The organism is Curtobacterium poinsettiae (genome assembly GCF_047226435.1).
GTDB classification, from domain to species: Bacteria; Actinomycetota; Actinomycetes; order Actinomycetales; family Microbacteriaceae; genus Curtobacterium; species Curtobacterium poinsettiae.
This window is the reverse complement of sequence record NZ_CP178434.1, coordinates 337,695-450,232: the sequence shown is the minus strand read 5'-3', so window position 1 is coordinate 450,232 and position 112,538 is coordinate 337,695. Positions and strand designations below refer to the sequence as shown.

At 70.9% G+C, this 112,538-nt stretch carries 112 protein-coding genes, 1 tRNA gene and 1 pseudogene (2 of these 114 cut by a window edge); 48 read left to right on the top strand and 66 right to left on the bottom strand.

The annotated features are described in order from the left end of the window. Together ACL00U_RS02205 and ACL00U_RS02200 are read left to right on the top strand one after the other, a co-directional pair. Window positions 1–809, top strand: the 3' portion of a protein-coding gene (locus ACL00U_RS02205; RefSeq protein ID WP_259551618.1) for an acyltransferase family protein. 259 nt of this gene lie to the left of the window's left edge; only the last 809 of its 1,068 coding nucleotides appear in the window; its start codon lies off the left edge, out of view; the stop codon is at window positions 807–809. A 9-nt stretch (window positions 810–818) separates the two neighbouring features. Continuing rightward, on the top strand, window positions 819–2,006 hold the full coding sequence (locus ACL00U_RS02200) for an ankyrin repeat domain-containing protein (protein WP_082509490.1): 1,188 nt from the start codon (window positions 819–821) through the stop codon (window positions 2,004–2,006). Between the two features lie 106 nt (window positions 2,007–2,112). On the opposite strand, the gene ACL00U_RS02195 is transcribed toward ACL00U_RS02200, so the two are convergent. The 7 genes from ACL00U_RS02195 to ACL00U_RS02165 form a co-directional block, all read right to left on the bottom strand. Then, window positions 2,113–3,309 (bottom strand): glycoside hydrolase family 1 protein, encoded by a 1,197-nt coding sequence (locus ACL00U_RS02195; RefSeq protein ID WP_152427191.1) that lies wholly within the window; start codon window positions 3,307–3,309, stop codon window positions 2,113–2,115. A 24-nt stretch (window positions 3,310–3,333) separates the two neighbouring features. Continuing rightward, entirely contained in the window at window positions 3,334–4,206 is an 873-nt protein-coding gene (locus tag ACL00U_RS02190; protein WP_051067363.1) for an alpha/beta fold hydrolase, read from the bottom strand. Beyond that, entirely contained in the window at window positions 4,203–6,008 is a 1,806-nt protein-coding gene (locus ACL00U_RS02185) for an ABC transporter ATP-binding protein (RefSeq protein WP_259495202.1), read from the bottom strand. The genes ACL00U_RS02190 and ACL00U_RS02185 overlap by 4 nt, the downstream gene beginning before the upstream one ends. Continuing rightward, the gene (locus ACL00U_RS02180; protein ID WP_042538639.1) at window positions 6,005–6,952 is read right to left on the bottom strand and encodes an ABC transporter permease; all 948 of its coding nucleotides are present in this window, start codon (window positions 6,950–6,952) and stop codon (window positions 6,005–6,007) included. Before ACL00U_RS02180 ends, ACL00U_RS02185 begins: the two co-directional genes overlap by 4 nt. After that, window positions 6,949–7,929 carry an ABC transporter permease gene (locus ACL00U_RS02175; protein ID WP_017886395.1) on the bottom strand — a complete coding sequence of 327 codons (981 nt, stop codon included), beginning with the start codon at window positions 7,927–7,929 and terminating at the stop codon, window positions 6,949–6,951. Before ACL00U_RS02175 ends, ACL00U_RS02180 begins: the two co-directional genes overlap by 4 nt. Next, on the bottom strand, window positions 7,926–9,662 hold the full coding sequence (locus ACL00U_RS02170; RefSeq protein ID WP_412873759.1) for an ABC transporter substrate-binding protein: 1,737 nt from the start codon (window positions 9,660–9,662) through the stop codon (window positions 7,926–7,928). The genes ACL00U_RS02175 and ACL00U_RS02170 overlap by 4 nt, the downstream gene beginning before the upstream one ends. A 245-nt stretch (window positions 9,663–9,907) precedes the next feature. Then, complete coding sequence (locus ACL00U_RS02165) at window positions 9,908–11,053, bottom strand: LacI family DNA-binding transcriptional regulator (RefSeq protein WP_017886397.1); 1,146 nt, start codon at window positions 11,051–11,053, stop codon at window positions 9,908–9,910. 182 nt (window positions 11,054–11,235) lie between these two features. On the opposite strand from ACL00U_RS02165, the gene ACL00U_RS02160 reads away from it, so the two are divergent. Continuing rightward, window positions 11,236–11,385, top strand: coding sequence for a hypothetical protein (locus tag ACL00U_RS02160; protein WP_017886398.1), 150 nt, complete (start codon window positions 11,236–11,238; stop codon window positions 11,383–11,385). 66 nt (window positions 11,386–11,451) lie between these two features. Here ACL00U_RS02160 and ACL00U_RS02155 read toward each other — a convergent pair whose 3' ends face one another. Further along, a complete protein-coding gene (locus tag ACL00U_RS02155) occupies window positions 11,452–12,153 on the bottom strand; it encodes a GntR family transcriptional regulator (protein WP_235045662.1) in 702 nt (233 codons plus the stop codon). 95 nt (window positions 12,154–12,248) lie between these two features. On the opposite strand from ACL00U_RS02155, the gene ACL00U_RS02150 reads away from it, so the two are divergent. Further along, on the top strand, window positions 12,249–13,457 hold the full coding sequence (locus tag ACL00U_RS02150; RefSeq protein WP_017886400.1) for an MFS transporter: 1,209 nt from the start codon (window positions 12,249–12,251) through the stop codon (window positions 13,455–13,457). Window positions 13,458–13,514: 57 nt separating this feature from the next. Here the strand turns inward: ACL00U_RS02150 and ACL00U_RS02145 are convergent, their stop codons facing one another. From ACL00U_RS02145 to ACL00U_RS02135, 3 genes are all read right to left on the bottom strand, one after another. After that, entirely contained in the window at window positions 13,515–14,357 is an 843-nt protein-coding gene (locus ACL00U_RS02145) for a formate/nitrite transporter family protein (RefSeq protein WP_159557214.1), read from the bottom strand. A gap of 111 nt (window positions 14,358–14,468) precedes the next feature. Next, window positions 14,469–15,635: a Vms1/Ankzf1 family peptidyl-tRNA hydrolase gene (locus ACL00U_RS02140; protein ID WP_194590392.1), complete on the bottom strand. Its 1,167-nt coding sequence runs from the start codon at window positions 15,633–15,635 to the stop codon at window positions 14,469–14,471. Then, a complete protein-coding gene (locus ACL00U_RS02135) occupies window positions 15,616–15,957 on the bottom strand; it encodes a hypothetical protein (RefSeq protein WP_017886403.1) in 342 nt (113 codons plus the stop codon). The genes ACL00U_RS02140 and ACL00U_RS02135 overlap by 20 nt, the downstream gene beginning before the upstream one ends. Before the next feature lie 208 nt (window positions 15,958–16,165). Between ACL00U_RS02135 and ACL00U_RS02130 the strand changes: the two genes are divergently transcribed. From ACL00U_RS02130 to ACL00U_RS02115, 4 genes and pseudogenes are all read left to right on the top strand, one after another. Beyond that, a complete protein-coding gene (locus tag ACL00U_RS02130) occupies window positions 16,166–17,524 on the top strand; it encodes an extracellular solute-binding protein (protein WP_031259368.1) in 1,359 nt (452 codons plus the stop codon). Then, window positions 17,521–18,471 (top strand): annotated as a pseudogene (locus tag ACL00U_RS02125) (carbohydrate ABC transporter permease); the annotation flags it as partial. The gene ACL00U_RS02130 and the pseudogene ACL00U_RS02125, both read left to right, overlap by 4 nt. A gap of 161 nt (window positions 18,472–18,632) precedes the next feature. Further along, window positions 18,633–19,601: a carbohydrate ABC transporter permease gene (locus ACL00U_RS02120; protein WP_042538649.1), complete on the top strand. Its 969-nt coding sequence runs from the start codon at window positions 18,633–18,635 to the stop codon at window positions 19,599–19,601. Next, window positions 19,598–22,633 (top strand): glycoside hydrolase family 2 TIM barrel-domain containing protein, encoded by a 3,036-nt coding sequence (locus ACL00U_RS02115; RefSeq protein WP_412873758.1) that lies wholly within the window; start codon window positions 19,598–19,600, stop codon window positions 22,631–22,633. The genes ACL00U_RS02120 and ACL00U_RS02115 overlap by 4 nt, the downstream gene beginning before the upstream one ends. A 94-nt stretch (window positions 22,634–22,727) precedes the next feature. Here ACL00U_RS02115 and ACL00U_RS02110 read toward each other — a convergent pair whose 3' ends face one another. Next, window positions 22,728–23,153 (bottom strand): DUF3151 domain-containing protein, encoded by a 426-nt coding sequence (locus tag ACL00U_RS02110; RefSeq protein WP_412873757.1) that lies wholly within the window; start codon window positions 23,151–23,153, stop codon window positions 22,728–22,730. A gap of 274 nt (window positions 23,154–23,427) precedes the next feature. Between ACL00U_RS02110 and ACL00U_RS02105 the strand changes: the two genes are divergently transcribed. Then, complete coding sequence (locus ACL00U_RS02105) at window positions 23,428–25,059, top strand: ABC-F family ATP-binding cassette domain-containing protein (protein ID WP_412873756.1); 1,632 nt, start codon at window positions 23,428–23,430, stop codon at window positions 25,057–25,059. 36 nt (window positions 25,060–25,095) lie between these two features. Here ACL00U_RS02105 and ACL00U_RS02100 read toward each other — a convergent pair whose 3' ends face one another. The 4 genes from ACL00U_RS02100 to ACL00U_RS02085 all read right to left on the bottom strand — a co-directional run bounded on the left by ACL00U_RS02100 (window position 25,096) and on the right by ACL00U_RS02085 (window position 27,906). Then, window positions 25,096–25,791 (bottom strand): SDR family oxidoreductase, encoded by a 696-nt coding sequence (locus ACL00U_RS02100; protein ID WP_412873755.1) that lies wholly within the window; start codon window positions 25,789–25,791, stop codon window positions 25,096–25,098. A 10-nt stretch (window positions 25,792–25,801) separates the two neighbouring features. Next, a complete protein-coding gene (locus ACL00U_RS02095) occupies window positions 25,802–26,293 on the bottom strand; it encodes a DedA family protein (protein WP_017886411.1) in 492 nt (163 codons plus the stop codon). Between the two features lie 61 nt (window positions 26,294–26,354). After that, complete coding sequence (locus ACL00U_RS02090; protein ID WP_071250618.1) at window positions 26,355–27,386, bottom strand: YihY/virulence factor BrkB family protein; 1,032 nt, start codon at window positions 27,384–27,386, stop codon at window positions 26,355–26,357. Between the two features lie 4 nt (window positions 27,387–27,390). Beyond that, window positions 27,391–27,906, bottom strand: a complete 516-nt coding sequence (locus tag ACL00U_RS02085) for a hypothetical protein (RefSeq protein ID WP_159557204.1) — start codon at window positions 27,904–27,906, stop codon at window positions 27,391–27,393. 63 nt (window positions 27,907–27,969) lie between these two features. On the opposite strand from ACL00U_RS02085, the gene ACL00U_RS02080 reads away from it, so the two are divergent. Then, complete coding sequence (locus tag ACL00U_RS02080; protein WP_159557202.1) at window positions 27,970–28,710, top strand: MBL fold metallo-hydrolase; 741 nt, start codon at window positions 27,970–27,972, stop codon at window positions 28,708–28,710. A gap of 166 nt (window positions 28,711–28,876) precedes the next feature. Here ACL00U_RS02080 and ACL00U_RS02075 read toward each other — a convergent pair whose 3' ends face one another. From ACL00U_RS02075 to ACL00U_RS02045, 7 genes are all read right to left on the bottom strand, one after another. Next, window positions 28,877–29,920, bottom strand: a complete 1,044-nt coding sequence (locus tag ACL00U_RS02075; protein ID WP_017886415.1) for a Gfo/Idh/MocA family protein — start codon at window positions 29,918–29,920, stop codon at window positions 28,877–28,879. A 73-nt stretch (window positions 29,921–29,993) separates the two neighbouring features. Continuing rightward, window positions 29,994–30,920: a prenyltransferase gene (locus ACL00U_RS02070; RefSeq protein WP_071250622.1), complete on the bottom strand. Its 927-nt coding sequence runs from the start codon at window positions 30,918–30,920 to the stop codon at window positions 29,994–29,996. Further along, a complete protein-coding gene (locus ACL00U_RS02065; RefSeq protein ID WP_161598081.1) occupies window positions 30,917–31,336 on the bottom strand; it encodes a lycopene cyclase domain-containing protein in 420 nt (139 codons plus the stop codon). Before ACL00U_RS02065 ends, ACL00U_RS02070 begins: the two co-directional genes overlap by 4 nt. Further along, window positions 31,333–31,665 (bottom strand): lycopene cyclase domain-containing protein, encoded by a 333-nt coding sequence (locus ACL00U_RS02060; protein ID WP_017886418.1) that lies wholly within the window; start codon window positions 31,663–31,665, stop codon window positions 31,333–31,335. Before ACL00U_RS02060 ends, ACL00U_RS02065 begins: the two co-directional genes overlap by 4 nt. Continuing rightward, window positions 31,665–33,305 (bottom strand): phytoene desaturase family protein, encoded by a 1,641-nt coding sequence (crtI, locus tag ACL00U_RS02055; protein WP_082509494.1) that lies wholly within the window; start codon window positions 33,303–33,305, stop codon window positions 31,665–31,667. The genes ACL00U_RS02060 and crtI overlap by 1 nt, the downstream gene beginning before the upstream one ends. Then, complete coding sequence (locus ACL00U_RS02050; RefSeq protein ID WP_017886420.1) at window positions 33,302–34,240, bottom strand: phytoene/squalene synthase family protein; 939 nt, start codon at window positions 34,238–34,240, stop codon at window positions 33,302–33,304. Before ACL00U_RS02050 ends, crtI begins: the two co-directional genes overlap by 4 nt. Further along, window positions 34,237–35,295 (bottom strand): polyprenyl synthetase family protein, encoded by a 1,059-nt coding sequence (locus ACL00U_RS02045; RefSeq protein ID WP_017886421.1) that lies wholly within the window; start codon window positions 35,293–35,295, stop codon window positions 34,237–34,239. The genes ACL00U_RS02050 and ACL00U_RS02045 overlap by 4 nt, the downstream gene beginning before the upstream one ends. A gap of 21 nt (window positions 35,296–35,316) precedes the next feature. Between ACL00U_RS02045 and idi the strand changes: the two genes are divergently transcribed. Then, a complete protein-coding gene (gene idi / locus ACL00U_RS02040) occupies window positions 35,317–35,859 on the top strand; it encodes an isopentenyl-diphosphate Delta-isomerase (RefSeq protein WP_262118337.1) in 543 nt (180 codons plus the stop codon). Window positions 35,860–36,021: 162 nt separating this feature from the next. On the opposite strand, the gene ACL00U_RS02035 is transcribed toward idi, so the two are convergent. Continuing rightward, window positions 36,022–36,885: a hypothetical protein gene (locus tag ACL00U_RS02035; RefSeq protein ID WP_412873754.1), complete on the bottom strand. Its 864-nt coding sequence runs from the start codon at window positions 36,883–36,885 to the stop codon at window positions 36,022–36,024. A 329-nt stretch (window positions 36,886–37,214) separates the two neighbouring features. Here ACL00U_RS02035 and ACL00U_RS02030 point away from each other — a divergent pair, with 329 nt between their 5' ends. The 6 genes from ACL00U_RS02030 (at window position 37,215) to ACL00U_RS02005 (ending at window position 44,599) form a co-directional block, all read left to right on the top strand. Beyond that, entirely contained in the window at window positions 37,215–38,264 is a 1,050-nt protein-coding gene (locus ACL00U_RS02030) for a magnesium and cobalt transport protein CorA (protein ID WP_017886424.1), read from the top strand. A 116-nt stretch (window positions 38,265–38,380) separates the two neighbouring features. Beyond that, window positions 38,381–39,400 (top strand): LacI family DNA-binding transcriptional regulator, encoded by a 1,020-nt coding sequence (locus tag ACL00U_RS02025; protein ID WP_017886425.1) that lies wholly within the window; start codon window positions 38,381–38,383, stop codon window positions 39,398–39,400. 546 nt (window positions 39,401–39,946) lie between these two features. Next, window positions 39,947–41,470 (top strand): multiple monosaccharide ABC transporter ATP-binding protein, encoded by a 1,524-nt coding sequence (gene mmsA, locus ACL00U_RS02020; protein WP_042538695.1) that lies wholly within the window; start codon window positions 39,947–39,949, stop codon window positions 41,468–41,470. Further along, the gene (gene mmsB, locus ACL00U_RS02015; protein ID WP_056069640.1) at window positions 41,467–42,759 is read left to right on the top strand and encodes a multiple monosaccharide ABC transporter permease; all 1,293 of its coding nucleotides are present in this window, start codon (window positions 41,467–41,469) and stop codon (window positions 42,757–42,759) included. The genes mmsA and mmsB overlap by 4 nt, the downstream gene beginning before the upstream one ends. A 62-nt stretch (window positions 42,760–42,821) precedes the next feature. Beyond that, a complete protein-coding gene (locus ACL00U_RS02010; RefSeq protein ID WP_056069643.1) occupies window positions 42,822–43,925 on the top strand; it encodes a sugar-binding protein in 1,104 nt (367 codons plus the stop codon). A gap of 497 nt (window positions 43,926–44,422) precedes the next feature. Beyond that, window positions 44,423–44,599, top strand: coding sequence for a hypothetical protein (locus ACL00U_RS02005; protein ID WP_412873753.1), 177 nt, complete (start codon window positions 44,423–44,425; stop codon window positions 44,597–44,599). A gap of 378 nt (window positions 44,600–44,977) precedes the next feature. Here ACL00U_RS02005 and ACL00U_RS02000 read toward each other — a convergent pair whose 3' ends face one another. From ACL00U_RS02000 to dcd, 3 genes are all read right to left on the bottom strand, one after another. Beyond that, entirely contained in the window at window positions 44,978–45,325 is a 348-nt protein-coding gene (locus tag ACL00U_RS02000) for a DUF86 domain-containing protein (protein ID WP_412873752.1), read from the bottom strand. Beyond that, on the bottom strand, window positions 45,322–45,837 hold the full coding sequence (locus tag ACL00U_RS01995; protein WP_214585093.1) for a helix-turn-helix domain-containing protein: 516 nt from the start codon (window positions 45,835–45,837) through the stop codon (window positions 45,322–45,324). Before ACL00U_RS01995 ends, ACL00U_RS02000 begins: the two co-directional genes overlap by 4 nt. A gap of 82 nt (window positions 45,838–45,919) precedes the next feature. Further along, entirely contained in the window at window positions 45,920–46,507 is a 588-nt protein-coding gene (dcd, locus tag ACL00U_RS01990) for a dCTP deaminase (protein WP_412873751.1), read from the bottom strand. Window positions 46,508–46,590: 83 nt separating this feature from the next. Between dcd and ACL00U_RS01985 the strand changes: the two genes are divergently transcribed. Together ACL00U_RS01985 and ACL00U_RS01980 are read left to right on the top strand one after the other, a co-directional pair. Continuing rightward, entirely contained in the window at window positions 46,591–47,682 is a 1,092-nt protein-coding gene (locus ACL00U_RS01985) for an N-acetyltransferase family protein (RefSeq protein ID WP_412873750.1), read from the top strand. A 52-nt stretch (window positions 47,683–47,734) separates the two neighbouring features. Next, window positions 47,735–49,780 carry a cytochrome c oxidase assembly protein gene (locus ACL00U_RS01980; RefSeq protein ID WP_262118333.1) on the top strand — a complete coding sequence of 682 codons (2,046 nt, stop codon included), beginning with the start codon at window positions 47,735–47,737 and terminating at the stop codon, window positions 49,778–49,780. Between the two features lie 37 nt (window positions 49,781–49,817). Here ACL00U_RS01980 and ACL00U_RS01975 read toward each other — a convergent pair whose 3' ends face one another. Together ACL00U_RS01975 and ACL00U_RS01970 are read right to left on the bottom strand one after the other, a co-directional pair. After that, the gene (locus tag ACL00U_RS01975; protein WP_056069659.1) at window positions 49,818–50,165 is read right to left on the bottom strand and encodes a hypothetical protein; all 348 of its coding nucleotides are present in this window, start codon (window positions 50,163–50,165) and stop codon (window positions 49,818–49,820) included. Beyond that, on the bottom strand, window positions 50,155–51,258 hold the full coding sequence (locus tag ACL00U_RS01970; RefSeq protein WP_017886435.1) for a DUF6177 family protein: 1,104 nt from the start codon (window positions 51,256–51,258) through the stop codon (window positions 50,155–50,157). The genes ACL00U_RS01975 and ACL00U_RS01970 overlap by 11 nt, the downstream gene beginning before the upstream one ends. 195 nt (window positions 51,259–51,453) lie before the next feature. Between ACL00U_RS01970 and ACL00U_RS01965 the strand changes: the two genes are divergently transcribed. The 8 genes from ACL00U_RS01965 (at window position 51,454) to ACL00U_RS01930 (ending at window position 59,535) form a co-directional block, all read left to right on the top strand. Then, a tRNA-Gly gene (locus ACL00U_RS01965) sits at window positions 51,454–51,527 on the top strand. Window positions 51,528–51,541: 14 nt separating this feature from the next. Next, a complete protein-coding gene (locus ACL00U_RS01960; RefSeq protein ID WP_412873749.1) occupies window positions 51,542–52,156 on the top strand; it encodes a GntR family transcriptional regulator in 615 nt (204 codons plus the stop codon). Between the two features lie 179 nt (window positions 52,157–52,335). Beyond that, entirely contained in the window at window positions 52,336–53,781 is a 1,446-nt protein-coding gene (locus tag ACL00U_RS01955) for an MFS transporter (protein WP_228499459.1), read from the top strand. A 49-nt stretch (window positions 53,782–53,830) separates the two neighbouring features. Continuing rightward, window positions 53,831–54,781, top strand: coding sequence for an ABC transporter substrate-binding protein (locus ACL00U_RS01950; RefSeq protein ID WP_412873748.1), 951 nt, complete (start codon window positions 53,831–53,833; stop codon window positions 54,779–54,781). Beyond that, window positions 54,778–55,767, top strand: a complete 990-nt coding sequence (locus ACL00U_RS01945) for an ornithine cyclodeaminase family protein (protein ID WP_042538384.1) — start codon at window positions 54,778–54,780, stop codon at window positions 55,765–55,767. Before ACL00U_RS01950 ends, ACL00U_RS01945 begins: the two co-directional genes overlap by 4 nt. Before the next feature lie 46 nt (window positions 55,768–55,813). Continuing rightward, window positions 55,814–56,935: an FAD-dependent oxidoreductase gene (locus ACL00U_RS01940; RefSeq protein WP_262118331.1), complete on the top strand. Its 1,122-nt coding sequence runs from the start codon at window positions 55,814–55,816 to the stop codon at window positions 56,933–56,935. Between the two features lie 267 nt (window positions 56,936–57,202). Then, entirely contained in the window at window positions 57,203–58,303 is a 1,101-nt protein-coding gene (locus tag ACL00U_RS01935) for a glycerate kinase (protein WP_412873747.1), read from the top strand. Between the two features lie 185 nt (window positions 58,304–58,488). Then, window positions 58,489–59,535, top strand: coding sequence for an NAD(P)-dependent alcohol dehydrogenase (locus tag ACL00U_RS01930; protein ID WP_017886442.1), 1,047 nt, complete (start codon window positions 58,489–58,491; stop codon window positions 59,533–59,535). A gap of 72 nt (window positions 59,536–59,607) precedes the next feature. Here ACL00U_RS01930 and ACL00U_RS01925 read toward each other — a convergent pair whose 3' ends face one another. The 4 genes from ACL00U_RS01925 to ACL00U_RS01910 all read right to left on the bottom strand — a co-directional run bounded on the left by ACL00U_RS01925 (window position 59,608) and on the right by ACL00U_RS01910 (window position 63,636). After that, the gene (locus tag ACL00U_RS01925; protein ID WP_042538381.1) at window positions 59,608–61,035 is read right to left on the bottom strand and encodes a hypothetical protein; all 1,428 of its coding nucleotides are present in this window, start codon (window positions 61,033–61,035) and stop codon (window positions 59,608–59,610) included. Next, entirely contained in the window at window positions 61,025–61,864 is an 840-nt protein-coding gene (locus tag ACL00U_RS01920) for a TIGR03943 family putative permease subunit (protein WP_412873746.1), read from the bottom strand. Before ACL00U_RS01920 ends, ACL00U_RS01925 begins: the two co-directional genes overlap by 11 nt. Next, on the bottom strand, window positions 61,851–62,864 hold the full coding sequence (locus tag ACL00U_RS01915; protein ID WP_042538379.1) for a permease: 1,014 nt from the start codon (window positions 62,862–62,864) through the stop codon (window positions 61,851–61,853). Before ACL00U_RS01915 ends, ACL00U_RS01920 begins: the two co-directional genes overlap by 14 nt. Window positions 62,865–63,057: 193 nt before the next feature. Further along, the gene (locus ACL00U_RS01910; protein WP_259551581.1) at window positions 63,058–63,636 is read right to left on the bottom strand and encodes a TetR/AcrR family transcriptional regulator; all 579 of its coding nucleotides are present in this window, start codon (window positions 63,634–63,636) and stop codon (window positions 63,058–63,060) included. A 108-nt stretch (window positions 63,637–63,744) separates the two neighbouring features. Here ACL00U_RS01910 and ACL00U_RS01905 point away from each other — a divergent pair, with 108 nt between their 5' ends. Further along, complete coding sequence (locus ACL00U_RS01905; RefSeq protein WP_017886447.1) at window positions 63,745–64,059, top strand: DMT family transporter; 315 nt, start codon at window positions 63,745–63,747, stop codon at window positions 64,057–64,059. Between the two features lies 1 nt (window position 64,060). Further along, entirely contained in the window at window positions 64,061–64,432 is a 372-nt protein-coding gene (locus ACL00U_RS01900; RefSeq protein WP_214519155.1) for a DMT family transporter, read from the top strand. Between the two features lie 153 nt (window positions 64,433–64,585). On the opposite strand, the gene ACL00U_RS01895 is transcribed toward ACL00U_RS01900, so the two are convergent. Then, complete coding sequence (locus ACL00U_RS01895) at window positions 64,586–65,725, bottom strand: CE1758 family FMN-dependent luciferase-like monooxygenase (RefSeq protein ID WP_140448243.1); 1,140 nt, start codon at window positions 65,723–65,725, stop codon at window positions 64,586–64,588. 141 nt (window positions 65,726–65,866) lie between these two features. After that, complete coding sequence (locus ACL00U_RS01890; protein WP_140448242.1) at window positions 65,867–66,667, bottom strand: phosphatase PAP2 family protein; 801 nt, start codon at window positions 66,665–66,667, stop codon at window positions 65,867–65,869. Window positions 66,668–67,007: 340 nt separating this feature from the next. Between ACL00U_RS01890 and ACL00U_RS01885 the strand changes: the two genes are divergently transcribed. Continuing rightward, window positions 67,008–67,454, top strand: a complete 447-nt coding sequence (locus tag ACL00U_RS01885) for a DUF4383 domain-containing protein (protein ID WP_159557184.1) — start codon at window positions 67,008–67,010, stop codon at window positions 67,452–67,454. Between the two features lie 311 nt (window positions 67,455–67,765). Here the strand turns inward: ACL00U_RS01885 and ACL00U_RS01880 are convergent, their stop codons facing one another. From ACL00U_RS01880 to ACL00U_RS01825, 12 genes are all read right to left on the bottom strand, one after another. Beyond that, on the bottom strand, window positions 67,766–69,088 hold the full coding sequence (locus ACL00U_RS01880) for an ATP-dependent DNA helicase (protein ID WP_071251482.1): 1,323 nt from the start codon (window positions 69,086–69,088) through the stop codon (window positions 67,766–67,768). Then, window positions 69,085–71,190: a cytochrome c oxidase assembly protein gene (locus ACL00U_RS01875; RefSeq protein ID WP_412873745.1), complete on the bottom strand. Its 2,106-nt coding sequence runs from the start codon at window positions 71,188–71,190 to the stop codon at window positions 69,085–69,087. Before ACL00U_RS01875 ends, ACL00U_RS01880 begins: the two co-directional genes overlap by 4 nt. Window positions 71,191–71,333: 143 nt before the next feature. Then, window positions 71,334–71,621 carry an HU family DNA-binding protein gene (locus tag ACL00U_RS01870; RefSeq protein WP_017886454.1) on the bottom strand — a complete coding sequence of 96 codons (288 nt, stop codon included), beginning with the start codon at window positions 71,619–71,621 and terminating at the stop codon, window positions 71,334–71,336. 290 nt (window positions 71,622–71,911) lie between these two features. Further along, window positions 71,912–72,217: a 30S ribosomal protein S14 gene (rpsN, locus tag ACL00U_RS01865; protein ID WP_017886455.1), complete on the bottom strand. Its 306-nt coding sequence runs from the start codon at window positions 72,215–72,217 to the stop codon at window positions 71,912–71,914. Window positions 72,218–72,219: 2 nt separating this feature from the next. Further along, a complete protein-coding gene (rpmG, locus tag ACL00U_RS01860) occupies window positions 72,220–72,390 on the bottom strand; it encodes a 50S ribosomal protein L33 (RefSeq protein ID WP_017886456.1) in 171 nt (56 codons plus the stop codon). Continuing rightward, window positions 72,390–72,626 (bottom strand): 50S ribosomal protein L28, encoded by a 237-nt coding sequence (gene rpmB, locus ACL00U_RS01855; RefSeq protein ID WP_027464952.1) that lies wholly within the window; start codon window positions 72,624–72,626, stop codon window positions 72,390–72,392. The genes rpmG and rpmB overlap by 1 nt, the downstream gene beginning before the upstream one ends. Window positions 72,627–72,989: 363 nt before the next feature. Continuing rightward, window positions 72,990–73,685 (bottom strand): alpha/beta fold hydrolase, encoded by a 696-nt coding sequence (locus ACL00U_RS01850; RefSeq protein WP_412873744.1) that lies wholly within the window; start codon window positions 73,683–73,685, stop codon window positions 72,990–72,992. A 10-nt stretch (window positions 73,686–73,695) separates the two neighbouring features. After that, window positions 73,696–74,121, bottom strand: a complete 426-nt coding sequence (locus tag ACL00U_RS01845) for a Fur family transcriptional regulator (RefSeq protein WP_017886459.1) — start codon at window positions 74,119–74,121, stop codon at window positions 73,696–73,698. After that, the gene (locus tag ACL00U_RS01840; RefSeq protein WP_017886460.1) at window positions 74,118–75,056 is read right to left on the bottom strand and encodes a metal ABC transporter permease; all 939 of its coding nucleotides are present in this window, start codon (window positions 75,054–75,056) and stop codon (window positions 74,118–74,120) included. Before ACL00U_RS01840 ends, ACL00U_RS01845 begins: the two co-directional genes overlap by 4 nt. Further along, window positions 75,056–75,901, bottom strand: a complete 846-nt coding sequence (locus ACL00U_RS01835) for a metal ABC transporter ATP-binding protein (RefSeq protein WP_042538396.1) — start codon at window positions 75,899–75,901, stop codon at window positions 75,056–75,058. Before ACL00U_RS01835 ends, ACL00U_RS01840 begins: the two co-directional genes overlap by 1 nt. Window positions 75,902–75,948: 47 nt before the next feature. After that, entirely contained in the window at window positions 75,949–76,863 is a 915-nt protein-coding gene (locus ACL00U_RS01830) for a metal ABC transporter solute-binding protein, Zn/Mn family (RefSeq protein ID WP_017886462.1), read from the bottom strand. Window positions 76,864–76,991: 128 nt separating this feature from the next. Then, window positions 76,992–78,260: a PTS transporter subunit EIIC gene (locus tag ACL00U_RS01825; protein WP_017886463.1), complete on the bottom strand. Its 1,269-nt coding sequence runs from the start codon at window positions 78,258–78,260 to the stop codon at window positions 76,992–76,994. A 178-nt stretch (window positions 78,261–78,438) separates the two neighbouring features. On the opposite strand from ACL00U_RS01825, the gene ACL00U_RS01820 reads away from it, so the two are divergent. Both ACL00U_RS01820 and ACL00U_RS01815 read left to right on the top strand, forming a co-directional pair. Next, entirely contained in the window at window positions 78,439–78,675 is a 237-nt protein-coding gene (locus ACL00U_RS01820; protein WP_017886464.1) for a PTS transporter subunit EIIB, read from the top strand. Next, on the top strand, window positions 78,672–79,124 hold the full coding sequence (locus ACL00U_RS01815; protein ID WP_017886465.1) for a PTS sugar transporter subunit IIA: 453 nt from the start codon (window positions 78,672–78,674) through the stop codon (window positions 79,122–79,124). Before ACL00U_RS01820 ends, ACL00U_RS01815 begins: the two co-directional genes overlap by 4 nt. 76 nt (window positions 79,125–79,200) lie before the next feature. On the opposite strand, the gene ACL00U_RS01810 is transcribed toward ACL00U_RS01815, so the two are convergent. After that, window positions 79,201–79,935, bottom strand: a complete 735-nt coding sequence (locus ACL00U_RS01810) for a GntR family transcriptional regulator (protein WP_017886466.1) — start codon at window positions 79,933–79,935, stop codon at window positions 79,201–79,203. Window positions 79,936–80,141: 206 nt separating this feature from the next. Here ACL00U_RS01810 and ACL00U_RS01805 point away from each other — a divergent pair, with 206 nt between their 5' ends. The 3 genes from ACL00U_RS01805 (at window position 80,142) to ACL00U_RS01795 (ending at window position 83,260) form a co-directional block, all read left to right on the top strand. After that, the gene (locus tag ACL00U_RS01805; protein WP_162243008.1) at window positions 80,142–80,534 is read left to right on the top strand and encodes a lactococcin 972 family bacteriocin; all 393 of its coding nucleotides are present in this window, start codon (window positions 80,142–80,144) and stop codon (window positions 80,532–80,534) included. Window positions 80,535–80,597: 63 nt separating this feature from the next. Continuing rightward, window positions 80,598–82,625, top strand: coding sequence for a hypothetical protein (locus tag ACL00U_RS01800; protein ID WP_140448240.1), 2,028 nt, complete (start codon window positions 80,598–80,600; stop codon window positions 82,623–82,625). Beyond that, on the top strand, window positions 82,622–83,260 hold the full coding sequence (locus ACL00U_RS01795; RefSeq protein ID WP_017886469.1) for an ABC transporter ATP-binding protein: 639 nt from the start codon (window positions 82,622–82,624) through the stop codon (window positions 83,258–83,260). Before ACL00U_RS01800 ends, ACL00U_RS01795 begins: the two co-directional genes overlap by 4 nt. A 4-nt stretch (window positions 83,261–83,264) precedes the next feature. On the opposite strand, the gene ACL00U_RS01790 is transcribed toward ACL00U_RS01795, so the two are convergent. The 5 genes from ACL00U_RS01790 to ACL00U_RS01770 form a co-directional block, all read right to left on the bottom strand. After that, window positions 83,265–83,846: a GNAT family N-acetyltransferase gene (locus ACL00U_RS01790; protein WP_056069697.1), complete on the bottom strand. Its 582-nt coding sequence runs from the start codon at window positions 83,844–83,846 to the stop codon at window positions 83,265–83,267. Window positions 83,847–84,005: 159 nt separating this feature from the next. Next, window positions 84,006–85,622, bottom strand: coding sequence for a dihydrolipoamide acetyltransferase family protein (locus ACL00U_RS01785; RefSeq protein ID WP_017886471.1), 1,617 nt, complete (start codon window positions 85,620–85,622; stop codon window positions 84,006–84,008). Window positions 85,623–85,695: 73 nt separating this feature from the next. Further along, a complete protein-coding gene (locus ACL00U_RS01780; protein WP_250891678.1) occupies window positions 85,696–86,655 on the bottom strand; it encodes an alpha-ketoacid dehydrogenase subunit beta in 960 nt (319 codons plus the stop codon). A gap of 86 nt (window positions 86,656–86,741) precedes the next feature. Next, window positions 86,742–87,878 carry a thiamine pyrophosphate-dependent dehydrogenase E1 component subunit alpha gene (locus tag ACL00U_RS01775; RefSeq protein WP_042538360.1) on the bottom strand — a complete coding sequence of 379 codons (1,137 nt, stop codon included), beginning with the start codon at window positions 87,876–87,878 and terminating at the stop codon, window positions 86,742–86,744. Between the two features lie 23 nt (window positions 87,879–87,901). Then, complete coding sequence (locus tag ACL00U_RS01770; protein WP_017886474.1) at window positions 87,902–88,981, bottom strand: histidinol-phosphate transaminase; 1,080 nt, start codon at window positions 88,979–88,981, stop codon at window positions 87,902–87,904. A 50-nt stretch (window positions 88,982–89,031) separates the two neighbouring features. Between ACL00U_RS01770 and ACL00U_RS01765 the strand changes: the two genes are divergently transcribed. The 5 genes from ACL00U_RS01765 (at window position 89,032) to ACL00U_RS01745 (ending at window position 93,511) form a co-directional block, all read left to right on the top strand. Continuing rightward, complete coding sequence (locus tag ACL00U_RS01765) at window positions 89,032–89,430, top strand: phage holin family protein (protein WP_017886475.1); 399 nt, start codon at window positions 89,032–89,034, stop codon at window positions 89,428–89,430. Between the two features lie 47 nt (window positions 89,431–89,477). After that, the gene (locus tag ACL00U_RS01760; protein WP_017886476.1) at window positions 89,478–89,990 is read left to right on the top strand and encodes a low molecular weight protein-tyrosine-phosphatase; all 513 of its coding nucleotides are present in this window, start codon (window positions 89,478–89,480) and stop codon (window positions 89,988–89,990) included. Then, window positions 89,987–91,372, top strand: a complete 1,386-nt coding sequence (gene purB, locus ACL00U_RS01755) for an adenylosuccinate lyase (RefSeq protein ID WP_042538357.1) — start codon at window positions 89,987–89,989, stop codon at window positions 91,370–91,372. The genes ACL00U_RS01760 and purB overlap by 4 nt, the downstream gene beginning before the upstream one ends. Window positions 91,373–91,487: 115 nt before the next feature. Continuing rightward, on the top strand, window positions 91,488–92,705 hold the full coding sequence (locus ACL00U_RS01750) for a hypothetical protein (protein WP_017886478.1): 1,218 nt from the start codon (window positions 91,488–91,490) through the stop codon (window positions 92,703–92,705). Window positions 92,706–92,707: 2 nt separating this feature from the next. Then, window positions 92,708–93,511 (top strand): L,D-transpeptidase family protein, encoded by an 804-nt coding sequence (locus ACL00U_RS01745; RefSeq protein ID WP_250894224.1) that lies wholly within the window; start codon window positions 92,708–92,710, stop codon window positions 93,509–93,511. A gap of 82 nt (window positions 93,512–93,593) precedes the next feature. On the opposite strand, the gene ACL00U_RS01740 is transcribed toward ACL00U_RS01745, so the two are convergent. Then, the gene (locus tag ACL00U_RS01740; protein ID WP_412873743.1) at window positions 93,594–94,508 is read right to left on the bottom strand and encodes a LysR family transcriptional regulator; all 915 of its coding nucleotides are present in this window, start codon (window positions 94,506–94,508) and stop codon (window positions 93,594–93,596) included. Window positions 94,509–94,580: 72 nt separating this feature from the next. Here ACL00U_RS01740 and ACL00U_RS01735 point away from each other — a divergent pair, with 72 nt between their 5' ends. Continuing rightward, complete coding sequence (locus tag ACL00U_RS01735; RefSeq protein ID WP_412873742.1) at window positions 94,581–95,561, top strand: EamA family transporter; 981 nt, start codon at window positions 94,581–94,583, stop codon at window positions 95,559–95,561. Here ACL00U_RS01735 and ACL00U_RS01730 read toward each other — a convergent pair. Together ACL00U_RS01730 and ACL00U_RS01725 are read right to left on the bottom strand one after the other, a co-directional pair. Continuing rightward, window positions 95,530–96,507, bottom strand: a complete 978-nt coding sequence (locus ACL00U_RS01730) for an epimerase (RefSeq protein WP_412873741.1) — start codon at window positions 96,505–96,507, stop codon at window positions 95,530–95,532. The two genes, ACL00U_RS01735 and ACL00U_RS01730, sit on opposite strands and share 32 nt — an antisense overlap. A gap of 1 nt (window position 96,508) precedes the next feature. Further along, window positions 96,509–96,685: a DUF4166 domain-containing protein gene (locus ACL00U_RS01725; RefSeq protein ID WP_412874075.1), complete on the bottom strand. Its 177-nt coding sequence runs from the start codon at window positions 96,683–96,685 to the stop codon at window positions 96,509–96,511. 165 nt (window positions 96,686–96,850) lie between these two features. Here ACL00U_RS01725 and ACL00U_RS01720 point away from each other — a divergent pair, with 165 nt between their 5' ends. Beyond that, window positions 96,851–97,765 (top strand): cation diffusion facilitator family transporter, encoded by a 915-nt coding sequence (locus ACL00U_RS01720; protein ID WP_017886484.1) that lies wholly within the window; start codon window positions 96,851–96,853, stop codon window positions 97,763–97,765. Window positions 97,766–97,869: 104 nt separating this feature from the next. Here ACL00U_RS01720 and ACL00U_RS01715 read toward each other — a convergent pair whose 3' ends face one another. Both ACL00U_RS01715 and ACL00U_RS01710 read right to left on the bottom strand, forming a co-directional pair. Next, the gene (locus ACL00U_RS01715) at window positions 97,870–98,475 is read right to left on the bottom strand and encodes a hypothetical protein (RefSeq protein ID WP_140448232.1); all 606 of its coding nucleotides are present in this window, start codon (window positions 98,473–98,475) and stop codon (window positions 97,870–97,872) included. A gap of 99 nt (window positions 98,476–98,574) precedes the next feature. Then, on the bottom strand, window positions 98,575–99,864 hold the full coding sequence (locus tag ACL00U_RS01710; protein ID WP_259575594.1) for an MFS transporter: 1,290 nt from the start codon (window positions 99,862–99,864) through the stop codon (window positions 98,575–98,577). Window positions 99,865–99,912: 48 nt separating this feature from the next. On the opposite strand from ACL00U_RS01710, the gene ACL00U_RS01705 reads away from it, so the two are divergent. Further along, window positions 99,913–100,824: a LysR family transcriptional regulator gene (locus ACL00U_RS01705; RefSeq protein ID WP_161598078.1), complete on the top strand. Its 912-nt coding sequence runs from the start codon at window positions 99,913–99,915 to the stop codon at window positions 100,822–100,824. Window positions 100,825–100,957: 133 nt separating this feature from the next. Here ACL00U_RS01705 and ACL00U_RS01700 read toward each other — a convergent pair whose 3' ends face one another. From ACL00U_RS01700 to ACL00U_RS01675, 6 genes are all read right to left on the bottom strand, one after another. Continuing rightward, complete coding sequence (locus ACL00U_RS01700) at window positions 100,958–101,734, bottom strand: hypothetical protein (RefSeq protein WP_262118319.1); 777 nt, start codon at window positions 101,732–101,734, stop codon at window positions 100,958–100,960. Continuing rightward, entirely contained in the window at window positions 101,724–102,263 is a 540-nt protein-coding gene (locus tag ACL00U_RS01695; protein WP_017886488.1) for an RNA polymerase sigma factor, read from the bottom strand. Before ACL00U_RS01695 ends, ACL00U_RS01700 begins: the two co-directional genes overlap by 11 nt. Window positions 102,264–102,399: 136 nt before the next feature. Beyond that, the gene (locus ACL00U_RS01690) at window positions 102,400–102,663 is read right to left on the bottom strand and encodes a hypothetical protein (RefSeq protein ID WP_017886489.1); all 264 of its coding nucleotides are present in this window, start codon (window positions 102,661–102,663) and stop codon (window positions 102,400–102,402) included. Continuing rightward, window positions 102,660–103,319 carry a DUF308 domain-containing protein gene (locus tag ACL00U_RS01685; protein WP_017886490.1) on the bottom strand — a complete coding sequence of 220 codons (660 nt, stop codon included), beginning with the start codon at window positions 103,317–103,319 and terminating at the stop codon, window positions 102,660–102,662. The genes ACL00U_RS01690 and ACL00U_RS01685 overlap by 4 nt, the downstream gene beginning before the upstream one ends. A gap of 145 nt (window positions 103,320–103,464) precedes the next feature. Continuing rightward, on the bottom strand, window positions 103,465–105,480 hold the full coding sequence (locus ACL00U_RS01680; protein ID WP_139179715.1) for a lectin-like domain-containing protein: 2,016 nt from the start codon (window positions 105,478–105,480) through the stop codon (window positions 103,465–103,467). A gap of 109 nt (window positions 105,481–105,589) precedes the next feature. Next, the gene (locus ACL00U_RS01675; protein ID WP_071251476.1) at window positions 105,590–107,236 is read right to left on the bottom strand and encodes a glycoside hydrolase family 13 protein; all 1,647 of its coding nucleotides are present in this window, start codon (window positions 107,234–107,236) and stop codon (window positions 105,590–105,592) included. Between the two features lie 106 nt (window positions 107,237–107,342). On the opposite strand from ACL00U_RS01675, the gene ACL00U_RS01670 reads away from it, so the two are divergent. The 5 genes from ACL00U_RS01670 to ACL00U_RS01650 all read left to right on the top strand — a co-directional run bounded on the left by ACL00U_RS01670 (window position 107,343) and on the right by ACL00U_RS01650 (window position 111,258). Further along, window positions 107,343–107,909, top strand: a complete 567-nt coding sequence (locus ACL00U_RS01670) for an NADPH-dependent FMN reductase (RefSeq protein WP_259551550.1) — start codon at window positions 107,343–107,345, stop codon at window positions 107,907–107,909. 173 nt (window positions 107,910–108,082) lie between these two features. Then, window positions 108,083–108,595: a MarR family winged helix-turn-helix transcriptional regulator gene (locus tag ACL00U_RS01665; protein WP_017886494.1), complete on the top strand. Its 513-nt coding sequence runs from the start codon at window positions 108,083–108,085 to the stop codon at window positions 108,593–108,595. A 122-nt stretch (window positions 108,596–108,717) separates the two neighbouring features. Further along, entirely contained in the window at window positions 108,718–109,224 is a 507-nt protein-coding gene (locus ACL00U_RS01660; RefSeq protein ID WP_017886495.1) for a Dps family protein, read from the top strand. An 8-nt stretch (window positions 109,225–109,232) separates the two neighbouring features. Continuing rightward, window positions 109,233–110,033, top strand: a complete 801-nt coding sequence (locus ACL00U_RS01655; protein WP_263137065.1) for an SDR family NAD(P)-dependent oxidoreductase — start codon at window positions 109,233–109,235, stop codon at window positions 110,031–110,033. Between the two features lie 31 nt (window positions 110,034–110,064). Continuing rightward, window positions 110,065–111,258 (top strand): NAD(P)/FAD-dependent oxidoreductase, encoded by a 1,194-nt coding sequence (locus ACL00U_RS01650; RefSeq protein WP_214533059.1) that lies wholly within the window; start codon window positions 110,065–110,067, stop codon window positions 111,256–111,258. Window positions 111,259–111,396: 138 nt separating this feature from the next. Here the strand turns inward: ACL00U_RS01650 and ACL00U_RS01645 are convergent, their stop codons facing one another. Together ACL00U_RS01645 and ACL00U_RS01640 are read right to left on the bottom strand one after the other, a co-directional pair. Then, window positions 111,397–112,467, bottom strand: a complete 1,071-nt coding sequence (locus ACL00U_RS01645; protein WP_071251475.1) for an alpha/beta fold hydrolase — start codon at window positions 112,465–112,467, stop codon at window positions 111,397–111,399. A gap of 70 nt (window positions 112,468–112,537) precedes the next feature. Next, window position 112,538: a 1-nt sliver of an SMP-30/gluconolactonase/LRE family protein gene (locus ACL00U_RS01640; protein ID WP_263137064.1), read on the bottom strand. Its footprint extends 875 nt past the window's final position; just 1 of its 876 coding nucleotides falls inside the window; its start codon lies off the right edge, out of view; its stop codon straddles the right edge of the window (only 1 of its three bases is visible, at window position 112,538).

Sequence of the window (112,538 nt, the reverse complement as noted above, 5' to 3'; positions counted from 1 at the left end):
CGTGGGCGGTGATGACGATCAAGCTCGTCACGCTGCTGGTGGCCCCGCAGGCCCTGGAACGCGCGGCCACGTCAACAACGTACATCGTGTCGTCGTACCTGTTCCTGCCCGGCCGCGGCCCGAACGGCGTGGTCGAGCCGTTCTTCACGGTCACCTGGACGCTGTCGTTCGAGCTGCTGTTCTACGTGGTCGTCACGATCGCGCTCGCCACCCGCTCCGACCCCCTGCGGCTGGCGTCCGTCGTCTTCGTCGGGCTCGCGGTCGCCTCGGCGTTCCGCGGGCCGGACGGGTGGCCGACCTGGCAGTTCCACGCGAACCGCATCGTGTTGTGCTTCCTGGTCGGCATGGTGATCGGCCGGTGGGCGCTCGACCGCCGCACCCGGCTGGCACTGCTCCGGACCGCGGCGATCACCGCGATCTGGCTCGTGGTGGGCACCGTCGCGGGCGCGTCCGTGCCGAGCCTGCTGCTGTTGCCGCTCGCGGCCGCGGCGCTGGCGACGACGGTGGTGGGTGAGCCGCTCCTGCGTCGGTGCACCGGCACCGTCGGGCGGACGCTGGGCGATGCCTCGTACGCGCTGTACCTGACGCACCCGATCCTCGCACCGGCGACGGTGGCCGTGGTCGCCGCGGTCGTCTCCGGCCCCGCAGCGCCGATCGTCGCGGGCATCGCCGCACCGGTCGCCGCCGTGGCCGCCTCGGTCGTGGTGTGGTTCGCGGTCGACCGTCCGGTGATCCGGCGGCTCCAGCGTCGTCGGACCGCACCACCACGGACCCCACGCGCCGCGAGGCACCGGCTACCCGCCGGGTAGTGTCGTCCCGTGCGATGGAGTCGAGTGAACTGGCCCTCCGTTGGCTACGTCTCCCTCGAGGACTTCGACGGCCAGCGCGAACACGTGACCCGGTTGCTCGAGGACGCCCCTCCCACGGTCGCCGCGCTCCTGACGGTCAAGTGGACCGACTCGCGGATCGAACGCTGGATCGTGGAGTCCGCCGACGCCGTCGTCGACCCGGACGCCGACGAGGACGACGTGACGACCCCCGTCGACCTGCCAGGCCACGGTGTGCCCGACCCGGTCGTCGTGCACGCGGACATCGTGGTCCGCAACGACGAGGTCCTCGACACCCCGAGCGGCCTGTGGCGCCGCTGGAACCACGCCAGGGTGTCGCTCCGGCTCCGGGACGCCGTCATCGACCCGCCCGGGGTCGATCCCGCAGCGCTGCTCGCCGGTGACGCGCACGTCGCCCGGGGCGAGCTCGAGTACCTGAACGAGCACGACGCCTGGGAACTCCGGCTGCTGATCTCCCCCGTCGGCGAGGTCGCGATCCGGTTCCGTGGTGTCCGCGTGGCGATCCGGAGCGTCGCCGAGTCCGTGTACTCCGGCCTGGAGTCCCGCCCGGCACGCGGCTGGCACGGCCCGGTGCCGGACGGCTGGGTGGAGTGGACGACCGAGGTGGTCCGGGCCGCGGCCTACGGCGACCTCGGCGGGCTGCACCTGGCCGACGACGCGAGCGACGTCGACGACGTCGACCCCCGATGGGGCTTCGCCCCGCTGCACGCCGCCGCGTGGTTCGACCACCCCGAGATGCTCGAGGAGCTCCTGCGCCGCGGCGCGACCCTGCAGCTCGAGGACACCGAGGGACGGACGCCGCTGACGCTGGCGATCGACCGCGACGCGCGACGGGCGGTCGACGTGCTGGTGGCAGCGGGTGCCGACCTGGAGGCCCGTGACGGCGACGGCAACACCCCGATCATCCGCGCCGCGTGGGGCGGGCACGCCGCGATCGTGCGTGCCCTCGCCGCCGCGGGTGCGGACACCGCGGCGCGCGGCTCACGGGGCGCGACGCTGCTGATCGCGGCCGTCGACTCCGGCGACGTCGAGACCGTCCGTGCGGTGCTGGCGCAGGGCGTCGACCGCGATGCCGTGGACGACGAGGGCTCGACCGCTGCGGACCGCGCGGAGTTGCTCCGCGAGACGGCCGTGGCCGACCTGCTCGCCGCTGCCTGAGCGCGGTCCGCACCACGGCCCGTGGGCCGACCCGCGCCGGACGTGACGAAGCGCGGCGGACGGGAGCAGGGCCTCCCGTCCGCCGCGCGCTCGCGGGTCGACCGTCCTAGACGGTGACCTGCTCGACGGCGTTCGCCTGCGCGACGCGCCCGTACCAGCGGGCGGAGTCCTTCGGCGTGCGCTCGAAGGTCTCACGGTCCCACGCGACCAGCCCGAACGTCGGCCGGAAGCCCGACGCCCACTCGTAGTTGTCGAGGAGCGACCAGTGCTGGTAGCCGAGGACCTCGATACCGTCCTCGATGCAGCGGTGGATGCCCTCGAGGGCGCCCTGCGTGTACGCCTGCCGACGGCTGTCGTCGGCGGTGGCGATGCCGTTCTCGGTGATCATCAGCGGGACGCCGCCGGAGAGCTCCCACGCGCTGCGGAGCCCGTCGGCCGAGGCTTCGGGGTAGAACTCCCAGCCGGTGAGGGTCGTCTCGACGTCGTCGGACACGGGCAGGGGCCCGTCCGGACCGATGAACGTGCGGGTGTAGGCCTGCACGCCCAGGAAGTCGTCGCCGGCGGCGTTCTCGAGGTACCAGTCGTCGCGCGGGTACCCGTACTCGCGGAGCATCGTGTCCGCGCCCGGCTCACCGTTGGACTTGAACGCCTGCGTCGCGATGGTCCACCCCGACCGGAGGCCCGACACCTGTGACAGGACCTCGCGCGACCGCTTGTGGCTGGCCAGCAGGGCGTCGGCGACGCCCAGGTCCGGGTTCGGCAGGCCGAAGGCCACCAGGTTGGCCGCGTCCTCGCCGCCGGCGAGCATGGCCGCGATGTTCGGCTCGTTGATCGTGCAGACGTAGCGGACGCCGTCCTGCACCACGGGGAGCGCGGCCTCGGTGTAGCGGGCGAACAGGTCGGCGGCATCGGGGGCGCGCCAGAAGCCGTCGCGTTCGAACCAGCGCGGCACCGTGAAGTGCATGAGGGTGACGATCGGCTCGATGCCGAACTCGTGGCAGGCATCGACCATGCGGCGGTAGTGGTCGACCTCGGCACGGCTGACGAACCCGCGCTCGGGCTCGATGCGGGCCCACTCGATGCTGAACCGGTAGGAGTTCAGCCCGAGCTCGGCGGCGATGCGGATGTCCTCGCGGTACCGGTGGTAGCTGTCCGCCGCGTCACCCGAGGGCTCGACGATGGTGGTGTCCGGCTCGTGCTCGTGCACCCACCAGTTGCTGTTGACGTTGTTGCCCTCGATCTGGTGGGCGGCGGTGGCGGCGCCCCAGAGGAAGCCGTCGGGGAACTGCAGCGTGGAGATGATGGTGCCTTTCAGTGCGTGTTCGAGTCAGTGCTGGCTCAGGAAGGCGTCGAAGACGGCGACCGTCCCGAGCGGGTTCTCGACCTGGGGGCCGTGGTAGCTCGCGGGGATGACGACGTACTCGGCGCCGGTCTGCTCGGCCATCGCCCGCTGCCACGGGATCGGCCAGGCGTTGTCCCACTCGCCGTGGGCGACGAGGACCGGCAGGCCCGTGGCGCGCAGGGCGTCGGAGGCGTCGGTGTGGTCCTCGAGGATGTGGCCACCGGCGACGACGCTGAGCGGGCTCGTCGCGTCGAAGCGGTCGCGCACCATCCGGACGTCGTCGGGCAGCTCCTCGTCGGGCCGGTACGCCCAGAGCGGGTTCGTCGAGTCGAACAGCTGCCGGAGGTTCCCCCCGGTGTCGTGCAGGATCGTCAGCTCGGCGACCTTGCGGTACGGCCACCCGTGCGGGCCGGAGCAGAACTGCACGACGTCGCGGAACGCCGTCGGGTCCTGCAGCGCGGCCGCCCGGACGATCACACCACCGAGCGAGTGCCCGACCAGGTGCACGGGGGCGCCGTCGTCGAGCAGGCGCGCGACCCGGACGACGTCGGCCGCTTCTTCGTCGAGGGAGTAGTCCCGCGGCTCGGTCGGCGCGGCCGAGTCGGCCTGCCCACGCCGGCTGATCGCGACCGCGGTCCACCCGGCGTCGCGGAGGACGGGCAGGAACGTGCGCCAGTCCTCCTTCGAGCCGGTGTACCCGGGGACGATGAGCACAGTGCCCTTCGACACCCCCGCGGGCACGATCCGGTAGGCCGTGAGCCGCCCGACCGGGACGTCGATCCCGACGACGTCGACGCCGTCCGGGGTGGGCAGGTGCCCGAACGGCGGGACCGTCGGGAAGTCGTGCAGGGTGGTCATGGTCGTCCTTCCGAGAGCGTGCGGCGCGGGTTCGGCACGGCGTCGAGGAGGGCGATCGTGTACGGGTCCTGCGGGTCCTGCAGCACCTGGGCCGTGTGACCCCGCTCGACCACGGCGCCCTCGTGGAGCACCATGATGTCGTCCGTGATGAGCCGCGCGCTCAGCAGGTCGTGCGTGATGTAGAGGAGCGAGACGCCCCACTGCTCGCGGAGGTCCTCGAGCAGTGCGAGCACCCCGGCACGCAGCGTCACGTCGAGCATCGACACCGGCTCGTCGGCGATGATCACCTGCGGGTCGCTCGCGAGTGCCCGGGCGATCACCACGCGCTGCCGCTGCCCGCCGGAGAGCTGGTGCGGGAGCTTCTGGGCGAACTGCTCGACCGGGGTGAGCCCCACCGTCTCGAGCAGCTCGAGCACCCGGCGCCGCGCATCGCGGCCGGTCAGCCCGGTGTAGTTCGCGATCGGCCGGGACAGCGTGTACTCCACCGTGTGCAGCGGGTTGAGCGCCGAGTACGGGTCCTGGAACACCATCTGCACCTCGGAACGCAGGTCCCGCAGGCCGCGCTTGCCGAGGCGGGCGACGTCGAGGTCACCGAAGCGGACTGTGCCGGTGGTCGGCTTCTCGACCCCGGTGAGCAGCTTCGCGATGGTCGACTTGCCCGAACCGGACTGGCCGACCAGGGCGAGCGACTGCCCGGGTTCGAGGGTGAACGACACGTCGCGCACGGCCTGCACCGGCTGCTCACCGCGGCGGGGCGCCGGGTAGGTCTTCACGATGTGGTCGACGACGATCGGGTTGCGGGCGGCGCTGCGCTCGCGGGACCCGACGGTGCTGAACGACGAGGTCGTCTCCTGCCGCTTCTCGCCGGCCTCGGCACGGAGCGAGCGGTCCGGGAAGCCCGGCAGCGACACCACCTCGGCGCGGGGGTCGGCGTAGTGCGACAGCAGCATCTGCGTGTACTCGTCCTGCGGGTCACGGAGGATCTCGCGGGAGCCGCCGTCCTCGACGATGCGGCCCTCGTGCATGACGAGGACGCGCTCGGTGGCCTCGAGGACGATGCCGAGGTCGTGGCTGATCAGGATCGCCGTGAAGCCCTCGGTGCGCTGCAGCTCGATGATCGTGTCCATCACGGCGTGCTGCACGAGCACGTCGAGCGCCGTCGTCGGCTCGTCGAACACCATGAGCTGCGGTTCGAGCGAGAGCGCCAGGGCGATGGAGACGCGCTGCCGCATGCCGCCGGAGAGCTCCCCGGGGAACCGGGCGAGCATCGACGTCGGCAGCTTCACCTTCTCGATGAGCTCCTTCATCCGGGCGTCCCAGCGGTCGCGCGACACGTGGCCGTGCGCCTTGAAGACGTCGATGAAGTGGTTCCGGATCGTGCGCACCGGGTTGAGCGCGTTCATGCCGGACTGCAGCACCATGGCGAAGCCGCCCTGCCGCTGCTGGCGCAGGGCTTCGTCGTCGAGGTCGCGGATGTCCTTGCCCGCGAAGACGATGCTGCCGCCGTTCGTGCGCGCCGGCGGCTTCTGCAGCCGGGTCAGCGCGTAGCCGAGCGTCGACTTGCCGGAACCGGACTCGCCGACCAGGCCGACGAACTCGCCCTTCTGCAGCTGGAACGACACGTGGTCGACGGCCTGGACGGCGCTCTGTCCGGCCGATTCGTAGACGACCGACAGGTCGCGGACGTCGAGCAGGACGGAGGCGTCGCCTTGGTCGTGACGGGCGTCGGACTGGAGGCCCGTGGCGGCGCCGGTGGGCGCCTCCAGACCGTCTGCCGGGTGCGTTTCTGGCAAGCCGCTCATGCGCGCTTCTCCTTACGGGGCCGTGCGCCGTCGCGCAGCCGCGGGTTGGACACGGCGTCGACGCCGAAGTTGATCAGGGTGAGGCTCATCGCCAGCAAGGCGATGCAGAGACCCGGCGCGAAGAGCAGGATCCACTGCCCCGTGAGGAGCGCGTTCGAGTTCTGCGCCCAGTAGAGGATCGTGCCCCAGCTGACGATCGACGAGTCGCCGAGTCCGAGGAACTCGAGGCCCGCCTCGGCGAGGATGGCGCTGGTGGCGGCGCCGAAGAAGCTGCCGACTATCAGGCTCGTCATGTTCGGCAGGATCTCGCGGAACACGATGCGGGTCGCGCCGTCACCGGAGAACTGGGCGGCGGTGACGAAGTCCCGGCCGCGCAGCGACTGCGTCTGCGAACGGAGCACACGCGCACCCCACGCCCAACCGGTCACGACGATGACCGCGATGATCACCGCGATGCCGCCGTTCTGCAGGTAGGCGGCGATGACGATCATCAGGGGCAGACCCGGGATGACGAGGAACAGGTTCACGATGAACCCGATGACCTCGGCGATCCAGCCGCGGACGTAGCCCCAGCTGAGGCCGATCGCGACGGCGACGAGCGTGGACAGGATGCCCGCGACCGCGCCGACCATGACCGAGATGCGAGCGCCGTAGATGATCTGGGACAGGACGTCCTCGCCGGCGGCGGTGGTGCCCATCCAGTGGTCGGGCGTCGCGTCGGCGGACCGGGCGAAGCCGTTCTGGCTGGCGCCGTACGGGGCCAGGAGCGGGGCGAAGACCGCCACGAACACGAAGACGCCGAGGATGATGATGCCGATCCGGGCCTTCTTGTTCGACCAGACGACGCCGAACTGGCGGGCGGCGGCGCGGAGCTTGCTCGGCGCCTGCTGTTCTTCGTTGGGTGCGTTCTCTTGTGTGCGCACCGACACGGTTGCGTTGGTCATCGACGCGTCCTCGGGTCCAGAACGCCGTACATGACGTCCACGATGAAGTTGGCGATGAGCACCGACACGGTGATCATCAGGAAGAGGGCCTGCATGAGCGGGTAGTCCTGCCCGATGACGGCGTTGAACAGCAGGTAGCCGATGCCCGGGTAGCCGAAGACCTGCTCGACCAGGACGGAACCGCCGACCACGCCACCGAGCGCCAGACCGAAGCCGGTCAGGTTCGGCAGGATCGCGTTGCGGGCCGCGTAGCGGATGGCGACGGTGCGTCCGCGGAGGCCGTTGGCCTCGGCGAAGGTCACGTAGTCGTCACCGAGGGTGTTGATCATCGCGTTGCGCATGCCGATGATCCAGCCGCCGAGGCTCGTCACCAGGATCGTGACCGCCGGCAGCACCGCGTGTTGCAGGGCGTCGCCGAAGAAGGCACCGTTCAGGCCGGGCGTCGTCGTGGCCGAGTAGGCACCCGTGGTCGGGAACCAGTGCAGCACGTAGCCGAGGAAGAACAGCAGCAGCAGGGCGGTCCAGAAGTACGGGAACGTCGACATGAAGCTGCCGGACAGGGTCGGGAGCGAGTCGAGCCAGGTGCCGCGCTTCCACGCGGCCGCGACACCGATCAGGGTGCCGAGGACGAACGCCAGGATCGTGACGACCCCGACCAGGATCAGCGTGTACGGCAGGGCCTTCGACACGAGGTCGCCGACGGGCTGCGGGTAGAACGTGTAGCTCGTCCCGAAGTCGAGGGTGATGACCTGGTGCAGGTAGCTGACGTACTGGTCCCACAGGTTGCCGGTCGGCACCCCGAGCTGGGCCTCGATGGCCTTCTTGGTGGCGTCGGTGACCGGACCGTTCTGGCTGAGCTTGGCGAGTGCGGCGTCGGCCGGGCTGCCGGGCATCAGGCGCGGGAGCACGAAGTTCAGCGTCACCGCGGCCCAGAGGGTCAGGACGAAGAGGACGAGTTTCTGGAGGATGTACTTCACTTCCGGTCCTCCTGCGCCTTCTGCTCCTGCAGGATCTGCTTGCCGGCGGCGCTGTCGCGCAGCCGGAGCTTCGTGAAGATGAGCAGCGGTGCCGAGTCGTAGTTCTGCGGTGCCATGTAGGGGTCCTTCGCACTCGGCCAGCCGACGAACTTGCCGGTGTTGAACAGGCCCCAGAGCCCGCCGTAGTACATGCCGATGACGGGGAGCTCGTCGTACACGGTCTGCTGCAGCTGGTCGAGGATCTCCTGCTGCTTCGCCGTGTCCGTCGTCGCCTTGTACTCGTCGAGGAGCTTCTGGGTGTCGGCGTTCTTGTAGCGCTCGTAGTTGTTGACGGTCGACTTGCCGACCGGCTGGTAGAACTCGGTGCTGAGCAGGGAGTTGAACGCCTGGTAGACGTCACCGTTGCCCATGCCGCCCATCGCCATGTCGAACTCGCCGTTGTTGATGTTCTGCTGGTAGCCGGCGGGCTGCGGCGCCTGGATCGTCACCTTGATGCCGATGGCGGTGAGTTCGCGGCGGACCTCCTGCGCGGCGCGGAGCCAGTCGGAGTAGCCGTTCGCGGTCATGATCGTGATCGCGAGCTGCTTGCCGTCCTTGACGACCTTGCCGCCCTGCACCGAGTAGCCGGACTTCTCGAAGCTCGCGAGCGCCGCCTTCGTGTCCTGGGTGATCATGCCCTTGTCGGGGATGTCCGGGTTGAGGTAGCGCTCCTGGTTCGGCAGGATCAGGCCGGTCTGGCCCGCCGCCGACAGGTTGCCCTCGGACGCGGTCTCGGCGATGGCGTCACGGTCCAGCGCGAGCGAGATGCCCCGGCGGACGTTGACGTCGCTGTACGGCGCCTTCGTGAGGTTCGGGATGAGGCCGATCACACCGCCGGCCGGGAACCACCACTCGTTCGTCTTCGACGCGGCACCCCAGGTGCCCTTGACGTCGGAGATGAACGAGTACGCCCAGTCGTAGCCGCGGGTGACGGTGTCGAGCTGGGTGTTCGTCGCCGGCAGGATGAGGTGCTTGATGGCGATCTTGTCGGCCTGCCAGTACTTCGGGTTCTTGTTCATCGAGTACTGCTGGTCGGTGTAGTTGCCGAGCACGAACGGTCCGGTGCCGACGGGGTTCGGGTCACGCCAGGTCGTCGGGTCCTTCACGCCGCCCCAGTGGTCCTCGCCCAGGATGTACGTCTGGCCGATGATCGTCAGGCTCGGGACGTCCTCGCTCTTGAGGTGGAAGACGACGTGGTCACCGTCCTGCTCGATGCTCTTGATGTGCTGCCAGGCGCCCTTGACGTCCATGGCGGGGAACTTCTTGAGCAGGTCGAAGGTGAAGACGACGTCCTTCGCGCTGAACGGCGAACCGTCGGACCACTCGACACCCGAGCGGATCGTCATGTCGATGGTCTTCGCGTCGGGCTGGCTCCACGCGCTGGCGAGCCACGGGTTGCGCTTGCCGTCGAGGGGGTTCACCTCGATGAGGGGCTCGTACATCCACTTGGAGGCCGTGCGGGCGTTCGCGATGTACGGGTTGAAGTTGCGGTCGAACAGCGGGTTGCCGCGGTCCGCGTTGATGAGCATCGTGTCCTTGCCGATGGTGGGATCGGGTTCGGATCGGACCTGGATGCTGCAGCCGGTGGCCACGAGGGCCACTGCGGCGAGGCCGGCGATGGCCGCGACGAGGCGGCCTCGGCGGCGTGGGCCTGGGTCACGCGTGCCGCGCGTGCGCTGTGGGGGAAGCGTCATTGCTCGGTCGACCTCCATGTCGATTCGGTACGTGCTCAATGTATGCGCTTACATCGCGGCGTGCAACCGCGGGTGTTGTTTCGCGGGGCGGCGCACGGTGCGAGGTGCGCCGACCGGTGCGAGGTTGCCCGCTCCGTGCACTGCTACGGGCTCGCACGGGGCGCGGAAGGTCGCACGGGATGCGCAACGCCGCACGGTGCGACCTTGCGACCTCGCGACCTTGCGACCTCGCGACGGCACGCACGCTACAGCGCGGGCGGGCAGCTCTCGCGCAGCAGCACCTCGACGGGCAGGCGCACGGCGCGCGGCGGCCCCTCGCGGCGCTCCAGCCGGTCGACGATCGCCAGGACCGCAGCACGACCGAGCGCCCCCATCGGCTGGTGCACCGTGGTCAGGCGCGGCGACGAGAACCGACCGGCGTCGATGCCGTCGAACCCCGTCACGACGAGGTCCTCCGGCACGCGGAGCCCGCGGGCAGCGGCGGCGTCGAGCACCCCGAGCGCGGACTGGTCGTTCGAGCAGACGACGGCGCGGGGGACGACGTCGGACAGCAGCGACACCGCGAGCTCCCGCGCCCGGGCCCTGCCGAAGTCACCGTGCACCGTGCGCACCGCCGAGGCCGGCACCCCGTGGTCGGCCAGCGCTGCCCGGAACCCCGCCGAGCGCTCCATGTCGTCGGGCGAGTCGATCGGGCCCGCGACGTACGCGAGGGACCGGATCCCCAGACGCCCGATCACGTGCGACGCCAGGGTCCGCATGCCCGCGGCGTTGTCCACGCTCACCGAGTCGAACCCGTGCGAGCGCCGGTCGTCGGCGAGCACCACCACCGGGATGCGTCGGGCGACGTGCTCGAGCAGGTCGTCGGGCACCGTCTGCGCCAGCACGGCGAGCCCGTCGACCCGGCCGGCGACGTCGTTCACGATCACGTCGCGCGACGACCCCCGGCCGGCGGCGACCATGAGCGCGAGACCACGCTGCCAGGCCTCGGTCTCGGCGCCGCGCAGGACCTCGTCGAAGTACAGGTTGGACGAGAACGGCTGGGTCACGTGGCGTCGGTCGTCGACCACGCGGACGCCACCGTCGGTGACCAGGTCCGGCCGCTCGTCGGGCACCACGTCGAAGCCGGGCAGCAGCAGTCCGACGACGCCGGTGCGTTTGCCGGCGAGGGCCCGGGCGTTGCCGGACGGGACGTACCCGAGGCTCCGGATCGCTGCCTGCACGCGGTCCCGGGTGCCCTCGCGGACGGCGTCGGGCGTGCGGAGCACGCGCGAGACGGTGGCGATGGAGACGCCGGCTGCAGAGGCGACGTCGTAGACCGTGGGAGGTGCGGTGCGCTGGTCGGCCAACCCGTGCCTCCCGTCCGACGTCCGCTGGTGCCGCGCCTCGACCATGCGGCCGGACCATCCTAGGCATGCCCCGTACCGGGAGTTCTCCACACGGCGCCGGAAACGCTTGCGGGACAGCGGGTGTCGCGCGACACTGTTGCGACCTCAGTACGTCCCGTGAGGAAGCGCACCGGCGGGCCGCGGGCCCGCACCGACCAGGTTGCCCACACGCAGGGGAAGGACACGACATGTCACAGTCGACACGTTCCGGGAGCAAGCTCGCACTCCGCGCGAGCCACGACGAGGCCGAGGTGCGCGACGCGCTGCTCGAACGCACGGATTCGATCCGCACGTTCGACGACGCCGACGCGTCGCCCGAGTCGGCGGACCGCCCCTAGCGGCGCACGCCGGGTCTCCCCCGCCACGGCCAGGAGGCCCGGCGCACCGCCCACGCGCCGCTCGCGTCAGCGCTCGGTCGCGCCCACGATCGTCATGCCCGCCCCGCGCAGGCGTCGGCGCTCCTGCGCGATCCAGCTCAGCAGTCGGTCGTTGGTGCCGGCGACGTGGGCAGCCACGAGCTCCGCTGCACGGTCGGCGTCGCCGTCGCGCACGGCGTCGATGATGGCGCTGTGCTCGTCCCATGCGGCGTCGCGCGCCTCGGGCGTGCGGACCTCGATCCAGCGCGTGCGCTCGAGTCGGGTCAGGGCATCGGCGATCGCATCGGTGACGAACCGGTTGCCGCCGAGCGCGGCGAGGTCCAGGTGGAACGTCGACCCCATCCGGATGCCGGCCTGCTGGTCGGGGGTGGGACGGAGGGTGTCGAGGTGCCCGCGGACCTCGGCGAGCTGCTCGGCGGTGGCGCGCTCGACGGCGAGCCGTGCGGCGGCGGGTTCGAGGATGCCGCGGAGTTCGGCGAGCGAGGCGATCTCGTCGAGGTCGATCGGGGTGACCGTCCACGAACGGCCCTCGTGCAGGATGAGCCCCTCACGCTCGAGCCGCGACAGTGCGGCGCGGACGGGCGTGCGCGAGGCGTGGAACCGTGCTTCGAGCCCACGCTCCGAGATGCGCTCCCCCGGTGCGATGTCGAGGGTCAGGATGGCTGCGCGCAGGTTGTCGTAGAGCTGGGCCGTCTGCGACACGGGTGCGTCGTCGGTCGGGTCGGTCACGGCGGACAAGCCTAGCGGCGGAGCGGCCGGAATGGTATACCGTTGTGGTATACCAATTCGTTCCGTGCTGGAACCACGACGAACGGCCGAGACGCATGCCCACGACCGACGCCCCGCAGCGATCCACCACGACACCACCGGTCTCCGCCCGCGCCTGGACGATGCTCGCCCTCGGGGTCGCGGCCCAGGCGGCGGGGACGCTCGTGGTGTCCGCGCCGGCGCTCCTCATCCCGCACCTGCTCAGCCGCGGGACGTCCCTGCCGGCCGCCGGGCTGCTCGCCGCCGCTCCGACGTTCGGCATGGTCCTGACGCTCATCGCGTGGGGTGCGATCACCGACCGGTTCGGCGAGCGCATCGTCATCGCCGGTGGGCTCGTGCTCACCACACTGACCGTCGTCGGCGCCTGGCTGGCCGCGGGCGACCCGGTGCTGCTCGGGCTGGCGTTCCTGGCCGGCGGCATGACGAGTGCCTCGACGAACGCCGCGAGCGGCCGGGTCGTGGTGGGGTGGTTCCCGAAGGAGCGCCGCGGGCTCGCGATGGGCATCCGGCAGATGTCGCAGCCGCTCGGGGTGACGCTCGCCGCGGTGACGGTGCCGCAGCTGGCCGAGGGCTCGGGGATCCGTGCGGCCCTGGTCCTGCCGATCGTGCTGTGCGCCGTGCTCGCGGTGTGCTGCGCGATCGGGATCTCGGACCCGCCCCGTCCGACCCGTGCCGCGGTGGCCACGGCGACCGCCAACCCCTACCGCTCGAGCGGGTTCCTGTGGCGGGTGCACGCGGTGTCGGTCCTGCTCGTGGTGCCGCAGTTCACCCTGTCGACGTACGGGCTCGTCTGGCTCGTGGGCCTCGGGTGGTCGACACCGGCGGCCGGCCTGCTGGTCGGTGCCGCGCAGTTCGTCGGGGCGATCGGCCGGATCCTGGTCGGTGGCTGGAGCGACCGGGCCGGGTCGCGCGTCGGCCCCCTGCGGATCGTCGCGGTGAGCGCGGCGGTGGTGATGGCGGTGCTCGCGGTCGTCGACGCCACGCACCTGGCCGGGGCGGCGGTGTTCCTGGTGCTCGCGACGAGCGTGACGGTCGCCGACAACGGGCTGGCGTACACGTCCGTCGCCGAGGCGGCGGGGCCGTTCTGGTCGGGGCGGGCGCTCGGGGCGCAGAACACCGGGCAGTTCATCGCGGCGAGCGCCGTCGGTCCGGGCATCGGCGCCCTGGTCGGCGCGCTCGGCTTCGCGGCGTCGTTCGGCATCGTGGCGGTGCTCCCGCTGCTGGCCGTCCCGCTGGTGCCCCGCCGAGACCGCTCCCACGACTGACCGTCCGCGCGACGCAACGCGATCGACCCCCTCCGTCCGCTCCGCCCCTCGCGCTCGTCAGCCCTGTTCGTGGTCCGCACGCTCGGGGTCGTCCTGGGATTCCCGGCGGCGGTCCTGCATGAGCTCCTTCGTCCGGAGCAGACGCAGCGCCGTCACGAGCACCAGCCCACCGAGGACGTTGAACAGCAGCGTGTACCCGAACCAGCCGAGCCACTGCCCGTAGGTGATGTCCGCGCCCGACTGGATCGCACCGAAGACGAGCAGCGAGTCGAGGATCGAGTGGAAGAGCTGCAGTCCGGCGAGCAGGAAGCCTCCGGCGACGGCGGCGACGAGCTTCGCGGGGTCCGAGTCGGTGCCCTGCTGCATCCGCGTCATCAGGGTGATGGTGCTGCCGCCCAGGACCGCCAGCACGATGCTCTGCAGTCCGAACGGCGCGTCGACGTAGTGGTGCGCCGACTCCGAGAGCGTGGCGTGCCACTGCGGGAACGCCTGGACGACGAGCCACATGAACACCCATCCACCGGCCAGGTTCGCCACGAGGGTGCCGCCCCACAGTCGCACGAGCTGCAGCACGGTCCCCTCGCGGGCGACCACGGCCGCGACCGGCATCAGGAAGTTCTCGGTGAAGAGCTCGCTGTGCGCCAGGTGCAGCGCGATAAAGCCGATGCCGAAGGCCAGCCCGGCGAGCAGGTGGCTGTCGGTCTCGGTGAGCACGGCGAGGTACGCCATCACCCCGAGACCGACCTCGAGGCCACCGAAGAACCCCGTGACGAGGACGGCCCGGGCCGTCCGTTGCAGCCGCTCCGCGCCCTCCTCGATGGTCGCGTCGAAGGACTCCGCGAGTTCGTCCTCCACGGGTGCGTCGCTGGTGCCGAGCTCACGTCGGCGGTCGTCGGTCATGGCGGGGACGCTATACGCGGCCGTCGTGGCGGCCCGCAGGATCGCGCCGAGACGGACGGGAGGCCCGGTACCAGCTGGCACCGGGCCTCCCGTCCGTCGTCCGGTCACCGCTCAGGCGGCCGGCACCGCCGGTCCCACCGGCCACCGCAGCAACGCCGCGGCGGGCGCACCGTTCGGCAGCGACGCGGCGTTCACGAGCAGCAGCTCCGCGTCGGTGAGGGCGACCGCCCGGACGATCGCGCACACGGCCGGCACCGGACCGATGGCCGGCGCACCCGCCGCCTGCTCGGGTGCCGTGGCGATCCACGGCGCCGATCCCAGCGCGAGCAGGGTGCGGTCGCCGATCGCGGCGGCGTCGATCGCGACGACCGAGGCCTGCGCCTGCTGCAGCGCCTCGACGACAGATCCGAGGCCGGTGACCGTCTGGTTGTCCCCGCGGCCGACGTGGGTGCGGAGCAGGTCCTCGAAGTCGTGCCGGCGGGTCGCGATGACCCGGGCGAGCGCGATGTCGACGTGCTCGACGAGCGCGGTCTCCGACGCGTCCGACGCCCGGGGGTCGACCGGGACCTCGGACACGACGGCTCGAGCCTCGGTGGACAACTGGTCGAGCAGGAGCCCCCGTGCACGGATGTCCCCCGCCACGACGATGAGCTTCGGCTGCAGCCGCCGGAAGGCCTCGTCGACGGACGTGGCGACCTCGTTCTGGTTGTCGCGCCAGATCTCCTCGGTGTGGTGCTGCCACCGCAGGTGCGACCAGCCGCCGCCCTGGAACTTGTGGAGCGTGTCGGTGCGGCCCTGCACGCGTTGCTCGTCGCGCCGGTCCGGCACGTCGGCGTGGCCGAGACGGTAGGCGCGGTGGCCACCGCCCTCGCGACCGACCTCGACGATCAGGAACGGCAGGTCGAGCGGCCGGTGCGCCAGGAGCGGCAGCAGGTCGGGCACGGGGTCGTGGCCGATCGACGTCGGGGCGTGCATCGGACCGGGCAGGACCTCGCTGAGCACGAGTTCGCCGTCGTGCACGAGCACGTACCGGCTGACCGGCGCGGGCACCCCGGGCGTCTCCTCGAGTTCGGCCATCACCGTGTCGATGACCTCGGCGTCCGCCCCGGCCGACCGCAGGACGTCCTCGGCCTTCCGGCGCTGCAGGGCTGCGTGGTGCTGCGGGTCCTCACGGTCACCGGACGCGTCGACGTAGGCCCACGTCCAGGTGCCCCCGCGCTTCAGGCGTTCGGCGATCCCGGACTGCAGGTGCGGCGCGTCATTCTGCGTCAGAGCCATCGGTGCTGCCCTCCCTGGTCTCGGTGCGGTACACGGTCGCGTCGGCTCCGTCGCCCTCGCCGGTGGGCAGCGGGTCGGCCCGGTCGGCGTCGTCCTCGGGGAGCACGTCGGTGGTGTCGTCCTGCAGCTCGCCCTCGAGCTCGCCGTCGTAGCCCGACGCGGCGACGGTCTCCGGGCCGTCGGTGTCGTCGGGGACCGGCTCGGACTGCCGGAACTCCTCGACGTGGGCGTTGCTGCCGTGCCCCTGGACGATGCTCTGCGCCTCGTGCGCGAGCTGCTCGTCGAGTTCGGGGCGATGGGTGGTGTTCCCGCGTTCGGTCATCGCTTCTCCTCCCGGTCGTGCCGCCGGCGGCCTTCGCCGTCCGGGGCGTCGGTGTCTGCTCTGTGACCCCACGGTCCGCGCCCGGGCCTGGGGCCGTTCCAAGGTGCGCCGGGAACGCGCAGTGTCGGTACGGTCACGAAACCACAACGGCATTCGGTTCTGTGGTTGGGTGTGGGCAACCCCGATCAACGACGAACGGAGTGCGGCAATGGCGCCACCACAACGACCGATCACGAGACGACACCTGTTGGGCTTCGGCCTCGGTACGGCGGCGGCGGGGCTCCTCGCCGGCTGTGCGGTCCCGGGCTCGACCAACGTCAACAAGGCGGCCCTCGTGCCCGCCGCGGCCTCGGGTGAGACCGTCCAGCTCACCTACTGGGCCTGGCTCAAGGACCTGCAGAAGGTCTGCGACGTCTGGAACAAGACACATCCGAAGATCCAGGTGTCGGCGAACTGGATCCCCGGCGGCAACAGCGGCGGGTACCAGAAGATGTACTCCGCGCTCGCGGCCGGCGGTGGCCCGGACATCGGGCAGGTCGAGCTGCGGCAGATCCCCGAGTTCATGCTCGCCAACGGCCTGGTCGACCTGGCCCGGTACGGCGCGAAGGACTTCCAGTCGAAGTACGACGAGGCCGCGTGGGCGCAGGTGTCGTTCGTCGACGGCATCTACGGCATCCCCCAGGACACCGGCCCGATGGGCTTCTACTACCAGACCGCGCTGCTCGAGCAGGCCGGCGGCGAACCCCCGACGACGTGGGACGAGTGGCGTGACCTGGCCGACAAGGTCCGGAGCACCGGCAAGCAGAACTACCTCGAGGTGTTCCCGGTCGCCGACGCCTCACCCTTCGCCGCGTACGCACAGCAGGCCGGTGCGCGCTGGTTCAAGGTCGACGGCGACGAGTGGGTCGTCGACATGACCGACGACAAGACCCTGATGGTCGCCGACTTCTTCGACGGCGTGATCGACGACAAGCTCGTCGACACGAGCGCCGGCGCGTACTCCCCCGGGTGGTACGCGGCAGCCGCGAGCGGCAAGATCGCCGCGGTCACCAGTGCGAGCTGGGGTGACGCGCTGATCGAGTCGGTGCAGGGCGGCGAGGGCAAGTGGAAGGTCGCCCCGATGCAGAAGTGGGGCGCCGACGGCTTCGGCTCGAGCGCCATCGGCGGTTCGACGGCCGCGGTGCTGGCGAACGCGAAGCACCCGCGGGAAGCGCTCGAGTTCATCACGTGGATGACCACCTCGAAGGAGGGCATCGACGCGATGATCAAGTACTGCGGCATCGGTTGGTCGCCCGCGGTCGACTACATCGGGGCGCAGCGCGAGAAGCCGTCGAAGTGGTTCTCCGGCCAGAACTACAACGAGGACGTCTTCGTGCCGGCCTCGAAGGAGCAGAACATCGACTGGTCCTGGTCCCCGGTGACCCAGTCGGCCTTCACCAGCCTGCAGAACCAGTTCCGCCGCAAGATCACCTCGGGCCTGAAGCTCAGTGACGCCGTGGAGCTCGCCCAGCGGGAGATCGTCCAGTCCTTCAAGGACAAGGGCCTCAGCGTCAGGACGGCACGATGACCCAGCAGACCACCACCCCACGGACCACCGGTCGACCGGCCGGCAGTACCCCCGCGTTCCGCACGAGCACGAAGGCCACGAGCGCGCAAAAGCGTGCCCCGTGGATCCTGCTCGCCCCGTTCCTGGCCCTGTTCCTGCTGACGTTCGTCATCCCGATCATCAGTGCCCTGTTCCAGTCGTTCACCACCGTCGACCGCGAGGGCCTGTTCGGCGAGGACGGTGTGGTCGGCCGGTTCGCGGGGTTCGACAACTACGTGATCGCCCTGCAGGACAGCGGGTTCGTCGCATCGATCGGGCGCATGCTGCTCTTCGGCATCGTCCAGGTCCCGGTGATGATCATCGCCTGTACGATCCTCGCGTTGCTGCTCGAGTCGGCGAGCGCCCGCTGGCCGGGCTTCTTCCGGGCGATCTACTTCATGCCCTACGGCGTCCCCGGGGTCATCGCCACGATCCTGTGGTCGTTCCTGTACGTGCCCGGTCTGTCGCCGATCGTGTCGCTGCTGCAGTCGATGGGGCTGCAGCCGGACTTCCTCGGCGCCAACAGCGTGCTGTGGTCGATCGCGAACATCGTCACGTGGACGTACACCGGCTACAACATGCTCATCATCGTGGCGCAGCTGAAGTCCATCCCCGGCGAGGTCTACGAAGCCGCGAAGGTGGACGGCGCCAACGCGTTCCAGGTCGCGTGGCGGATCCAGATCCCGCTCATCGCCCCGGCCCTGGTGCTCACGACGGTGTTCTCGATCATCGGCACGCTGCAGCTCTTCGCGGAGCCGCAGATCCTGTCGACGGTCGCCCCGGCGATCGACACCGAGTACACGCCGAACTACGCCGCGTACACGAACGCGTTCGCGTTCAACGAGTACGGCGTCGCGAGTGCGCAGGCGGTCATCATCGCCCTGGCCGCGTTCATCCTGTCGTTCACGTTCCTCGCGCTGACGAACCGTCCACCCAAGGACGAACGCGACCGACGCAAGCGCGCACGGCGCGACGGCCGGGAGGCCCGCACCGCGCTCCAGACGCGCGCTGCGGCGGGCAGCACGGTCACCACCCAAGCCGACCCGGGCCTCCAGGCCGGTCGCGTCGCGACCACCGAAGGGACTGACCGATGACATCCACGGAATCGACCTCGAAGGTGTCCCTACCGGATGTCCCTCAGTCGCAGGCTCCTTCGGCGCTGGCGTCGCGGAGCCGCTGGCGCGTCTCCCAGAGCTCCAGCGCGCGCCGCAAGCTCGACCGGTCCCCACGCTCGCAGATCGTCGTCACGGGGATCCTCGTCGTCGTCGCGCTGTACTTCATCGTCCCGCTGTACTGGGTCGTCATCGCGGCGACGAAGACCACGGGCGCGCTGTTCTCGACGAACGGGTTCTGGTTCGGCGGCGAGTTCGCGCTCTGGAGCAACCTGCAGCAGGTGTTCACCTACGACGGCGGCATCTTCGTCCGGTGGATCGCGAACAGCATCCTGTACTCCGGCGTCGGTGCGGTCCTGGCGACCTACTTCGCCGCGGCCGGCGGGTACGCGCTGGCGAAGTACGACTTCCGGGGGCGCCAGTTCGTGTTCGGCACGATCCTCGGCGGCGTGCTCGTGCCGGGGACCGCGACGGCGCTGCCGCTGTTCCTGCTGTTCTCGACCATGGGGCTGACCGACACGTACTGGAGCGTGCTCATCCCGAGCCTGGTGTCGCCGTTCGGCCTGTTCCTGTGCCGGGTGTACGCCGCGGCGTCGGTGGACACGACCCTGCTCGAACAGGCACGCATCGACGGTGCCGGTGAACTGCGGATCTTCCACACCGTGGTGCTCCGGCAGATGACCCCTGCGCTCGTCACCGTGTTCCTGTTCCAGGTGGTCGGGATCTGGAACAACTTCTTCCTGCCGCTCATCATGCTGGCAGACCAGAAGCTGTACCCGATAACACTGGGTCTGAACAACTGGCGCTCGCAGGTCGACCGCCTGCCGGAGTTCTACCAGCTCACCACCGGCGGGGTGCTCGTCTCGGTCATCCCGCTCGTCATCGCCATCATCGTCCTCCAGCGCTTCTGGCGTGGAGGCCTCACGGAAGGATCGGTCAAGGGTTGACCCACTCCGCACTCTCGTCCACCGCACCCGGCTCCGACTCGCGGCTGGCACCCCGTGCCTGGCTGCACACCGACGCCCCGTCCCTGTCGCTGAACGGGGACTGGCGGTTCCGGTGGTCGCCCGTCGCCTCGGTCTCCGAGGACTTCGCGACCGAGGGTGGGGAGGACGACGACCCGGCCTGGGGCGAGCTCCCGGTGCCGTCGCACTGGGTACTGCACGGCCACGGTGCGCCGAGCTACACGAACCTGCAGTACCCGTTCCCGATCGACCCGCCGCACCCGCCGGAGGAGAACCCGACCGGGGACCACCGCCGCACGTTCGAGCTGCCGTCGTCGTTCGACGCCGCCGGCCGGGTGCTGCTGCGGTTCGACGGGGTCGAGTCGCACTTCCGGGTGTGGCTGAACGGGACGCTCGTGGGCTGGTCGACGGGCTCGCGCCTGGCGACCGAGTTCGACGTCACCGACCTGGTGCGGCCGGGAGCGAACGAGCTCGCGGTCCGGGTGCACCAGTGGTCGGCGGCGTCCTACCTGGAGGACCAGGACCAGTGGTGGCTGCCGGGCATCTTCCGCGACGTCACGCTGCTCGCCCGGCCCACGGCGGCGATCGACGACGTGTTCGTCCGCGCCGGTTGGCAGGCGACGCTCGGCACGGCTGCATCGGCGGGCACCGCGGCGTCGGGGCGCCCGGAGACGGGGACCGGCACGATCACGTTCCCGACGCTCGACGCGGTGTTCCCGGTGCGGTTCGCGGTGCCCGACCTGGGCCTCGACGTGACCTGGGCAACGGCCGACGACGTCGCACCGATCGAGGTCGAGGGCGTCGAGCCGTGGAGCGCCGAGCTGCCGAAGCTGTACGACGCGACGCTGTCGACGGGCACCGACGCCGGCGGTACCGCCGGCGGCGAGGCCGTCTCGCTCCGGCTCGGGTTCCGCACCGTGTCGATCGTCGGCGACCGGTTCCTGGTGAACGGTGAGCGCGTGGTGTTCCACGGCGTGAACCGGCACGAGACCCACCCCGTGCGCGGCCGGGTGTTCGACGAGGAGCACGCCCGCGCCGACATGGCGCTGATGAAGCGGCACAACGTCAACGCCATCCGCACCTCGCACTACCCGCCGCACCCCCGCGTGCTCGACCTGGCCGACGAGCTCGGGTTCTGGGTGATCCTGGAGTGCGACCTGGAGACCCACGGGTTCCTGTTCACCGACTGGGTCGGCAACCCCTCCGACGACCCGGCGTGGGTCGCGGCCTACCTCGACAGGATCGCCCGCACCGTCGAGCGCGACAAGAACCACGCGTCGATCGTGATGTGGTCGCTCGGCAACGAGTCCGGCACCGGCCGGAACCTCGCGGCGATGTCGCAGTGGGTGCACGACCGCGACGCCGAGCGCCCCGTGCACTACGAGGGCGACTACACGGGCGAGTACACCGACGTCTACTCGCGGATGTACCCGACGCTGCAGGAGACCGAGTCCATCGGCGGCGGCACCCCGACGCCCCTGCTCGGCTGCGGCCCGGCCGAGGCGGCGCGCCAGAAGTCGAAGCCCTTCATCCACTGCGAGTACGTGCACGCCATGGGCAACGGCCCCGGGCAGATCGCCGAGTACGAAGCCCTGGTCGACCGGTACCCGCGGCTGCACGGCGGGTTCGTGTGGGAGTGGCGGGACCACGGCCTGCTCGCGAAGACACCCACCGGCGAGGACTACTACGCGTACGGCGGCGACTTCGGCGAGGTCGTGCACGACGGCAACTTCGTGATGGACGGCCTGGTGCTGCCCGACGACACCCCGACCCCGGGGCTCGCCGAGTTCGCGGCCGTCGTGGCCCCGATCCGCCTGGCGGTCTCGGACACCACGGTGCTGGTCGAGAACCGGTACCACTCGGCCTCGACCGCCGGGCTCCGGCTCTGCTGGACCCTGTCGCGGAACGGCGCGGTCGAGGCCTCGGGGCGCCTGTCCACGGGCATCGTCGCCGCACGTGAGTCGGCGACGGTCCCGGTGCCCGCGGAGGTGCTCGACGCGGCCACGTCCGAACTCGCACCCGGCGACGAGCTCTGGTTCGACCTGACCGTGGAACTGGCGGGGCCGACCGCGTGGGCGGACACCGGCCACGTCGTCGCACGCACCCAGCGGCTCGTCGCGGCGCGCGCGGCGGACGCACCACGGGCCTCCAGGCAAGGGTGGGACGGCGACCACCTGGGCGACGGCACGTTCAACGCGCGCGGTGACCTGGCGTCCTGGAAGGGCCACGAGGTGGCCGGGCCCCGCCTGGAACTCTGGCGCGCACCGACCGACAACGACAGCCTGGCGTCACAGGGCGGCTACGAGACCGCGGACCCGGTGCTCACGCACGGTGTCGGCGACCCGACGGCTCCCCCGTCGGCGACGCGCTGGCGCGATCGCGGGCTGGACCGGCTGACGCACCGGCTGGTGTCGGTGTCGCGCACCGACTCCGGCCTGGAACAACGCGTGCGCGTCGCGGCGGCGAACAGCGGGTGGGGCCTCGAGGTCACGCACCGCTGGACCCTGACGTCCGACGGGCTCGTGCTGCAGACCGACGCCGTGCCGTTCGGCGCGTGGGACGTCACGTGGCCGCGGATCGGGGTGCGGTTCGACCTGCCGGCGTCGCTGGCGGACGGGGACGCAACCTGGTTCGGGACCGGACCGCTCGAGTCGTACGCCGATTCCTCGCACGCTGCCCGTGTCGGGTGGTTCACCGCGCCGGTGCGGTCACTCGGGGTGGAGTACTCGCGGCCGCAGGAGACCGGGCACCGGCCTGGCCTGCGTTCGTTGTCCGTCGGGCCGTTCACCGTGACGACGGCGGGGTCGCACCGTGCGGGGTTCACCCTGTCGCCGTGGACCGCGCAGCAGATCGACCGCGCCGAGCACCCGTACGAGCTGCCGACGTCGGACCACCTGTACCTGTACCTCGACGCCGCGCAGCACGGGCTCGGCAGCCGGGCGTGCGGGCTCGACGTGCTGCCGGAGCACCAGCTCTGGCCGAAGGCGTTCAGTTGGAGCGTGCTGCTGGCCTAGGCGGGGTCGGCTCTCGCAAAACACCGGTGTTCGCACTCTGCACACCCACATCCCGCGGTGTGCAGTGTGAACACCGGTGTTTTGCGTGCGGGCGCTACGCGCCGGCGGACAGGGCGCGCAGGGCCTCGGGGTCGCTCGCGTTCAGGAAGTCGGTCAGGCGCTCAGCCTCGCCCGGCTCCTCGATCGCCTCGGCCGCACGGCGCAGGGCGAACAACGCCCGCAGCACGCCACGGTTCGGTTCGTGCGACCACGGCACCGGGCCGACACCGCGCCAGCCGGCCTTGCGCAGGGCATCGAGCCCGCGGTGGTACCCGACACGGGCGTACGCGTAGGACTCCAGGGTCGCGCCGCGCGCCCACGCTTCGTCGGCGAGCAGCGCCCACGCCAGGCTCGACGACGGGTGGGACACGACCACGCTGGCGACGGGGGCGTCCGCCTCGATCGCGGCGGTCGCCTCCGGCTCAGCGGGCAGCAGGGTCTCGGGGTTCGACGACGGGGTCGGCAACAGGTTCTCCGGCATGCCCCCAGCCTGTCATCCCTTGCGGGCGCCCGTGTCACGGGATTACCGTGGAGGTCACCTCGTCGTCATCGCGGGGCCGCCGGGGCGGGAGACCGACCGGCGGAACGGATGGCGGACACGGGGGTCCCCCGACGGAAGCAGACGGATTGCTGTCGATCACCGGTACCGCTCAGCCCACGCGCTGACACCGTGATCGCGCGCCCCGTCGGGCGCTCCACCGCACCGCGGTGGCCTCGGTGTCGTGCGCCCAGCATCGACACCGGGAGACACCTCCATGCCCACCAGTCCGTCCGTCGTCCTGCACGACGTCACCTTCGCCTGGCCCGACGGCACCGTCGCGCTCGACCACCTCACCGCTGCCTTCGGCCGTGGCCGGACCGGCCTGGTCGGGAGGAACGGGGCCGGCAAGTCCACGCTGGTCCGGCTCGTGACCGGCCGGCTCCACCCCACGTCGGGCAGCATCGCGACGTCGGGTCCCGTCGACCACCTGCCGCAACGACTCTCCCCACCGGCACGGCCTGATCGCCGCTGGCGCGTCGATCAGGAACCGGCGGCGTGGGCCCACGCCAGCGCGGACGACACCGTCGCCGACCTGCTCGGCATCCGGCCCACACTCACCGCGCTCCGGGCCGTCCTGGCCGGGGACGCCACGGCCGCACAACTCGAGGCAGTCGGCGACGACTGGGACCTGGAGGAACGGGCCGCCGCGGTGCTCGACCGGGTCGGGCTCGACGGCACCGACCTCGACCGGCCGGTGTCGACGCTGTCCGGCGGGCAGTCCGTGCTCGTCGCCGTCGCCGGGGTGCGGTTGCGCGCGCGACCGATCGTGTTCCTGGACGAGCCCACGAACAACCTGGACCGTCGGGCCCGCGGGCTGCTCCTCGACCTGGTCGACGACTGGCGCGGAACGCTCGTGTTCGTCAGCCACGACCGGGAACTCCTGGAACACGTCGACGAGACCGTGGAGCTCCGCGCCGGGGCGGTGACCGTGTTCGGCGGGACCTTCAGCGCGTTCGAGGAGCACCTCGCCGTGCAGCAGGCGGCCGTCGAGCGCGAGGTCCGGGTCGCCGAGCAGCGGCACCGTACCGAGAAGCGGCAGCGCATCGAGGCGGAGACGAAGATCGCCCGTCGTGCCAAGGCGGGCGAGAAGGCGGGCCGCTCGATGCCGAAGATCCTGGCGAACGAGCAGCGGAAGAAGGCGCAGGAGACCGCCGGTCGTCTGCGCGTCGGGTACGCGGACGACGAAGCTGCCGCACTTGCGTCCCAGCGTGAGGCCGAACTCCGTCTGCGCGACGACGAGTCGATCCACGTCACCCTGCCCGACCCGGACGTGCCGGCATCGCGTCGGATCGCCACCGTGACCGTCCGCGAACGGGACGTCATCGTGCAGGGGCCGGAGCGGATCGCCGTCACCGGGGACAACGGTGTCGGCAAGTCCACGCTGCTCGAGCAGCTCGTCGGCGACCCCGCGGCCCGGGAGCACCCGCTGCCGGCGACCACGGCCGTCGCCCACGTCGACCGGATCGCGTACCTGCCGCAGCGGAAGGACAGCCTGGACGACACCGCCACGGTGCTCGACAACGTGCGTCGGGACGCCCCGCACGTGCCCGTCGCCGAGGTCCGGAACCGGCTGGCGAAGTTCCTGGTGCGCGGCGACACCGTCGACCGTCCGGCCGGGGACCTGTCCGGCGGGGAGCGGTTCCGGGTTGCGCTGGCTGCCCTGGTGCTCGCCGACCCGCCGCCGCAGCTGCTCGTGCTCGACGAGCCCACGAACGACCTCGACCTGACGAGCGTCGACCAGCTCGTGGACGCGCTGCGGGCCTACCGAGGTGCACTCGTCGTGGTGAGCCACGACGAGACGTTCCTGGAACGGCTCGAGCTCGACGAACGGATCGAGCTGCGGTAGTCGGTCGTCGGCGCCGTCGCCGTCGCCGTCAGCGCGTCAGCGCCGTCGGGTCGGTCGGATCGCGAGCGACTCGACGGTGCCGCGCTCGGGCAGGTCGACGACGGTGCGGACCGCGGCGGCGACGTCCTCGGGCGCCAGGTAGTAGTCGGTGTCGTAGGACTCCCCGAGCTTCGCCACGAGCTGCCGCTGCATGTCCGAGTCGGTCCGGCCCGGGTGGACGCTCGACACCCGCACGCCGTTCGCCCGCTCCTCTTCGCGCAGGGCATCGGCGAAGGCCCGCAGCGCGAACTTCGACGCCGCGTACACGCCACCGCCGGGGCCCGAGTGGAACCCGGAGCCGCTGTTGATCGGCACGACGATGCCCCGGGCCGCCCGCAGTGCCGGCAGCGCCAGCCGGGTGAGCTCGGCGACCGCGAACACGTTCGTCGCGAAGACCTGCTCCCACACCGCGCGCGCGGTGTCGGCGACGGTGGTGCCCTGCTCGACACCGGCGGAGTGCACGAGCACGTCGAGCCGCGCCGGCAGCGCCGGGACCTCGCCCGCGCCCAGGTCACCGACGAACGGCGCCGCGCTCGGCAGTTCCTGCACGAGGGCGTCCACGGCGTCGGCGGATCGGCCACCCACGAGCACGTGGTGGGTGCGGCCGAGGTCGGCGGCGATCGCGCGGCCGATGCCGCGGGTGGCTCCGGTCACCAGGGCGACCGGACGGTTCTGGAGCTGGTCTGTCGTCACGGAGGCCAGCCTACGGAAGCCGGGCCGGGCCTCCTGTGCGGTCGCGGCGACGACGCAGGACCGTCAGTGCGACGCCGGCGACGACCACGAGACCAGCGAGCGCCACGATGCCCCACGGCGAGCCGGCGAGCGCCGCGACGACCGCCCAGAACACGGCGAGCCCGACGGTCGCGTACAGGAAGGCCCACGCGACGCAGCCAGGGACCATCGCGATCGTGTACCGCCACCAGGCGACCCGTGCCAGCCCTGCTGCGGCGTTCATCACCGTCTGCAGGCCGACCACCACGAAGCTCACCGTGACGACGGGCAGGCCCCAGCGGTCGAGCAGCGCCGAACCACGACGGACCGCCGGCGACCGCAGCCACCCGCCCCACCGCGAGCGGGACGCACCCGTCACCGCGAGCCGCGCGACCCAGTACGTGGCCTGCGCACGGCAGAACACGATCGCGAAGAGCGCGAGGACGAGCCACCGGAACGGGAGCCCCTCGAGGAAGGACGGCACGCTCGCACCGTAGCGTCCCGACCCGGAGAGCGCCCGTCAGCGCCGGTCGGACGCGCGACCCTCAGTCGTTGTCGACGCCCTGGCGGATGCGGATGCCCTCGAGCACGTCCTGCGCGCGCTGCTCGTCCTGCTTCTCGATCTGGCGGGTGTCGCGCTCGGGGAGCTGGATGTCCTCCTCGGCACGGATGCCGGCCTGCAGCTCGCGGCCCCGCTCGATCTCGGCGTCGAACTCGGCACCGAAGAGCAGGGCGTTGTTCGTGATCCAGATCCACAGCAGGAACACGATGACCCCACCCAGGGAGCCGTACGTGGCGTTGTAGTTCGAGAAGTTCCCGACGTAGAACCCGAAGCCGACGCTCGCGATGACCCAGATGAGGATCGCCAGGATCGACCCGCCGCTGACCCAGCGGAACTTCGGCTGCTTGACGTTCGGCGACCAGTAGTAGAGCACTGCGACGACGATGATCGCGATGACGAGCAGGATCGGCCACTGCACGATGAGGAGCACCGTCGCGGCGACGTCGCCCAGGCCGATGACGTCGCCGAAGCTCCGGGCGAGCGGCCCGCTCACCAGCACGAGCAGGCCGACCACGAGCAGGACGACGGTGGTCACCGTGACGCCGAGCATGGTCGGGCGGAGCTTCCAGATCGGCCGGCCCTCGCGGACGTTGTAGATCCGGTTCATCGAGCGGCCGAAGGCGCCGACGTAGCCGGAGGCCGACCAGAGCGCGCCGAGTAGACCGACGATGAAGGTCACGGGGGCGGCGGGCGAGCGGACGAGGCCGTTCACCGGGTCCTTGAGCAGGTTCGCGACGTCACCGCCGCCGATGTTGCGGATGACCTGGAGCAGGGTGTCGATGGTCTTCGCCGGGTCCGACACCAGGCCCAGGATCGACACGACCGCCAGCAGCCCGGGGAACAGCGCGAGCACCGAGTAGTACGTCAGGCTCGCGGCCAGGTCGGTGCACTGGTCGCTCGTGAACTCGCGCAGCGTCTTCTTCAGCGTGTAGACGAGCGTCGGCTTCTTCAGGTCGGTGGGGTTGTCGGGCTTCCGGGAGTCATCCGGGTCCGGCTTCTGCTCTTCGTGCGCCATGGGACTAGCCTCTCGCCTTCACGGCCGTCTTCGACCGCTTGACCGCCTGCTTGCGGTTCTTGTTCGCGCGTCGCTGCACCGCTGCGATGCCGACCTGCTGCTTCACGCGGCCCCGGTGCGCCGGGTCACGCTCGAGGGCTTCCTCGGCGGCCTTCGCCCGTGCCTTGCGACCCTTCCGACCGCCCTGCGACCGCTCCTGCGCCGACGGGGCGTCACCCCGAGCGCCGAACGGCAGCAGCGCGGTGAAGGCCGAGCTCGCCGGTGGCTGCGCCAGGTGCCCGGCGGGCTTGTTCCGGAGCGCGATACCGAGGACGATCGCCGCGACACCGGTCAGGCCGGTCAGCCCCATCGCCACCAGGGGCGTGGGGTCGCGGTGCCACCGCTGCTTCGTCTTGGCGACCGCCAGACGGGTGCGGGCGGGCAGGTCCGCGCGCCGCTTCAGCTCCGTCACGGTGTCCGTGATGCGCTCGCGCGTGCGCACGTTGGCGAGTTCGAGCTCGGGCAGACTGTCCTTGGCCATTCCCCATTTCGTACACGTCCCACCCGGGATGCTGCCCAGCAGCCCGCGCCTACCGTGCCGCACATGCTCTTCCGGGACACCGCCGAGGGGATCCACCGCCTCGAGATCGCACACACCAACACGTACCTCGTCGAGACCGGCGACCGGTTGCTCGTCATCGACGCGGGGTTGCCCGCCGCGTGGCCGCACCTGCAGCTCGCCGTGCACGACCTGGGCTACACGCCCGATCGGGTCGAGGGCCTGCTGCTCACGCACGGGCACTTCGACCACGTCGGAACCGCTGCGCGGATGCACCGCGACTGGGGCACGCCCGTCTTCGTGCACCCGGGCGACCGGCACCTCGCCGCGCACCCGTACTCGTACCGGCCCCAGGCGAACCGCTTCGGGTTCGTGGCGCTGCACCCGGGCGGCCTGCGTCCCCTGGGTCGGATGCTGCTCGCCGGTGCGGCCACGGTCAACGGCATCGCCGACACCGAGCCGCTGGAGAACCGCGCCGACGTGCCCGGCACCCCGTGGATCATCGAGACCCCCGGGCACACCGACGGGCACGTGGCCCTGCACTTCGCCGACCGCGACGCCGTGATCGCCGGGGACGCGCTCGTCACCTTCGACCCGTACACCGGCGGGATCGGACCGCGGATCGTCGCACCTGCGGCGACGTCGGACGTCGACACGGCGGTCGCGTCGCTCGAGCTGCTGGCGGACACCGAGGCGAAGCACGTGCTGCCGGGCCACGGGTCAGCATGGTCGCTCGGCGTGCGGCGGGCCGTCGCACAGGCGCGGCGGGCGGCGGGCGCCGCCTGACGCGAGACCAGCTCGCGAGTCCACGCGCGCAGCGACACGTCACGGGCGCTCCGACGCGTGGACTGTCGGTGAGCGCGAAAGGTCACCGACGCGGTGGAGCGACCGACGACGGCCTGGAGGCGCGGTGCGGGCCCGCCCCGTGCCTCCAGGCCGTCGGTGGGTGCGGTCAGGACGGGACGACGACGTCCTCGGGCAGGCCGGACGCCGCGGAGCGGCCGGCGGCCTCCATCAGCGCGAGGCTCCGCAGGTTGTCGCGCCCACTCGTCTCCGGGGCGGGACCGCCCTGCACCGAGCGGGCGAACGCCTGCAGGCCGCCCTGGCGGTCGGTGTGTGCGAGCACGGGGAGCTCGACCACTTCGGCCTCGTCGTCCTGGGTGCGGCGGACGGTCACCCGGTCGCCGGCAACGGCGTTCGGCTCGCCGTCGCGGCTCGTGAACCAGACTTCGCCGTCCTCACCCTCGATGCTCCACTCGCCGGCCCACGCGGTGCGTGGGCCGCGGCTCAGCCAGCTGCCGCGGTAGTTGACGACCGTGCCGCCGTCGAGCTCGATGATCATCGAGGCGACCGCTTCGTCCTGGTACTTGCTGTAGGCGGGGTAGCTGGCCTTGGCGAAGACGCGGACGGCCTCTTGCCCGGTGATCATCCGGAGCAGGTCGAAGTGGTGGATCGCCATGTCGTTGATCATCGCGTGCGGGAACCGGTAGTGCGGGTACGTCTCGGCGGGCTGGTCGTTGTCCCACTGCCGGAAGTCGACGTTGATCGCGGAGACCTCACCGACGACGTCGGCCTCGAGCATCTCCTGCACGACCCGCGGTGCCGGGTACCAGCGGTAGTTCTGGCTGACCTGCAGCACCAGGCCGAGCTCCTCGGCGCGGCGGACCGCGGTGACGGCCTCGTCGGTGGTGTTCGCGAACGGCTTCTCGACCAGGACGTGCTTGCCGGCCTCGAGCGCCTCGAGCGCGAGCGGCACGTGCGTCACGGCCGGGGCGGTGATGACGACGGCATCGGCCTCGACCGTGGCGAGCGCCTCGGTCAGGGACGCGAACGCGGCGGAGGCCGGGAGCCCGAGGTCGGTCCGCACGGCCTCGAGCGTCGGCGCCGACGGGTCGACGATCCCGACCACCTGCACTTCCGACACCTCTGGGATGGCGGTGCGGGCCCAGTTGCCGCCCCACCCTCCGAGACCGACGTGGATGATCCGGACGCTCATGCGTGCACTCCTTCGTGGCTGCCGTCGTGGCTGGTGTCGCACCACGGTCGCCGCGGTGCGTGCGTCCAGTCTGTCAGTGCGTGTAGGCGTACGCGATGAGTGCCATCGTGACGATGAAGCCCGCCAGGTAGTTGATCCAGAGGAACCGCTTCCAGCCGGCGTTCGCGGCCTCGGCGCCCTGGTCGGTGATGTTCCACCACGGCAGCACGTTGAGCGCGTACGGGACGACCACGATCGCGGCGATCGGCCCGGGGAACGCCGAGAACAGCAGGGCGACACCGGCGACCAGGTACGCGACGAACGCCAGCCGCACGGTCGCCCGCGCGCCGATGACGGTGGCGACGGAGCCGATGCCGCCGGCCCGGTCGGCCAGGACGTCCTGCACGGCACCGAACGCGTGCGAGGCCACGCCCCACAGGAAGAACGCGATGCACACGGCGACGAGCTCGCCGGTCCAGTGCGGCCCCGCGAGGGCGAGACCGAAGATCGCCGGCGAGACGAAGTGCGTGCTCGACGTGAGCGAGTCGAGGAACGGCTTCTCCTTGAACCGCAGCCCCGGCGCCGAGTACGCGATGACCGCGAAGACGCTGATCGCCAGGACGAGCCACGACCACGGACCGTTGCCGCTGACCGCGCCGAGCACCACGAGCGCGACGAGGAAGGGGACGTTCGTGACGACGACGGCCCACAACGTGGCACGGTGCACGCTCCTGTCGAGCAGGGCGCCCTCGACGCCGCCCTTGCGCGGGTTGCGCAGGTCGGACTCGTAGTCGAAGACGTCGTTGATGCCGTACATCGCCAGGTTGTAGGGCACCAGGAAGTACACGACACCGACCAGGAACGCGATCAGCGAGAACCCGCCGCCGCCCTCGACGCCGACCCCGCTGCCGAGCAGGTACGCCGCGCCGAACGGGTACGCGGTGTTCACCCAGCTGATCGGCCGCGACGACACGAACAGGGCGCGCAGGGTCGACGGCCTGGAGGCGGTGCTGGCGTTCACTTCGTGTCCTCTGCTGGTGCTGGCTCCGCTGGTGCTGGTGCTGGGGTCGGGTGGGGCGCGGGGCGCGCGCCGGTCCGGTCGAACAGGACCCACAGGCTGGGCAGCAGCACGATGGCGGACATCGCGTAGGCGAGGTCTTCGACCGGGATCGCACCGATCTTCGCACCGCTGATGAGCGAGGGGTCGTAGGCGACGATGCGCAGCGTGACGATGACGTTGTCGAACACCATCGTCATCACCAGCAGCGCGATGCCCGCGATCACGGACGTGAGCACCGCGACCCGGCGGCCCACCGCGGGCAGCCGACCCGCGGCGCGTGCACGGCGCGCGGCGACGACCCCGGCGATGATGCCGACGACGGCCGTGACGCCGAAGAACGGCAGGGCCAGGAGCGCGTACGCCCCGGCGCCGTTCACGCCTGCCGCCGGTCGGTCGCCCGCTGGACGAGCGGCCGGACGAACCCGACCAGGTCCATCGTCGAGTAGCAGAGCAGCAGCAGGAAGAAGAGCTCCTCGAGCGGGACCTCGGGCGCCAGGAGCACCCCGGTGAGCAGGTTCTGCGGCCCGATGAAGAAGATGCCGGCCGCAACACCGGCGATGTCCCACACCATGAAGAACGCGACCCCGACGACCGTCACGGCCGCCGCCCGCCACGGCGCCCGCCAGAAGAACAACCGGAAGCGGGCGTCCAGCACGGTCATGCCGACCAGGGACACCACCAGGCCGGCGAGGTACAGCCCGGGCATCAGGCGGTCTCGGTCCGGTCCCTCGGGGCCCCGAGGGGTGTCGGCAGCGGCTCGGTGCTCCGGTCGCCGTGGATGCGCTTGAGCAGGACCTCGGCGCTGATCAGGCACATCGGCAGACCGATGCCCGGGATCGTCGAGGCGCCGACGTAGTACAGCCCCTCGACCTTCTTCGACGCGTTCTTCTCGCGGAAGAACGCGCTCTGCTTCAGCGTGTGCGCCGGACCGAGCATCGAGCCGCTCCAGGCGTTCAGGTCGTCGGCGAAGTCGCGGGGCCCGATGGTGCGACGGACCCGGATGCGGTCGCGCAGGTCCGGCACCCCGGCACGCTCGGCCAGCACGTCGATCGCACGGTCGGCGATCTGCTCGACCTGGTAGTCGCCGGCGCCGTCGATGCCGCCCTTGCCGATCGACAGGTCGGCGGGCAGGGGCACCAGGATGAACAGGTTGCTGGTGCCGGGCGGGGAGACGCTCGGGTCGGTCTCGGACGGGGCGCAGACGTAGATCGACGCGGGGTCCGGCACGTGCCGGTCGTCCCCGAAGATCGCGCCGAAGTTGGCCTTCCAGTCCGCGGTGAACATCAGGGTGTGGTGCAGCAGCCCCGGCGTCGGACCGTCGATGCCCAGGTACACGAGCACCGCGCTCGGCCCCGGGTCGCGCTTCTTCCAGTGGTCGGCACCGTGGGTGCGGTGCTCCCGCTCGAGCAGCTGCATCTCGGTGTGCTGCAGGTCGGCCGCGCTGACCACGAGGTCCGCGGGGGCCGTGTGCTGCACGCCGTCGCGGTCGCGGTGGACGACACCGGTGGCGACGCCGTCCTCGACGACGATCCGTTCGACCTTCGCACCGGCGATGATCTTCGCGCCCTCGGCACGGGCGACCCGCTCGACGGCGGAGATCACCTCGGTGATGCCGCCCTTCGGGTAGAGCACGCCGTCGGACAGGTCCAGGTGGCTCATCAGGTGGTACATGCTCGGCGCCGCGTACGGGCTCGTGCCGAGGAACACCGCCGGGTAGCCGAGGATCTGCCACAGGCGGCGATCGCGCACGGCGGTCTCGGCGAAGGTCGAGAGCGGCTCGAGCAGCAGGCGCGCGAGCTTCGGCAGGCGCCGGAGCACGTCGGGTGCCGCGAGCTTCGTGAGGTCCTGGAACGTCGTGTACAGGAACCGGCGGACGGCCATCCGGTAGGTGTCCTCGGCCGACGCCAGGTACTTCCGCATCCGCTCGCCGGCACCGGGCTCGATGGACTCGAACAGCTCGATGTTGGCCTCGGCGTCGGCGCGCAGGTCGATCGGCTCGTCGTGGCCCTCGCTGTAGACGCGGTAGCCGGGGTCGAGCTTCACCAGGTCGAGCTCGGCCTCGGCTGACGTGCCGAGCAGCTGGAAGAAGTGGTCGAACACCTCGGGCATGAGGTACCACGACGGCCCGGTGTCGAACCGGAACCCGTCCTGCTCCCACGAACCGGCACGGCCGCCGAGCTGCGTGCGCTGCTCGAGCACCGTCACCGAGAAGCCGTCGCGGGCGAGCAGCGCAGCGGCCGCCAGGCCGCTGATGCCGCCGCCGATGACGACGGCACGACGTGCCGGCACCTTGCGCCGGGTGGTGGGGGCGACCGTCTTCGGTCGGGAGGCGCGGGGCGGGGTCATGACGAGCCTCCCGGCCGGTGGGTGGTTGCGCGCGACCGGAGCGGTCCGCGTCCGGCGAGGACCTGTGCCGCGAGGCGGACCTTCACCGGGTTGGGGACGCGCACGCGCGTCGTGACGAGACGGCTCGCCGGGGTGCGCGCGAGTCGGTCGTTGAGTTCCTGGAAGAGCGCGTGTGCGAGCCCGACGGCGTTGCGGGCATCGGCCGGCAGCAGGCGGATCGTCCGCGCGGCGTGGTCGAGGTCGGCCTGCACGTCGGCGACCAGGCGGTGCTTCGTGGCCTCGTCGAAGGAACGGATGTCGACGCCCGGGAAGTACGAGCGACCGAGCACCTCGAAGTCGGCGTGCAGGTCACGCAGGAAGTTCACCTTCTGGAACGCCGCACCGAGCGCACGCGCCCCGGCGACGAGCTCGGCCTGGTCGAACGTCGGCTTGCCCGCGCGGTACACGAACGCACGCAGGCACATCAGGCCCACGACCTCGGCCGAGCCGTACACGTACGCGTCGAACGAGGCGTCGTCGTGCTCGGTGCGCTCGAGGTCCATGCGCATCGAGGCGAAGAACGGGGCGGTGAGCTCGGCGCCGAAGCCGGTGGTGCGGGCGGTGCGGGCGAAGGCGTGGACCACCGGGTTCACCGAGAAGCCGAGCGCGATGGCCCGTTCGGTGTCGGCCTCGAGCTCGTCGAGCACGGTCCGGGCGAGCTCGCGGTCGAGCCCGGCCTCGGTCGCGGGGCCGTCGACGACCTCGTCCGCGACGCGGACCAGCGCGTAGACGTTGCGGATGTGCTCGCGCGTGTCGCGGGCGAGCATGCGGCTCGCCAGGCCGAAGGACGTGGAGTACCGGTCGATGACGACACCCGACGCGGCCTCGGCCGTCGCGTCGTAGAGCTGGAGGCGAGCCGGACGGGATCCGGTCGCCGTGGTGGTGCTGTGGGTCACCGGGCGCGCTCCACGAGTTCGGTCACGAGGGCCTCCAGGCGGTCGGCGAGTTCGTACGGCAGCCGGGCGAGTTCGGCCCGGGCGAGTGCGGTGTGGTCAGCGACACGTGCTTCCGCGGCACCGCGCGCACCGCAGGACACCAGGGTCGCACGGACCTCGTCCGCGCGGGCCTCGGTCAGGTCCGGGTCACCCAGGTACGGCTCGAGGTCGGGCCAGCAGTCGGTGGTCGCCGCGTACGCGATGAGCATGGTGCGCTTGCCCTCGCGCAGGTCGCCGAGCACGGTCTTGCCGGTCATGGTCTCGTCGCCGAACACCCCGAGCAGGTCGTCGACGATCTGGTAGGCGATGCCGATCTCGCGGCCGAAGGCACCGAGGGCGGTGACGATCTCCTCGTCGGCGCCAGCCAGCACCGCGCCGGACTGCAGCGGCGCCTCGAACGAGTACACGCTCGTCTTCGCACGCTCCATCGCCAGGACCTCGTCCACCGTCGGCATCACCCCGAGTGCCAGGTCGACGTCGGTCATCTCACCGGCGGCGCTGGCGAACACGGCCTCGTCGAACAGCTCGAGCAACCGCTCACGCCGGGTGCCGTCGACGCCCGCGGCCTCGATGAACCGAGGTGCCCCGGCGAGCGCCAGGTCACCGGCGATCACAGCGGCACTCATCCCCCGGTGCTCGGCGGTCGGCAACGGCAGTCCACCCGTCGTCCCGTTGTCACGGAACGACCCGGCGACGTTCGGCTGCCCGCGGCGCGACCAGTCACGGTCGATGACGTCGTCGTGCACCACCAGCGCGGTGTGCAGGAGTTCGTAGGCCGCCGCGACGTTGGCGGCGGCGTGCGCGTCGGTGCCGCCCATGCCGGCGTACGCGGTCATGACCATGCGCGGCCGGAAGCGCTTGCCGCCCATGCTCGCCTTGCGGAGCACGCGCCACAGCTCTTCCGACGGTCGGCCGTAGCGCTCGGCGCGCGCCGACGACACGGCGAAGAAGCGCTCGAGGCAGTCGTCGACGAGCGCGAGGTCGATGTGCGGCACGGTGGTCGCTTCCTCGCTCATTGGCCTAACCTATCGACTCAGATGAACGCTTTCCCTGAATCCGTGGTGCTCCTGTCCGACGACCGTACCCCGATCGGCACGGCGGACAAGTTCACGGTCCACACTGCCCACACGCCCCTGCACCTGGCCTTCTCGTGCCACGTCCGGAACACCGACGGCCACGTCCTGGTGACCCGACGAGCGCTGTCGAAGAAGACCTGGCCGGGGGTGTGGACGAACACCTTCTGCGGTCACCCCGGTCCGGACGAGTCCTTCGAGGACGCGATCGCCCGTCGCGCCGCTCGCGAACTCGGCATCACCATCCGTGACGTCGAGGTCGTGCTGCCGGAGTTCCGGTACCGCGCGGTCGACGCGTCGGGCATCGTCGAGAACGAGGTCTGCCCCGTCTTCCGTGCCGTGACCGACGACACACCGGCGCCCGCGGACGACGAGGTCGCCGAGTGGGCCTGGCTGTCCGAGGATTCTCTCAGGCAGGCCGTCGCCGGTGCGCCGTTCGCCTGGAGCCCGTGGCTCGGGTGGCAGCTGGCCGAGCTCGAGACCGCTGGGTTGCACGTCACGCGCTGACGCTGCTGTGTCTGTGTCTGTGTCTGCGTCTGCGTCTGCGTGTGCACCTGCGCCTGAGCGACTGCGCGACTGACCGAATGCGCGCGGCCGGCGCTGCGCGGAGCCGGCCGTTGCGGCCTGGCAGGGTGGACAGCGACGCCTGCCAGGCCCCTACCGGGCCGCTCAGGACCAGGCGTTCGACACGCACTTCGCGATCGTGCCCGTCGTGAAGCCAGCCGCCGCGGCGAGACACGGAGCGCAGAGCACCATGGTCGCGCAGGCTGCGCCGCACGCGACGCCGAGGACTGCGATCACCGCCCAGCTGATCCCGATGCTGTTGAGGCAGTTGTTCAGTCGCTTCCAGTCGAGGCCGTACGTCCCGACGGACGATGCCTGCTCCGCTTCGGTTCCCTGTGTGAGGTCCACGTTCTTGGTCAGCTGACCGTCCTGCCACATCGCGAAGTGCACCACGGTTGCGGACGTCATCGCGGAGGCCATCTCGGTGATGGTCGTCTCACCGTCCACGGTCACGAACGAGAGCTTCGTCATCTCCGGGACGTCGGTCCCGAGGAGCGGGACCGAGACGACGTCGGCGCCCTCGTAGGTGTAGGCAGTGGCACCAGCCCAGTCAGGTCGCAGTCCTGAGTGTGCGGAGTACCCCGCTTCCCGAGCCGCCGAGACCGCATTCGAACTCCGGTTGCGCCCTTCGACTCGGAGCTGCGAAGCGAGCTGGACGAGCCGTCCTGTGCCGGAGGGGTCCGTGACCGTCACCGCGCTCGACGCGTCGGCTCGTGCCGGCGCCACGACGCCGACGAGCGCGATCGCTGCGGCGGCCGCGGCGACGAACGCCACCCCCGAGAGTGCCAGCGTGCGCTTCTGACGGGGACGCCTCGGTCGCATCTCACGGATCGACGCTGTGCCGATGCCAGCGGCGCCCAGGAGCCACCACACGACGGCGACATCGCGGAACCCCGGGGCGAACGACAAGGCGACGCACCCGATCGACGCCAGGATGATCCCGATGGTGGGCGACTGCTTCTTGACCATGACACTCCTTCGTGTTGGCATCCAGTGTTCTGGATATCAGGACACTAGCGTCCGGGTCGGGGTGCAGCAAGGGTTCTCATGACCGATGTGGAAAGCCGAGATCGAAGTTGTCCGACCCACGCCGCAGGCGTACGCTCGACGGTCGGCAGCGCTCTGGGCGCCGCCACGACGAGACGAGAAGGGCAGGTGAGGCGCGATGTCGGGTGACCATCCTCGATCGGGCCGGCCGCCCGTGTCGGTCGTCGCGCCCGTTCGCTGACCCTGCCCCGCCCCGGATCGCCTCCGGGGTGCCATCGCGCCCGCCTGCTCCCCACCGAAGGAGCACGCACATGGCACTGATCGACAACGCGATCTACGTCCGGGGACGCCGCGTGGAGTCTCCGTCGACCCTGTCGCGCCCGGCTCGTGGTGACCTGACCTGGATCGGGCTGCTCCGGCCCGACCCGCACGAGCTCGAGGCCGTCGCCACCGAGTTCGACCTGCACGAGAACGCCGTCGAGGACGCCCGCAAGGGGCACCAGCGCGCCAAGCTCGAGCGGTACGGCGACACCCTGTTCATGGTGCTCCGGCCGGCCTGGTTCGACCCGTCCGAGGGCACCGTGGAGTTCGGCGAGGTCCACCTGTTCGTCGGCGACCACTTCGTCGTCAGCGTCCGGCACGCCGCGCGCCCCGACCTGGCGGCACTGCGGGCACAGGTCGAGGCGGACCCGGAGTTCCTGGCGAAGGGGTCCGAGGCGGTCACCGCGGCCGTGCTCGACGAGGTCGTCGACGGGTACGGGCCCGTCGTCCAGGTGCTGCAGGAGCAGATCGACGCCATCGAGGACCAGCTGTTCGCCGGGCAGGTCGACCCCGGGGTCTCGAAGCGCATATACCAGCTGCTCAGCGAGGTCCTGGCGTTCCAGCGCGCGACCACCCCGGTGCCCGCGATGGTGACCGGGCTGCTCCGCGGTGCCGACAAGTACGGCGTGGACGACGACGTGCAGCACCGGCTCCGCAACGTGCACGACCACGCGCTCCGCGTCACCGAGCGGGTCGACTCGTTCCGCGCCCTGCTCGAGAACGCCCTGACCCTGCACGCCACCCTGGTGTCGCAGGAGCAGAACGAGGCGATGCGGCGGATGACCAGCGCGAGCCTGGCGCAGGGCGAGGAGAGCCGGCAACTCGCCCGGGCAGCACACCGCCAGGGCGAGGAGGTCAAGAAGATCTCGTCGTGGGCGGCGATCCTGTTCGCGCCCGGCCTGATCGCCGGTGTCTACGGGATGAACTTCGACCACATGCCCGAGCTGCACTGGCACTACGGCTACCCGGTCGCGATCCTCGGCATGCTCCTGCTGATGGGCGTGCTCTGGGCGATCTTCCGCAAGCGCAACTGGCTCTGAGCGGACGGCGGATCGGCGCACAGGTGGCGCCGATCCGCTGGACGTGCATAATGATCTGGCCCGGATGTGAACGTGCACATCGATGTGCCACGACACCCGGGCGGAAACGAGCAGCAATGGCGTCATCGCGGACACAGCAACCGCGTTCGCCCAGCATCCGTGACGTCGCACGGATCGCGGGCGTCTCGCACCAGACCGTCTCGCGGGTGCTGAACAACTCGGACGCGATCCGGGCCGAGACGCGGGACAAGGTCCTGGCGGCCATGGAGCAGCTGCAGTACCGGCCGAACCGGGCCGCGCGCGCCCTGGTGACGAGCCGGACGCACACGATCGGCGTCCTGACGGCCCGTCGCGCCCACTACGGTCCCGCGGTCGCACTGCAGGCGATCGAGGACGCCGCGATGCTGCGCGGCTACTCCGTCACGACGGCGAACATCGCCGAGGCGACCGACGCCGCCGTGCGCGAAGGGCTCGGACACCTGCTCGACCTGGACGTCGAGGGCATCGTCGTCATCGCGCCCCAGCAGCGGGTCTTCGACCTGATCGCCGAGCTCGGAATCCGCACCCCCTACGTCACCATGCGTGCCAGCGTCGGCGAGGACCCGACGGCCCTGTGGGTGGACCAGATGGAGGGCGCACGACTCGCGACCGCGCACCTGCTCGACCTGGGACACGAGTACGTCCGGCACATCGCCGGCCCACAGGACTGGATCGAGGCCGACGCCCGCATGCAGGGGTTCCTGCGCGAGATGTCCGACCGCGACATGGCCGTCGCCCCGCCGATCCTGGGCGACTGGACCGCCGACTTCGGCTACCACGCCGGCCGCGAGCTGCTGCGGTGGCGGGACTGCACCGCGATCTTCTGCTCGAACGACCAGATGGCGCTCGGCGTCATGCACGCGGCGCGCTCGTACGGGCTCGACGTCCCGGGTGACCTGTCCGTGGTCGGCTACGACGACATCCCCGAGGCGAAGCACTTCTGGCCGCCGCTCACCACGGTGCAGGTCGACTTCGCCGAGCTCGGGCGTCGCTGCGTGGACCTGCTGCTGCCGAGTGAGGGCGAGCTCCTCCGCCCGATCGACATCGTCCCGCAGCTGGTCGTGCGCGCTTCCACGAGCGCACCCCGCACGCGCTGACGCGCTCGGGGCCGGCGGCGGCGGAGCACCTGCCGCAAACGGGCATCCCTGGCACGAACTTCCGACCAGGGACGCCCGGAAGCACCAGGGACGCCCGCTCCGACACGGCGAGCGCGGCTCCGGACGCGCCCACGAACCGGACGGGAGGCCCGTGGCGGCGCCGCCACGCGCCTCCCGTCCGCAGCATGCGGATCCACGCAACGAACGCGTGCTCCGGAGGCCCCTGGCCCCAGCCCGGGGGACGTTCCCTCCGGATCACGCACGCCGTTACGAAAACGCGACCAATCCGAATTGACAGCCGCACCGAGGCTGTGCGTAAATTGCCTCCGTCCAGCCGATGTGACCGTTCACATGAGCGTCACACCGCGCCGGATCCGGACGCGACAACGAAGTCCACACAGGCCCCCTGTGCTTTCGCTGCCGCAGCAGAACCACCCGAACACACTGCCGCACCGAAGCGGCAGAAGGAGATGCACTGTGGCGTCAACCCCGATCGACACCGGCCTCGAGACCCGGTCGATCACCGCACCCGAGACCATCCTCGAGATGCGCTCGATCACCAAGGAGTTCCCTGGTGTGAAGGCGCTGGCCGACGTCTCCCTCAGCGTCCGCGCCGGCGAGATCCACGCGATCTGCGGCGAGAACGGCGCCGGCAAGTCGACCTTGATGAAGGTCCTGTCGGGCGTCTACCCGTACGGCACCTACAGCGGCGAGATCGTCTACGAGGGCGAGGAAGTCCGCTTCTCGAACATCAAGCAGTCCGAGCAGGCCGGCATCGTCATCATCCACCAGGAGCTGGCGCTCGTCCCGGAGCTCTCGATCACCGAGAACCTGTTCCTGGGCAACGAGCCGAGCCGCGCTGGCGTCATCAACTGGACCGCCGCGCAGCTCCGTGCGCAGGACCTGCTCGCCCGCGTCGGCCTGGCCGACGACCCGGACACGCAGATCAAGAACATCGGTGTCGGCAAGCAGCAGCTCGTCGAGATCGCGAAGGCCCTGCACAAGGACGTCAAGCTGCTGATCCTCGACGAGCCGACCGCCGCGCTCAACGAGAACGACTCGCAGCACCTGCTCGACCTGATCGTCGGGCTGAAGGCCAAGGGCATCGCGAGCATCATCATCAGCCACAAGCTCAACGAGATCGAGCAGATCGCGGACGAGATCACGATCATCCGTGACGGCAAGGCCATCGAGACGCTCAACGTCAAGGCGGACGGCGTCAACGAGGACCGCATCATCCGCGGCATGGTCGGCCGCTCGCTCGAGTCGCGTTTCCCCGACCGCACCCCGAAGATCGGCGAGACCTTCTTCGAGGTCCGCAACTGGACCGTGCAGCACCCGATCGACCCGTCGCGTCTGGTCTGCAAGGCGTCGAACTTCCACGTCCGCAAGGGCGAGATCGTCGGCTTCGCCGGCCTGATGGGCGCCGGACGCACCGAGCTGGCGATGAGCCTGTTCGGTCGCTCCTACGGCACCTGGCTCGACGGCCAGATCATCAAGGACGGCCGCGAGATCAAGGTCACGAACGTCCAGCAGGCGATCGAGAACGGCATCGGCTACGTCTCCGAGGACCGCAAGGCGCTCGGCCTGAACCTGCTCGACACCGTGAAGCGCTCGACGGTCGCCGCCGACCTGCAGAAGATCTCGAAGGCCGGTGTCGTCGACTCGCTCGAGGAGTACTCCGTCGCCGAGAAGTACCGCAAGATGCTCCGCACCAAGGTGCCGAGCGTCGAGGACAACGTCGGCAAGCTCTCTGGTGGCAACCAGCAGAAGGTCGTCCTGTCCAAGTGGATGTTCACCGACCCGGACATCCTGATCCTCGACGAGCCCACCCGCGGCATCGACGTGGGCGCCAAGTTCGAGATCTACGGGATCATCCAGCAGCTCGCGGCCGAGGGGAAGGGCATCATCCTCATCTCGTCCGAGCTGCCCGAACTCCTCGGTCTCTCCGACCGGATCTACACCATCTTCGAGGGCCAGATCACCGCTGACCTCCCGGCCGACCAGGCCGATCCCGAATCGCTCATGCGCAGCATGACCTCCGCGCGGAAGGGCGCCACCGCCTCATGAACAACCTGAAACTGCTCTTCGGCAAGGGCAACTCGATCGGCCAGTACGGCATGATCATCGCCCTCATCGTGCTGCTCGCGTTCTTCGCGGTCACGACGAAGGGGCTCATCCTCGAGCCGACCAACGTCATCAACCTGTTCCTGCAGTACTCCTACATCCTGATCCTGGCGCTCGGCATGGTCATGGTCATCATCGCGGGGCACATCGACCTGTCGGTGGGTTCGGTCGCGGCCGTCGTCGGCATCGTCGTGGCGCAGTCGATGTCCGTGTGGAACTTCCCGGTGTGGGCCGCGATCATCCTGGGCCTGGCCTGCGGTGCCGCGATCGGCGCCTGGCAGGGCTTCTGGGTGGCGTTCGTGAAGGTCCCGGCCTTCATCGTGACGCTGGCCGGTCAGCTCATCTTCCGTGGCGTGAACCAGATCATCGGCAACTCGACGTCCGTCCCCGTGCCGAACGACTTCACCCCGATCGGCGCCGGCTTCCTCGGTGACTTCGGCCCCGACTTCGGCTACAGCAACGGCACGCTGCTCATCGGGCTCGTCACGATCCTCGCGCTCATCATCATCGAGGCCCGTGGCCGTGCCCGCCGCCGGAAGATGCAGGCCGAGGTCCCGCCGCTGTGGGTCTCGATCGTCCGCACCGGCATCCTGGTCGCCGTCACGCTCGTCGCCACGTACCTGTTCGGCGCCGGTCCGGTCGGCACCTCGGTCCCGATCGTCGCGATCATCCTCGGTGTCCTGACCATCGTCTACGGCTTCGTCACGAAGAACACGATCTTCGGTCGCCAGGTCTACGCCGTCGGTGGCAACGCCAACGCCGCGATCCTGTCCGGCGTCTCGGCGAAGAAGGTCAACTTCTTCGTCATGATGAACATGTCGGTCCTCGCCGCGATCGCCGGCATGGTGTTCGTCGCCTACTCGGGCGCCTCGGGCCCCGCGGACGGCACCGGCTGGGAGCTCGACGCGATCGCCGCCGTGTTCGTCGGTGGTGCAGCCGTCGCCGGTGGTGTCGGCACGATCTCCGGCTCGATCATCGGCGGTCTCGTGATGGCGCTGCTGTCGAACGGCCTGCAGCTGATGGGCCTCGAGTCCAACAAGGTGCAGATCATCCGCGGTCTCGTCCTGCTCGTCGCCGTCGCCTTCGACGTCTACTCGAAGTCGCAGGGTCGTCCGTCCCTCATCGGGGGCATGATGCGGCAGTTCCAGCGGAAGGACACCGAGGAGAACACGGTGGCCGCCCAGCAGCCGCGGTCGATCGACGATCAGCCCGACAAGCCGACCCTCCCCTAGTCCCAAACTCCCCACACTGGGGCCTCGGCCCCACACCTCCTCAACGAAGAGAAAGCACTCACATGCGCAAGAAGATCGTCGCCGGCCTCAGCCTGGCGCTCATCGCGGGCCTCGCCCTCAGCGGTTGCTCGGCACGCGGCTCGTCCGACGACGCCGGCAGCAGCAGCACCATCAAGAAGGGCGACCTCATCGGTGTCGCCCTGCCGGCCAAGACCTCGCAGAACTGGGTCCTCGCGGGCGCAGCGTTCAAGAAGTCGATCGAGGACGCCGGCTTCAAGGCCGACATCCAGTACGCGAAGGCAGATGGACCGGTTCCGGACCAGCAGGGCCAGATCGCGACCATGATCACCAAGGGCGCCAAGGCCGTCATCATCGGTGCCGCCGACGGTTCGCAGCTGACGGCACAGGTCAAGTCGGCCAAGGCTTCGGGCGCCGTCGTCATCGCCTGGGACCGCAACATCCTGAACACGAAGAACGTCGACTACTACGTGGCGTTCAACAACTTCAAGGTCGGCCAGCTCCAGGCCGAGGCGCTGCTCAAGGGCCTCGAGGAGAAGAAGGGCGACAAGCCGTACAACGTCGAGCTCTTCGCCGGTTCGCCGGACGACGCCAACGCCACCGTGTTCTTCAACGGTGCGATGGACGTCCTCCAGCCGAAGATCGACGACGGCACGATCAAGGTCGTCTCCGGTCAGACCACGTTCCAGAAGGTCGTCACGCAGGGCTGGCTCGCGCAGAAGGCCCAGTCGCGCATGACCGACCTGCTCGCGCAGTACTACACGGGTGACACCGAGCTCGACGGCGTCCTGTCGCCGAACGACACCCTCGCCCGTGCGATCCTCACCGCGACCAAGGCCGCCGGCAAGGACAACCCCGTCGTGACCGGTCAGGACTCCGAGACCGCGTCGATCCCGCTCATCATGCAGGGCACGCAGTACTCGACGATCTTCAAGGACACCACGAAGGAAGCCCAGGCTGCCGTCGACCTCGTCTCCACCCTGTCGAAGGGCGACAAGCCCGACACCAAGATGGACAAGACGAACAACTACAACGGTGTGAAGACGGTCCCCGCGATCGAGCTCGCACCGGTCCTCGTCACCAAGGACAACGCCGTCGAGGCCTACAAGGGCAACGACACCCTCGAGGAGCTCGCCAAGAAGGGCTGATCTCCCCAGAACCACGGACGGCCCCGTCTCGCCTCGGCGAGACGGGGCCGTCCTGTTCATCCCAATTCGATCACCAGATCACTACGGACACACCTCGACGTTCCGACAGCGGGAGGGGGCCGAGACGAGCAACTCAGGTGATCAATCGTCTAGGTGAGTGGAACTTCAGAGTTATACGTTCAGTTGCGGCTGCCATGCAGGAAGCAGGGTACGGAGCGAGTCCGCGAAATGTTCGACTAGCGCCCCGTCCAGAGCAGCCATAGATTTCGTACGGCGCTGGACTCAGCACCTCAGGATCAAAGGGGATCTTTATGAAGTTTTCGTTGAAAGCAACCGCGGTGCTCGTCGCAGCAGCCGCCTTGGTGGGGTCAGCAAGCCTTCCGGCTCAGGCCGTCGGTGTTGCCGCTCAGACATGTCCAGGCGGTTCGGTCGTCGGACATTCCTCCGCGCGTGGCGGAGCAGACACGAACGCCACCGGGTGTAAGGACGCACTCAAGGTGGCGGTTCGTCAGCACTACACCGCAACGGGCGGCAAGGCCTACATCACGAAGTGGAAGATCAGCGGCAACTACGTGCTGACCATCAAGCAAGCCAATCCCGGCTACCCGGTCTTCCAGGCCGACCACTACTACGTCGCCGGCGTCGCGGGCCAGAAACCGATCTTCTCGCAGTGAGACGCGCATTCGCCACGGTCGCGGTGGCCCTCATCATTGCGATGGGGGCCACCGCCTGCGCGGGTGCCCGAGAAGGCGCGACTTCGGATACCGATAGCACGCAGTTAATCTCGCCGCCCACAGAGGGCTCCATAACGCTGCGTCAGTACGACGCAGCGTTTAGGTCTTTCCGAGCATGCGTTCACCGTGGAGGAGCAGAACTGATCACAGGCGGACGAGACGATTCAGGCATCGAGTATTCTTTCGCCGCCGAAGATGCTGATGTCGTGGATCCGTGTTACGCGCAGTTCTTTCGTGATCAAGACATACGTTGGCAACAGCAAATGCAGAAAGGTCCTTGACCACCCGCCCGGCTGCGCTGGGTGCGGAGCCCCCCCTTCAATAATGGGCGGCGCGCAGCCGCCTCGCGGCGTCGGCGAGGTGCGGGACGTCCGTCCGCGCGGTGCCGACCACCAGCGCACGGGTGGTGTCGAAGTACCGGCGTGTGAGCCGTTCCCCCAGGTCGGACACCCGCGACCAGGGGATGCCGGGCTCGCTCGCGGTGACCCAGGCGGGGAGCGTCCGCACCGCCTCACCGATCTCGACCAGTCGCATCCGCACGGCATCGTGCACCAGGTCCTCGGGCAAGCGGCGGTCGTCGACGTAGCGCCGGATCGCGGCACAGGCGCCGATGACGTCATCGAGTCGGTCGCGGACGTCGCGACGGGTGGTCGGCCCATGGCTCACAGGGGCACCGCGGCCCGGACGACCTCGCCGCTCATGCCCGCCGCGTCGACCACGTCGACGCGGACACCGAGGAGCCGCTCGGCGGCGTCCTGGATCCGCATGAGCGCGAAGATGCCGAGCCCCGGGTCGAGGTCGATCATCAGGTCGACGTCGCTGCCCGGGCCGTCCTCGCCCCTGGCGACGCTGCCGAAGAGCCGCGGACGGTGACCGCCGAACTGTTCGACGATCGCGATGAGGTCCTGCCGAGCGGCGGTGACACGGTCACGCAGGGGCGGTGGTTCCTCGACGGGCTGCAGGTCGATGCTCGTCGTGAAGCCCGCGGCGCGGAGCATCCGCTGCAGCGCCGCGAGGGACGGTTCGCGCCGACCGTTCTCGTACGTGCTGATGACGCTCTGTGTGACGCCGGCACGTCGGGCGAGCTGGACCTGGGTCAGTTCGGCCCGCTCGCGGGCGTCGCGGATGAGCACGGCGGCGGACAGCGGCGTCGCAGGCCGAGGAGGTTCAGCGGACATGCTGCAACGATACACAGCATGCGACATTTCGTCCGCCGGTCTGATCGACGGGGGCGCGAGGGACGGTACGGACCAGCGCGGGTCAGCGGGGGTCGGAGACGTCCGCGCGGTGGAAGTTCTGCGACGAGCGGGACGCGGTCGGGCCGCGCTGGCCCTGGTAGCGGGACTGGTACTCGGCCGAGCCGTAGGGCTTCTCGGCCGGGCTCGACAGCTGGAAGAAGCAGAGCTGGCCGATCTTCATCCCCGGCCACAGCTTGATCGGCAGCGTCGCCACGTTCGACAGCTCGAGCGTCACGTGCCCCGAGAACCCGGGGTCGATGAAGCCCGCGGTCGAGTGGGTCAGGAGTCCGAGCCGGCCGAGCGAGCTCTTGCCCTCGAGCCGCGCGGCGATGTCGTCGGGCAGCGTGACGACCTCGAACGTGGAACCGAGGACGAACTCGCCGGGGTGCAGCACGAACGCCTCGTCCGGGTCGGTCTCGACCAGGCGGGTCAGGTCGGGCTGGTCCACGGCGGGGTCGATGTGCGGGTACTTGTGGTTGTCGAACAACCGGAAGAACTTGTCGAGCCGGACGTCGATGCTCGACGGCTGCACGAGCGAGGCGTCGTGCGGGTCGAGGCCGATCCGGCCTTCGGCGAGCTGGGCGGTGATGTCGCGGTCGGAGAGCAGCACGGACGAAGCCTAGCGGCAGCGTACGTCCCGCCGGTATGCTGCCAGGCTGCCCACCACCGGGGCAGGCGGCGTTCGGAGCAGTGATGACCACGTACACCGTCGACGAGATCACGGTCCCCGCCTCGATGGCCGACGACCCGGCGGTCGTCTCGGTGTTCCGCGAGTGGGTCGACGTGCAGAACCGGGCCGAGGTCGCGACCACGCACCTGCCCGAGCTGCTCTGGACCCCCGAGGAACAGCTGCCCTACCTGATCGACCCGAATGCCCCCAGCCGACTGTTCCTGGTCCGCGACGACGAGGGGCCCGCGGTCGGAGCCGGTTCGTACGACTCGAAGGCGACTGCGGACGCCCCGAACTGCTGGATCGCGGTCAGCGTCGCACCCGAGCACCGAGGTCGCGGCGTGGGCACGCTCCTGGCCGAGCACTTGGAGGACGTCGCCCGGGGTCAGGGACGCACGCAGTGGAAGGCCTACGCAGTCTCACGGCAGGTCGGCCCGGCGTCCGGCCCCGGGTACCGACAGGCGCCCACGGGCTTCGGGGCCGTACCGGAGGACGAGGCAGCGGTCCGGTTCCTGACCCGTCGAGGCTGGCGGCTCGGACAGGTCGACCGGATCAGCCGTCTCGCGCTCCCGGCCGCCGAGGCCGCGGTGGCCGACGTCCGTGCGGCTGCGGACGCCGCGTCGGGTGACCACTACCGCGTGCACACCTGGACAGGACCGACACCCGATCGGTGGCAGTCGGACCTCGCACTCCTGCTGACCCGGATGAGCACCGACGCCCCGTCGGGCGACATGACCGAGCCCGAGGACGCCTGGACCCTCGAGCGGCTCCGGACGCACGAGCAGCACCTCGAGGAGGGACCCCGGACGATGCGCACCGTCGTGGTCGAGGACACGTCGACCGGGTCACTCGTCGGGTTCACCCAGCTCGCCGTACCCGGTCCCCGCACCCAGCCGGTGATGCAGGGCGACACCCTGGTGGTCCGGGAACACCGCGGGCACCGGCTCGGCTGGCTCCTGAAGGCGGTCGGGATCGAGACGGTCCAACAGGAACATCCGGGGCACCCCTCGATCATCACGTTCAACGCGGAGGAGAACCGCCACATGCTCGACGTGAACGAGGCCGTGGGGTTCGTCGGCGTCGGTTGCGCGGGCGTCTGGGAACGGCGGGTCTGAGCGCGCATCCGAGGGGCCGGTTGCCAGCCGACACGCCTACCATTGGACGGTCATGACCGTCACGTCACCCGAAACCCAGCCCACCGGGTCAGCACCGGACGCCGCCCCTGCCACCGGGCGCTCGTCCACCGTCGCGACGGTCCTGGTCATCGCGATCCCCCTGGCCGTCGCGTGCTCGCTCCTCGGGCTGACGATCACCGGCGCCTTCAGCACGAGTCAGCAGCTGGTGTCCGCCGGCGAGCTCGTCGAGTACGGCCTGCCGATCGCCCGCGTCGTGCACGACACGATGGCGGCGCTCACGATCGGGCTCCTCATCGTCGCCGCCTTCGCGCTTCCCGCGCAGAAGAAGGACCACGGCGCGCTGTCCAGCGTGCAGCACCGGGCCACCCGGTGGGCCGCAGCGACCGGCGCCGTCTGGTTCCTCGCCGCAGCGGTGAGCATCGTCCTCACCGGCGCGAACACGCTGGGCGTCCCGCTCACCAGCCCGGTGTTCGCGCGCAACTTCATGCTCTTCGCGTTCCAGGTCGAGATCGGTCAGGCCCTCGTCGTGTCCGCGGCCGCGATCCTCATCGCCACGGTGGTGGCCGCCGTCGCCACCCGGGTGACGACCCTGGCGTTCGCCACCGTCATCGGCCTGTTCGCCCTGCTCCCCCTTGCGCTGTCCGGCCACGCGGCCGGGTCGCTCGAGCACGCGAACGCGGTGAACTCGCTCGCGATCCACCTGGTCGGGGTGTGCGTGTGGGCCGGTGGCCTGGTCGCCGTGGTCCTGCTCCGCACGCGCACCAAGGGTGCGACGGGCCGGGTCATCGCCCGGTACTCGACGCTCGCCGGCTGGTCCTTCGGGGCCGTGGCGTTCTCCGGCATCGTGAACGCGTCGCTCCGGCTGACCGGTCCGCTCGACCTGCTCACGACGACCTACGGCTGGCTCATCACGGTCAAGGCGGTCATCCTCGTCCTGCTCGGCGTCGCCGGTCTCGTGCAGCGCCGGAAGCTCGTGCCCGGACTCCTCCGTGCGCCGCTCGACCGTCGCCTGTTCACCCGGTTCGCCCTGGCCGAGATCGTGTTCATGGCCGTGGCCATCGGCGTCTCGGTCGCCGTGTCCCGGTCGCAGCCGCCGATCCCGCAGACCCCGGCGACGGGCGAGGACACCCGCTCTGGTCTGATCGGCTTCCCGTTCCCGCCGGCGCAGACCGCGCAGACCTACCTGACGCAGTGGCACATCGACTGGGTCTGGCTCGGCCTGGCCGTCGTCGGAGCCGTCTGGTACCTGCTGGCGGTCCGCAAGCTCCGGAAGCGCGGTGACTCCTGGCCCGTCGGCCGCACCATCGCCTGGCTGATCGGCTGCGCCCTGTTCATCTGGACCACGTCGGCCGGCCCCGCGGTCTACGGCATGATCCACTTCTCGTCGCACATGCTCCAGCACATGCTGCTGATGATGTTCGTGCCGCTGCCGCTCGTGCTCGGCGGCCCGGTACTGCTCGCGCTCCGCACGCTGCCGGTCCGCAACGACGGCTCCCGCGGCGCCCGCGAGTGGCTCATGCTCTTCGTGCACTCCCGCTGGATGCAGTTCCTCGGCAAGCCCGCCGTCGCCGGGATCATCTTCGCCGGGTCCCTCGTGGTGTTCTACTTCACCCCGGCGTACCAGGCCGCGATGCAGTCGCACGAGTGGCACGTCGCGATGATCGTCCACTTCGTCCTGAGCGGGTACCTGTTCTTCTGGGTGTTCGTCGGCGTCGACCCGGGCCCGAAGCGTCCGCCGTACCCGATGCTCATCATCACGCTCCTGGCCACCCTGGCGTTCCACGCGTTCTTCGGTGTCGCGGTCATGACGTCGCAGTCGGTGTTCGCGATCGACTGGTTCCACGCGCTCGGACAGACCAACGACGCCGCACTGCTCGACGACCAGCACACCGGCGGCGGCATCGCCTGGGGTGCGTCGGAGCTCCCGATGGTGTTCGTGGCCCTGCTGGTCGTCCGCAACTGGATGCGCTCGGACAAGCGCGACGCGAAGCGCCTCGACCGCAAGGCCGAGCGCGACGGCGACGCCGACCTCAAGGCCTACAACGAGCGCCTGGCGGCGATGAGCAAGCGGGACTGACCCGCCGCACCGATCGCCCGGGGGTGCCCGCGGGTGTTCAGTCGCCGTGGACGATGCAGACCGCGTCGAGGTTCATGGCGGCCTCGAGCGCGGCCGAGATCCCCGATTCCCCGTCGGGGCCGGCTGGGGTGACCGTGTCGACCCACCACAGCGGCGTCGCCAGGGTCGGCGCGTCCGGCAGGATCCGCTCCACCTCGTCGAAGGAGTCCACGCGCCGCACGCCCAGCACGGTGATCACCGGGTGGGTGGCGTCACGGCAGACCTGGACCATCGGGCCGTCGTCGAGTGCGCGGACGCCCCAGGTCTCGTCGTGCAGCAGGAGCGCCTCGGCGACCTCGCGCGGCTCGACCGGCTGCCGGCACAGGATCGTGACGTCACGCGGCACCCTGGCCGCCCACCATCCGGTCGTCGCGGACGTGGCCGTCGAGTGTGCCCTCGTCGTGGGCGGGGTCGAGCGGCGCACCGCCGACCAGCTGCAGGAAGCGGTCCTCGTCGATGCGGTCGAGGAACGACTCGAGCGCTTCCCAGCCGTCCTCGAAGCGGACGATCATGCCGCCGTCGGTGTCGGCGTCCGGGCGACCGGACGAGCCGGTTCCGGCGGCGAACGTCGCGGTCGTGGTGCGCGGCGGCGGCCAGACACCGTCACGGTCCAGGAAGCCGGCGGCCTCGGGCCCGACGACGACGGCGAGCGGCGACGGTTCTCCGTGCGAGACGGCACGGACCAGGTGGTCGGCGTCACCGCGGCGCTGCATGACGACGCCGAAGACGGGGACGACCTGGTCGGCGACCCGCTGCACGGCGTCGAACATGCGGTTCGCCAGGCCCGGGTCGGTGTTCTCCTCGGGCACGGTGAGCACGGCGGACATCGTCTCCACGACGACCCCGCCGACCAGGTGCGCGGTCATCGTCGCCGAGAAGCCCTCGCCGACGGCGTACGAGGTCGAGATGCCGGGTGCCTCGTGCTTCGCGTACTGCGTCACGACCCAGCGGTCCCACGGCACGGTGAGCGGTTCTGCGGTGCCCCACCGGGTCGGGCAGGTGCCGACGGTGTGGCACAGGGCCTCGATCGCCGAGCCCATGTCGACCGCGCGGCCAGGATGGTGCCGGAGGGTCAGGTCGATGCTGATCTGACGGACCGAGTCGGCCGAGACCGGGTGCTCGGGCGACGGTGTGCCCACGAGTTCGGGGCCGCGGTGCACGAAGTCCTCGATGTCCGAGGCAGCGACACCGGTCCGGCCGTCACGCAGCGTCCCGTCGAAGTCGGACACGGCCCACGCGGCACCGTACGCGCCGAGTGCGTGCCGGAGCGCCGGGGTGATCGCCGCAGACCGTCCGGTGCGGAGCACGACCGTCCGCCCGGCGTCCGCCGACCGGCGGAGCAACGAGGCGAGCGCGTCGGTCAGCCACACGACGGGCGAGGCCGACTCGACCACGATCGCCGGGCCGACCACGTCGTCGATGAGGGGATGCCTGACCATCCGGGTCCTCCTCGGTTCGGGGCTGGAACTCCCTGGACGGTACACACGGGTCCGACACCTGTCCGTCGAGTCGGCACCCTCACAGCGGAGACTCGGGAGGCACGACACGCGCCCGGCAGACGGCGTACGGTGCGCGGTCGGCTGGCTTCCAGGCGAGAATCCGCTAGGCTTGCCGAGTCCCGATCTGCGGGGCGCGCGAGTGTAGTTCAATGGTAGAACTCCAGCTTCCCAAGCTGGTAGCGCGGGTTCGATTCCCGTCACTCGCTCCAACTACGATCAAGCCGTGGAGTCCAAGCCGGCATCGGTCCTCAAGGCCATCAGGGCCGAGATCATCAGCGGCTCGCTCGCACGTGGCTCGAGACTCAAGGAAGACGTGCTCGCGGAGCGTTTCGGCGTCTCCCGGGTCCCTGTCCGCGAAGCCCTCCGACAGCTGGAGACCGAGGGCTTCGTCGTCGCCGAGAAGTTCAAGGGCGTCCGGGTCGCGGATTCCTCAACCGAGGTCGTCATCGAATTGATGCAGATCCGGCGCGGGCTCGAGGTCCTGGCCGCCGAGCTCGCGGCCGACCGGACGGGCGGCGACTGCGCGGCCGTGCTCCGGGCAGTCGGCCACGAGGGCCGCTCCGACCAGGAGGTCGAGGCCCAGTCGCCCCGGTTCGCATTCCACGGCCTGGTGGCCCGAGCGTCCGGGAACACCCGACTCGAGACGATGATCGAACAGCTGATCCACCAGACCGCCTGGGCCTTCGAGCGCGTGACGCGTGAAGAGGTCGCCGCGAGCAGCGGGGACCACGCCGCCGTCGCGAACGCGATCCTGCGGGGAGCATCGGTTCAGGCAGGGCTGCTGATGGACGAGCACCTGCGTCGCGACGAAGCGATCTACCGCGAACTCAGCGCGTAGAACGTATACGACCGCAGTTCGCGCGCAGTCGGCGACTTCGACCGCATGTCTGATCCGGTGCGGTTTGAGCCGGATGCGTCACGAAACGTCTCGAAGTCGAAACCAGCCCGAAACAGCTTTTCGTATACAAAAGAGTGACCGCACGGTGCACCGCTCACTCTTCCCCGCTGGAGTTACGAATGTCTGCTGTAACGCGCTCCACCGCACCAACACGCACCACCACCGACCAGCCTTCCGGAGGCGTCGGCTCCGCACTCGACTCGATCGGGTTCACACGAGCCCAGTTCTGGGTCCTCATGCTCATCCTCGCCGGTGAGTTCTTCGACACCCTCGAGCAGAACTCCGTCGGCGCGATGGCCACCAACATCAAGGCCTCCCTCGCGATCGGCGACGTCCAGCTCTCCACCATCAACACCGCGACCGTCGTCGGCGGTTTGGTCGGCAGGCTCCTCGCCGGTTGGCTCGCCGACCGCTACGGCCGCCGGTTCTCGCTCGGCCTGAACCTGCTCGTCTACACGCTGGGCGGCCTGCTGAGCGCTGTCTCCCCGAACTTCGAGATGCTGCTGGTCAGCCGCTTCATCGTCGGCATCGGCGTCGGCGGTGAGTTCATGATCGGCATCGCGATGCTGTCCGAGATGGTCGCGACCCGGTACCGGGGCGGACTCATCGCCACGATCAACGTCGGTGCAGGCGGCATCGGGAACTTCATCTCCTACGGCCTCTTCCTGCTCCTCCTCGGCCCGTTGGCCGTCCCGCTCGGTGGCGACGACCACGTCTGGCGCTGGAGCTTCGTGATCCTGGCGCTCCCCGCGCTGTTCGTCGTCCTGTACCGGCGCAAGTTGCCCGAGACGCCGCGCTGGCTCCTCTCGAAGGGGCGGATCGACGACGCGAACCGCTCGCTCGCGGTCCTCGCCTCGAACACCTTGACGCCGCCCGCGGACGCCGTCGGCCCCGTCCGGCTCAGCCCCGCAGATCTCCCGCCGGTGTCCTTGCACGCCTCACCCGCAGCGGTGTTCCACCGGCTGGTCCTGCGCCGGACGATCGCCATCGGGGTCGCGTCGTGGATGGCCTTCGGGGTGCAGGTCACGCTGAACTTCCTCATGCCCACGCTGCTCGTCGAACGTGGGTACTCCGTCTCGCAGAGCCTGCTGTACACGATGATCATGAACGTCGGCTCGCTCCTCGGGTGCACCGCCGCCGCCCTGCTCGCGAACCGCATCGGGCGTCGACCGTTGGTCGCCACCGCGGGGGTCCTGGGCTGTCTGACCGCACTGGCGTTCGCAGCGTTCGGGAACGACACCGGCGCGATCCTCGCCCTCGGCGCACTGTTCCAGTTCTTCACGATGCTGACGAACACCACGCTCGCAGCCTGGACCGCCGAGGTCTACCCCACGGCAATCCGAGCGTCCGGCGCCTCGATCGTGAACGGGATCGGCAACATCGCCGGCGCCGTGATGCCCTTCGCCGCGATAGCGCTCTACGGTGCCTGGGCCTTCGCCGGTGTCTTCGGACTCGCGGCAGCCATGTACGCGGTGCTCGTGATCGCGTCGCGGTTCGCCCCCGAGACGCGCGGTCGTTCCCTCGAGGACGTGAACGAGAACGTCCTCACCGCCAGGTCCACCTGAACCACCCGATCCACCCGATCCACCCGATCCACCCACACGATCCAGCGGCGTGGCGGGCAACGCCCGGCACGCCGCACCCCACGAACGGAGCACCACCATGGACACCCTGCAGATCTCGGCGACCGCGAACGGCCTCAACTACCTGCCCGAGTACGTCGCCGACCTGGGCGGCCTCTTCGCCGAACGCGGACTCACCGTGACCGCCACCGCTTGCGACCCGTGGACTGGCGTCCTCGACGACATCGACTCGGGTGCAGCCCACCTCGCGCTCGGGGGCCTCTGGGTGCCGGCGATGTACGCCGGCACCGCTCGTGCACTGTCCGTCGTCGGCCAGCTGAACCACGCCTTCCCGATGACCATCGTGGCGCGGAACGAGACCGCCCCGATCACCCTGGACTGGCTCGCGGGGAAGGTCGTGCTCGCGCCGGGTGCGGGCGGCAGCGCGCCCTACGAGTTCACGGCGGGGCTCGTCCGCGAAGCCGGTCTCGACGTCGCAGCGACCCGCTTCGTCCGCGACCTGTCGACCGCCATGCTCGTGGAGCTCTACCGAGGCGGCCTCGGCGACGCCATCATCCTCGACCTCGTGTCCGCCGAGGAACTCGTGGCGGCTGGCGGCGGGTCGATCGTCTTCCGGCACCTCGATGCCGGCGGGGTGATGCCGAACAGCGTCTACTACACCCGCACCGACCGTATCGAGGAACTCGGTGACCGCGTGCCACGGTTCATGGACGGCATCGCTGCGGCCATGCAGCGGATCACCGCTGGCGACGCCGACGCCGAGATCACCGCCGTGCTCGCAGCCCGCTGGCCGGACAAGGACCAGTCGCTGCTCCGACGAGCCGCCGACGAGATGGCGGCGGGCGGCGTGTGGGACTCCGCCGTCGTGGACCGTGATGCGTCCGACCGGTGGATGCGGATCCTGTTCGACGGCGGACTCACGACGCACATCCCGTCGTCCGACGAACTCCTCGGTTCGCCGAGCGCCGTCGCCGTCTCGTGACGCTCGTCCTCGGGGCGTCCGACGTCGCTGCTGCGCTCGAGGACGTCGATGTGCTCGAAGCCGTCGAAGCCGTCCACGCCGACCTCGGAGCAGGCCGGATGCAGCAGCCGGCCCCGGTCGCCCTGACGGGTGCCGACGATGCGCTCTTCCTGCCGATGGCGGTGCGGTCCGACCGGCTGGGTCTGGTGGCGGTGAAGCTCATGGCCGACATCCCGCACAACGCCTCCCGCGGTCTGCCGACCCAGCGGTCCAGCATCTTGGTGTCGTCTGCGATGACCGGCGAGTGCCTGGGCGTCCTCGACGGCAAGGACATCACCCGCGCGCGGACGGCGGCAGCCTCGGTCGTCGCCACGCAGCACCTCGCTCGATCGCACAGCACGACGCTGGGGTTCGTGGGCGCCGGGAACCTCGCCGTCGAGCACCTGCGTGCGTTCGCGAAGGTCCGGTACTTCGAACGGGTGCTCCTCTGGTCGCGTTCCGCGGCGACGACCGGTCGGTTCCTCGAGACCGTCGGTGACGACCTCGCACGACGGTGCACCGTGGTGGGTGGTCCCCGCCAGGTGGCCGAGGAGTGCGACGTCCTGTGCACGCTCACGCCGTCGGTACGCCCGGTCGTGGAGGGCGGTTGGCTGCACGCGGGCCAGCACGTGAACGCCGTCGGCGCCCGTCCGCGCCCCACCCACCGCGAGCTCGACGGCCCCGCGATGGCGCGTGGGACGGTGTTCGTCGACAGCCGGGCCACAGCCTGGTCGAAGTCGGGCGACCTGCTCGAGGCCGTCGTCGAGGGCGCGGTCCCGCAGGACCTGCACCCGGCCGAACTCGGCGAGGTCATCGTCGGACGTGCTGCCGGCCGGGTCGACGACGACCAGGTCACGGTGTTCGACTCGGTCGGGCTCGGTGCGCAGGATCTGGCGGTCGCCGCCCTGGTGCTCGAAGTCGCTCGCGAACGGGGCCTCGGGACCACGGTGCCGACCTCGGGCCGCTGACGGCGACGGTCGTGTCGGGGTCGGCGCACCCAACTACGCTCTCGACATGACCATCCCCGCACCGGCGACGCACGTCGTCATCGGCGCCGGGGTCGTCGGTGCTGCGACCGCGTACGTCCTGACGGCCCGCGGCGAGCGCGTCCTGCTCGTCGAGCAGCACGCCCGCGGCCACCACCTCGGTTCCTCGCACGGTGCGACCCGGATCTTCCGGCAGGGCTACGCCGACCCGGAGTACGTCGCGCTGACCACCCGCGCACTGGCGCTGTGGGAAGGGCTCGAGGAGGCCGCCGGCGAGGAGCTCATCGTCCGCACGGGCGCGGTCGACCACGGGCGGTCCGAGGTCGTCGACGCGATCGCCGCCGCCCTGGCCGACGCGGACATCCCCCACGAGTCGCTGACGCCGGAGCAGGCGGCAGCACGTTGGCCCGGCATCGCGTTCGAGGGGCACGTGCTGACCCATGCGTCGGCGGGGCGGATCCGCTCCGACCGGACGGTCGAGGCCTTCCTGACCCTGGCCGAACGGACCGGCCTCGCCGACCTGCGCTTCGACACCCGGGTCACCGGGCTCGACGACCACGGTGACGACGTCACCGTGACACTGTCCGACGACACCGCGGTCCGCACCGCGTCCGTGGTGGCCGCGGTGGGGTCGTGGGCCCCCACGCTCGTCGGCGGGCTGCTTACCGGACGCGGGACGGGCCTCCCGGCCATCCGCGTCACCCAGGAGCAGCCCGCCCACTTCCCCAGCCACCTGCCGGACGAGGCCTGGCCGAGCTTCGTGCACTGGGCCGACGGCGACGACGTCTACGGGCTGCTGACGCCCGGCGAGGGCGTCAAGGTCGGGTTCCACGGCACCGGGCCCGTGGTCGACCCGGACGACCGCGACTTCACGCCCGTACCCGCCGAAGCCGAGCGGCTGCAGGCGTACGTCGCGCGGTACGTGCCGGGGGTCGACGCGACGAAGCCGACGTTCATCAGCTGCCTGTACGACAACTCCCCCGACGAGGACTTCGTCATCGACCGCATGGGGCCGCTCACCGTGGCGACGGGGTTCTCCGGGCACGGCTTCAAGTTCGCGCCGTTGCTGGGCGAGATGCTCGCGGACCTCGCGACGGGCGGAGTGCCGCACTCGCGCTTCGCCCTGCCGGAGCCGGTGCCCGCGCCCTGACGCATCGGGGCGCGGTCCGTTCGCGAGACGCCGGCGTGTTCGTTCGACGCACGCCGGCGTGTTCGTTCGACGCACGCCGGCGCGGTCGATGGACGCCGTCGTGTTCGTTCGACGCCGCCATGGCCTCGAGACGCCGCCGAATACGGAGGCGTCTCGCGGACAACGAGGCGTTCTGCGCACACACCGGCGTCTCACACACGCACAGACGCCGGCGTCTCACACACGCGCGCACGCCGGCGTCCCGCGACCGGCCACTACGGTGGAACCGTGCGCATCATCGTGGCTCCGGACTCGTTCAAGGGCACCGCGACGGCGGCGTCGATCGCTGCGGCGGTCCGCGACGGTTGGCTGGCCGAACGCCCTGACGACGACGTGGTGCTCGTCCCGATGGCCGACGGTGGCGAGGGCACCCTCGACGCCTTCGAGTCCGCCGTCCCCGGATCCGTCCGGGTCCCCGTCACCGTGACCGGGCCGGCCGGGGCCCCGGTCGACACCCACTGGCTGCGACTGCCCGACGGCCGTGCCGTGGTGGAGCTCGCGGCGACGAGCGGCCTGCCCCTGCTCGATGCACCGATGCCGGACACGGCGACGAGCCGTGGGTTCGGCGAGGCGATCGCCGCCGCGCTCGACGCCGGTGCGACGGGGCTCGTGCTCGGCATCGGCGGCAGCGCGTCCACCGACGGCGGGCGTCCGGTGCTCGAGGCGCTCGGCCTCGACGAAGAGCAGAGCGGCACCGGCACCGGCACCGGCGGTCTCCGAGCACTCCCACCGCGCGGGGTCACCGTGCTCACCGACGTCGCCTCTCCGCTGCTCGGCCCGACCGGTGCCGCCGCCGTCTTCGGCCCGCAGAAGGGCATCACGCCCGACCGTGTGGCGTCCTTCGACGACCGGCTCGCCATCTGGGCCGCGCGCTTCCCCGACGTCGACCCGAGCACCCCGGGCGCCGGAGCCGCGGGTGGGGTGGGGTTCGGCCTGCTGGTGTGGGGCGCCACGCTCGCGGGTGGGGCAGCGGCCGTCGCCGAGGTCCTCGGGCTGCCGGCACTGCTCGGGGGCAACGACATCGTGAACGGTACCGACGTGAACGCCGCCGACGTCGTGATCAGCGGCGAGGGACGCTTCGACGGACAGAGCGCCGTCGGCAAGGTGCCCTCGGTGGTCCGCGACCTGACCGCGGCGCACGCTCCCGGTGCCCGCTCGATGCTCGTCGCCGGCGCGATCGAGGCCCCGCTCGACGACTACGCGGCCGCCGCGTCGCTGACCGTGCTCGCGACGCAGACCACCGGCGAACCCGACGACGCCCTCGCCGACCCCCTGCGCTTCGCGACGATCGCCGGGCAGCGGCTGGCCCGGCTGGCCTGGCTCGCCTGAGCGAGCAGAACGCCGCGAGCAGAAGGTCGGGAGCAGAACGGCGTGAGCACCCCCACGCCGCCGCGACGCGCCCGTCCGACGGCACCAGGGGTGTCCTGGTTGTACCTCCCACACGGCCGCGGGGGCGCGCAGACTGGTTCCGGGCCGGAACCGGCCCGCAACGCACCACCCCCACGAGGAGATCATTGCGCACCGTCAACGCGTACGCGGCACCGTCAGCGACCGAGCCGCTCGTCAAGACCACCATCACCCGTCGTGACGTCGGCCCGGACGACGTCGCGATCGACATCGCCTACGCCGGCATCTGCCACTCGGACATCCACACCGTCCGCGGTGAGTGGGGCCCCATCCAGTACCCGCAGGTCGTCGGCCACGAGATCGTCGGCCACGTCACCGAGGTCGGCGCGAACGTCACCAAGCACAAGGTCGGCGACCGCGTCGGCGTCGGCTGCATGGTGAACTCGTGCGGCGAGTGCGAGAACTGCGTCGCCGGCCAGGAACAGTACTGCCTCAAGGGCAACATCGGCACCTACGCCAGCGTCGACCCCGCCGACGGCTCGATCACCCAGGGCGGCTACTCGCAGGCCGTCGTCGTGAACGAGGACTTCGTGCTCCGCGTCCCCGAGTCGCTCGACATCGAGAAGGTCGCGCCGCTGCTCTGCGCCGGCATCACCACCTACTCGCCGCTCCACCACTGGAAGGCCGGCCCCGGCACGAAGGTCGCCGTCGTCGGCATGGGCGGGCTCGGCCACATGGCCGTCAAGATCGCCGTCGCGCTCGGCGCCGAGGTCACCGTCCTGTCGCAGACCACCTCGAAGGAAGCCGACTCGCTCCGCTACGGCGCGAAGGCCCACTACGCGACGAAGGACCCGGAGACGTTCGAGAAGCTCGCGAACTCCTTCGAGCTCATCATCAACACCGTCTCGGCGAAGATCCCGATGGGTTCCTACCTCGGCCTGCTCAAGGTCGACGGCACCCTCGTCAACGTCGGTGCACCGTCCGAGCCGCTCGAGGTGCCGGCCTTCGCGCTCATCCCGCGTCGGCTCAGCTGGGCTGGTTCCGCCATCGGCGGCATCCAGGAGACCCAGGAGATGCTCGACTTCTGCGCCGAGCACGGGATCCTGCCGGAGACCGAGCTCATCAGCGCCGACCAGATCAACGAGGCCTACGAGCGCGTCCTGTCCTCGGACGTCCGCTACCGCTTCGTGATCGACGCGGCCACGCTGGCGTAGTCGTCACCACATGATGGACGGAAGGCCCGGTACCAGCTGGTACCGGGCCTTCCGTCTGTCGTCTCCGGACCGTCAGCCGACCTCGTCACCGGACGGCAGCGCGCCGCACCAGTCGACGGAACCGGCGTCGATGCTCGCCTCGAGCGCGCCGGAGGCCGCGTCGACGATGCTCACGAGCTCGCCGTTCGCCGACTTCGTCGCGACCGCGACGAACTGGCTGTTCGGGGACGGGCAGACCGCGGTGACGCTCGCGTCCTCCGGGATCGTCACGGGCAGACGGGAGGCGCGTCCCCCGTCGACACGCACGATCCGTGCCGCGATGGTGCCGTCCGACCGCACGTCCCCCAGCACCCGCAGGTACGTGTCGTCGGACAGCTGGGCGATGCGGCCGAGGACGGCCGCATCCGTGCTGGCCGCGGGGGCCTGCAGCGCTGACTTGGACCCGTCGGTCAGGTCCAGCCGTTCGATGCCGGTGCCCGTCTCGACGACGGCCGTGGTGCCGGTGCCGACGAAGCCGTGCAGGTAGGTCGCGCTGCCGAGCCGGACCGGGTCGGCGCGACCGCTCATGTCGACGAGGACCAGGTCGTCGCTGCCCGTCCGGACCAGGGCACTCTCGGTGCGCGGGACGTAGGCCCACTGCCCGACGGTCATCGGCACGGCGCCCGTCTTCGGCTTGCCGTTCGCGGCGATCGCGGTGGGCATGTGCGTGCCCGTCATGTCGACCACGTACAGGCCGGTGTTCCGGGACTGCCCGGTCGAGGTGTCGGCGTACTCGAACCCGAACGAGGCCCCGTCGTCCGCGACGTGGAGCGCCGTGACCCGCCCCTCGGACGTCGGCAGGGTGAGGTGCTCGACGGGGGCGTCGTCGTCCTGCACGCCGCCGCTCAGCGCCACGATGTCGACGGAGGAGCTGGCGTCCGTGCCGCTCACGACCACCAGCGAGCGGCCGAGCCGGGCGTACTCGCTGATCGCGGTGCCCTCGTAGACGGTCGTGGCGCCGCCGGCGTCGAGGGAGCGCCGGACGATGCGGTCCTTCGCGCCTGCCTGCCCGGGGACCAGGGCGAGCACGTCGGTGCTGCCGGTGCGGATCGCCGCCGTCAGGTCCGACGTCGCACGTTGTCCCGGCGCCCGGACACCCGCGACCGTGACGGTGTAGTCGCGGTCGTAGGCCAGCGGCCCGGCGAACTCGACCGCGATGGTGTTGCCGCTCGAGGTCACGGTGTGCGCCGCAGCCGGGCTGACCCGGACGTCGGCGGCGTCGACCTTCTGCAGTGCCTGGTTCGCCGTCAGGATGATCCGCTGGGCCGGCCTCGTGACGAGCCCGGTCGCGTCGTAGGACACGTCGCGGAGCCGCGGACCCTGCTGCGAGCCGACGACCGCGGCGAGCGCGGCGACCACGGCGAGGACGACCACGACGGCCACGTACCGGCGGTGGAACCGGTGCGCGACCGGGCGGCGCTCGCGGCGCCCCTCGGAGCTCGCGCCCGTCTCAGTACTCATACGGGTCCTTGGGCTGCGCGACCTCGGTGACCTTCGCGGCCTTGACGACGATGCGGGCGTCGGCGGACTGGTCCGGGTTCGCTGCGAGGGCGCCGCGGACGGTGACCCACTTCCCCTCGTCGGGGACGGTGCCGCTGCCGCCACCGCTACCGTCGTCGTCGCCGGGCACGACGCTGAGGCCGACGGGTTGCGCGTCCACGGCGCAGCAGCTGATCACGAAGCGGGTCAGGGTGAACGACCCGTCGTCACCGGGCACCACGAAGCCCGTCAGTTCGACCTGCTTGCCGACGAGTGCCGTGGTGTCGGTGGTCTGCCGGATCAGGGCCGCCCAGTCCTTGACGCCGTACTCCGAGGTGTCGACGCCCTCGCTGCCGAGCAGGGACACCGCTGCCTCGGAACCGGTGGCGTTCGACAGGGTCGCCGAGTCGACGCTCCGCTGCTGTGCGGTGCGGGCGGACAGCGTCGTCGGGGGCAGGACGAGCATCGCGACGGTGACACCGACCGTGACGATGGCGGCTGCACTGCCGAGCACGACGCGGACGCCGCGACGACGGCCGAGTCCGCGCCGCCCCCGATCGCCATCTGGCTCGTGCTCGTGCTCGTCGTCGCCGTGCGTGTGGCCGTGCCCGCGGGCGATGACCACCAGGCCGGCGATCGACGCGGGCACCCCGACGGCGGCGAGCACGACCGTGAACACCGAGTAGCGCGGGTTGATGTACAGGTCGAGTTGCCCGACCAGCGCCAGCCACAGCGTGCAGAGCGCAACGGCCAGCACCGACCCGAGGCCCAGGTACGCGGGCGAGTTGCTGCGTGCATCAGACGAGGACATTCATCACCAACCCGACGGCTCCGGCGAACAGGACGCACACGACGGACAGCAGCACCAGGAAGCGGACCCGGAACGTCGTGCGCAGCAGGGCGATCATCTTGACGTCGATGATCGGCCCGATGATCAGGAACGCCGTGATCGACCCCGGCAGGAACGTCGAGGCGAAGGACAGCGCGAAGAAGGCGTCGACGTTCGAGCAGAGCGACACCGTCATCGCCAGCAGCATCATCGCCGCGACGGACAGCACCGGGTTCGAGCCGATCGCGACCAGGGTCGAGCGGGGCACAGCGACCTGGATCGCGGCGGCCAGCCCGGCACCGACGAACAGTGCCGGCATCATCGTCGCCGTCTCGCCGCCGAACTGCGCGGCGCTCTGCCGCCAGCGGTGCAGGCCCCGGGGCGCTCCCACGGCCGCACGGCACCGGGCCTCGAAGGCGGGGAGCAGCAGGTCGGCCGGACGGCGGTGCGCGGCGACGATCCAGCCGACGAGGTTCGCGACGACGAAGCCACCGACGATGCGCACCGGGAGGATCCACCCCGACCAACCGAACGCCTGCGCGGTGCTGATGATGACGAGCGGGTTGAGGATCGGGGCAGCGACCAGGAACGTGACCGCCTCGGCCGGCGTGAACCCGCGCATCATCAGACCGCGGGCCAGCGGGACGTTGCCGCACTCGCACACCGGGAACAGCATCCCGATCAGGGAGATCACGGCCCGACGACCGAAGGCGTTCTGCGGCAGGACCTTCTCGAGCGCACCGACCGGTACCCAGACCTCGACGACGATCGACAGCACGATGCCGAGCACCACGAAGGGCAGGGACTCGACGACGACGCTGATCGCCAGCGTCAGGAAGTCCTGCACGACGTCGGGCAGCCCGGTCGTCCCGATGCTCGGGGAGAACAGCCGGATGCCCAGCAGGACGACGACGGCGAGCAGCACCAGGCCGGGGCCGGTGAGGCTCCGGGTGCGCTGCGGCGGCCGCGTGGTCGTCGTCACCGGGACAGGATAGGCGACGCGTCCTGCCCGGGGCTGCGCGCCCCTCGCACCGTGCGAGTTCGGTCACCCCGTTCAGGGTTGCCCGCTCGGTGCAGGTATGAAGCGCCGCACGGAGCCACCAACGCCGCACGGGTTCGCGGACCCGGCACCGTGCACGCGCTCCGGGCAACGGGCAACGGGCAACGGGCAGCGGTCAGACCCGGGCGATGCCCGCCACGTGTCGGTCCAGCGTGTCGATCGCCCACGAGGCGTCACCACCGGGGTCGACCCGCACGATGTGCATCGCGAGCCCGTCCACCAGGGCGTGCAACCGCCGGGTCTCGTACGGCACGGCAGCGTCCGGCACCCCGACCGCGCGGAGGATCTGCGCGCACCACTGGCGCATCTCGTCGACGACCCGGTCGTGGAACGGCCGGAGTTCGGCGTCGGTCAGGGCGGCGGTGCCGAGGCCGAGGTAGACGTCGAGCTCGATGCGCCGCTCCTCGTCGAGGGGCAGCAGCTCGAGCAGGACCGCGTGCGCGTAGGCGATCCCGCGCAGGTCCCGCGGCACGGAGTCGACCCGGGCCGCGGTCGCGTCGAACACCAGCTCGAGCGCGTGCGACCGGACACTCGCCTGGGTCGGGAACGTGTAGCGGACCGTGCTCGGCGGCAGCCCGGCCTCGGCGGCGACGTTCCGGACGCTCAGTGCCCCGAGGCCGTCGCGGGCGAGGACCCGGCACGCCGCCTCGGACACGGTGCGGCGCCGTTCGTCGACGTCCATGCTCCTGGCCACGACGCCATACTCGCACAGTCGTACCAATTCGTGCTACCGTCGAGGTCGTTGTCGCACAGTCGTACGACAACGGGAACCACAACGACTCCCGCAGGAAAGGACATCGTCATGGCATGGGCAATCCTCGTGCTCAGCGGCGTGCTCGAAGCCGTCTGGGCCACCGCCCTCAGCGCCTCGAACGGCTTCAAGAAGGTCGTCCCGACGATCGTGTTCGTCGCCGGGATGGCCCTGAGCATGGTGGGGCTGGCGTTCGCGATGAAGACCATCCCGGTCGGCACCGCGTACGCCGTCTGGGTCGGTATCGGCGCGTCCCTGACGGTGGTCGTCGCGATCCTCCGCCGCCAGGAAGCCGCGTCCTTCGCCCGACTCGCCCTGGTCTTCGGTCTCGTGGCGTGCGTCATCGGCCTCAAGGTGGTGAGCTGACGTGGCGTGGATCGTCCTGTTCGTCAGCGCCGCACTCGAGACCGTCTGGGCGACCGCCCTCGGCGAGAGCGACGGGTTCACCGAGCTCCGACCGACGATCGTGTTCGGCGTCACGATCGTGATCAGCCTCGTCGCGTTCGGCTACGTCCTGCAGCACATCCCGATCAGCACGGCGTACGCGGTGTGGACCGGGACCGGCGCCGCCCTCACCGTGCTCTGGGGCATGGCGACGGGCGCCGAACCCGTCACCGTCCTGCGCCTGCTGTTCATCGCCGGCATCGTCGGGTGCGTCGTCGGCCTCAAGCTCGTGCCGGCACGCCCCGCCGCGGAGCGCGCCACTCCCCTCGCGGAAGCGACAGATCTCCGCGGATGATCCGCGGGCAACTGTCGCTCTCGCGAAGGTGACGGCAGCGCCATCCGCAGGGCTGTCGCTTTCACGACGCAGCGCCCTGGACGCGCGCCGGGACGGACGGGAGGCCCGGTGCCAGCTGGCACCCGGCCTCCCGTCCGTCAGGTGGTCAGGCGATCAGACGGACGCGCCCGTCCACTCGTCCTCGGCGGCGACGTGGTCGCTGCCGACCGTGCCGGCCGCCATCGCGGCAGCAGCACGCGCCGCGTGCGACGGCGGGTCCGACGGCACGTCAAGGGGGCGACCCTCGTCGTTGAGCTTGCGCAACTCCGGCACGATGTCCGTCGCCAGGATGTCGATCTGCTCGAGCACCGTCTTGAGCGGCAGGCCGGCGTGGTCGATGAGGAACAGCTGGCGCTGGTAGTGCCCGACGTGGTCCTTCATCGCGGCGTACCGGTCGATGACCTGCTGCGGCGAACCGACGGTGAGCGGGGTCTGGGCGGTGAAGTCCTCCATCGAGGGGCCGTGGCCGTAGACCGGGGCGTTGTCGAAGTAGGGCCGGAACTCGTCGATCGCGTCCTGCGAGTTCTTCCGCGCGAAGAACTGCCCACCGAGCCCGACGATCGCCTGGTCGGCGCGGCCGTGCCCGTAGTGCTCGAAGCGCTGGCGGTACAGGCCGACCATCTGCTCGGTGTGCTGGATCGGCCAGAAGATGTTGTTGTGGAAGAACCCGTCGCCGTAGTACGCGGCCTGCTCGGCGATCTCCGGCGTGCGGATCGAGCCGTGCCAGACGAACGGCGGGACACCGTCGAGCGGACGCGGGGTCGAGGTGAAGCCCTGCAGCGGCGTGCGGAACTTGCCCTGCCAGTTGACGACGTCGTTCTCCCACAGCTGGCGGACGAGCGCGTAGTTCTCGATCGCCAGGTTGACGCCCTGACGGATGTCCTGCCCGAACCACGGGTAGACCGGGCCGGTGTTGCCGCGCCCCATCATCAGGTCCATGCGGCCGTCGGACACGACCTGGAGCATCGCGTACTCCTCGGCGATGCGAACCGGGTCGTTCGTGGTGATCAGCGTGGTCGACGTGGACAGGGTGATGTCCTTCGTCTTCGCGGCCAGGTAGGCGAGCAACGTGGTCGGCGACGAGGCCACGAACGGCGGGTTGTGGTGCTCACCGGTCGCGAAGACGTCGAGGCCGGCCTGGTCGGCGTGCTCGGCGATCGTCAGGATGTCGCGGACGCGCTGGGTGTCGTCCGGCGTGGTGCCGGTCGTGGGGTCGGTCGTGACGTCACTGACCGTGAAGATGCCGAACTGCATGTTGCGCCGCCTTTCGCGATCTCGATGCGTTTGCATCGACTTGCTCGGTACAACGTAGCGCACGGCGTGGCATTCCCGCCAGGCTCGCGCCCGTCGGTCGGTACTGTCGCGCGGCCTGGAGGCCCGGCTCGGCTCCCTGGGTCAGCCGGCGGACCGCAACGTGGCCGGGTCGGTGCGCGCGGCGTGGTGCATCCCGTCCAGGAACCAGACCGCGGTGACCACCGCCAGGACGCTCGCACTGGACGCCAGCCGCCCCGCGAGCAGGATCGCGGCATGGTCGTACGCGCCGTCACCGGCCAGCCCGACCACGAGCGCCGCGACACCGATCGCCAGCGTGGCCCCGGTCACCACGAGGAGCACGACGCTCACCACCCGCCGCGGGCCTCGTCGACCGTCACGGTCACCCCGGAGCCCGCGGTCGACCCGGGGGCCCACCGCGCGGACGATCCCGAGCCAGAACACCGCGATCGCGCAGGCACCGATGATGTCGCTGACCCGGTGCCAGCCGTAGACCACGGTCTGGTTCGCCACGAACACCGCGTAGCCCGCGCCGACGATGGTCACCAAGGGGCGGAACCGACGAGGCGTGACCATCAGGACCGCGAACAGCGCCGCCAGCGCGATCGTCGCGTGCCCCGACGGGAACGAGTTCGGCGTCGTCGACTGGGCGATCTCCGGGCGCACGGCGATACGCTTGACGAGCGTCGAGGTGGCCGCCGACGCGAGCACCACGACCCCCGCGCCGAGCCCCACCGAGAGCCGCCGTCTGGCGAACGCCACGGCGACGATCACGACGACGAGCAACAGGATCACCGGCACCGAGATGACGTTGAGGGCAGTGTCCGAGCTGAACAGGTCGGACTCCCGGACCCCGCCGAGCGCGGCGTCCTCCGCTTTCTGACCGACCGGGGTCAGCACCGCGACCCCGTAGACGAGAGGCACGATCACGAACCCCAGAGCCGCAAGCGCAGCCCACCGCACCCGCCGCGAGACCAACGGTCCACGCGATTCGGATGCGCTGCGCTCGGGTGTCAAGGTCACCGGGCTGGTCCTCCTCGGAGTGGTCGTCGTCGGGCTCCTCGCACGACTGGCAGCGGCGCTGCGATTGGGTCGGTCGGGGTCCGACACGATACCGTTGGAGCACCGGCCGGAGGCTGGGAACCGCACCCCTGTCGGCCGCGCACTCCGCGCCACGACGACGGGATCGGTGATCCCCGCCGGGCCGTCGCACCACGCGGGACCGACGCACGTCGCGTCGGCAGTGTACGAGGAGGAAACCGAAGTGGCCATCAAGGAACCGGGCATCACCGCCTCGCCGAACCGGGGTCTCGCACTCACGGCCGGCGGCGTCCTCGCACTCTGGGGCGTCCTGGGCTTCTTCTTCGCCGCCGACGGCGACCCCGGCTTCTTCAACCGCCAGGGCGGCATGCTGTGGAACGCGTTCGGCGTGAACCCGGCGCTCTGCCTGGTGTGGGTGCTGCTCGCCGTGGTCCTGCTCATCACCGGCCTCGGCAACACCATCGGCTCCCGCAACGGCAACCTGCTCGTCGGGGTCCTGCTCGTGGTCTTCGCGGTGTACGGCTTCGTCTTCGTGGACACCTCGGCCAACGTCTTCGCGCTCAACACCACGGACAACGTCTTCCACGCGATCGTCGGTGTGATCCTGCTGCTCACCGCACTCGGTGCCGACAAGGAGAACCTCCGCGCGCTGCGTGCGGCGCGCGCCTGACGCCTCCGCTCGACTGCACTTCCCGACGCCCGTCTGCCGCTCCGGCAGGCGGGCGTCGTCGTGTGTGCGGGGTCGGTGCGGGCGCGCGGGCCGGTCACGACTCCCCGCTCAGGTGCGCCGGTCGGTCACGAACTGTCGGATGCGGAGCGTCCAGGCAACGACGAGTGACCACTCGACACAGGACCGACGGGGAGTCATGACCGCCCGGCAGCGTGCGACAGGCACGCAGGCATGCCCGCACCGACGTTCCTCGGCGCGAGGCCGATGCAGAAGACCGACCGGGTCAGTCCGACGCGCTGGTCAGCTTCCGGTCAGTCCGCGTCGGCGTCGGCGTCGGGCTTCGCCTTCGGGGCTTCGAGCTCGGTGGCGACGATGCGCGGTGCCTCGGACATGAAGCGTCGGACGTCCAGGTCGACGATGATGTCCTGCGGGCGGAGCGGGCGCGTCAGGAACAGCCCCTCGAGCGAGGTCAGCCGCGACAACGCCACGTAGGTCTGGCCGGCGCTGAACACCCGGTTGCCGAGGTCGACCACGGCCCGGTCGTACGTGCTGCCCTGGGACTTGTGGATGGTCACGGCCCAGGCGAGCCGGAGCGGGAACTGCTGGAACTCCCCGACCGTGTCCTTCTTGAGTTCCTTCTTGTCCGCGTCGTACGAGTACTTGAACTTCTCCCACACCGACGGCTGGACCTCGAACGACTCCCCGTCGACGTCGACCCACACGGTGTCGCGGATGGCGGTCACGATGCCGAGGGTGCCGTTGACCCAGCGCTGGTCGGCGTCGTTGCGCAGGAACATCACGTGCGCGCCGGGCTTCAGCTCGAGGGCTTCGTCGGCGGGGAAGTTCCGTCCGCCGAAGTCGCCGTTGACGTCGGCCTTGGCGGTCTTCACCTTGCCGGGCAGCCGCTCGAGGGCCGCCTTGTTGATCCGCGCCACGGTGTCGTTGCGGGTCGCCAGGGTGATGGCGTCGTCCGGAGCCGGGCGCGCTCCGGCGGTGTTGAGCTGCTCGGCGATGTCCGCGGTGACCCGACCGTGCCGGACGGCGGTGAGCATCGCGGCGAAGGCGTCGTCGCGCTGCCGGTGGACGGTGGCGAGCTCGATGATGTTGAGCTCGGCCTCGAGCCACACCTTGGCGTCGAAGAACCACATCGACCGGTAGTGGTCGGTGAAGTAGGCGCGCTCATCGGCATCGCCGGGCACCGGGGGCAGCTGGTACGGGTCACCGAACATCACGACCTGCACACCGCCGAACGGCTCGAGCTGCCGACCACGGGCCTTGCGGAGCGATCGGTCCATGCCGTCGAGCAGGTCGGCGTTGACCATCGAGACCTCGTCGATGACCAGGGTGTCGATCGTGTTGAGGAGCTTGCGGGTGTCCGGGCCCTGCCGCAGCTCGGCGTCGGCGATGAGCCCGATCGGCAGCCGGAACAGCGAGTGGATCGTCTGGCCGCCGACGTTGAGCGCGGCGACCCCCGTCGGGGCACAGATGACGACCTGCTTCTCGGTGTTCCACGACAGGTGGTTGAGCAGCGTGGACTTGCCCGTGCCGGCCCGGCCGGTGATGAACACGTGGTCGCGGGTGTGCTCGATGTACTCGAAGACCGCGCGCTGTTCGTCGCTCAGCTCGATGCTCATCGGGCGTCCGCTCCGGGCGAGGGTTCGAGGTCGTCGCTGCCGTCGTCGAAGTCCAGGTCGTCCTGGTCGGCGCGGGCAGCGGGGACGTCGGGCACGGTCGCCCCGGCGTCAGGAGCGTCGGCGGCGACAGCATCGCCAGCGGCGACGGCAGCGCCAGTGCCAGTGCCAGTGCCAGTGCCAGCGCCAGTGGCAGCGGGGGCGGCCGCATCCCCCAGGGCTGCTCCGTCTCGCCGGAGCCGCACGAGCACCTCCACGACGACGGTCACCAGGAGCAGCGCGCCGGCGACGATCAGCACGAGGCCGGCCCGGGCCTGGTCGACGAGCGGATCCGGCCCCCACGTCCGGCCCATCGCGCCGAACCACGAGGCCTGCAGCAGCCCGAGCGGGCCGCGCATCGCGATGCCGAGCGACACCGTGCCCGCCGCGATCACCACGGCCCCGACGATCCGGACGACCGCGGCAGCCGTGGTCGGACGCCGCTGCCCGACCGGGACCGGGGTGCAGAGCGTGGGGACGGCCAGCAGCCCGACGAGCAGGAACACGGCGTCGCTGACGGTGCGACCGGTGGGGTCGCTCACCGACCACCGGACGGCATCGGTGGCGAAGAAGGCCCACCACACCGCCGCCGCGAGCAGGAACGCGGGGAACGGCTGCGCCAGGTACCGGACGGACGGGTGCTCGACGATGACGTCCGTCCACTCGCGCACCCCTGTGCTGTCGTCGTGCCGGGGGTGCACGGCCGCACGGATGAGCGCGACGGGTGCCGCCGCCCACACCAGGGCGGGGACCACCAGGCCGAGCAGCACGTGGGCACCGACGTTGGCCGAGATGAGGAACCGGTCGTACTGGTGCAGCGAGCCCGAGGTCGCGACCACCAGTGACACGATCGCCAGGGCTGCGGCGATCGAGCGTCGTGCCGGCCACCGCACGCCGTTCCGCCGCAGTCGCACGACGCCGGCCACGTAGGTCGCGGCGAGCAGCACGGCGGCCATCAGCCAGAACAGGTCGATGTTCCACTGGGTCAGCCAGCCCCACGCACCGGGTGCGTGCGGCAGCAGGTCGTCGGTCAGGAGCTCCGCCGGGCTCGGGTCGGTGGTCTTGCTCAGGGCGATCTGGTCGACGGGGGTGGCCGTGCGACCGAGTGCCGCCGCGAAGCCCGAGGCGACGCCCATCACCGCGAGCTCGACGACGATCAGGGTCCAGAAGGGCCGCTGCCGACCGGGCGAGGTGGTCAGGGCGCGGATGGCCCGACGACGCTGCACGGCGCCGAGGACCCCCATGGCGACGATCGCGCCGATCTTCACCAGGACGAGCGTGCCGTACGGGGTGAACAGGTTCGACAGCGCCCCGACGCGGATCTGCGCCGACGCGGTGCCGGAGACGGCGACGAGCACGAAGCACCCGAGGGCGATGCTCGAGTACCGGGCCACGACCGCGGCCAGCCGGTCGCCGGGCAGCACGCCGCGCAGCAGCACGAGCATGACGAGCCCACCGACCCACAGCGCCGCACCGACCAGGTGCAGCCCCAGTGCCGTGACGGCGGCGTCGTGGCTCGCGGTGCCGGCGGCGTGCCCCTGCTGCGCGAGCGGGATCAGGCCGATCATCGAGACCGCGGCGGTCAGGGCGACCATGCCCCGCGAACGGACTGCGAAGCAGAGCACCGTGACGGCCGCGGCGACGAGGACGGTCACGAGCCAGGCCAACCCGAGCTCGGTGCCGGTGAGGAAGACCCCCATCGACTGCCCGAACTGCTCGTCGATGCTGATGCGCGAACCGGCGACGCTGAGGAACGTGCAGAACGTGGCGACGGCCGACGCGACCGTCCAGATGCCACTCGCCCCGGCCGCGACGTCGATCGCACGGTTCCACTCGGGTCCGGAACGCGACAGCCCGATGGTCGCCAGCGCGAGCCCGCCGATCGTGGTGGCCGCGGACAGGTCGACGACGAGCCGAGCGATCGGCAGCCCGAAGCGGACGACGGGCCCGGGGTCGGCGATGAGCGCGGGGTTCGCTCCCCCACCGATGACGAGTGCCGTGAGCAGCGCCACGAACCCGACGAGCAGGAGCACGGCGGGACCGGCGATGCGCGCGATCCGATTCACCCGTCAAGCCTAGGCGGTGCCCACCCGGCCACCGAACGGGGCGGGCCGATCTGTGCAAACCGGCACGGGCCTCCAGGCCGTGACGGCCCCGGGAACGACGAAAGGGACGGCCGAAGCCGTCCCTCTCGATGTGCGGAGCAGTCTTACTTGACCGCAGCCTTGAGCTTCGAGCCGGCGCTGACCTTGACCGAGTCGCTCGCGGCGATCTCGATGGCGTCACCCGTCTGCGGGTTGCGGCCGGTGCGGGCGGCGCGGTGCGTCTTCTCGAAGGCGATCCAACCGGGGATCGTGACCTTCGTGCCGTCGGCGACGGACGACGAGACGACGCTGAAGAGCGCGTCGACGACGCCGTTGACGGTGGCCTGGCTCTGGCCGGACTCAGCGGCGACGGCAGCGACGAGCTCGGTGCGGTTCAGTGACTTGTCAGCCATGGATGTCCTCCTCGGACTTCTTGCAGTATCGGTCGGACGCACATGTCGTCCGGCGCCCGGAGCGGGTGCCCCGTGCCACGGTGCCAGTGGGCCGAGGGCCCGGCGGAACCGGAGTTGAACCTACCAGCCGCAGGGGGTGAAAACCGCCGACTCGCCCGGATTTCCGGGGTTGTCGGGGCTCCGAAGGGGTGCTGGAGGGGCAGATGTGACGAATGAACGGTCGCGTGTACCCCGTACACAGCGAACGCCCCGCCACCTGGAGGTGACGGGGCGTCGGGTACTGCGAGTGCTTACCAGGAGCTCTTCGTGATGCCGGGGAGCTCGCCGCGGTGGGCCATGTCACGGAAACGGACACGGCTGATGCCGAACTCACCGAGGTGGCCGCGGGGGCGGCCGTCGATGGCGTCACGGTTGCGGTAGCGGATGGGCGATGCGTCGCGGGGCAGCTTCTGCAGGCCCACGCGGGCGGCCTCACGCGACTCGTCGGTGCCGTTCGGGTCCACGAGGGCCTTCTTCAGCTCGAGACGACGCTCGGCGTAGCGCGCGATGATGACGGCACGCTGGTTGTTCTTCGCGATCTTGCTCTTCTTCGCCATGCTTAGCGCTCCTCACGGAAGTCGACGTGCTTGCGGATCACCGGGTCGTACTTCTTCAGCACGAGTCGGTCGGGGTTGTTCCGACGGTTCTTCTTGGTCACGTAGGTGAACCCGGTGCCCGCCGTCGAGCGGAGCTTGATGATCGGACGGATGTCCTGACCCTTTTTCGCCATCAGATCTTCTCCCCACGGGCAAGGAGATCCTTGACGACGGACTCGATGCCACGTGCGTCGATCACCTTGATGCCCTTCGCGCTGAGCGTGAGCGTGACGTTACGACGAAGCGACGGCACGTAGTACGTCTTCTTCTGCACGTTCGGGTCGAAGCGACGCTTCGTCCGGCGGTGCGAGTGCGAGATGTTGTGACCGAAGCCGGGAACGGCGCCGGTCACCTGGCACACTGCTGCCATGGTTTCCTCCTGAGTACCGTGCGACCGGACGGCCGCACCCAAGTTCACTTGCCTGGTGCACACGAGCAGTGCCACCGGAGTGGCCGTGCGAGGGGGTTGTGTGCACCGCCCAGGTCCGCATCCCCTGTCGAAGGAGAGCCGGACACCGCGCGACCGCGGCGTTCGCGACGGTCGGAGGGCTTGGAACAACGGGTCCGCCGCGCGGACGCGGAGAACCAGGGGTCCACGTTACGCGACGACCGGGCGTGTCGCAAGCCGGGCCTCCAGGCCTGGAGGTCCGTGGCGGCTGGACAGGGCCGCTCACGTGGCCGCGTTGGTCGCGTCCACGGCGTTCGAGTGCGCCCGGCGCCCGGGCCCGCGGCCCTACGGGGCCTGCGTCGGCTTCGGCGCGAGCGCCTGCACCATGAGCTCACCGAGCTGCTGCGGCGCCGTGAACATCGGCCAGTGGCCGGTCTCGAGCCCGACGATGGAGAGCTCCTCGGTCGCGACGAGCTCGGCCGCCCAGGCCTGGTGGTCCGCCACCATCGCGAGCAGCTCGGCGGCGGGGATCTCGCAGGTGATGATCGTCGCCGGGATCGTGTGCCGTGCGGTGTCGGCGTAGTGGAACCCGTCCGACGGCACCGAGGCAGGCTCGGGGATCGCCCGGTGTTCGACGTCCTGCCGCACCTCGGGCGTCATGCCCCGGACCGTGGCGGGCTCCCAGATGTCCCACGACGGCAGCGGCACGGCCCCGTCGACCACGGGCAGCTCGTCGTTGACGCACCCGCCCTCGGGCCCCGGGAACGTGTCGACGTAGAGCAGGTGCGCGACGAGCGACGGGCGCTGGTCGGCAGCCATGTACGCGATCGGTCCGGCGCCGGAGTGCCCGGCCAGGACGACGGGTTCGTCGGCCGACGCGACGTCGTCGAGGATGGCGACCAGGGCAGCCACCTGTTCGTCGAGTGTGTCACCGTCGCGGGTGACGGCCTGCACCGAGTGCCCGGCTTCGCGGAGCACCGGGGCGACGTCGTCCCACGCGCTCGCGTCGAGCCAGAACCCCGGGACCAGGATGACGTGCATGCGGGGCAGGTTACTCGCCGGTCGGGTCCGTCGCGCGGGCGGCCGTGCACACGGCGCAGTCGCCGAAGATGTCGACGACGTGGCTGGCGTTGGTGAACCCGTTGGCGGCGGCGACGTCCTGCGCCCACTGCTCCACCGGGTCCGCCTCGATCTCGACGGTCCGACCGCAGTTCCGGCAGATCAGGTGGTGGTGGTGCGTGTCCGTCGTGCAGGCCCGGTAGAGCGATTCGCCGTCCTGCTGCAGCGAGTCGGCACCGCCCTCGGTCGCCAGGTCGGCGAGCGCCCGGTAGACGGTGGCCAGGCCGATGGTCGAGCCCTCGTCCCGCAGGTGCTGGTGCAGCGCCTGCGCGCTGACGAACCCCTCGGTGGAGTCGAGGGCGCCGCGCACCGCTTCGCGTTGCCACGTGTTCCGCTTCGTCTTCTGCACGGCGTTCATGCTGGCACCTCTTCCTTCCGACCGGCTGTCGACGTCGTCCCTGCCGGGAGGCCCGGCTCGTCCCCGCCACGCTGGCCCCGGCCGGCGACACGGTTGCGTCCCCGCTTGTCGCGTCGCGACCCGATGATCCGGCAGACCACCCAGATCGCGAACGAGATGGTCGTCACGTAGGGGCTGATCGGCAGTCCGCCGCCCAGTGCGAGCAGGATGCCACCGACGACCGACGTCACCGCGAACACCGTCGACAGCACCGGCACGACGACCGGGTGCGAGCTGAGGCGCAGCGCCGCGGCGGCCGGGGTGACGAGCAGGGACAGCACGAGCAGCGCCCCGACGATCTGCACCGACACGGCGGTGGCCAGTCCGAGCACGAGCATGAACACGATCGCCAGGGTGCGGACCGGGATCCCCGCGGCCGCAGCCACGTCGGGGTCGACCGAGGCGAACATCAGCGGACGCCAGATGACGAGCAGCGTCGCGACGACGATCGCGGCGACCACGATCAGGACCGTCAGCTGCGGGTTGTCGACCGAGACGATCTGCCCGGTGAGCAAGCCGAACTTGTTCGCGGCACGGCCCTTGTAGAGCGCCAGGCAGAGGATGCCGAGCCCGAGCCCGAACGGCATGAGGACGGCGATGATCGAGTTGCGTTCCCGGGCCCTGGAGCCCAGCAGACCGATGAGCAGGGCGGCGACGACCGAGCCGACGAGCGAGCCGGAGACGACGTTCACCCCGAGCAGCAGCGACGCACTGGCTCCGGCGAACGAGAGCTCCGAGATGCCGTGCACGGCGAACGGCATGTTCCGGGCGACGACGAACGGGCCGATGAGCCCGCCGACGATGCCGAGCACCGCGCCGGCCCAGATCGAGTTCTGCACCAGCACGAGGAGCTGGCCGTAGTCCTGGAACGAGAAGACGGTCGACAGCAGGTCCATCAGATCCGCCCGTCGTCGGGCTGGTCGGCGTGCGGGTCGACCTCGCCCGGGTGGTGCTCGTGGGCCTCGTTCGCCCCGACGATGACGATGCGCCCCATGGTGCGGACGACGTCGACGGGCGTGCCGTACAGGTCGCTCAGGACGTCGGCGCGCAGGACCTCGTCGGGCGAACCGATCCGGAACCGGCCCCCGGCGATGTAGAGCACGCGGTCGACGACGTCGAGGATCGGGTTCACGTCGTGGGTCACGAAGAGCACGGCGGCCTGGCGCTGCCGGCGCTCGCGGTCGATGAGCTCGGTGATCCCGCGCTGGTGCCGCAGGTCGAGGGAGATGAGGGGTTCGTCGCAGAGCAGCAGGGCGGGGTCGGCGGCGATGGCCTGCCCGACACGCGTGCGCTGCTGCTCGCCACCGGAGAGCTCGGCGACGGGGGCGTCCGCGAACGCGGTGGCGCCGACCTCGTCGAGGACCCGGTCGATGCGTGCCCGGTCGGCCTTCGAGGCCCGCCGGATGCCCCATCGGTGTCCGGTCACGCCCTGGGCGACCATGTCCCGTGCGCGCAGGGGTGTCCCGGCTTCCATCAGGCGCTGCTGCGGGATGTAGCCGATCTTCCGGTGGCCGCGGTGCACGGGCTGCCCGAGGAACGACATCGTCCCGCTCGTCAGCCGCTGCTGCCCGAGGACCGTTCGGAGCAGTGAGGTCTTGCCGGCGCCGTTCGGCCCGAGGACCGCGACGAACTCCCCCGGCGCGAGGTCGAGGTCGAGGCCTGCCCAGAGCTTCCGGGCGCCGTAGGACAACCCGGCGTCGCGGAGCGCGAGGACCGGACGAGCCGCAGCCCGGTCGTCCACCGAGGTGGTCGCCGGGCCGTGGGTCGCCGCTGCTGCGGTCGAGGTCGTCACTTCTGGAGCGCTGCCTTCACCGCGTCGATGTTCGCCTGCTGCCACGAGACGTAATCCTGCCCCTTGGGGAGCGTCTCCGTGACACCGACGACGGGGATGTCGTTCTGCTCGGCGGCCTTCTGGACCTGTTCGGTCTCGGGGCTCGACGCCTGGTTGTTGTAGGCGAGGAGCTGCACGCGCTTGCCGGTGAACAGCGCGAGGGTGTCGCGGAGGGCCGCCGGCGGGACGTCGTCGCCTTCCTCGATGGCCTCGGAGAAGGCGGGCGGGGTCTCGTTCTCGAGGCCCATCGCGTCGAACAGGTACCCGGGCACCGGCTCGGTGTACGCCACCTTGTCGCCGGCGTCCTGCTTCTTGACGGCGTCGGTCTGGGACTCGAGGTCCTGGAGCTTGGTGGTGAGCGTGGCGGCGTTCTTCTGGAACGCGTCCTTGCCGCTCTCGTCGAGTGCGCTGAGGTCCTTCGTGACCGCCTCGACCAGCTTCACCATCGTGGGGTAGCTGTAGAAGACGTGCTCGTTGAACTCGGCACTCCCGCCCTTGTCGAGGCCGGAGAGCTTCACGACGTTGATCGTGTCGGCCTTGGTGTCCGAGGCGTTCGCGAGCGTCGTCATGAAGTCGTCGTAGCCGCCACCGTTCTCGATGAGCAGGTCGGCCTTCGACACGGAGAGCTGCGTGCGGGCACTCGACTCGAAGGAGTGCGGGTCCTGCGACGGGTCACTCAGGATGCTCGTGACGGTGACGGCGTCGCCACCGATGCTCTTGACGATCGAGCCGTAGACGTTCGTGGAGGCGACGACGTTGATCGTGCCGTCGCTGCTGGTGGCCTCCCCCGAGGCAGATGAGGTGGCGCACCCGGTCAGGGCGAGCGCGGCGGCGCCGGCGACGAGCGGGAGGGCGAGGAGGCGGTTGTGCATGGCACGACGCTAACGCCTACTGATAACGATTGTCAAAACCGCTATGAGGGCTCTCAGCGCGACCGCGAGACGGACGGGAGGCCCGGTGCCAGCTGGCACCGGGCCTCCCGTTTCGGAGACGCTCGCGTCTACGGCTTGGTGGCCGCGTCGATCGTGTTCTCGGCGATCGTGTCCTCTTCACGCCCGGGCGTGCGGAGGTTCCACTTCTTGATCACGAAACTGAACAGGAAGTAGTAGACGACCGCGTAGCCGAGGCCGATCGGGATGAGCCAGATCGCACCGTCCGCCTTGCCGAAGTTCAGCACGTAGTCGATCGCACCGGCCGAGAACGAGAAGCCGTCGTGGATCCCCAGGGCGTTCACCAGGGCGAGGGACGTACCCGTGAGCACCGCGTGGATCACGTAGAGCGGGAACGCGACGAACATGAACGAGTACTCGAGCGGCTCGGTGATGCCCGTCACGAACGAGGTCAGTGCGGCGGAGATCATGATGCCGCCGACGAGCTTGCGGTTCTGCGGCTTGGCGTTGCGCCAGATCGCCAGGGCACCGGCGGGCAGCGCGAACATCATGATCGGGAAGAAGCCGGTCTGGAAGATGCCGGCGGTCGGGTCGCCGTTGAGGAACCGAGCGATGTCGCCGTGGTAGATCACGCCGTCCGCGCCCGTGAAGCTGCCGAGCTGGAACCACGGGAAGAAGTTGAGCAGCTGGTGCAGCCCGATCGGGATGAGCATGCGGTTCACGAAGCCGAAGATGCCGCCGCCGATGACGGCGTTGTCGGCCACGGCCGTCCCCGCCGCGGTCAGCGCGATGTCGAAGTAGCGGTAGACGAACGACATCGCGACGGCGATGACGAGACCCGCGACCGCGGTGAGGATGGGGACGAGGCGGCGGCCCGAGAAGAACCCCAGGAAGTCGGGCATCTTCGTACGGTGGAACTTCTCCCACATGACCGCGGAGACGAGCCCCATCACGATGCCGCCGAGCACCCCGAAGTTGATCATCGCCTGGTCGCCGTTGGCGTCCTTCACGCCGTCGAGGACGATCGGCGACATCACCTTCCAGACCTCGAACATGACCATGTAGCCGACGACCGCGGCGAGGGCGGTGGTGCCGTCCGACTTCTTCGCCCAGCCGATCGCGATGCCCACCGCGAAGAGCAACGGCAGCCAGTTGAAGACACCGTTGCCAGCAGCCGAGATGACTCCGGCCCACTTGCCGAAGCCGGGGATCGCCCCGAGGAGGTCTGGCTGGCCGATGCGGAGCAGGATGCCCGCGGCGGGCATGACCGCGATCGGCAGGAGCAGGCTCCGTCCGAGGCGCTGGGCTTGTGCGAACAGCCGTGACTGCTTCTTCGGCTTCTTCTTCTCCGGCACATCCGCGGCAGTGGTGGCGCTCATCGGAGGTCCTCTCGTCATTGGGTGGAGCTGTCGGGGTGAGTTGAGTCGTGCAGCCAGCGCAGGTAACCTCGGCGGTGTCGCCAGGTCCGGTCCTGTCCGGTCATGACCAGTTCCGTAGTCTGATCCGAGAGCGGTCCGGTGTCAACCTGCGACGCAAACCCTTAACGAGGAGGAAACGATGGCCGACATCAAGGCAGCCGACATCATCGCCGCACTCGGCGGCGCCGAGAACATCGAAGAGGTCGAGGGCTGCATCACGCGCCTCCGCGTCGAGGTCGAGGACGGGGACCTGGTCGACAAGGCCGCCCTGCAGGCCGCCGGGGCCCAGGCCGTCGTCGGTGGCGGCACCGGCTGGCAGGTCATCGTCGGCACGGTCGCCGACAACCTCGCGCAGGACATCCAGGACGAACTGTGACCGTCGTCCGCACCCCCTTCGGCGGACCGGTCGTCGCGCTCGCCGACGTGCCCGACCCCGTGTTCGCCGGACAGCTCGTCGGCGCCGGCGTCGCGGTCGACCCGACGGGTGTCGAGGGTGCGGTCACCGCGGTGGCCCCCGTCGACGGCACCATCGTGAAGCTGCACCCGCACGCGTTCGCCCTGCAGGGCGCCGCGGGCGCCGACGTCCTGGTGCACGTCGGCATCGACACCGTGAAGCTCGCCGGCGAGGGCTTCGAGCTCCTCGCGACCGAGGGCGACACCGTCACCGCCGGCGACCCCGTCGTCCGGTTCACCCCCTCGGTGATCTCGGCTGCCGGGTACTCGCCGATCTGCCCGGTCGTCGTGCTCGGTTCGACGCCGGACAGCATCGACCAGGGAACCGTCGGCACCACGGTGCTCGACGGCGACACCCTGTACGAGGTCTAGGCGTTCTTCCTCGCCAGAGCGACTGGGTACTGCGGAACACCCGCAGCACACAGTCGCTTTCGCGTTGCTGAGCGGACTACGCGACCGCGGGGGTCGCGGTGACCTCCATCTGCACACGGTAGCGGTCCGAGCGGTACCAACTGCGGGTGTGCTCCACGGGCCGCTCCCCCGCGTACGACACCCGGTCGAACTCGAGCACCGGCGCTCCGGTCTTCGTGCCGAGCAGCGTCGCGACGTCGTCGGCCGCCGGGTTCGCCGCGACGGTCTGCTGCGCGCGGTCGATCGGGGTGCCGTACTCCGTGGCGATGATCGAGTACACCGACCCCGACAGGTCGTGGTCGAGCAGGCCCGGGAACGCATCGGCCACGAGCCAGGCGTCGTCGATCGAGACCGGCGCACCGTCGGCCATCCGCAGGCGCTTCACGTGGAAGGCCGGCACGTCGGGGTCGATCCGCAGGGCCGCCGCAGTGTCGGCCGGCGGCACCCGCTCCTCGCGCACGAGCACGACGGTGGTCGGCTCGTGCCCCATCGCCCGCATCTCCTCGGTGAACGAGGCGAGGTGCAGCGTCGACTGCACGGGCCGGTGCGCCACGAAGGTGCCCTTGCCACGGACGCGCTCCAGGTAGCCCTCGTTGACCAGCTGCCCGAGGGCCTCACGCACGGTGATCCGTGAGACGCCGTACTCGGCGATGAGCTGCCGTTCGGACGGGATCGCAGCACCGGGAGCCAGCCGCGTGGTGACGAGGTCGAGCAGGATGCGCCGCAGCTGCTGGTGCTTCGGTTCGGCACCCTCGGTGATGCGGCTCGTCATGCGTCCCTCGTGCTCCGTTGCTGGTCCTGGGCGGTGGTCATGCGCGGACATGACCAGTCCCCATCACAGTAGCGAGTCAGGCCGGGAAGACCAACGTCAGCCAACCCGGTCTCGGTGACACATGCATTTCAGATTCTTGACATCAGTTGTGCATGGCTGCCACGATCGGTCGAGCCTCATCGGGGGGCACATGGGAGGAAACAGTCGTGCGCAAGTCCAGAACGAAGATGCTCGTCGGCCTCGGTCTCACCGTCGGCCTGATCACGGGCACTGCGACGGCGGCCTCAGCTGCGCAGTTCGAGGTCATGGGATCAGGGTCGGAAGCCGGCGGAGTGGCCGTCGCTGCATCCGGCGGGAGTGCAAGCGGTGAGACCAGCGGCATCGGTACCAACAACGACGGCGGGGGCGGGAGCTTCTGGCAGTGGGGCGTCGGCAAGGACGACACCTGGTCGAACTACTTCCGCGAGAAGCGGTGCCACGGCGCGACTGCGGTCGGCAAGAAGTCGAAGCGCGTCACGAACGTGCCAGGCGGCCGGTACGCGATGGCGATGACACCGAAGGCACGCAGCGGCAACAAGGCGTACTACCACAACTGCTGAGACCGGGAGCGGGCGGTCCCGAGCGACCGTCCGCTCCGGCTCACGCTCGCCGCAAGGGGGACCATGAACATCCGCTCGGTGACGCTCGCCTACCTCGTCCCACCCCTCCTGGCTTCCGTCCTGGGCTTCGTCGGCCTGGTGCAGGTCAGCGAAGCCGGCATCGTGGGCGCCTCGTCCGTGGTGACCGCTGCCGCCGGTGCCGAGACCGGATCGAACCAGCGGGTCGCGACCGCACTCGAGCAGGTCGCCGAGGCCGAGCACGCGACGATCGCGCGGATGGTGGCGGACCGCGCGGCTCCGACGACGCGCCGCGTGGCGCTCGTCACCGACGCGCCTTCGAGCCGCGGTGCCGGCTGGCTCCTCGACGGGTACGAGGACTTCACGAGGTCGATGGTCACCACCGTCCGTCCGATGTCGGAACTCGACCAGTTCGACCCGACCGGCTCGTACTCGGTATTCGGGGACGACGACGCTCAGCGAGCCACCGTGCGCGCACTGGCCGACGCCGGGTACGAGGTCAGCGTGGAGCGCGTGCCGCTCCTGCAACGCATCGGCGTCACCGACGGCCTGGATCAGACCCTGGCCCTGGTCGGAGCACTCGTCTCGGGATGCGTGGCGCTCTGTCTGATGACGACCGTCGGGGCCCCTCGCCGCAGCGCAGTCCGCCGACTGCACGGAGACACCACAGCCGCCATCGTCATCCAGGAACTGGCTGAGCTCCGGACCGCCGTGCTCGTCACCGCCATCGGGGTACCCGTCGCCGCCATCGGGCTCTGGTTCTACAACGGGCTCGCTTCGGCGGCGACCCTCGCCGTCGCGATCTCCGCGTTCTGCGTGGGGCTGCTCGTACCGGTCGTCGTCGCGCACACGATGGGCACGGTGGTCGCGTGCCGACAGCCGTTGGTCGGCGCACTGCGAGGCGCTCGACCAGCGGGCGCGCTCCTGCTCGTCGCACAGATCGCGCGGGTGCCCGCGCTGCTGGTGCTCGTCGCGGCCGTCTTCGAACTGACCGGCGCGGTGACTACCGCACGACAGGGGACGGCTGAACGGGATCTGCGGGCGGCCGGCGAAACCGTCCAGCTCTGGGTCACCCCGGATCCGCGCCCGGTCGAGGAGCAGGCCTACTGGGACAGCATCGGTGACTTCGCCGGCGGGGCACTCGAACGGCGTGATGCGTTCCTCGCCGCTGCGGTCGAGGTGTCGAGTGGCAGCGGGAAGTCCACGGTCCCTGCGCTCGTCGTCGACCAGGGCTACCTCGACCTGCAGGACGTCCGTTCCGAGGACGGGGCCCGCATCACCACCGACGGCGCGGAGATCGCCGTGTGGATGCCCGCCGACAGTGGCCTCTCCCGCGAGCGGCTCGTCGAGGGCTTGACCGAATGGCAGTTGCGGGACGCACCCGCGGCCCTCCTCGAGCACGTCACCGGTGGCACGCTGGCACGTCAGCAGGTCTACTCGTACCCGGACGACGCGTCGTCGCGCGCGTGGCTCGAAGACGCCGTGATCGTGGTCGTCCCCACACCGGGCGACGTCTTCTCGGCCGATGAACTCGGATCGTGGTTGTCGACCGGAGACGTCGTCTTCACATCCCGTGCTGCCGCCGAGCGGTCGATCGGCGCATCGGGCCTCCGCACCGAGTTCAGCGCGGTCGTCGCGGTGGGTCAGTCTGCGGCGGAACAGGCACGGCATGCAGCGATGACCGTGGCGATCGGGACGGGCACCCTGGTCAGCACCCTCGCCGTCAGCGTCATGCTCGGTATGGTCGCCACGATCGCGCACCGACGCCGTCACGGCCGCGCGATGTTCGCGAAGTTCACCAGTGGCGTCTCGCCCGTCCGCACCGATGCTGGCCTGTTGACGATCGAAGCCGGCCTGGTATCGATCGCCGTCATCGCCGTCGTCAACACCTGGTGGTCGCAACGGCCGGACGGAAGCGGGCTCAGATCGGCACTCGACCCGGTCGTGCAGTCGGCCGGAGTCGCCGCGGCGCTCGCCCTCGTGACACTCGCGGCGGTGAGCGCCACCAGCCTCGTCGTCATGGCCGTCACGGCACGGAGGACTGCACGCAACCGAGGGAACGGATCACGATGATCGAGGTACGGAACGCGTCGAAGCGTCGCGGAGGCCATGCACTGTGGCACGACCTGACGTTCGATGTGGCACGGGGTGAGATCGTCGGCTTGGTCGGGCCGAGCGGCTGCGGGAAGTCGACGCTGCTCGACTGTGTCGGGCACATCGATGCGCTCGACGGCGGCACGATCCGGATCAACGGTGAGTCGGCAGGCTCGAACGAGCGGCGAGCACGACTGATCCGGCGGCGCCACCTCGGGTACCTGTTCCAGGACTTCGGGTTGGTACCCGACATGACGGTCCAGTCGAACGTCGACGTGGTTCGCCTGCCGGACGGACGGCGGAGACACCGAGGCCTCCGGACGGGTGAGGCCCTGGAACGTGTCGGTCTGGCCGGACGCGGAACCGACCGGGTCCACGAGCTCAGCGGCGGCGAGCAGCAGCGCGTCGCGATGGCACGGCTCCTGGTGAAGCGTCCGTCGGTCATCCTCGCGGACGAGCCGACGAGTGCCCTCGACGACGGCAACGCCGCGATGGTGCTCGACCTGCTGGACGAACTGGCGGCCGACGGAGCGGCCGTCCTGATCGCGACACACTCGTCATCGGTCGAAGCGCGCGCCGCACGGAGCATCACGCTCAGTGGACCCGCTCGCTGACGGGTCAGGCGTTGGCGACGAGCCAGGCGAACTGCTCGTCGGAGAGCAGCCGATCGGTCCAGACCTGCCCCTCGACGCCGGCGGCCGCACGGTTCTGCGCGGCGGGAGCCCCCTGCCACACCAGCGACAGCCCAGCTCGACGCAGTACAGCGGCGGAAGCAGGGTTGTTCGTGAGCACCCGGCCGGTCACCGGGACGTCGGGAGCGGTGTCGCCGGCGGCACGGACGGCAGCGAGCGCGATCTCGGACGCGAAACCCTGCCCCCAGGCGGCCGGCGCCAGGCGGTAGCCGAGGTTCCAGACCCCGCCGGCGGTCATGTCGATCCCCCCGACGCCGACGAAGGCGTGGTCCGAGGCGCTGCGGACAGCCCACGACCCGAGGCCGTGCCGCGCACGACCGCCGATCTTGCGCTGGACCATGTCCACACTCGAGCTCCGCGCCACGTGCCGTCCGGTGGGCAGGTGCTGCCACGTGCGGGCGTCCGAGAAGAGCGCGTGCACGTCGTCGATGTCGGCCGGCGTCAGCGGGGCGAGCAGGAGGCGATCCGTTCGGATCTCCTGCGAGGGGGTCAGGAGCTGGTGGACCATGCACTGATCATGCCGCCGACCCCCGACATCCGTGTGAACACCACGCGACGTTTGCGGAAGCCCGCAGATGGGGAACAGAAATGGTCGAGTGGCTCGAAGCAACCCGACCATTTCTGCTCACGAAGCGGAACGACCGACGAGAGAGCCGCTGACCGGCGCTCAGTCGAGCAGGAGCGCGGGCTCCTCGAGCACCGAAGCGACGTCGTGCACGAAGCGGGAGGCCACGTCACCGTCGACGACCCGGTGGTCGAACGAGGCACCGATGGTCGTCACCATGCGCGAGCGGACCTCGCCGTCGACGACCCACGGCTTCGGCTTGATCGTGCCCATGGCGACGATCGCGACCTCGCCCGGGTTGAGGATCGGGGTGCCGGTGTCCATGCCGAACACGCCGATGTTCGTGATCGAGACGGTGCCGTTCGCCATCTGCTTCGGCGTCGTCTTGCCGTCGCGGGCGGTCAGGGTGAGTTCCTCGAGCGCCTGCGCCAGCTCGAGCAGCGACATGTCCTGTGCGTCCTTGATGTTCGGCACGATGAGCCCGCGGGGGGTCGCCGCGGCGATGCCGAGGTTCACGAAGTGGTGGACGATGATCTCGCGGTCGGTCCAGGTCGAGTTCACCGAACGGTTGCGGCGGACGGCCCAGATGACGGCCTTCGCGACGATGAGCAGCGGTGAGACCTTCACGCCGGCGAACGTCGGCGAGGCCTTGAGCCGCTTGACGAACTCCATCGTGTGGGTCGCGTCGACGTCGACGAAGAGCGACACGTGCGGTGCCGTGAACGCGGACGTCGTCATCGCGGTGGCGATGGCCTTGCGGACGCCCTTGACCGGGATCGTCTCGCTGCGGACCTCGCCCCACTCGGGCGTCTCGATGTTGCGGAAGACGCTGGCCTGCTTCGCGTGCCGGATGACGTCGTCGCGGGTGACCTCGCCGGCGAGACCGGTCGCGACGATCTCGGTCAGTTCGACGCCGAGGTCCTTCGCGAGCTTCCGGATCGGCGGCTTCGCCAGCACGTTGGTCGCCGTGCTCTGCTTGTGCGCGGAGCCCGTCCCGAGAGCGCTGATGGCCTCGGCCGTGCGCTCCTCGCCCGGGTCGACGGAGGCTTCGGCCGCCGCCGCGGTGTCCGCACTGGAGGCACGGCTCGCCTCAGCCGCGAGCGCTGCGGCCCGGCGGGCGCCCGGCTTGCGACGGGACGGCGACGAGGTCGCCGAGCCGTAGCCGACGAGGACGGCGCCGGAGGACTCGTCCGTCCCGTGGACGGAGGCGTCGACCGCGACCGGCTGGGCCGGCGTCGCGGGTGCCGCAGCTGCCGCGGGGGCAGCAGCCGGAGCAGGCGCGACCGGTGCCGGGGCCGCGGCTGCCGCGGGAGCGGGAGGGGTCTGCGCGACCGGGGCCGACGGGGCGGCGGCGGCCGGAGGGGTGGACGCGACCACCGGCGAGACCGGGGCGGTCTGGGCGACGGGCGTCGCGCCTCCAGGCTGCTCGACGGGCTGCTCGGCAGGGGGCGTGAGCGCCGCTCCGGACGCGACCGACGCGTCCGAGTCGACGCGGATGATCGGCTTGCCGACCTCGACCGTGTCACCCTCGGACACCAGCAGGCCGGTGACGGTGCCGGCGAACGGCGACGGCAGCTCGACGAGCGACTTCGCGGTCTCGATCTCGACGAGCACCTGGTCGACGGCGATCTCGTCGCCGATCGCGACGCGCCACTGCACGATCTCGGCCTCGGTGAGACCTTCACCCACGTCGGGCAGGGGGAATTCGGCGGCGGCCACTACGGCTCCTTCGTGGATCTGGTCGAGCTCGGTCGGACGGGTCCTCGGTCGGACGGGTCCTCGGTCGGACGGGTCAGTAGGCGAGGGCGCGGTCGACGGCCTCGAGGATGCGGTCCGCATCCGGCAGGTGCAGGTGCTCGAGCTTCGAGACCGGGAACGGCACGTCGAACCCGGAGACCCGGAGCGGCGGTGCCTGCATCGTGTAGAACGCCCGCTCGGCGACGGTCGCGGCGATCTCGCTGCCGACGCTGACGAAGCCGGAGGCCTCTTGCGCGATGACCAGGCGACCGGTCTTGCGGACCGATGCGACCAGCGGCTCCCAGTCGATCGGCGAGATCGAGCGGAGGTCGATGACCTCGCAGCTGGTGCCCTCGGCCTCGGCGATGTCCGCGGCCTGCATCAGGGTGGCGACCATCGCACCGTGGCCGACGAGGGTGACCTCGGTGCCGGTGCGGGCGACGCGGGTGGTGTGCATCGGGACGTGGCCGTCGACCAGGTCCACCTGGCCCTTGGGCCAGTAGCGCGACTTCGGCTCGAGGAAGATCACCGGGTCCTTGGACGCGATGGCTTCCTGGATCATCCAGTAGGCGTCGTTCGGGGTGCTCGGGCTGACGACCCGCAGACCCGGGGTGTGCGCGAAGTACGCCTCGGGGGATTCCTGGTGGTGCTCCACGGCGCCGATGTGGCCGCCGTAGGGGATGCGGATGACGACGGGCAGCGACATGTGCGCCGGCAGGCGGTTCGCCATCTTCGCGAGCTGCGAGGTGATCTGGTCGAAACCGGGCCACACGAAGCCGTCGAACTGGATCTCGACGACTGGGCGGTAGCCGCGCAGGGCGAGGCCGATCGCGGTGCCGATGATGCCGGCCTCGGCGAGCGGGGTGTCCCGCACGCGCTCGGCACCGAAGCGGTCCTGCAGGCCCTCGGTGATGCGGAAGACGCCGCCCAGCTGGCCGATGTCCTCGCCCATCAGCAGGACCTTGTCGTCCGCTTCCATGGCCGCGGCGAGCCCGGCGTTCAGGGCCTTGGCCATCGGCAGGGTCGGGGTGGGGTCGCTCGGGACCTCGCCGGCGCCCGGGTGGGAGCGCAGGGTGTAGTCGAAGAGCTGCTCGGTGGTGCTCATGCGTGGGCGCCCCCTTCGAAGCCGGCCTCGTACTGGGCGAGCCAGGCCTTCTGCTCGGCGATCCGCGGGTGCGGTTCGCGGTACACGTTGTCGAACATGACGTCGACGGACGGTGCTGTCAGGGCGACGGTTCGGCGGCGGACGTCGGCGGCGATGTCCTCGCCCTCTGCGTCGAACGCGGCGAACTGCTCGTCCGTCGCGCCCTTCGAGCGCAGGTACGCCTCGGACCGGACGATCGGGTCGCGGAGGACCCACTCCTCGAGCTCCCCGTCGGCGCGGTAGCGGCTCGGGTCGTCCGAGCTGGTGTGCGCACCGATGCGGTAGGTGTCGGCCTCGATGAAGGCCGGGCCCTGGCCGCTGCGGGCGTGCTCGGTCGCGACGACCGAGGCCGTGTAGGACGCGAGGATGTCGTTGCCGTCGATCAGGACGCTCGGGATCCCGAAGCCGCGCGGGCGGTCGACGAGCGGCGTCGGGGACTGCACCGACACCGGCACCGAGATGGCCCAGTGGTTGTTCTGCAGGAAGAAGACGACCGGCGCCTTGGTCGACGCGGAGAACACGAAGGCCTCGTTCACGTCGCCCTGGCTGGTGGCGCCGTCGCCGAAGTAGACGATCGAGCAGGCGTCGCGGTCCGGGTCGCCCGTGCCGACGTCGCCGTCGAGCTTCTGGCCGAGCGCGTACCCGGTGGCGTGCAGGGTCTGCGAGCCGATCACCAGGGTGGAGATGTGCGTGTTGCCGCGCTGGTCCGGGTCCCACCCGCCGTGGGTCTGCCCGCGGTACATCGCGATGATCTCCATCGGCTCGACGCCGCGGTGCATCGTGACGGCGTGCTCGCGGTACGACGGGAACACGTGGTCCTGGGCGCGAAGGGCGAAGGCGGAGCCGGTCTGCGCAGCTTCCTGCCCGTGGCTGGGCACCCACAGGCCGAGCTGGCCGGTGCGCTGCAGGTTGTGGCCGGCGTGGTCGAACCGACGGGTGAGCACCATGCGGCGGTGCATCGCCAGCAGGGTCTCGTCCGGGATCGCTCGCGCGGCGGCGGCGAACTCGGCGTTCTCGTCGGTCTCCACGAACCGACCCTGGGGGTCGAGGAGCCGGACGGTGGTCGTCGCGGGAGCCGCGGCGCGGAATGACATGCGGGCCAGCGTAGCGCCAGGCACTAGTCGGCCACCTGGAGGTCCCCCACAAGTGAGCGGGCTGTTTCGAGGAGCGTTCCCACAGCTTCGTGCTCGCCGATCGAGATGCGGATGCCCTCCGGCGGGAAGGCCCGGACGATGATCCCGGCGTCCTCGAACGCGGCCGCGGCGGTTGCCGTGCGGTCCCCCGTCGGCAGCCAGAGGAAGTTGCCCTGGGCGTCGGGGACGTCCCAACCCTGGGCCCGGAGCTCGGCGACGATCCGGTCGCGCAGCGCCGCGATCTCGGTCACGCGTTCGAGCAGTTCGGCCTCGCGTTCCAGGCTGGCGAGCGCTGCAGCCTGGCCCTGGGCGGTCACGGACAGTGGGATGGCGCAGGCACGGACGGCGTCGAGGACGTAGTCCGGACCGAGCGCGTAGCCCACCCGGAGGCCGGCCAGCCCGTACGCCTTCGAGAAGGTGCGGAGGACCACGAGGTTGGGGTGCGCGGCGAGCAGCGGGTGGCCGTGGACCGCTGCCTCGTCGGTCACGAACTCGGCGTATGCCTCGTCGAGCACGATCAGCACCGACTGCGGCACCGCTGCCATGAACGCGTCGAACTCCGCGGCGGTCACGATCGGCCCCGTCGGGTTGTTCGGTGAGCAGACGAGCACCATGCGGGTGCGCTCGGTGACGGCAGCGGCCATCGCGTCCAGGTCGTGCCCGCCGTCGGCACGGTTCGGCACCTGCACGCTCGTGGCACCGGCGACCGTGACGACCCCCGGGTAGGCCTCGAACGAACGCCAGGCGTAGACGATCTCGTCACCGGGGCCCGAGGTGGCGCGGGCGAGCTCGTGCAGGATCGCCACGCTGCCCGGGGCGACGTGCACCTGCTCGGCGGTCAGCCCGAAGCGGTTGGCCAGCACGGCGCGCAGGGCGAGGGCGGTGGCGTCGGGGTAGCGGTTGAACGACGTCTGGGCCTGCACGGCCTGGACGACCCCGGGGAGCGGCGGGAACGGGTTCTCGTTGCTCGACAGCTTGAAGGCGGAGTCGGACGCCTGACGTCCCTGCTTGTAGGCGGGGAGGACGGCCACCTCGGGCCGGATGTGCACACGCTGCTCGGTCACGGGTTCAGGCTACCGGCCCGTGCGCGGGTGGCGGAGGGCATCATGGACGCATGCGATTCCTCGTCCGCCTCGTCGTCAACGCCCTCGCGCTCTGGCTCACCACGCTGATCGTCAGCGGCGTCTCCGTGACGCCCTTCGGTGACGGCGGGACCACCGCGACCGTGCTCACCTTCCTGCTCGTGGCGTTCGTGTTCGGCCTCGTGAACGCCGTGATCGGCACGCTGATCCGGATCGTGGCCTTCCCGATCTACATCCTGACGCTCGGGCTCATCTCGTTCGTCGTCAACGCGATCCTGTTGCTCATCGTCGCCGGCATCTCGGAGGCGTTCGGCTTCGGGCTCGAGGTCGACTCCTTCGGCTGGGGCATCGTCGGTGCCTTCGTGCTCGCGGTCTTCGCCTGGCTGATCGGGCTCTTCGCCCGGCCGGTGCTCAACCGCCAGCGGGCGTGAGGTCGGCGGACCTCGCGGAGGACCCCGCCCTGCGTCATGATGTGCTCATGACCCAGGACGTCGACGCCCCGTTCCGCGTCTCGTTCGTCTGCAGCGGCAACATCTGCCGCTCCCCCATGGCCGGTGTCGTGTTCGCGCAGATCGCCGCGGACGCCGGTCTCGCCGACCGTTTCCAGGTGGAGTCGGCCGGCACGGGTGACTGGCACGTGGGTGAACCCGCCGACGAGCGCACGATCGCAGCGCTGGCAGCGCGCGGATACGATGGCAGCAGGCATCGCGCCCGTCAGTTCGACCCGGACCGGTTCCCGGACCTCGACCTGGTGGTCGCACTCGACCGCTCCCACGAGCGCATCCTGCGTTCGTGGGCCCCGACCATGGACGACTCCGCCAAGGTGACGCTCCTGTTGCGGTACGACGCCGCCTGGCCCCAGCAAGCCGACGTGCCGGACCCGTACTACGCGGACCGGCACGAGTTCGACCGAGTGCTCTCGACCGTCGAACGGGCCTGCCGGGCGCTCTTCCACCAGCTCGAGCCGGCAGTCCGTCAGGGAGCCCCATGACCCCCCTTCCCCCGCAGCCGATCAGCCCGCTCGACGGGCGCTACTACCCGATCGTGCACACGGTGGGCGAGCACCTCTCCGAGGCCGGCCTCAACCGCGCGCGCATCGTGGTCGAGGTCGAGTGGCTCATCTTCCTGACCGACCACGCCATGTTCACCACGTCGCCGCTCAGCGTCGACGACAAGGCGGCACTCCGTCGGATCGTCGAGACCTTCGGCCAGGACCAGATCGCGGAGCTCGCCGAGATCGAGGCGACGACCCGTCACGACGTGAAGGCCGTCGAGTACTTCGTGCGCCGCCGACTGTCCGAGCTCGGGCTCGACGCGATCGCCGAGCTCACCCACTTCGCCGCCACGAGCGAGGACGTCAACAACCTGTCCTACGCGCTCACCGTGCGGGACACCGTCGAGCAGGTCTGGCTCCCCGGCTTCCGGGCCGTGCTCGAGAAGCTCCGGACGCTCGCCGTCGAGCTGCGGAGCGTGCCGATGCTCTCGCACACGCACGGCCAGCCGGCGACCCCCACGACGCTCGGCAAGGAGCTCGCGGTCGTCGTCTACCGGCTCGAGCGCGTGCTCGCCCAGATCGAGGGCGGCGAGTACCTCGGCAAGTTCTCCGGCGCGACCGGCACCTTCTCCGCGCACCTCGCCGCGGACCCCGAGGCCGACTGGCCCGCCCTGTCCCGCGAGTTCGTCGAGGGCCTCGGCCTGACGTGGAACCCGCTCACCACGCAGATCGAGTCGCACGACTGGCAGGCCGAGCTGTACGACCGGGTGCGTCACGCCAACCGGATCCTGCACAACCTGGCGACCGACGTGTGGACCTACATCTCGATGGGGTACTTCACGCAGATCCCCGTCGCGGGTGCCACCGGGTCGTCGACCATGCCGCACAAGATCAACCCGATCAAGTTCGAGAACGCCGAGGCGAACCTCGAGATCTCGTCGGCGATCTTCTCGACGCTGTCCGAGACGCTCGTGACGAGCCGCCTGCAGCGCGACCTGACCGACTCCACGACGCAGCGGAACATCGGCGTCGCGTTCGGGCACTCGCTGCTCGCGCTCGACAACCTGCGCCGTGGTCTGGGCGAGATCGCCGTGAACGAGGCCAAGCTCGCCGACGACCTCGACCACAACTGGGAGGTCCTCGCCGAGGCCATCCAGACGGTCATCCGCGCCGAGGTCACCGCCGGACAGTCGAACATCGAGGACCCCTACGCGATGCTCAAGGAGCTCACGCGGGGCAAGCGGGTGAGCCAGCAGGACCTGATCGTCTTCGTGAACCGCCTGGACATCTCGGACGGCGCGAAGGCCCGGCTGACCAACCTGACGCCGGCGACCTACACGGGCCTGGCGGACGAGCTGGTCGACCACCTCGACGTCTGAGCGCGGCGGCGCGAGCTGGGGGATGCGGAAACCTGAGCGGTTCGATAGGTTGGAGCTGCTGAGTACATCTCAGCACGGGGGGCGTCGCAGTGGATGCACCCTGTCCACTGACCGGATGGATCTCCACACCGTGCTTCGTTCTCGCATCACCGCGGCCGCCGTCGGCGCCACCGTGCTCGGCGTCTCCGCCGCCCTCGTCCCGACGGTCTCGACCGCCCTGTCGACGGACGGCTCCGCTTCGGCCATCGTCACCTGGACCGACTCGGCCGACGACTTCACGGCCGCGCCGACCGGCACGTTCCCGCTGACCGACCAGTGGTACTGGGCGGACATCACCGACGTGGGCGGCGGTGGCACGATCACCGACCACGCCACGATCGACGAGGACGGCCTGTCGGTCTCCGAGGGCGAAGCCGTTGCACTGATCCGTGGCCTGAACAAGCCCGTGGCCCCGAGCGCCGTCCCGGCCCTCGCTTCCGGCATCAGCATGACGACGACCGGGGCGACGTCGTTCGGTCTCGCCGTGCAGGCAGGCGGCGACTCCACCGCGCAGTCCGTGGTCTTCGCCACCGACGAGCCCGTCACGGATGGCGGCGCGAGCGTCGACGGCACCAAGAACTGGATCGACCCCTCCACCGGTGACGTCGAGTCGTCGGCCGAGCTCGCCGCCGACCTGCGTGACGCGGACGCCGAGGTCGTCGGCTACGTCGTGTACGTCGGCCTCGACATCGCCGGCGAGATCACCACTCCGCCGACCGAGCCCACCGAGACGCCGGCCCCGACCGACCAGCCCACCCCGGCCCCGACCGTGAACGGCGCTCCGGCTCCGACCGCCGAGGTGCCCGGCACCGAGCTGAAGAGCCTCGCCTCGCCGCTCGAGGTCAACGGCCAGGCCCTCGCCGCCGACGCCAGCGGTTCGATCTCCGCGCTCCGCGTCGACGACACCACGACGTACTTCACGCCGCAGCCCACCGCGACCGCCGACGCGCCGACGTCCTTGCGCGTTTCGCAGACCCTCACCGGATTCCAGGTGACGGGTGCAGGCTTCGCACCGAACGAGTCCGTCGCGGCGACCGTCACGCAGGGCGGCGAGACCTACTCGATCCGCACCAATGCTTCGGTGGCGGACGATGAGGGCGACGTCGTCGTCGTGGTGGTCCTGCCCGAGGGTGCCGTGAGCGCCGGCGCGTACACCGCCACGCTCGAAGGCCGATCCTCGAGCCAGACCGCTTCGGCCGACGGCTCCTTCATCGCCGACCCGGCCGCCGCCGGTGACCCGGGCACGGCTCCGGTTGCCGTCCCGGTGCCCGGAACGGCGACCTTCACGGGCTGATCTTGCCGATCCTCCCGACCGAGCCACGGCGGCGTGCGACTGTGATCGCCGCCGCCGTGGCCGTCGTCTGTGCGGGGGCCGTCGCGTTCGTCGCGCTCGGCCCCCTGTCAGCCGCACCCGCCCCGACCCCGACGCGGTCCGCCGCCGCACCGACCCCCACCCCGACGACGCCGAAGCCGACCCGTTCGGCAGCACCGGTCGACGGGATCGACGCCCCGACCAGCACCACGGTCGCTGCCGCCACGGGCGCGTCCGTCCCGGTCAGCGCGAGCGCGGGTGGCACGGCGACGCAGACCCTCGAGAACCCGCAGGCGTCCGGAGCCCCGCTCGTCCTCCGGGTCGTCGACCAGCAGGACGGCTGGGCCGAGGTGCAGCTCGCACAGCGCCCGAACGGCAGCACGGGCTGGGTGCCGACCAGCGCCGTCACCCTGTCCGAGGACCCGTACGCGATCGTCGTCACCCGTTCGACGAACACCCTCGACCTGTACAAGGCCGGCAAGGTCGTCGACAGCTACCCCGTCGCCACCGGCACCGGTGGCACCCCGTCGCCGACCGGTCGGTTCGCCCTGACCGAGCTGCTCGCGCCGACGAACGAGGGCTACGGCCCGTACGCGTACGGCACGACGGCGTTCTCGGACGTGCTCAACTCGTTCGGCGGCGGCCCCGGACAGATCGGGCTGCACGGCACCGACGACACGTCGAGCATCGGCACCGCCGCCTCGCACGGCTGCATCCGCATGCACAACGCCGACATCACCGCGCTGGCGGAGCGCCTGCCGCTCGGCACGCCGTTCCAGGTGCGCTGACGTTCCAGGTTCGCTGACGTTCCAGGTGCGCTGACAGGCGGCCTGGAGGCGCGGCGTGCGCCCGGCAGTGGGCGCCACCGTCTCAGGTGGTGACGTCCAGGGCGACGGCGACCAGCGCCTCCAGGACGGTGCGCACCACGGGACGGACGGCACGGTCGGGGCGTACCAGGGCCTCGATGCGGCGTCCGGCACGGACGTCGGCGAGTTCCGCCAGGTGGAAGCGCCCGGCGGCCCGCGTGCCCGTCGTGTACCGCGGGACGAGCGCGATGCCGTGCCCGGCGGCCACCAGGTTCTCGATGAGCGGCAGGTGGATCGTGCGGAACGCGACGCTCGGCGGGGTGTCCGTCGCCGCGGCCATGGCGTGCAGGACCCGGTCGATCGGGTACCCCTCCGGGACGCCGATCCACGTCTCCCCGACGACCTCGTCGATGCCCACGCGCGCGCGGCCGGCCAGGGCGTGGCCTGGTGGCAGGGCCACGTCGAGGGGCTCCCTGAGCAGCGGGACGGTCTCCACCGATCCTTGGTCGGCCGGTCGGACGCCGTCCGACCGGTGCCCGACGACCACGTCGTGGTCCGCCGCGAGCGGTGCGAAGTCTCCCTCGCTGACGTCCACGTCGACCAGGGTCAACGCGATGCCCGGGTGCGCCTGCATCCGGGTGAGCACGCCGGGCAGCAGCAGTTCCGCCGCCGACGGGAAGATCGCCAGCGACACCGGTCCGGTCGTCCCGCCCAGGTGCTCCTGCCAGGCGGCGTCCACCCGCGCGATGGCGATCGCGACCCCGGACGCCAGGCCGGCGAGCACCTCGCCGTGCGGGGTCAGCCGGACCCCGCGGCCGACGCGTTCGACCAGCGGGACCCCGACCTGCCGTTGCAGGGTCTGCAGCTGCTGGGAGACGGCGCTCGGTGTGCGGTGGGTGGCCTCGGCGACGGCGGTGACACTCCCCCGCTCGGCGAGCTCCCGCAGGACCGCCAGCAGCTGCACGTCGAAGTCGACCATGCAGGGACCCTACATCGTGGTTCGCGAAGGTTTCGATGGACCTACAACGTCGTGCCCGGGACGATGAGGAGCATGACCGCCCGAGACCGCCTCCTCGCCGTCGTCGTCGCCGTGGTCTGGGGACTGAACTTCCCCGCGACGGCACTCGCGCTCGAGCACTTCCCGCCGTTCCTGCTCGCAGCGCTGCGGTTCACGATCCTGGCGGTCCCGACGCTGCTGTTCGTGCCGCGGCCCCGGATCCCGTTCGGGCGACTGCTGCTCGTCGGCCTGGGGCTCGGGGTGCTGCAGTTCTCGTTCCTGTACCTCAGCATGGCGTCCGGCATGCCGTCGGGGCTCGCCTCGCTGGTGCTGCAGGCCTCCGCGCCGTTCACGGTGGTGCTGGCCGGGGTGTTCCTGCGCGAGCGGCTGACCGGACGGCAGGTCGTCGGGGTCACCGTCGCCGTGGCCGCCCTCGCCGCGATCGCCCTGCACCGCTCGCAGACCGCCGCGCTGCTGCCCGTCGTGCTCGCGCTGTGCGGTGCGCTCGGGTGGGCGATCGGCAACGTCGCGACCCGACGAGCGGGAGCCGCGAACCCGCTGCACCTGACCCTGTGGTGGTCCGTCGTGCCACCGGTCCCGATGGTTGTGCTGTCGCTCGTGGTCGAGGGGCCGGACCGCATCGGCACCGCACTCGGTTCGGCGTTCACGGCGGCCGCGCTGCCCGCTGACCTGGGCCTGTTGTACATCGTGGTCGTCGCCACCCTGGTGGGCTACGGCATCTGGTCACGGCTGCTGGCGGCCTACCCGTCGAGCACGGTCGCACCGTTCTCGATGCTCGTGCCGGTGGTCGGGGTGCTCGCGTCGTGGGCGGCCTTCGGCGAGGTGCCCGACCTGGTCGAGGTGCTCGCCGGCGCGGTCGTCGTGGCCGCCGTGCTGTGGTCGTCGCGCCCGGCCCGCGGGCCACGGCCGGGAGCGTACCCGGCGCCAGCCGCGGCCCCGGCACCGGCCCCGGCCCCGATCGACGGGGTCCCGGTTCCGGTGCTCAGCCCCGGTGCTGGCGACGCTCCGCGATGATCCCGGCGAGCGCCCCACGCAGGTGCGGGTAGCGGAACTCGTAGCCGGCCTCGGTCAGCCGGGTCGGCACCACCCACCGGCTCTTCAGCACGAGTTCGGTCTCGGTGCGGATCACGAACGACCCGAGCTCGAGCATCCACCGGAACGTCGGCACCCCGAACCGGCGCCCGACGGCGTCGCGGATGGTCGCCATGACGGTTCGGTTGTCGGACGGGTTCGGGCTCGACACGTTCACCGGCCCCTCGATCTCCGGGTGGTCGCGGAGGAACCGGATCGACCCGAGGACGTCGGCGATGTGCACCCAGCTGAACCGCTGCTGACCGTGGGTGGGCCGGTGGTGGTGGTAGGTGCCGGCGCGGAGCCGGGATCGGGTCGGCACCCACGGCCCGTCGTACTGCGGCCCACCGAGGCCGGCCTGGGCGAGCCGGAGGAGCGGCAGCAGGGCGCTGCCGTCGCCGAACACGATCGCCATCCGGAGTGCCACACGACGGGTGCCGGGCAGGTCGGCGCCGAAGAAGGCGTCCTCCCACGCGCGCGCCACCGAGACCGAGAACCCCTCGCCGATCTCCCCCGTCGCTTCGTCCTGCGGGCGGTCGTCGGCGTGCCGGTAGATCGTCGCGGTCGAGGCGTTCAACCACAGCGGCGTCGGGTGCTCGGACGTCCGGATGGCCTCGGCGAGCTCGAGCGTGGTGTCCACCCGCGAGCGCATGATCTCGGCGCGGTTGCGTCGGCCGTACCGGCAGTTGACGCTCTTGCCCGCCATGTTCACGACGATGGCGGCGCCGTCGACGAGTTCCCGGATGCGCATGGTGTTGCCCCACACGGCGTCGCCGGTCCGCCCGATCGTGACGACCTGGTAGCCCTCTTCCGTGAAGGCGTCCCGCAGGTACTGCCCCACGAAGCCGCTCGCTCCCGCGATCACGACGCGGCCCTTCTGGTCGCTCATCTCATCCCCGTTCTGTGTCCGGCGCGATCTCGTACCGGAACGCCCCCTCGTACCGGTACAGCGTGCCGACCACCGGTGCCGCGAGCACCAGGGACACGCGCTGCAGGTCGGCTTCGTCATCGAATCGTTCCACGAGCGTCACACGCGGTGCGATCAGGGCCGGGCGCGGGCCGCTCAACGGCAACGCGCCAGCGTTGCGCGGGCCGCGCCGGGCGAGCCTGCGAGCCCGGTCACCTCACGTCCCAGCGCTCGGACCGTCACACGCGTGGGGACCAGGCGCAGCGCGACCGGCTCACGGTTCGATCCTGGCATGTCGTCGGTGCGGATCCCTACGATGTCGCACATGGGACACGACCACGGGCACGGCGTCGGGCACGCCTCGGAGCGCGCCCTGCTCATCGCGTTCTGCATCTCGGCGGGCATCCTGCTGGCCGAGGTCGTCGGCGCCGTGGTCACCGGTTCGCTCGCGCTGCTCGTCGACGCCGGGCACATGGTCGTCGACACCGGCGGACTCGGCATCGGGCTCGTCGCGACGCGGCTCGCCCGCCGGTCCCCGACCGCGCAGCGCACCTGGGGCTTCCAGCGGGCCGAGGTCCTCGGGGCCACCGCACAGGCCGCCATCCTGCTCGCCGTCGGGGTCTACGTGATCATCTCGGCGGCCCAGCGGCTCGTCGTGCCGGAGGAGATCCACTCCGGGCCGCTGCTCGTGTTCGGCATCGTCGGCCTCGTCGGCAACCTGGTGGCCTACGCGGTGCTGCTGCGGGCATCGGGCGAGGGGTTCACCTCGCGGGCCGCCCGGCTCGAGGTCCTCAACGACACACTCGGGTCGGTCGCCGTCATCATCGCGGCGATCGTGCTCATGCTGACCGGGTGGGAGCGTGCGGACTCCGTCGCCGCGATCCTGATCGGTCTGCTCATCCTGCCGCGGGCGATCCGGCTGCTGCGTGAGACCGCGAACGTGCTGCTCGAGTCGACGCCGCCGGGGCTCGACCTCGACGACGTGCGCGGCCACATCCTCGAGCTCGACCACGTCATCGCGGTGCACGACCTGCACGCGACGCTCGTGGCGACCGGGGTACCGAACCTGACCGCGCACGTGGTCGTGGACGACCACTGCTTCTCGACGGCGCACGCCCCCGCGATCCTCGACGAGCTGCAGCGGTGTGTGGCGGAGCACTTCGACGTGCCGGTGGAGCACTCGACCTTCCAGTTGGAGCCGGTGTCGCACCGGCGGCACGAGTACGAGGTGCACGCGTAGGGTCCCGCGCTCGGGCGTGCGGGCGTCAGCGCCCCGGTTCCGCGACGATCCACCAGGTGATCGACGCGTGGTCTGTCGCAGAACGGGTGTCCGCGGGTGCCGGGTCAGCAGTCGTCGGTGCGCGTGGGGTACGCCGTGATCACCCGGTCGGTGGTGGCCGAGACGATCACCTTCACCCAGGGCTCGTCGTCGGGGCGCGAACCGTCGTCGAACCGGACGGGTGCGGCGTAGCAGACCTTGCCGTCGCCGGCGTCGAGCGGGAACCCGGGGCGGGGGTCCTCGAGCGCGGTCTGCACCGCCGTGAGCATGGCGTCGTCCCAGTCGCGCGAGCCGTGCCCGGTGACGACGTCGCGCCAGTCAGCGGTGTGGCGCACCCGGATGTGCTCGTACCCCTGGGCCGCGGTGCCGCACTGCAGGGTGACGCGGCCCAGGGCCTGGGTCTCGTACTGCGCGACCGCGGCCTGGGTGGTGCTGTCGCACCGCGCCAGGGCGGCGGACCCGGGCAGGTCCGGCCCCGTGCGGGTGATCGTGACGGTGCCGTCGCCGGTGGCGGTCGACGCGTCGCTCGGCGTCCGCGCGGCCGAGCCGACGTCGATGGTCGGGTCGTCCGCGCCCTGCCGTGCCGTCAGGAACAGCCCGCCGGCGAGGAGACCCGCGGCCACCACGGCCGCGATCCCCGTGATCACGGGACGGTTGCGGTTCTGGGACACGCGCCCAGTATGCCGGAGGTGGGTCGCGCCTCCAGGCCGGCTCACGGAGGACGGAACCCGGTTCCGGGTGCGGGAGGCGGACGCCAAGCCCGCCCGCCGTCAGGCGCGCGCGGCCAGCCGGGTGCCGGCGACGACGGCCAGGACGGCGACGAGCACCACGTACCCGATCAGGACGGGCAGCGTCGGGATCACCAGCAGCGCTGCCCCGACGGCCACGACCGGCACGGTGAGCCCGGCGTACGCGATGAGGAACGTGGCTGCGAGCACGCCACCCCGACGCTCCGGTCCGACGAGTGCTGCGGCACTGCCGATCGCGGCACGGAACAGCAGGCCGACGCCGGCACCCGCGACGACCCCGCCGCCGATGAACCCGGCGACCTGCAGCAGCACCGCGGCGACGGCCAGGACGACCAGCCCGACGACCAGCAGCACCATGCCGAGCCGGATCTGCGCCCGCTGCGACAGTCGGGCGAAGACGATCTGCGACAACGCGCTCGCGGCGAAGACCCCGAAGGTCGTGGCGCCGGCGGCTAGGCGGTCGGTGACGTGGAAGGTGGTACCGAGGAAGCTCGGCGCGACCGAGGTGAAGAGCCCCTGCACGGCGAGTGCGGCGAAGGCGGCTGCCCCGGCGGCCCAGAACGCGGCACCCTGCCCCTCGGGAGCCTGCATGCGCTGCGGTCGGTAGGCCACGGGCTGCTCGGGGCGGTCGACCGTCTCCGGTGCGGCGAGCACCAGCACGAACGCGACCGCCAGCGCGATGACGAACACCACGTAGGGGACCATGAGCGGCTGCCCGACGAACTCGGCGAGGGCTCCACCGACCAGGGCGCCGAGCGACAGCCCACCGAGGTTCACGGCCCCAGCGGCGACGCTCGCACCCTTCGCGGAGTCGCTCGACCCGGTCGCCCGGACCCGGAGTTCACCGAGGTGCGCCGTCGCGGTCGCCGTCAGCGTCCCGACGCCGAGGCCGGTCACGAGCCGGGCGACGATGAGGCCGGTGACGTCGTTCCAGAGCAGGAACAGCACGGCGGCGACGAGCTCGAGCGCGATCGACACCAGGATGAGTGGCCGCCGCCCGTGCACGTCACTGAGGTGCCCCGCCAGGTACAGCGACCCGACGACCCCCACCCCGTACGCGGCGAAGATCACCGTCGTGGTGAACGTCGGGAACCCGTCGCGGGCCTGGTAGATGACGTAGAGCGGCGCGGGGACGGTCGCGAAGGCCATCACCGCGAGGAACGCGAACGCGACGACCCAGAAGCCGAAGCCGTGACGCCGACGGGTGTGGACACGGCGTCCGCGCGGCGCGACGACGCGGTCGCTCGCCGATGCGGGCGCGGCGCTGGTGGCGGGGACGGTACCCGTCGGGGTCTCGGTGACGGTTGACATGCTCTGATGATCGCGTGCGCGGTGCATCGAGTCCAACGGATGCCCTTGATGTCAGTGATCGATCTGCTCGATACTCAGACGATGGAGACCCGGCTGCTCGAACAGTTCGTCACCGTCGCCGCCGAGGGCAGTGTCACCCGCGCCGCCGAACGGCTCTGGGCCGCGCAGTCAACGGTGTCCGCGGGCATCGCCTCGCTCGAGCGCAGCTTCGGCGTGCGGCTGTTCGACCGCACCGGCCGACAGCTCGTCCTGACACCCGCCGGCGAGGACCTGCTCCCCCACGCCCGTGCGGTGCTCGAGTCCCTGGACCGGATGCGCGACCTGGCCACCGCCGACGACGCCGACCTGCGAGGACGGGTGCGGCTGGGCATCTTCACGAGCATGGACATCGTCGACCTGACGGGCGTCCTGCAGCGGTTCCGACGCCAGCACCCGCTCGTCGCCGTCGAACTGATGACCTCGCCGTCGGGGACGACCGGGCTCGTGCAGGACCTGGTCGCCGGGCGGCTCGACATCGCCTACACGGGCCTGCCCACCGTGCCCGCCGGCGTCGTCGTGGAGCCGTTGCGGGAGATGCCGTTCCGGGTGTTCACCGCGTCGGACCACCCGCTCGCCGGCCGGTCGTCGGTGTCGCTGGCCGAACTCGCCGACGAGCCCTTCGTCGACACGGCACACGGGTTCGGCAACCGGATCATCCTCGACGGAGCACTCGAGCGACTCGGCATCCGTCGGCGCATCGTCGCGGAGATGAACGACATGCCCGCCGTGATCCGGTTCGCCTCGGCCGGGCTCGGCGTCGGGGTCGTGCCGGACTCGGGCGTGCGGTACGACGGGGCGGTGCTCGACCTGGAGGACGAGGTCGACCCGCTCCGCATCGGCCTGGCGGTCCGGACGTCCCCGGAGCCGAGCCGCGCGGTCCGGACGCTGGCGCGCGACATCGTGGCGGCGCGGGTGGGGTGACGCTGGGCGCGCTCGGTGTGCTTCGTGAGCAGGAACGGTCGCGTCGCGGTGCGCGAGGCGACCGTTCCTGCTCACGATCTGACCACCGACGGACTGGAGGCACGGGTCGGGTCCGCCACGTGCCTCCGGGCCGTCAGTCCCCCCAGAACGTCGCGATGAGGGCGGGCAGGAGCCCGTCGGTCGGGACGTTGGTCTGTTCGATGGTGATCCAGGTGTCACCGCGGGCGAAGTACGTGTAGGCCTTCTCGACGCCGTACGGCTCGACGATCCCGCGGGACTGGCAGAAGGTTCCGCCGTCACGCTCCGTGCAGGTCCCGCCGCCGTCGTACGCGGGGAACTCCTCGATCTCCCGCTGGATGGTCGCCTCGGTGGCGGTCCCGGCCCGGACCTCGATCCCGGACACGTCCGCACGCGGGTCACGCCACGAGCAGGAGACCTTCGACTGGGTGCCCGCCGGGTCCTGACCGTCCGGCACTCGATCGGTACCCGACGGCGGGTCGGCCTGCGTCAGCGGGGTGTCACCGAAGAAGCGGTCGTAGTCCTCGGCGGGGACCAGCGCGCGACAGTCCGTGGGGATGGTCGCCGCTGCGGGGGTCGGTGTCGACGTCGGGGTGGGCTTCGGGACGGGGGCACCCGTGATCGGGGCGGAGCTCGGCGTCGTGGAGGACGGCGCGGGCTCGGGCTGCCGGGTCTGGGTGGGAGCGGCGACCGGGTCGGCGTTCTGCTGCGACAGCGTCAGGGCGACGGCGCCGGTCGCGGTGCCGACGGCGAGCAGCGCGACGACACCGATGACGATCCCGGACCGGCCACGACGACGCTTTGGGAGCGGGGTGGCACGCTCGAGGACGTTCTGCTTCATCGAGACGAGCATGCGCTGCAGGTCGTCTCCCTGCGGAGGCTCAGTGTTCATCGTGCATCACCACCTTCTTGAGTCGTCGACGGTTGCGGGACACCCGCTGGGTGACCGCGCCGACCGTGAGTCCGAGGAGTTCGGCGGCCTCGGCGTACGAGTGCCCCTCGAGCAGGCAGAGCTCGCAGATGCGGCGGTCGAGGTCCGGGAGCGCGGCGATCTCGGCGCGGACCCAGCGCAGGGTCTCGCGGGCCTCGTCGTGGTCGGCGGGCGAGGCGAGGTGCTCCGGGAGCTCGTCCGTGCGGCGCCGGGCCTGCTTGCGCCCGGTGTTGAAGGCGTGGTTGCGGCACACGACGAGCAGCCACGGCAGCACCGTGTCCGCCGGCAGCTCGAGGGTCGCGGCGCGCTGCCAGAGCGTCAGGAACGCGTCCTGCACGATCTCCTCGACGTCGGACCGGTCGTCGACGAGCGCCCACGCGTAGCGGGTGAGGGTGGCGGCGTACCGGTCGAACGCGCGGGCAAGCGCGCCGGTGTCTCCCTGTGCCATTGCACGGACGAGTCCTTCGTCCGTGTCGGTGCCGGTCGTCACGTCCACATCCCACCTCCTTCACTCAGAGGTGTCGGCAGGACCCGCGATCCTGACAGGACCGTGGCGGATTCGTGATCTCGGGCGTGTCCGCTCGGAGACGTCAGAGGGCGGTCACCGCTGCGGCAACCGCCTGCCGTCAGTGGAAGTCGTCGCCGTCGCCCTCGGCCGGCGTCTTGTGTCCGCCGAGCATGTCGTTGTCGTCCTGGTCACTCGACGAGGCGAGCTGCAGCATCGCGAGCACGACGACCACCACGATGAACGCGACGCCGAGGAAGATCACGGCCAGCTGCAGTTCCCGCGTCGAGAACAGCACGACGAGCCCGGTGAACACCGCGATGATCGCGGAGATCCCGAGGAGCTCGACCGGGCGCAGACGGTCACGACGGCTGGGGGTGGTCATGCGTGTGGTGCTCCGTCCGGGGCGACGGCCGGCGTGGCCGTGCCCCACTTGTGCGAGAGGCCGGCGATCACGTGGAAGACGGCCGTGATGGCGAGGTACGCGCCGAGCAGGCCGACGAGCACGATCGAGGCGTCGAGGGTGCCGGTGACCTTCTCCACGCCACCGAGCTGCTGGGAGTAGTCCGGCGGGGTGACGAGGAAGGCGACCGCGAGCAGCAGCGTGAGGCCGCCGATCGTGGTCCAGTCGCGGGCGAAGGGCGAACGCCGCCGGGCCCGGAGCCCCTGCGACAGCTCGAGGGCTCCGGTCAGCACCGCGAACGCGACGATGACCGTGATGAAGGCCGGCAGCCCGAAGCCGTTGCACGCGATCGCGGCGACGGCGGCGAGCAGGGTGATGACGGCCTGCAGCAGGGTCGTGCGACGCGAACGACCGTCGAGGGGCAGTCGGGAGATCCCGGCGAACAGGAGCACGAGGCCCTCGACCAGGGCGAAGCCGCCGAAGAGCAGCAGGCCGTAGCCCGCGGCGTGGTTGGTCGAGAAGGTGATCACCATCGCGACGATCGCAGCGGGGACCGCTCGGAGGATCGGGATCGGCCAGTACCGCGCGCGCTGGGTCGCTTCTTCCACGGTGGTGGCGTCGTCCACGGTGTCGGACACGAGACCTCTTTCGGGCATGCGGATCGTGGATCCGATCCTACCGCCGGTGTGGTGAGCGCCCGACCGGAGCGGACTCGACCCCCTGTGGACGTCCACACCCCCCTGCACGGGGACGACACCGTCCTGCGGTGCCGTCCCCGTGGTGTCAGGGCTGCTGCGGGTCGTCGTCCGGGGCGCCCAGCCGGACACGACGTCGGGCGAGCCACCAGCACACGGAGCCCACCGCGGCGGCCACTGCGGCGAGCGCCGCGGCGAGGCCGAGTCCTTCGGCGCCCGTGTAGGCGAGGGCTCCGACGGGGGCACCCGGACCACGACCGGCCGCGGGGTCACCGGCGCCGCTGTCCCCGTCGTCGCGACCGTCCGGCGCGGGGCCGTCACCACCGGCGTCACCGTCCCCGTCGTCCGTGGCGGGGCCGGTCGTCGGCACCGGACCGGTGGTGGGCGAAGGGCTCGGCTCCGGCGCCTCGTCGTCCGGGCCGACGACGATCGCGACGCCGGTGGACGGGTCACCACCGTCCGGGTCGGTCGGCGACGTCGCGGTGGCCACGTTCACGACGTCGGAGCCGTCGCCCCGGTACGCGGGATCGAGCGCGGCACGGATCCGGAAGTCCAGGGTCTCGCCCACGTCCAGCGACACGTCGGAGCTGCAGGTCACCCGCTGGCCCTCGGCGGTGCACCCGTCGTCGGAGCCCACGAACCGCATCGCCTCGGGCAGGTCGTCGACCGCACCGACCTGCTGCGCCACCGACGGGCCCCGGTTCCGGGCGGTGACGAGGTACTCGACCTCGTCGCCGGGCTGGACGGTCGACGGCGACACCGACTTGTCGGTCTCGACGTGTGCCGCGACGACCGGTGCCGTCGCCGTCGTGCTCGCTCGCGAGGTGTTGTCGGCCTCGTTCGTGTCGGACAACGAGGTCGGCGGGGCGATCGTCGCCACGCTCTCCAGTGTTCCGGACGTGCCCTCGGCCACCCGGCCCTCGACCGTGACGACGGCCGAACCCCCTCGGGGCAGGGACAGGTCGGTCGCGACGTCCCCGGTGCCCGACCCGGTTGCGCAGGCGGAACCCTCGGCGGCGGTGCAGGTCCAGGTGACGTCCTCGACGCCGTCGGGCACGTCGACCTGCAGTGGGCTCGGGTCGGCGGCGTTCGGGCCGGGGTTGCGCGCCGTCACGGTGTAGCGGAGCGACTCACCGGCCGTCACGGTCGTGGGCAGGTCGTGCTCGACGGACAGGTCGGCGGGCTTCCAGACCCGGAGCGCGTCGACCTCGTGCTTGTCGACGTGGCTGCCCGTGGCCCCCGCGAACCCCAGGCGCAGCGTGCTGGGCAACGGAGCCTGGCCGTCGCCGTGCAGCGGGACCGAGTCGAGGACGGTGCGCATGGTCGAGCCGGCCTGCAGCCGGACCGTGACGGAGAGCCCGCCGTCGTCGTCGGGCAGCAGGGTGATGCGGACCGTGCGGGGCGTCGAGCCGGAGGTCACCGTGCCACCGGGAGCGGTCGCACCGGCGACGTACCGGTACCCCTCTGTCCCGTTGCCCGAGCCGCGGACCACGACGTGGTCGGGCTGCGCTCCCGGACCGGAGCCGTTGATGCGCGACGAGAAGTTGCCGTAGTGGTCGATCGCGACGGCAGCGAAGCCCCCGGGCACGCCGGGCAGGTCGCACTGCCGCCCGCCGCCCTCGGTCGCTTCCTTGCGGCAGGCGTACCCGAGGCCGGCACCGAAGGACCCGACGCCCTGTGCTGCGGCCCCGTCGGCCAGGTACAGCAGCAGCCCGTCGGCCCCGGGGTCGTCCTTCGCGGTGTACATGGCGTAGGTGAACTCGATCTCGAGTCCGGTGTCGGACGGGAACGTGTCGTTCGTCGACCACGCTCCCGCCTGGTTCAGGACGTCGTCGGTGAGCCGCAGCCGCCCGCCGGACACCGCGGCGTCACCGTGCAGGGCGCCGCCGGACGCGCTGGAGAACTGGTTGACGTACGGGAAGTCGAGGGCCGCGGCGCTCGACCCGGACGGCAGGACGGCGGGCGCCGCGAGCACGCCGAGCGCGGTCACCGTGGCGCAGGCCGCGGCGACACGGCGGACGACCCGCGAGCGGAGCGACCGGAACGACCGGCGCGACCGGCGATCAGGGGCAGGAGCTGGAGCAGGAGCACTGGGATCTGTCATGCCCCGATGCTCGCGACCGGGACGTCACCCCCGGGCGGCGGCGGGATGATCTGTGGAACGCCCCCACGGGCCTCCGGGCTGTGGAGGAAGAACGGCGCAACCGGACCGCTCAGGCCAGCCACACCGTCGTCTCACCCGGCAGCAGTCCCGGCGCGACCCCGTCGAGCGGCCCGGACGCGGCGACGACCGTGCCGTCGGGCAGGGGCACCGGGGCCGTGCCGAAGTTCGTCACCGACCGCCACCCGTCGTTCCGTGCGAACGCGACGACCTCGGAGCCGGACTCCAGCCACGTCAGGGCCTCCCCCTGCTGCAGGCGACGGCGGGCGGCGAGCGCCTCGCGGTACAGCGACAGGGTGGACTCGGGGTCGCCGTCCTCGGCCTCGACCGAGGACTCCCCGAAGTCCTGCGGCTGCGGCAGGTGCGGCGCGGCGTCCCCGAAGCCGAACGACGGCCCGGAACGCGCCCACGGGATCGGCACCCGGCAGCCGTCGCGGCCCTTCACGGTGTGCCCGGTGCGGAGCCACTTCGGGTCCTGCAGCAGGTCGCGCGGGATCGCGGCGGCCTCGTGCAACCCGAGCTCCTCGCCCTGGTAGACGTACGACGACCCGGGCAGCGCGAGCATCAGCATGGTGGCCGCTCGTGCCCGGCGGAGCCCCCGTGCGCGGTCGAGCTCCGGCGTCGTGCCGTCGGTCATGAGCCAGGCATCGGTGTCCGTGCCGTCCGGCAGGCCGTAGCGGGTGGGGTGCCGCACGACGTCGTGGTTCGAGAGCACCCAGGTGCTCGAGGCGCCGGACTGCTCCGAGGCGGCCAGGTTCCGCTCGATGATCCGACGGAACGCATCGGGCTCGAACGGGGCCTCGAGCAGGTCGAAGTTGAAGGCCTGCCCGAGCTCGGTCGGCCGGGCGTACAGGACGCGACGGGGTGCCGGAGCCCAGGCCTCGGCGACCGCGGCGCGGGGCGGGTCGTACTCGTCGAGCACCCGACGCCACGTGGCGAAGATCTCGTGCACCTCGTCACGGTCGTACAGCGGGTCGGAGCCGTCGAGCGGCAGGTCCTGCTCGTCCGACGGCCGGTACGGGGTCGACAGGTCCTTCGCCAGCCCGTGCGCGACGTCCACGCGGAACCCGTCGACACCGCGGTCCGACCAGAAGCGCAGGGTGTCCTCGAAGTCGGCACGGACCTCGGGGTTCGACCAGTCCAGGTCCGGCTGCTCGGGGGCGAACAGGTGCAGGTACCACTGCCCGTCGGGCACCCGGGTCCAGGCGCTGCCGCCGAAGTTCGACACCCAGTCGCTCGGCGGCAGTTCGCCGGAGGTACCGGACCCTTCGCGGAACACGTACCGCGCCCGCTCGGGCGAACCCGGCGCGGACGCCAACGCGGCCCGGAACCACTCGTGCTGGTCCGAGGTGTGGTTCGGGACGATGTCGACGATGACCTTCAGGTCGTGCTCGTGGGCGGCCCGGAGCAGCGCGTCGAGGTCCTCGAGGGACCCGAGCTTCGGGTCGACGGCCCGGTAGTCGGCGACGTCGTAGCCCCCGTCGGCCAGGGGCGACGGGAAGAACGGGGAGAGCCACAGCGCGTCGACGCCGAGCGATGCCAGGTACGGCACCCGGCTCGTGATGCCCGCGACGTCACCGAGTCCGTCGCCGTCCGTGTCGGCGAAGCTGCGTGGGTAGACCTGGTACACGACGGCGTCGCGCCACCAGGTCGGGTCGGTGGTTCGTGGCGTGCTGGCCGGGGTCCGAAGCGTGGTCACGACGCCACCGTACTCAGCGGACCGGGAATAGCGCCCCCTACGATCGCATTGGTTGTTGCTGACACCTTTCCGTCCCGCAACAGCATCCCGCAACAGAAGGAGCTCCATGACGAACGTCCTCGTCCTCGTCGGCAGCCTGCGCGCCGACTCCATCAACCGCAAGCTCGCCGAGGCCGCCGCGCACCACGCGCCGGAGGGCATCGAGCTGCACACCTTCGACGGCATCGTCGACCTGCCGTTCTACAACGAGGACATCGACGGTGACACCCCGCCCGCCCCGGCAGTCGCCTTCCGCGACGCGATCGCCGCCTCGGACGCCGTCCTGCTCGTCACCCCCGAGTACAACGGCACCATCCCCGCCGTGCTGAAGAACGCCCTCGACTGGGCATCGCGTCCGTTCGGCGCCTCGCCGCTGTCCGGCAAGCCGCTCGCCGCCATCGGTTCGGCGTTCGGCCAGTACGGCGGCGTCTGGGCCCACGACGACGCCCGCAAGGTCGCCGGCATCGCCGGCGCGAAGGTCCTGGAGGACGTCAAGGTCGCCATCCCGCAGTCGGTCGTCCGTTTCGCCGAGACCCACCCGCGCGAGGACGCCGAGGTCACGACGCTCGTGCAGGGCGCGCTCACCGCGCTCGCCGAGGCCGCGGCCGGCACGGACGAGCAGGCAGCCGCGTAACGCGACGAACCACCGGACAGGAGGCCCGTGGCGACCCCGCCACGGGCCTCCTGTCCGGTGGTTCGGACGCAACGGTCGTTGCGAACGCATCGGACGGTGCGGACGCACCGGTCGTGGCGGAACCCGGGAGTCCGCTAGACGACCGAGATACGAGACGGGTTACCCTGAACGCCATGTCCACGCAGGAGATCACCGAGGCGTCCGGGTACTGGTTCCCGGACGACGACGCGACCCAGCGCGGGGTCGCCGTGCTGAACGCCCTGCGCCGGTACCGGTCCGCCGAGACCGCCATGCGCCGCCGGACCCGTGACTCGATGGGCATGGGTGAGACCGACCTGCTCGCCGTACGGTTCCTGCTGCAGGCGCAGCGCTCCGGCACGTCCGTGAGCCCCAAGGACCTCGCGGCGTACCTCAAGATCTCGTCCGCGTCGACGACGATCCTGATCGACCGCCTGGTGAAGTCGAACCACGTCCGCCGCGATCCGCACCCCACCGACCGCCGGGCCCTCGTCATCACGCCGACGACCGAGACCGACGACGAGGTCCGCGCCACGCTCGGCGTGATGCACCGCCGGATGATGTCGATCGCCGAGGGACTCCCCGCGTCCGAGGCCCGGGTCGTCGCCGGTTTCCTGGAGCAGATGCGCCAGGCGGTCGACCAGGTGGACCCCGCGCCGTCGCACTGAGCACCGTCGCGCCGAGGCCTCCGACTGTCGTCGGGGGACGCTGCCTCCGAGCGCACTGAGAACGTGCACTGCGGCACCGCGTAGACCGGAACGGTCACACCGACGCGAAAGGAGCCACAACCATGCACGCTTCGGACAAGATGGCCAAGAACCTCCAGGCGGTCCTCGTGGACCTCATCGACCTGCACCTGCAGGGCAAGCAGGCCCACTGGAACATCCTGGGCACCAACTTCCGCGACCTCCACCTGCAGCTCGACGAGATCGTCGACGCCGCTCGCGAGTTCGCCGACGACACCGCCGAGCGCATGCGCGCGCTGTACCTCGTGCCGGACGGCCGCTCGGCGACCGTCTCCGCGGGCAGCCACCTCGACGCGTTCCCCTCGGGCGAGATCACCACGCACGACGCCATCGACCAGGTCACGCTCCGGCTGTACCAGGCGACCGGCACCATGCGCGACGTCCACGACGAGGTCGACGAGGAAGACCCGACGACCGCGGACCTGCTCCACGGCTTCATCGAGCGCCTCGAGCAGCTCGCCTGGATGGTCTCCGCCGAGAACCGCGCGCCCAGCACCCCGCTGGCGTCCGCCACCACGCCCGCCGTCGCCGACGCGTCGGCGCACGCGTAGGGGCCCGGGTGGACCTCGGTATCCAGGGCAAGACCGCACTCGTCTTCGGCGGTGACTCCGGCATCGGCTGGAACACGGCGCGCATCCTGCTGGCAGAGGGTGCGACCGTGGTCGTCACCGACATCGACCAGAGCCGTCTCGACACCAGTGCGGACCAGCTCGAGGCTCCCCTCGGCAAGCTGCACGCGTTCGCGGCCGACGTCCGGAGCGCCGAGAGCCTCGCCGCCCTGCACGACAAGGTGCGTGACGCCGTCGGCGAGATCGACATCCTGGTGCAGTCCTCGGGCGTCACCGGCGCCCAGGGCATGTTCCACGAGATCGACGAGGCCGGCTGGGCGGAGACGATCGACATCGACCTGATGGGGCCGGTGCGGATCACCCGCGAGTTCATCGGCGACCTGCGACAGGGCGGCTGGGGACGCGTCGTCTACCTGGTGTCCGAGGACGCCTCGCAACCGTACGACGACGAACTGCCCTACTGCGCTGCCAAGGCCGGGGTGCTCTCGTTCGCCAAGGGGCTCTCGCGCTCCTACGCCTCCGAGGGCCTGCTGGTGAACACGGTCTCGCCCGCGTTCATCCACACGCCGATGACCGACGCGATGATGGACAAGCGGGCCAAGCAGCGCGGCACATCGTTCGACGAGGCCATCGGCAGCTTCCTCGACGAGGAGCGGCCGTACATGGAGCTCAAGCGGCGCGGTGAGCCGGAAGAGGTCGCCAACGTCGTGGCCTTCCTGTGCTCCGACCTGGCCAGCTTCGTGAACGGCGCCAACTACCGGGTCGACTCCGGCTCGGTCGCGACGATCTGATCGTGGCACCACAGCACAACCAGGAGGCGTCATGACCGACTTCCGCTACCTCATCGTCGGCGGCGGGATGGTCGCCGACGCGGCCGCCCGCGGCATCCGCGAGCTCGACACCGACGGGTCGATCGGGATCCTCAGCGAGGACGTCGACCGCCCCTACGCCCGGCCCGCGCTCTCGAAGAAGCTCTGGACCGACCCGGACTTCAGCTGGGACGACAAGGTCGACCTGCACACCGAGGAGACCGGGGCGCAGTTCGTCCTGGGCACCGCGGTGACGGCGATCGACCGTGCTGCGAAGACCGTCACGACGGCCGACGGTGCGACCCATGGCTACGAGCGGCTCCTGCTCGCGACCGGTGGGAAGCCCCGCGGGCTGCCGGGGCTGTCCCCGTCGGCACGCGTGCTCGACTACCGCAGCGCGTCGGACTACCGCCGCCTGCGCGAGCTCGCCGACGCCGGAGCGCACGTCGCCGTCGTCGGTGGCGGCTACATCGGCCAGGAGATCACCGCGGGCATCGTGCAGAACGGCGCACGCGTCACGCTGGTCGACCCGGACGAGATCGTCGGCGGACGGATGTTCCCCGACGACCTGGCACGGGCGTTCCAGCAGCGCTTCGTCGACCACGGCGTCGAGCTCCGCACCGGTCGTCGGGTGTCCGAGGGCACCGAGACGGCCGACGGTGTGCGACTGACGCTCGACGACGGTTCCGTGGTCGAGGCCGACGCGGTCGTCGCCGGGCTCGGCATCGAGCCCGCGACGCAGCTCGCCGCCGACGCCGGACTCACCGTCCGCGACGGCATCGTGGTGTCCTCGACGCTGCTCACCGACGACGACTCCGTGTTCGCCGCCGGGGACGTCGCCGAGTACCCGGACCGGATCCTCGGCACACGCCGGGTGGAACACGTCGACAACGCCCAGCAGCAGGGTCGACAGGCCGGCCGCAACCTGGCCGACGCCGACGAGACCTACGACCACACGCCGATGTTCTACTCCGACGTCTTCGACATGGGGTACGAGGCCGTGGGGCAGGTCAGCGCGAAGCTCCGCACGGTCGAGGACTGGCAGGACCCCACCGTGACCGGCGTCGTCTACTACCTGGACGACGACGACACGGTCCGGGGTGTGCTGCTCTGGAACGTGTGGGACAAGACCGACGAAGCCCGCAAGGTGCTCGCCGAGGCGAACTCGCTGACGCCCGACATGCTGCCGGGCCGCATCACGGCCTGATCGCTCGCCCGTCGCGGTGGTCGCGACGCCCTGGAGGCCCGGTGCCGGTCCGTCGGACCGGCACCGGGCCTCCAGGCGGTCGCCCGCACACCGCGGCGCCCGCCGCCTCGACGGGGCTCGCTGCTTCGACGGTGCTGGCTACTTCGACTCCGGCGCGACCTCGTCGACGACCGCCCGGCGGTCCGCCGGGTCGACCGGCAGGTCGTCGCCGTCCGCCATCGCGACGGCGTGCGCGGACTTGGCGGCTTCGAGCGTCTCGTCGTCGTTCCGGGCCATCCCGAAGAGCTCGATGAACCGCGACTTGACCAGCAACCAGGCGTCTCCCGGGCTGAGCCGGGCCAGGTCCGACGCCGTCGAGTCGTCTCGCACCCGCTGCAGCGAGGACACGCCGCGGTCGGGGATCCGGTGGTCGACGTGCGCCACCGCGAGCCGCGCGACCGCGTCGGCCTGGGCGTGCATGACCGAGTGCGCACCGTCGACGACCTCGCGCAGGACCGCGTACGGGAACACGCGCGCCAGCCGGCGGACCCAGTCGCGCGGCACCATCGCGTCGTGCTCGCCGCGGACGATCAGGGTGCGGGCCTGCACGTGCGCGGCACGCTCCTCGATCGGGAACGCGATCATGCGCGGCAGGACCTTGCGGAACCAGTGCCAGCCGCACAGCGCGTACGCCGTGATGCCGTGCCAGCGGACCGCGGCCGGCTCGTGCAGCGTCGACCGCAGGAACCGGAACGCCGACTGCCGCACCGTGCGCGCCGACGAGTCGACCACGGGGCTGATGAGCACGAGGTCGGAGAGCTCGGGACGGCGAGCGGCGACCTCGGTGACGACCTGGGTGCCCATCGAGTGCCCGATGAGCACCGGGTCCTCGAGCCCGAGGTCGTCGATGACCCGCTCGACCGCGTCGGCGTACCGCTCGATCGAGACCGTCCCACGGAACCGCGGGACGCCCGCGAAGCCCGGCAGGTCGAGCGCGTGCACCGGTCCGTTCTCGTTGAGGTGCGGCGCGAGCCGCTCGTAGTAGGTCGACGCGATTCCGAGACCCGCGACGAGCACGAAGGCCCGCTCGCCCGGCTCACCGATCGAACTCACCCGGACGTAGGTGCCGTCGAGTGCGACCCGGTCGACCTGCACCGTGACGTCGGCGTCCTCGGCCTGGGCGAGCTCCCCGGCCGGGTCCGGACGGGGTGCCTGGCGTTCGTCGTCCACGTGGGTCTCCTCCGGTCGAGCGGTCGCCCAGGATACCCGGCCGCCGTCCGCTCGGGCGGCGACGCCGTGGT

Bases quoted from the DNA above. Each gene is read 5' to 3' on its own strand.
- ACL00U_RS01700 (WP_262118319.1), bottom strand. From the start codon at position 101,734: ATGAACACTGAGCCTCCGCAGGGAGACGACCTGCAGCGCATGCTCGTC.
- ACL00U_RS01705 (WP_161598078.1), top strand. From the start codon at position 99,913: ATGTCAGTGATCGATCTGCTCGATACTCAGACGATGGAGACCCGGCTG.
- ACL00U_RS02080 (WP_159557202.1), top strand. From the start codon at position 27,970: ATGCTCTTCCGGGACACCGCCGAGGGGATCCACCGCCTCGAGATCGCA.
- ACL00U_RS01920 (WP_412873746.1), bottom strand. From the start codon at position 61,864: ATGTCCTCGTCTGATGCACGCAGCAACTCGCCCGCGTACCTGGGCCTC.
- ACL00U_RS01810 (WP_017886466.1), bottom strand. From the start codon at position 79,935: ATGACGAGCCGCATCACCGAGGGTGCCGAACCGAAGCACCAGCAGCTG.
- ACL00U_RS02090 (WP_071250618.1), bottom strand. From the start codon at position 27,386: ATGGCGCACGAAGAGCAGAAGCCGGACCCGGATGACTCCCGGAAGCCC.
- ACL00U_RS01845 (WP_017886459.1), bottom strand. From the start codon at position 74,121: ATGAACGCCGTGCAGAAGACGAAGCGGAACACGTGGCAACGCGAAGCG.
- purB (WP_042538357.1), top strand. From the start codon at position 89,987: ATGACCCCCCTTCCCCCGCAGCCGATCAGCCCGCTCGACGGGCGCTAC.
- ACL00U_RS02165 (WP_017886397.1), bottom strand. From the start codon at position 11,053: ATGGTCGAGGCGCGGCACCAGCGGACGTCGGACGGGAGGCACGGGTTG.
- ACL00U_RS02075 (WP_017886415.1), bottom strand. From the start codon at position 29,920: ATGAGCGTCCGGATCATCCACGTCGGTCTCGGAGGGTGGGGCGGCAAC.
- ACL00U_RS01955 (WP_228499459.1), top strand. From the start codon at position 52,336: ATGTCTGCTGTAACGCGCTCCACCGCACCAACACGCACCACCACCGAC.
- ACL00U_RS01880 (WP_071251482.1), bottom strand. From the start codon at position 69,088: ATGAGCATCGAGCTGAGCGACGAACAGCGCGCGGTCTTCGAGTACATC.
- ACL00U_RS01660 (WP_017886495.1), top strand. From the start codon at position 108,718: ATGCACGCTTCGGACAAGATGGCCAAGAACCTCCAGGCGGTCCTCGTG.
- rpmB (WP_027464952.1), bottom strand. From the start codon at position 72,626: ATGGCAGCAGTGTGCCAGGTGACCGGCGCCGTTCCCGGCTTCGGTCAC.
- mmsB (WP_056069640.1), top strand. From the start codon at position 41,467: ATGAACAACCTGAAACTGCTCTTCGGCAAGGGCAACTCGATCGGCCAG.
- ACL00U_RS02110 (WP_412873757.1), bottom strand. From the start codon at position 23,153: ATGCCGGAGAACCTGTTGCCGACCCCGTCGTCGAACCCCGAGACCCTG.
- ACL00U_RS02105 (WP_412873756.1), top strand. From the start codon at position 23,428: ATGCCCACCAGTCCGTCCGTCGTCCTGCACGACGTCACCTTCGCCTGG.
- ACL00U_RS02170 (WP_412873759.1), bottom strand. From the start codon at position 9,662: ATGACGCTTCCCCCACAGCGCACGCGCGGCACGCGTGACCCAGGCCCA.
- rpmG (WP_017886456.1), bottom strand. From the start codon at position 72,390: ATGGCGAAAAAGGGTCAGGACATCCGTCCGATCATCAAGCTCCGCTCG.
- ACL00U_RS02145 (WP_159557214.1), bottom strand. From the start codon at position 14,357: ATGACCGACGACCGCCGACGTGAGCTCGGCACCAGCGACGCACCCGTG.
- ACL00U_RS02030 (WP_017886424.1), top strand. From the start codon at position 37,215: ATGGCACTGATCGACAACGCGATCTACGTCCGGGGACGCCGCGTGGAG.
- ACL00U_RS01720 (WP_017886484.1), top strand. From the start codon at position 96,851: ATGGGACACGACCACGGGCACGGCGTCGGGCACGCCTCGGAGCGCGCC.
- ACL00U_RS01650 (WP_214533059.1), top strand. From the start codon at position 110,065: ATGACCGACTTCCGCTACCTCATCGTCGGCGGCGGGATGGTCGCCGAC.
- ACL00U_RS01735 (WP_412873742.1), top strand. From the start codon at position 94,581: ATGACCGCCCGAGACCGCCTCCTCGCCGTCGTCGTCGCCGTGGTCTGG.
- ACL00U_RS01840 (WP_017886460.1), bottom strand. From the start codon at position 75,056: ATGGACCTGCTGTCGACCGTCTTCTCGTTCCAGGACTACGGCCAGCTC.
- ACL00U_RS02190 (WP_051067363.1), bottom strand. From the start codon at position 4,206: ATGACCACCCTGCACGACTTCCCGACGGTCCCGCCGTTCGGGCACCTG.
- ACL00U_RS02045 (WP_017886421.1), bottom strand. From the start codon at position 35,295: ATGAGCGAGGAAGCGACCACCGTGCCGCACATCGACCTCGCGCTCGTC.
- ACL00U_RS01680 (WP_139179715.1), bottom strand. From the start codon at position 105,480: ATGACAGATCCCAGTGCTCCTGCTCCAGCTCCTGCCCCTGATCGCCGG.
- mmsA (WP_042538695.1), top strand. From the start codon at position 39,947: ATGCGCTCGATCACCAAGGAGTTCCCTGGTGTGAAGGCGCTGGCCGAC.
- ACL00U_RS01940 (WP_262118331.1), top strand. From the start codon at position 55,814: ATGACCATCCCCGCACCGGCGACGCACGTCGTCATCGGCGCCGGGGTC.
- rpsN (WP_017886455.1), bottom strand. From the start codon at position 72,217: ATGGCGAAGAAGAGCAAGATCGCGAAGAACAACCAGCGTGCCGTCATC.
- ACL00U_RS01665 (WP_017886494.1), top strand. From the start codon at position 108,083: ATGTCCACGCAGGAGATCACCGAGGCGTCCGGGTACTGGTTCCCGGAC.
- ACL00U_RS01895 (WP_140448243.1), bottom strand. From the start codon at position 65,725: ATGCAGTTCGGCATCTTCACGGTCAGTGACGTCACGACCGACCCCACG.
- crtI (WP_082509494.1), bottom strand. From the start codon at position 33,305: ATGACCCCGCCCCGCGCCTCCCGACCGAAGACGGTCGCCCCCACCACC.
- ACL00U_RS01985 (WP_412873750.1), top strand. From the start codon at position 46,591: ATGACCACGTACACCGTCGACGAGATCACGGTCCCCGCCTCGATGGCC.
- ACL00U_RS01740 (WP_412873743.1), bottom strand. From the start codon at position 94,508: ATGGTCGACTTCGACGTGCAGCTGCTGGCGGTCCTGCGGGAGCTCGCC.
- ACL00U_RS01730 (WP_412873741.1), bottom strand. From the start codon at position 96,507: ATGAGCGACCAGAAGGGCCGCGTCGTGATCGCGGGAGCGAGCGGCTTC.
- ACL00U_RS02130 (WP_031259368.1), top strand. From the start codon at position 16,166: ATGGCGCCACCACAACGACCGATCACGAGACGACACCTGTTGGGCTTC.
- ACL00U_RS01795 (WP_017886469.1), top strand. From the start codon at position 82,622: ATGATCGAGGTACGGAACGCGTCGAAGCGTCGCGGAGGCCATGCACTG.
- ACL00U_RS01970 (WP_017886435.1), bottom strand. From the start codon at position 51,258: ATGGTCAGGCATCCCCTCATCGACGACGTGGTCGGCCCGGCGATCGTG.
- ACL00U_RS01870 (WP_017886454.1), bottom strand. From the start codon at position 71,621: ATGGCTGACAAGTCACTGAACCGCACCGAGCTCGTCGCTGCCGTCGCC.
- ACL00U_RS02185 (WP_259495202.1), bottom strand. From the start codon at position 6,008: ATGAGCGGCTTGCCAGAAACGCACCCGGCAGACGGTCTGGAGGCGCCC.
- ACL00U_RS01905 (WP_017886447.1), top strand. From the start codon at position 63,745: ATGGCATGGGCAATCCTCGTGCTCAGCGGCGTGCTCGAAGCCGTCTGG.
- ACL00U_RS01850 (WP_412873744.1), bottom strand. From the start codon at position 73,685: ATGCACGTCATCCTGGTCCCGGGGTTCTGGCTCGACGCGAGCGCGTGG.
- ACL00U_RS01830 (WP_017886462.1), bottom strand. From the start codon at position 76,863: ATGCACAACCGCCTCCTCGCCCTCCCGCTCGTCGCCGGCGCCGCCGCG.
- ACL00U_RS01800 (WP_140448240.1), top strand. From the start codon at position 80,598: ATGAACATCCGCTCGGTGACGCTCGCCTACCTCGTCCCACCCCTCCTG.
- ACL00U_RS01760 (WP_017886476.1), top strand. From the start codon at position 89,478: ATGACCCAGGACGTCGACGCCCCGTTCCGCGTCTCGTTCGTCTGCAGC.
- ACL00U_RS02150 (WP_017886400.1), top strand. From the start codon at position 12,249: ATGCCCACGACCGACGCCCCGCAGCGATCCACCACGACACCACCGGTC.
- ACL00U_RS02035 (WP_412873754.1), bottom strand. From the start codon at position 36,885: ATGGTCAAGAAGCAGTCGCCCACCATCGGGATCATCCTGGCGTCGATC.
- ACL00U_RS02060 (WP_017886418.1), bottom strand. From the start codon at position 31,665: ATGCCCGGGCTGTACCTCGCCGGCCTGGTGGTGTCCCTGGTCGGCATG.
- ACL00U_RS01690 (WP_017886489.1), bottom strand. From the start codon at position 102,663: ATGACCACCCCCAGCCGTCGTGACCGTCTGCGCCCGGTCGAGCTCCTC.
- ACL00U_RS01750 (WP_017886478.1), top strand. From the start codon at position 91,488: ATGGATCTCCACACCGTGCTTCGTTCTCGCATCACCGCGGCCGCCGTC.
- ACL00U_RS01825 (WP_017886463.1), bottom strand. From the start codon at position 78,260: ATGAGCGCCACCACTGCCGCGGATGTGCCGGAGAAGAAGAAGCCGAAG.
- ACL00U_RS01925 (WP_042538381.1), bottom strand. From the start codon at position 61,035: ATGAGTACTGAGACGGGCGCGAGCTCCGAGGGGCGCCGCGAGCGCCGC.
- ACL00U_RS02120 (WP_042538649.1), top strand. From the start codon at position 18,633: ATGACATCCACGGAATCGACCTCGAAGGTGTCCCTACCGGATGTCCCT.
- ACL00U_RS02180 (WP_042538639.1), bottom strand. From the start codon at position 6,952: ATGACCAACGCAACCGTGTCGGTGCGCACACAAGAGAACGCACCCAAC.
- ACL00U_RS01820 (WP_017886464.1), top strand. From the start codon at position 78,439: ATGGCCGACATCAAGGCAGCCGACATCATCGCCGCACTCGGCGGCGCC.
- ACL00U_RS01775 (WP_042538360.1), bottom strand. From the start codon at position 87,878: ATGTCATTCCGCGCCGCGGCTCCCGCGACGACCACCGTCCGGCTCCTC.
- ACL00U_RS01670 (WP_259551550.1), top strand. From the start codon at position 107,343: ATGACGAACGTCCTCGTCCTCGTCGGCAGCCTGCGCGCCGACTCCATC.
- idi (WP_262118337.1), top strand. From the start codon at position 35,317: ATGAACGCTTTCCCTGAATCCGTGGTGCTCCTGTCCGACGACCGTACC.
- ACL00U_RS02085 (WP_159557204.1), bottom strand. From the start codon at position 27,906: ATGGCCAAGGACAGTCTGCCCGAGCTCGAACTCGCCAACGTGCGCACG.
- ACL00U_RS01710 (WP_259575594.1), bottom strand. From the start codon at position 99,864: ATGTCAACCGTCACCGAGACCCCGACGGGTACCGTCCCCGCCACCAGC.
- ACL00U_RS01790 (WP_056069697.1), bottom strand. From the start codon at position 83,846: ATGGTCCACCAGCTCCTGACCCCCTCGCAGGAGATCCGAACGGATCGC.
- ACL00U_RS01995 (WP_214585093.1), bottom strand. From the start codon at position 45,837: ATGTCCGCTGAACCTCCTCGGCCTGCGACGCCGCTGTCCGCCGCCGTG.
- ACL00U_RS01765 (WP_017886475.1), top strand. From the start codon at position 89,032: ATGCGATTCCTCGTCCGCCTCGTCGTCAACGCCCTCGCGCTCTGGCTC.
- ACL00U_RS01780 (WP_250891678.1), bottom strand. From the start codon at position 86,655: ATGGCCAAGGCCCTGAACGCCGGGCTCGCCGCGGCCATGGAAGCGGAC.
- ACL00U_RS02160 (WP_017886398.1), top strand. From the start codon at position 11,236: ATGTCACAGTCGACACGTTCCGGGAGCAAGCTCGCACTCCGCGCGAGC.
- ACL00U_RS02140 (WP_194590392.1), bottom strand. From the start codon at position 15,635: ATGGCTCTGACGCAGAATGACGCGCCGCACCTGCAGTCCGGGATCGCC.
- ACL00U_RS02010 (WP_056069643.1), top strand. From the start codon at position 42,822: ATGCGCAAGAAGATCGTCGCCGGCCTCAGCCTGGCGCTCATCGCGGGC.
- ACL00U_RS01980 (WP_262118333.1), top strand. From the start codon at position 47,735: ATGACCGTCACGTCACCCGAAACCCAGCCCACCGGGTCAGCACCGGAC.
- ACL00U_RS02025 (WP_017886425.1), top strand. From the start codon at position 38,381: ATGGCGTCATCGCGGACACAGCAACCGCGTTCGCCCAGCATCCGTGAC.
- ACL00U_RS02135 (WP_017886403.1), bottom strand. From the start codon at position 15,957: ATGACCGAACGCGGGAACACCACCCATCGCCCCGAACTCGACGAGCAG.